Here is a 114,262-nt window from a genome sequence, read left to right as displayed (position 1 = left end):
TTTGGATTCCCAGTTTTCGTACCACTGGCGCTCGATGTTTTCTGGCTGGTAGGTTTTTTCCATGGGGTTCTGCAGTGACCGTTGGTTGATTCACAAGGGAAAATTGAGAGGTCCGATTATACATGGTCGCCCTGTTTGCGGCGAACCTAACGCTTCCTCAGATCGTGCACCCGGGGTTCAATTCCGAGCGCCCGCAACTGTTTGAAATGCGACCGCGCCTGGTTCAGAACCGTCGGATCGTTATGGGCCACCAGAGCAAGCCGTTTAAACCGGTCGGCATCCGCCGGCAGGGTTGCCGAGAGAATGATCACCGTATCCCAGTCCTCGGGCGCGGGAGGGCAGAGCAGAATGCCCACGGGATCGGAGCAGGTAGTCGAGGAATCGGGAACAACGCTGTGGGGGATGAACGCGTCGGGGCTGAAGTTCCATAACAGATCGTCGAGTTCCTCGGCCTGCCGTGGGCTGTCGCAGGCGATGCACACGCGGTCGCCCTGCTGCCGGGCTTTGTCCACGAGTTTGGCGGCGTGGAGGTTGCGGGCGGCCGGGGTATTCTGGGCAAGGATGTGAAACCAGTAGCGTTGGTTCCGGTCGTCCTGTCCGGAAGTCCCGACAGCGGGGCTGCCGGTCTCCGGAGGAGAGTGCGGGTTACTTTCCTGCATGGGACATCAGGTAATCGACCAGCAGAGGCACCGGGCGGCCGGACGAGCCTTTGGCTTTGCCGGAGTGCCAGGCGGTGCCGGCGATGTCCAGGTGGGCCCAGCGGTAGTCCTTGGCAAACCGGGACAGGAAGCAGGCCGCGGTAATGGTGCCGGCCGGGCGGCCACCGATGTTGGCCATGTCGGCGAAGTTGCTGTCGAGCTGGCTCTGGTACTCGTCCCACAGGGGCAGGCGCCAGGCACGGTCACCGGCGCGCTCGCCGGCGGCCAGCAGTTCGTTGGCCAGTTCATCGTTGTTGGCCAGCAGGCCGGTGGCGTGGTTGCCCAGGGCAATGATGCAGGCGCCGGTCAGGGTCGCGAGATCAATGACCGCGGCCGGGTCGAATTTCTTCACGTAGGTGAGGGCGTCACACAGCACCAGTCGGCCTTCGGCGTCGGTGTTGAGGATTTCGACGGTCATGCCGGAGAGGGTGGTCACGATGTCACCGGGGCGGGACGCGCCGCCGTCGGGCATGTTTTCGGCAGCAGCAATCACGGCCACCACGTTAATCTTCGGCCGGGTTTCAGCCAGGACTTTCATGGCACCGAAAACGCTGGCGGAACCGCCCATGTCGTATTTCATCTCATCCATGCCTTCGCCGGGCTTGAGGCTGATGCCGCCGGTGTCGAAGGTGATGCCTTTGCCCACCAATACATGGGGCTTGTCCTTGGCCTTGCCGCCACGGTATTCCATCACGATCAGGCGCGGCGGCTGGGTGCTGCCTTTGCCGACGGCCAGGATGGTGTTCATGCCCATCTTTTCCATCTGCTTTTCATCAAGTACTTCGGTCTTGATGCAGTCATAGTCCTTCGCCAGTTTCTTCGCCTGCTGGGCCAGCCATTCCGGGTGACAGATGTTGGGCGGGGTGTTGCCCAGATCCCGGGTGAGGTTCATGCCGCGGCCGGTGGCCAGGCCGAGATTGAAGGCATCCTTGAGCGCCTTGCCGGCGCTGGAAGCGGCAACCATCACTTTGTTCAGTTTGCGCGCGGCGGGCTTCTCGCTCTTGAAGTCGCTGAAGGTGTAGAGCTGATCTTCCAGCGTGCGCCCGATCAGGCTGAGGCGGGCGCCCTCGGAGCTGACCGCGTCCTCGCCGGTGACCTGGGTGTCAGCCAGTGCGATCAGGACACTCTTCGCGGGGCCATCTTTGAGCTGACTCATCATGGCAACGAGCGCCTTGCGGTAGCTGGCGGGGGTGCGGTCGCTGTCTTTGCCGGTGCCGACCACGATTACACGACCCCAGGGCTGGTCTGCCAGGGGAATAACGTTGGCGGTCGCGTTTTTGCCGGTGAGATCGCCGGCCTTCTGCAGTTTCTTGATCAGACCGCCCAGCGCGTCGTCGGCCTGGGTGGTGGATTCCGGCCAGGTGCCCTGTTCCGGAAGGGCAATGACCAGGCTGTCGGCCCCGGTGCTGGTGATCGGTTTACTGCTCAGGCTGAAGTTCATGGCAACTCCCGTTGTGGATTTCAGGTCAGTGCAAGCGGTGTTGAAAACCTTGCGGACGATCCCTTAAGCATTGGGGTTTCACTGCAATTTATCAAGCGTTGACAGCTCCTTAACCTTCGGTACTGTCATTCAGCGCGCAGGTTACATAGAATACCGACGTTGAAGAGTTGCGTCGTTTTCCAATCGACCCCCAGCGACCCGTTCCGGCCAGAGACAGCGTTTTGACCATCGTTTTCCGATATCTTGCCCGTCAGACCATGATCAGCATGCTTGCCGTTTCCGGCATCCTGTTGCTTGTGTTCATGAGTGGGCGGTTCATTAAATACCTGGCCGAGGCGGCTGCCGGTGAGCTGGCGGCGGATGTTCTGTTCCAGATCATGGCTTACCGCTTCCCCGGCTTCCTCGAACTGATCCTTCCCCTCGGGTTTTTCATCGGCATCTTGTTGGCCTATGGCCGCATGTACCTTGAGAGCGAGATGACCGTGCTGTTCGCCTGCGGAATGAGTGATCGTCAGGTTCTGGGCAAGACCCTGCTGGCCAGCATTCCGGTGATGCTGGTGGTGGGGGCAATGAGCCTGTACGTCTCGCCTTGGGGCATGAAACAGGTGGAGGCGATATTCAACGAGCAGCGCAAGGCCACCGAGTTCGAGATGCTGGCGCCAGGACGTTTCCAGGATCTGGAATCCGGCGGCCGGGTGACCTACACCGAAGGCCTGAGCGACGACAAGCGGGTGCTTGAGGGTGTTTTCATTGCCGAATATGGCGAGGAGGGGCTCACCATCATCACCGCCGAGTATGGCTCGCAACTGATCGATCAGGAAACTGGCAGCCGGTTTCTGATACTGGAGGAGGGTGGCCGTTTCCAGGGGCTGCCCGGACAGTTGGAGTATCAGATCACCGGATTCGACGCCTATGGTCTGAAGATCCAGAGCGGCAGCGGCGGCGACAAAGAGCTGGAAGAGGGCATGAGCACTCTGGCGCTGATGGCATCGGACGATCTGGAAGACCGCGCCCTGCTGCACTGGCGATTTACCTTGCCCTTGATCGTACCGATTGTAACGCTGCTGGCGGTGCGCCTGAGCCGGGTGAACCCGCGTCAGGGCCGCTTTTTCCATCTGTTGCCGGCGATGCTGGTGTACATCACGTATCTTGGGCTGCTGATTGTCGCCAGGGATGCCCTGGCGGACGGCAAGGTGCCGGAGTGGATCGGCATGCTCTGGGTGCATGCTATTTTCCTCGGGCTCGGCCTTTGGCTGCAGTTCGGCCCGGCCTGGCTGTACCGGCGTCGTCTGACCCGGGAGGGGCGTGCCGGTGCGTAAGATCGATCAGTACGTGATGCGGACCGTCGGTGGCGCAATGTTCCTGGTGATGGTGGTGGTGCTGTCACTGGACCTGATTTTTGGCTTCATCGCCGAACTGGAAGACGCCCGCAATGACTATCAGACCATGCAGGCGCTCTGGTACGTGTTCATGACCCTGCCGCGGCGGATCTACGATTATCTGCCCCTCGGCGCCTTTATGGGTTGTCTCGTGGGGTTGGGGGCGATGGCAAGCTCTTCTGAGCTCACGGTGATTCGCGCGGCCGGCGTTTCGCTGAAGCGCATTGTCTGGTCGGCCATGAAGCCGGCGCTGGTGGTGGTGGTGATCGGTCTGGTGATCGGTGAATACGTGGCGCCGCCGGCGGAACGTATGGCGCAGAGCCAGAAAGCCATTGCCCAGGGTGCGGGAGAAAATATCGCCTCGGCATCGGGTATCTGGCACCGGGAAGGCGACGTGTTCATGCACCTGAACGCGGTAAGTCCCAATGGCGATCTCAACGGCGTGTCACTCTTCCGGTTCGATGAAGAACGCTGGATGCTCTCCGCCAGTTTTGCCGAGAAAGCGACCTACCAGGGGGACCACTGGCGCCTGGAGAACGTGGCGACAACGCTGATCGCAGAAGAGCAGTTAACCCGGGAAACTCACGATGTGCTGAAGTGGGAAACCGGGCTGTCGCCAGAGGTACTGAGCGTGCTGATCGTCAAGCCGGAGAACCTGCCGGTGACCGGGCTATACACCTACGCTAGTTATCTGGACGACCAGGGGTTGAGCTCTGCAAATTACTGGCTGGCTTTCTGGAAGAAAGTACTGATGCCCCTGGGGACGGCCGTTATGGTGCTGGTCGCCATATCCTTCATTTTTGGTCCGCTGCGCTCGGTCACCATGGGGTTCCGTGTATTCACCGGTCTGATCGTGGGTCTGTTGTTCAAATACATGCAGGATTTGCTGGGCCCCATGAGCCTGGTGTTCGGTTTTAATCCGATATTGGCGATCCTGGTGCCGATTGCCATCAACGCCGCGGTGGGCGCCATCCTGATGCGGCGTGCCGGGTGATGATCATGGCTTATCCGGTTTCGGAACCTGGACGACCACGCTGTCGGAGAGGCGATCGGTGACCGATAGGCCGTTAATGGGCCAGAACAGAGCCAGCATGGCCGGCAGGGTAATGATCAGGGTGATGGCTCCCAGCCAGTAGGAGGCCAGCAGGGCGAGGAAAAATACCGCGGCGGCGGTCACGTAACGTCTGAGTGCCTGGGACCAGCTCACGGGGCTGCCATCAAGGTTCTCAATGCGAATCCGCCACACCTGCATCGCCAGGGTCTGTCCCGTACGGGTCCAGAAATAGGCAAAGAACAGGTAAAGCACCAGAAACAGTACAAACGTCAGCAGAGGGTCGTTCCCCAGTTGGCCGCTCTCCGCCATCTTTTCATATCGGTCCCAGCCGATGATCCAGCCCGCCACCAGAGTGTACAGCCAGGTCGCCACCAGCAACACCGCAATACAGATCAACCCATCGTAAATGATCGCTAGAAGTCGTTTAATAAAGGTGGCGGGGGGCAGCAGTTCCTCGGCGTCATGGAAGCGTCGGGGCATGGGGTCTCCTGTGATGTTTCACGTTTTTCCTGTTCTCGGCGTGTGCTAGAGTAGCGGATTTGCACACGCATGTAAGTATGTGTTCTCAATCGTGGACCCCGACGGGTTTATAGAAGGGTATCAAAGGGCTATGAAAACCGCAGAGTTGCGACAGGCGTTTCTGGACTATTTCAAGCAGCAGGGCCATACCATTGTGCCGAGCAGTTCGCTGGTGCCGGCGGATGACCCGACCCTGCTGTTCACCAACGCGGGGATGAACCAGTTCAAGGATCTGTTCCTTGGCCGCGAGGAGCGGGACTACACCCGTGCAACCACCTCCCAGAAATGTGTGCGGGCCGGAGGCAAGCACAACGACCTCGAGAACGTCGGTTACACTGCCCGCCATCACACCTTTTTCGAGATGCTTGGCAACTTCAGCTTCGGCGATTACTTCAAGCGCGAAGCCATCAATTATGCCTGGACCTTCCTTACCGGTGATCAGTGGCTCAGGCTGCCGAAAGAAAAACTGTGGGTGACGGTCTACGCGTCGGATGACGAAGCCTACGATATCTGGAACAAGGAAATCGGTGTGCCCGCCGAACGCATCGTGCGAATCGGGGACAACAAGGGTGCTCCTTACGCGTCCGACAACTTCTGGCAGATGGGTGATACCGGCCCGTGCGGCCCGTGCACCGAAATTTTCTTTGATCACGGGCCTGATGTAGCCGGTGGGCCTCCGGGCAGTCCCGAGGAAGACGGTGACCGCTACATCGAGATCTGGAACGTGGTCTTCATGCAGTACAACCGGACAGCCGATGGCGAAATGCTGAACCTGCCGAAACCGTCGGTCGATACCGGTATGGGGCTGGAGCGTATTACCGCAGTGCTGCAGGGCGTGCATAGCAATTACGAAATTGACCTGATGCAGGATCTGTTGAAGGCGGCCTCGGTGATTCTTGGTGGCGTAGCCACCACGGAAGCTTCCCTCCGCGTGGTGGCTGATCACATTCGCTCCTGTGCGTTCCTGATTGCTGATGGCGTCATGCCTTCCAACGAAGGACGAGGCTTTGTGCTGCGGCGCATCATTCGCCGCGCGGCCCGCCACGGCAACAAGCTGGGCGCGACCGAGCCATTTTTCTACAAGCTGACCGGAGCCCTGGTTGAGCTGATGGGCGAGGCCTACCCGCAGCTGGTGAGTAGCCGTAAACAGATCGAGAAAGTGCTGCTTCAGGAAGAGGAACAATTCGCCAAGACCCTGGACAAGGGCTTGCGCCTGCTGGAGCAGGACATCGCGGAGCTCAAGGGTGACGTCATACCGGGCGAGACCATTTTCACCCTTTACGACACCTACGGCTTCCCTGTTGACCTGACCAACGACATCGCCCGCGAGCGTGGCCTGACTCTGGATTATCCGGGCTACGAAGCGGCCATGGAGCGTCAGCGTGAGCGTGCCCGCGCGGCGAGCAAATTCGGTATTGACTACAACGCGGCCGGTCTGACCATCGAGGGCGCCACCGAATTCACCGGCTACGACCAGATTGATGGCCACGAAGCCATACGAACGGTGATCGTGGGCGACCAGGAGAAAACCGCGGAAGCCGGCGATGAAGCCGTCGTGGTTCTGGAGCGCACACCATTTTATGCAGAGTCCGGTGGCCAGGTGGGCGACACCGGCCTGTTGACCTGGAGTGGCGGCCGCTTCCAGGTGACGGATACCCGCAAGGAAGGTGACAACCACCTGCATATTGGTACTGTCCTCGAAGGCGAGCTGTTCCCCGGTCTGGAAGTGGACGCCCGCATTGATCATGCCCGCCGCGAGCGCACCAAGCGCAACCATTCGGCGACGCACCTGCTGCACGCTGCGCTGCGAAAGGTACTGGGCGAGCACGTCAGCCAGAAAGGATCGCTGGTGGATCCGGACAAGCTGCGCTTCGATTTCTCCCATTTTGAGGCGGTAAGCCCGGATCAGCTGAAAGAAATCGAGCGGCAGGTCAACGAGCAGATCCTGGCGAATACGCCGGTGCAGACCGAGATTACCGATATGGAGCAGGCCCAGGCCAAGGGTGCGGTGGCTCTGTTCGGCGAAAAGTACGGTGATACCGTGCGCGTGCTGAGCATGGGGTCGGACAGTTATTCCGTCGAGCTCTGTGGTGGCACCCACGTTGGCCGCACCGGTGATATCGGTCTGTTCCGCATCACCTCGGAAAGCGGTATTTCTGCGGGTGTGCGTCGCATCGAAGCGGTCACCGGGTTCGGTGCCCTGGAGTGGGTTGATGGTACCGAGCAAACACTGCGTGAGGCGGCCCGTCTGGTGAAAGGCACCCGCGACACTGTGCTGGATAAAGTTCAGCAGACAGTAGACCGTAACCGCCAGCTGGAAAAAGAAGTCACCGCGCTGAAGGCCAAGCTGGCCAGCTCCGCAGGCACCGATCTGGCGGGATCCGCCGTTGAGGTGGGCGGTTTGAAGGTGGTGGCCTCGGAGCTGGACGGCGCCGATCGCCAGGCGCTGATGGAAACCGCAGATCAGCTCAAGAACAAACTGGGCGACGGTGTGGTGGTATTGGCCAGTGTTGATGGCGGTAAAGTGACTCTGGTGGCCGGCGTGACCAAATCGGCGACCGGGAAGATCAAGGCCGGGGACCTGATGAAGCACCTTGCCACCCAGGTCGATGGCAAGGGCGGTGGTCGTCCGGACATGGCCCAGGGCGGTGGTAACGATCCCTCGAAGCTGGCGGATGCGCTGGCCGGCGTTCCTGCCTGGATCGAAAAAAATATTGGATAAGCAACTGTTTTGAGGCAGGGCGGGCGTTTATAATCCCGCCCGCTTGATTTTAAACCGGCGGGGCATGGCCCCGCCTTTGTCCTATTGTGGATACCGGGAAGAAAATGGCTCTGTTGGTTCAGAAATTCGGTGGTACTTCGGTAGGGACTACCGAGCGTATCCAGGCGGTCGCTGAAAAAGTGTGTCGCTTTCGCCGCGAAGGGCACGATGTGGTGGTGGTTGTCTCAGCTATGAGTGGCGAGACTAACCGGCTGATCGGGTTGGCGAATGACATTATGGAGGAGCCTACGCCCCGCGAGATGGACGTGCTGGTTTCCACCGGTGAGCAGGTCACCATCGCGCTGTTGTCGATGGCGCTGCAGAAAGTGGGATGCAGCGCCCGATCCTACACCGGCTCCCAGGTCCGGATCGTGACGGACAGCTCGCATACCAAGGCGCGAATCAAGCAGATTGATGAGCAGCGCATGCGGGAAGATCTGGATGCAGGGCGTGTGGTGGTTGTCGCCGGCTTTCAGGGTATCGACGAAAGCGGCAATATCACGACGCTTGGCCGGGGTGGGTCGGACACCACCGCGGTGGCGCTGGCGGCCGCTTTAAAGGCAGATGAATGCCAGATCTATACTGATGTAGATGGCGTTTATACAACCGATCCACGGGTGGTGGATACGGCACGCCGGCTGGAGCGCATTACCTTTGAGGAAATGCTGGAAATGGCCAGCCTTGGTTCGAAGGTTCTGCAGATCCGTTCCGTCGAATTCGCAGGCAAGTACAATGTTCCGTTAAGGGTTCTGTCCAGCTTTCAGGAAGGCGAGGGCACCCTGATTACTCTTGAGGATGATAACGCCATGGAACAACCGGTCGTTTCCGGCATCGCTTTCAACCGTGATGAAGCCAAAGTCACTATTTCCGGGGTTCCCGATACGCCAGGAAGCGCATTGCGTATACTGAAACCGGTCAGCGACGCGAACATCGAAGTCGACATGATCGTGCAGAACGTGGGCGAGGACAATCGCACGTCCTTCACGTTCACGGTTCACCGCAATGATTTCAAACGGGCGAAAGAGGTGCTTCAGGGGGTTGCTGACGAGCTGGGTGCCCGAGAAGTGGGCGGCGACAGCAAGATTGCCAAAGTCAGCATTGTCGGGGTTGGTATGCGCTCCCACGCGGGTGTGGCCACCAAGATGTTTGAAGCCCTGTCGAACGAGGGTATAAATATTCAGATGATCTCCACGTCGGAAATCAAGATTTCCGTGGTGATTGATGAGAAGTATCTCGAGCTGGCGGTTCGTGCACTTCACAGTGCTTTCGAGCTGGACAAGCCTGGGGTGGAAGAAGCCTGATCACGCAAAGCTCAGGTCGGTTTGCGCAGGCTTTTGTGAAAAGGGTGTGCATTTGCTGCGCCTTTGCTGCCGTTTTCCCGTATAAGGGAAGATGCGTGTTTAAAGCGGTAAGTGCCCCCACTATAAAATAAAGAAGTTCACATTTTTCGGAACAGGTAGCTCTGGACAAAGGGAGAACAGGATATGTTGATTTTGACTCGCCGTGTTGGCGAAACTCTGATGGTGGGTGATGACATCACCGTTACCGTTCTCGGGGTGAAAGGGAATCAGGTGCGTATTGGTGTTAATGCGCCAAAAGAGGTGGCCGTGCACCGGGAAGAGATTTATCAGCGAATTCAGAGTGAGAAAGACTCTGAAATGCCAGAGCCTGGCAACAGCTGAGAAGCCTGAAAAAGCCGTTCAAGGAAAGCCTGAACGGCTTTTTTTCTGCCGGTCGAAAATGAGATATAAAAAACGCGTGTCAACCCTATGAAAACAGAAAAATTATGGTAGTATACGCCCCGTTCTCAAGGAGAGGTGGGTGAGTGGCTGAAACCAGTTCCCTGCTAAGGAACCGTACGAGCAATCGTACCGAGGGTTCGAATCCCTCCCTCTCCGCCATTTCCCTTTGAGGGATTAGAGAACGGGTTGGCCGGCAACCAACCAGAGCGAATAGATGCGCGGCTGTAGCTCAGCTGGATAGAGTACCTGGCTACGAACCAGGCGGTCGGAGGTTCGAATCCTCCCAGCCGCGCCATTCTCGCCCAAAAGTTTCAAGCGGCTGTAGCTCAGCTGGATAGAGTACCTGGCTACGAACCAGGCGGTCGGAGGTTCGAATCCTCCCAGCCGCGCCATATCAAATAAAGAACCCCGCCTTGAGCGGGGTTTTTTATTGCTTCGACTACCACATCAAATCGTCCGGAATCTCGTAGCCCGCATAGGGATCGTCCTCGCCCACATCATCCTGCTGCCGATCGTGCAGCACGACCACGGCCTTCTCGTCACGCTCCTGAATCTTGCGCGCCACGGCTTCCGCGACAATCTCGTACTGATCATTCACAGACACGATGGCCAGGCGGCCTCGTGACAGCTGGTCAACCATTTTGTCATCGACAAAGATCTTCTTGATCTTCTTGTCATGGACAAACTGATAGGACGTCTCGCCCCGTGACCGGTCCAGGCGGTTGGTTTCCACTAGCTGGCGGATCTGGGCCTGGATGGCCTTTTTCTGGGCTTCACGCTGGCGCTCAAGGTTCAGTTGCCGGTCCCGCTCCGCTTTCTCTTCGCGGGCCTGGCGGGCGCGGACTTCGGCTTCGCTGACCTGTACCGTTCCTTTCGGCTGCTGTTTGCGTTGCTTCTTCTTTTCACTGCGAATGGCCTTGGCCTTTTTCTCATCGGCCAGGCCGGCTTTCAGTAACTGGTCCTGAAGTGATGCCATCTACGACTCCGTAAAATGTTGCGATCTCTGGTACGCTGATAGGGTAGTATACGCGCACCGCCAACTCCGCCATAACCAGCGTTATTCATTCCGGGATTTTCTGTCTATGTCTTCCTTTAATCAGCTTGGTCTGTCTCAGGCCATGGTCTCTAATCTTGCCCAGTTGGGTTTCAAACAGGCAACACCTGTTCAGGCTCAGGCGCTGCCGCCGGCGCTTGCGGGCAAGGACATTATTGCGATGGCGCAGACCGGCAGCGGCAAGACGGCCGCCTTCGGTATTGGCCTGATCGAAAAGCTCAAGCCCCGGCATTTTGCCGTCCAGGGGCTGGTGCTGTGCCCGACCCGCGAGCTGGCGGATCAGGTCGCCAAGGCCTTGCGGGAGCTCGCGCGCGCCCAGGCCAATGTCAAAGTGCTGAGCCTGTGTGGCGGAGTCGCCATAGGGCCGCAGATCGGCTCGCTGAGCCATGGCGCCCATATTGTTGTCGGCACCCCGGGACGGATTCAGGACCACCTGCGCAAGGGCACTCTGACGCTGGAATCCTTGCGAACGCTGGTGCTGGACGAAGCCGACCGGATGCTCGACATGGGCTTTCAGGATGCGGTGGAAGACATCATCGCCCAGGCGCCTGCCCGACGGCAGACACTGATGTTCTCCGCAACCTGGCCCGCGGCCATTCGCACACTGAGCGAGCGCTATCAGTCTGATCCCGTGGATATCCGGGTAGAAGCGCTGGCGGAAAAGCCGGACATTCGTGAGACCTTCTACGAGATCGAACCGGGGCGGCAGGCGGATGCGCTGGCGGCGGTGTTATCGGATCTGCAGCCGGCCTCCTGCATCGCCTTCTGCACCACCAAGCAGCAGTGCGATGAACTGGCGGCGGATCTGGAGCGCCGTGGCTTTTCTGCGCTGGCGCTCCATGGCGACCTTGAGCAGAAAGATCGCGACAGCGTGCTGGTTCGCTTTGGTAATCAGAGCTGTGCGGTGCTGGTGGCTACCGACGTGGCCGCACGCGGTCTGGACATCAAATCGCTGCCGCTGGTGGTGAATGTGGAGCCGGCACGGGACCCCGAGGTGCACACCCATCGGGTGGGGCGAACCGGGCGCGCTGGCGAAGCGGGTCAGGCGGTGACCTTCTGCACGCCCTCCCAGGGGCACAAGATTTCACGCCTTGAATCCCATCGGGATGAGGAAGCGGCCTGGGGTGACTCCCTGAGGCTTCTGGCTGTCGCGGATAAACCGGTGGAGCCGGCCATGCGAACCCTGTGCATTGCGGCGGGGCGCAAGGAGAAAGTGCGGCCGGGTGATGTCCTCGGCGCTCTCACCGGCGAGGCGGGGCTGCCGGGGAAGCTGGTTGGCAAGATCGATCTGTTTGATTTTCAGTGTTTCGTGGCGGTTGACCGAAGTGTCGCGGCGGAGGCGTTGAAGCGGCTGGAGAACGGTCGGATCAAAGGCCGTAAAATGCGCGTCCGTTTTGCCTGATTTTTGAGGGTAGATAAGGCCGGGGTCAGGTAGCCATAACGGGCTGCAGGCCTCGGAAAGCGCGTATAGTAATTCGCATTCCGGTTGCTCGAGGCGGTCTAAAACGGTAAATTACGCAGGATTTTGCCTCCCGAACCGTGGCCTACGCCCGTAAGACCTTAGTCGTAGCGGGCCCCAGGTGCAAATCGGGGTAAATCAAACAACTCAATACAGGTAGCTGTTCGATATGAATGAGCTGATGTCACAAGCCGTCGAGCTGATGATTGCAGGCATGGGGTTCGTGTTCGTGTTCCTGGTCATTCTGGTTTTCGCAACCGGTGCCATGTCCAAAATCATCGCGCGGTTTGCGCCAGAGCCGGTAACCCCGGCGAAAACGCCACGTGCCAAGCCCAAGGCTCCGGCGTCGGTTGACCCCGACACGGCCGAAGCTATCAAGAAGGCGATTGCACAATTCCGGTCACGCCACAAGAAGTGACCTGGCTGACGTATTAGAACCTTTAAACAGAAGGCTGACACGATGACTGACACAAAGAAACCGCTGGGGATTACGGACGTTATCCTGCGTGACGCCCACCAGTCCCTGCTTGCCACCCGTATGCGGCTTGACGACATGCTGCCCATCGCCGAGAAACTCGACAAAGTCGGTTTCTGGTCTCTGGAATCCTGGGGTGGAGCTACCTTTGACTCCTGTATCCGTTACCTGGGCGAAGACCCCTGGGAGCGTATTCGCGAACTGAAAAAAGCCATGCCCAACACCCAGCAGCAGATGCTTCTGCGTGGCCAGAACCTGTTGGGTTACCGCCATTACGCGGACGACGTGGTAGATCGTTTCTGTGAGCGCGCCGCCGAGAACGGCGTCGACGTGTTCCGTATTTTTGATGCCATGAACGATCCCCGCAACCTGGATCGCGCCATCAAGGCGGTTCGTAAGACCGGCAAGCACGCCCAGGGTACCATTGCCTACACCACCAGCCCGGTGCACACCATCGACATGTGGGTAGAGCTGGCGAAGGAAGTTGCCGACATGGGCGCCGACTCCATCGCGATCAAGGACATGGCGGGTATTCTCAAGCCGTACGTGGCCTTCGATCTGGTCAGCCGTCTCAAGAAAGAGCTGGACATCCCCATTCACATGCAGTGCCACGCCACCACTGGCATGTCTACCGCGACCGCCATCAAGGCTGCGGAAGCCGGTATCGATAACGTGGACACCGCCATCTCCTCCATGAGCATGACCTACGGCCATTCGCCCACCGAAGCCGTGGTTGCCATTCTGGAAGGTACCGACCGTGACACAGGCCTGGACCTGAACCTGCTGGAAGAAATCGCCAGCTACTTCCGCCAGGTACGTAAGAAGTACGCCAAGTTCGAGGGCAGCCTGCGCGGTACCGATTCCCGCATCCTGATTGCTCAGGTGCCGGGCGGTATGCTGACCAACATGGAAAACCAGCTGCGTGAGCAGAACGCCAGCGACAAGTTCGACCAGGTTCTGGACGAGATTCCCAAGGTTCGTGAAGACCTGGGCTTCATTCCGCTGGTTACGCCGACCTCGCAGATTGTCGGTACCCAGGCAGTACTGAACGTGCTGACCGGCGAGCGCTACAAGTCCATCTCCAAGGAGACCTCTGCAATCCTGAAGGGCGAGTACGGTGCTGCACCGGCGCCGATGAACAAGGAATTGCAGGAGCGTGTTCTGGAAGGAAAAGAACCGGTGACCTGTCGTCCGGCGGACCTGCTTGAGCCGGAAATGGACAAGCTGACCGACGAGCTGCAGAAGCTGGCCGACGAGAAGGGCATCAAGCTGGCGGAAAACACCGTAGACGATGTGCTGACCTACGCGTTGTTCCCGCAGATTGGCCTGAAGTTCCTGGAAAACCGCAACAACCCCGACGCCTTCGAACCGGTTCCGACCGCCGAAAGCGCTGCGCCGGCGAAGAAAGCTGAAGGTCCCGAGACCTACACCGTGGATGTCAACGGCAAGAAGTTTGTGGTTGCCGTTTCCGAAGGTGGCGAGATCACCCAGATCCAGGGTGAGGGCGGTGCTGCCTCTGCGCCAGCTGCTCCCTCTGCCCCGGCTCCGGCTGCGGGTGAAGGCGAGCCTGTCGTTGCGCCGCTGGGCGGCAACATCTTCAAGGTTCTGGTTTCACCGGGTGACACCGTGGAGGAGGGCGATGTGATGATTATCCTCGAGGCCATGAAAATGGAAACCGAGGTTCGCGCGCCGAAAGCCGGTACGATCGGCGAAGTCTTCATCAAGGTCGGTGATGCCGTCTCCCCTGATGATGAAATGCTGACAATCGCATAAGGGCCAGCATTCCATGGATAAATTACTGACTCTGTGGACAGGTAGTGGCCTGTTCAACATCGAGATCGGCCAGGTGATCATGATCGCCGTCGGCCTTCTTCTTCTGTTCCTTGCGATTCGCAAGGGTTTTGAGCCTCTGCTGCTGGTACCGATCGGTTTCGGTGGCATTCTGGCGAACATTCCGGAGGCGGGGCTTGCCCTGACTGCGGCGGAAAACGCGATTCACTTCGCATTGAAAGCCGGCAACGCCGAAATCCTCGCAGCGCTGGCAGCGCCGCTGGACGTGGCCTATCAGGCCGGTCAGGCGGTTACGCCTGAGCTGAAAGAAGCCTTCAAGGTAGCGGTGAAAGAGGCCAGCTATTCCGAAATGGCCATGGCCAACACGGTTGCTCAGGATGCCGGTTATGGCAATGGCATGCTGTACAACTTCTACTCGGTTGTTATCGGCAGCACCATTGGCCCGCTGGTGATCTTCATGGGTGTTGGCGCGATGACCGATTTCGGTCCGCTGCTGGCCAACCCCAAGACCATGCTGCTCGGTGCGGCTGCCCAGTTCGGTATCTTCGGTACCGTATTGGGTGCGGCCCTGCTTGATTGGTTGGGTATCCTGGATTTCACCATTCTGGAAGCTGCAGCTATTGGTATCATCGGTGGCGCGGATGGCCCAACCTCCATCTACGTCTCCAGCGTACTTGCCCCGCACCTGCTGGGCGCCATTGCAGTGTCGGCCTACGCCTACATGGCGATGGTTCCGATGATCCAGCCGCCGATCATGAAGGCGCTGACCAGCCAGAAAGAGCGGGCCATCAAGATGTCCCAGCTCCGCCCGGTGAGCAAGAAAGAGAAGATTGTTTTCCCGCTGGTGGTTCTGATTGCGGTGGTTCTGTTCCTGCCGGATGCGGCACCGCTGCTGGGTATGTTCTGCTTCGGTAACCTGATGCGTGAGTGTGGCGTGGTCGAGCGTCTGAGCGATACCGCCCAGAATGCGTTGATCAACATCACCACCATTTTCCTGGGTTTGTCGGTTGGCTCCAAGCTGATGGCGGACAAATTCCTGGACGGCCAGACGCTGGGTATTCTGGGCCTGGGTATCGTGGCCTTCGGTGTGGGTACTGCCTGCGGTGTTCTGATGGCGAAGCTGATGAACCGCTTCACCAAGGAGCCCATCAACCCGCTGATCGGTTCTGCCGGTGTATCCGCGGTACCGATGGCAGCACGGGTATCCAACAAGGTAGGCCTTGAGGCCAACCCGCAGAACTTCCTGCTGATGCATGCCATGGGTCCGAACGTGGCCGGCGTTATCGGCTCTGCGGTCGCGGCTGGTGTGATGATCAAGCTCCTGAGCTGATTATCCTCGGCAGTACCGAAAACCCCGCCTTCGTGCGGGGTTTTCTTTTATCTAATGAAAGTTCCGGGATTCCACCGGCAATGAACGAATCAGATGGCTCAGGTCCGAAAGTTTTCCCGCCATCACATGCACGATCTCACCCTGTCGTTCCAGTACACCTTTCACGTGCAACAACCTCGCCGTTAACAGCGGCTTCCGCTGCCGCCGTGCGGTTTCCAGCCACACCACCACATTCACATTACCGGTTTCATCCTCGAGGGTGACAAAGGTGACGCCGGAGGCGGAGCCCGGGCGCTGGCGACCGGTGACCAGGCCGGCGACCTGAACGGGAATGCCGGCTTTGGTGGTTTTGAGCTGTTCCGCGCTCAAACAGAACTTCAGGTGGCCCTGTTCCCGCAGCAGCGCAAGGGGGTGACGTTGCAGCGTCAGGCCCTGGCTGGCGTAGTCGGCGAGCACGTTCTGGCCTTCGGTAGGTTCCGGCAGCTGGTGGCAGTGCTCTGGCCGGTATTCCAAGACCTCTTCCCCGGCAAACAATTCGCTGGGTTGCTCGTGGTCCAGCAGCTGCCAGTAAGCCTGGTGGCGGTTGCTGGTGAAATCGGGCATGGCGTTGGCACCGGCGAGCAGTTCCATGTCCCGCTGGTTGAGGCTGGCCAGCCGGCGTAGTTCGCTGGTGGCGCGGTAGCCCGCTACCGGCCGGTGTTGGTGTAGTCGTTGTCCGCCGCTTTCCGATAGCCCCTGTATCAGGCGCAGTCCCAACCGCAGGTGGCGGTCAGGACCTTCGAGGGTGTGATCCCAGTGGCTGTGGTTCACATCCGGCGGCAGCACCGTGACGTTATGGCGGCGGGCATCCTGCACCAGTTGCGAAGGGGAGTAGAAGCCCATCGGCTGGCTATTGAGCAGGGCGCAGTAAAACGCCGCGGGGTAGTGGCGCTTGATCCAGGCAGACACATACACCAGCAGGGCAAAGCTGGCGGCGTGGGATTCCGGGAAACCATAACCGCCGAAGCCGCAGATCTGCAGATACAGACGCTCGGCGAAGTCAGCGTCATGACCACGCTCCAGCATGCCGCGGATGAGCTTGTCGCGGAACGGGGTCAGGTCACCGTGAGATTTCCAGGCGGCCATGGCCCGGCGTAGCTGGTCGGCTTCGCCCGCGGAAAAGCCGGCGGCCACCATGGCCAGTTTGATCACCTGTTCCTGGAAGATAGGTACGCCCAAGGTTCGTTCCAGCACTTTGCGTACGGCGTCGTTGGGGTAATCCACCGGTTCCAGGCCGTGCTTGCGACGCAGGTACGGGTGCACCATGTCTCCCTGGATGGGGCCGGGGCGCACAATGGCAACTTCGATCACCAGATCGTAATAGGTCTCGGGCTTGAGACGCGGCAGCATGTTGATCTGGGCCCGGGATTCCACCTGGAACACGCCAATGCTGTCGCCTTTTTGCAGCATGGCGTAGGTGGCGGGGTCTTCGGCGGGAATGTCCTGCATGGCAAAGGGGTGGCCCTTTGCCATGCTGATCAGCTCCAGCGCCTTGCGGATTGCAGACAGCATGCCCAGCGCCAGCACATCCACCTTCATCAACCCCAGGCTTTCCAGGTCGTCCTTGTCCCACTGGATAACGGTGCGCCCTGCCATGGCGGCGTTCTCGACCGGCACCAGTTCTGCCAGTGGTCCGGCACTGATCACGAACCCGCCCACATGCTGTGACAGGTGGCGGGGGAAACCCAGTAAGGTGTTCGCCAGGGTAAAAAACTGGTCGGCTACCCTGGGGTTGCGGGTCAGGCGTTTGTCGAGGATCTGCTGGCGCCAGTCGGTGGCTCTGTCGCGCCAGTCCACGCCGTTGAGCAGTTGCTCCACCAGTGCGGTATCGAACCCCAGCGCCTTGCCCACGTCACGGATGGCGCTGCGCGGACGGTAGCGGATAACGGTAGCGGCCAGCGCTGCCCGTTCGCGGGTGTAGCGACGGTAAATATACTGAATCACCTCTTCGCGGCGTTCGTGTTCAAAGTCCACGTCGATGTCCGGCGGCTCGTTGCGGTCTTTGGAAATGAAGCGCTCGAACAGCAGGTCCACTTTGGTGGGGTTCACCTCGGTGATACCCAGGCAATAGCACACGGCGGAATTGGCCGCGGAGCCACGGCCCTGACACAGAATGCCCTGGCTGCGGGCAAACGCCACAATGTCCTGAATGGTGAGGAAGTAATGCTCGTACCTCATCTCGGAAATCAGCGCCAGCTCCTTGCGGATCAGCGCCTGCACCGTCAGTGGTGTGCCATCGGGAAAACGCCGGCGTTCGCCTTCCCAGGTCAGGCGGTGCAGGTAACTGGCGGGGGATTCGCCTTCAGGGACCAGATCGGGCGGGTACTCATAGCGCAGGCTGCCGGGTTCAAAGACGCACTGTTCGGCGATGACCAGGCTTTCTTTCAGCCAGGCCTCGGGAAACAGCCGTTGCAATACCGACAGGGGACGCAGATAGCGTTCGCCGTTCTGGAACAGATGGTGGCCAGCCTGTTCCAGGGAGGTGTTATGGCGAAGGGCGGTGAGCACATCCTGCAGCGGCTGGCGTTCGCGGTGGTGCATGTGCACCTGCCCGGTCGCGGTGATCGGGCAGCGCAGGTCCGACGACAGCTGGCGTATCCGGCTCAGGTGACGGTCCTCTGCGGATTCCAGGGTACGGCTGGCGCCCAGCCACAGGCGGTCGCCAAACAACCAGTGCAGCCACTCGCCGCTTGCCAGCGCTTCGCTGTAAACGGCGTGGTCGGGCAGGGGCGGCAGCCAAAGGCACAGGCACTCCTCGAGAGGATGAGTTTCCAGGTCCTCACGGAACAACCGGTACTGACCCTTCTCTGCCCGCCGCCGGCCGGTGGTAATCAGTTGGCACAGCTGGCCATAACCGGCGCGGTTGCGGGCCAGCAGGATGAACTGTGGTCGGGTGCCGTTGGCCGGGGCGTCTTCCAGCTCAAACCAGCTGCCGGTGATCAGCTTTACCGGGCTGTCTTTCAGCGCCGCCCAGGCCCTGGGAATGCCGGCCACGGAGCAGGCATCGGTGATGGCGAGGGCCCGGTAGCCCAACTCCGCCGCTCGTTCGGCCAGTTCGTGAGGGTGTGAGGCGCCGGTCAGAAAGGTGAAGTTGCTGAAGCAGTAAAGCTCGGCGTAAGGCATTGCTTCAGCCGAACCAGCCATGAACAAACCAGCCTCCCCGCACATCCCGGAACACCCACGCCAGCTGACCGCCGGCCAGCCCGGCGATGTAGTAATCCCGGTGCACCCGTTGGCCATCCCACCAGCCGCCGCTGATCCGTTCGGGGCCGGAATACCAGGCCACCGGTGCCTCAGGCAGGGATTGGGGGCCGTTCAGCAACCATAATGGCCGGCGCGGCAGGCTCGACAGATCCTGTATGGCAGGCCGGGCTTTGCGCTGAACCTCCGACGCGGACCAGGCCCGTTCAGGGCGGTGGTCCGGTTGGGGTGACAGCTGTTGCAAGGCGTCGCTGCCCAGCCGTGCCTGCAGGCGACTGATCAGTGTGTGCCAGGCTTCGTTCAGGTCCGGGATTTCACCCAGCAGATCATTGCCTGCGACGGCTTCCCGGCCCAGGAAGCGACGCACGGACAGCACCAGTGAGATCACGGGAGCCGGCAGCGGGTGTTGCTCGAAGCGCAGGCGGATCAGGTTCAGAAATGCCTCGGCCCGGTGTTCCGGCCCCGACGTGCGAATGCGCAAGCGGGTAGGCTCGTGATGTCGGTGGGTCAGTATCAGCAGCAGGCTGTCGGTGTCCTGTTGGCGCCAGCACAGGTCTTCTTCCAGCTCGGTCAGTATGCGCTGCAAGGGGAATAGCAGGCCTTCCGCGCGCTCGATGTCCTGCACAAAATCCGCCTGCTGGCGAAAATGGTGTGGTGGCTGCCAGGGTTGTTGCGGATCTGGCCGGCTGCCCTGGATTTTCTGTACCCGGGCGAGTGTTTCCGGTGTCAGCCGTCTGGCCAGCTCGGCAGGCGGCAAGTTCATGACCTCCCCCAGGCGGGTCAGCCCCAGACGCTGAAGCCGGGTCAGGGTGCGGTCGTCAAAGCCGGCGGCAGCCAGGGGCAGATTGTGGAGGTGCCGTTCCATATGGCCCTTGTCTGCGGTGCACTGGCCCTGGCCGGCCCGGGCGCAAAGACGGGCCGCCAGCGGCGTTGTCCCGGTAGCCATCCAGGCGTTCAGGTGTCGTTCCGAGAGTGCCTGCTCCAGGGTTTGCCAGAGCGCCGCCAGGCCACCATAGAGTTTTTCCAGGCTGCCCACTTCCACCAGCAGTCCATCGGGCGGGTAGGGCACAATGCTGGCGACATGGCGGTACAGCCAGCGCGCCTGTTCGGCCAGAATCTGTTGTTCGCGCCCGGGGTCCGCGTGGGCGATGGCCAGCTCCGGCACCAGATTGATGGCGGTTTTCAGGCGTGTGCCCGCTTGCACACCCTGGGCCTGGGCTAGTGGGCAGGCTTGCAGCACTCGCTGGGCGGAGTGATCCACAACCACCAGTGCCGGTTCGCTGTTTTCTTCATGCTGTTCATCACCCCCGCTGCGGGAGCAACGAATATGATCCAGCAGCAGGTGCGGGAAATGCAGGTAAGCCCAGAGCATGATGCGGTGCCTTTATGCCGGTCAGGGAGCGGATGCGGACCAGGGGCCCTGAACCACCCGGCCTGATTCGTTTGCAGACAAACCGGCACGATGCCCCAGGGCCAGAGTGCAACGCTGGCCGGGCCAGCTGCCCCGGCGTTTCAGTACGTTGATGCGCAGATCCTGCTGTTCGCCAGCGTCCAGTTCCAGGCGCAGGGCTGCGGGAGAGCTCTGCTCGGCCAGTTTGCAGCTGCGAAACAGCACGCAGACGTTGCTGCCGGCTTCCGCTGCCAGTTGCAGACGGCGGATATCCCGGGCGGCCAGTTTGCCCGGCCAGGCCAGCACCAGTCCGGTGACGGGAGAACGCAGGCAGTTTTCCAGAGTCCAGAGCAGGTCGCCGCTGTCTTCGGTGTGGATCATTACAACCTGATCCAGATCCACCCCTTCCCGAGCCAGGGCAGGGGCGTAAGGGGTGTGCGGCGGGTTCAGCCAGAACACGGTTTTGCCGGCACGGGATAACCGCTGCATCAGCGGCAACACCAGTTGCAATTCGCCAATGCCCGGCGCCTCCAGCAGGCACTCGCTCAGTGCGCCCCGGGGCCAGCCGAGGCCGCCGAGCTGATTGTCCAGTACCTGATAGCCGGTCGGTTCGGCGGGCTGGGTGGTCAGGGTCTGGCGATGCCCCTGCCAGATGCGGGCATCCTGCATCAGCGTGTTCAGAAGATTGCTCATGGGTCTGTCTCTGCCTGTTCAGAATACTGTTTAAATATACAGTATTCTGAACAGGGGCAGAATTCAAGAGCGGGCTTGATAATGTGGGTGACGGCAGCCACGCTTGTACTACGGTTAACCATCAGGGAGGTTGCACCATGAGTTCACTCACCGAGCAGTCCTGCGAAGCGTGCCGGGCGGATGCGCCCAAAATAGCGGACAGCGAGAAGCACGACCTGCTGGATGAAGTTCCTGACTGGCAGCTTATTGAGCTGGAAGGCGAGGAGCAGTTACAGCGGGTCTTCCGATTTAGGAATTTTGCCGAGGCGCTGGCGTTCACCAATAAAATCGGAGAACTGGCCGAGGCAGAGGGGCATCACCCCGCGATGTTGCTGGAGTGGGGCAAGGTGACCGTGCGCTGGTGGACCCACAAGATCGGTGGTCTGCACCGCAATGATTTTATCATGTCGGCCCGCACCGATGCCGCTTATCAGAACTGAGCGGCTGCGACGTGCTTGCTATGGACTGTTGGGTTCTGCCCAACCATAAGGCCAGTAGCACCCACATGAGCGCCAGCGGAACCGCCACGCTGGCAACCGCCGCCAGCCCGGTGCCGAAGCGCCCGAGCAGGCCTTCAACCTGCGCGCCCACCACGTCACCGCCACGGTAGACGAAGGTGTCGATAAAGGCCTTGGCTTTGTACTTTTCTTCCCGGCTTGCCACCGTATACAGGGTTTCCCGGGCAGGGCGCATGATGGCCCTTTGTACCGCACGGAAGGAGGCTTCCAGTGTGATCAGTGCAGCGAGGGAGCCAACCATGGCAAGGCCGATAAAGCCGAAGGCTGCTGTTAGCGGTAGCAGCGCCAGTGTGATATGCACGCCCACACGTTTCATCAGGTGACCGGCGACCAGTGCCTGCGTGACCAGCGTGGCAACCTGGGTGATCAGGTCGATTCTGGCGAACAGGGTGGTTCTCTGGTCGGTGCTTTCGCCCAGTTCGGCCACCATCTGCAGTCGCGTGAAATAGATGAACGTCGCCATAATGGCCAGAATGATGACGTAGGTGGCAATGCCCAGCAGGTAGCGGGAGCGGAACACCGCCCCGAAACCTTCCCAGGCACTGCCACCAATCAGCTCCCGGTCCTCAATGGCGGGGCGGATATCGTACCTCTGCTCGGCCGAGTCAGGACGGATGTGGGTGACCGCCCAGCACGACAGCAACGCCAGCGCCAGGAATGCGGTGCTGACAAGCAACAGGGCGGGCGTGCCCAGCGGTTCGGCCAGTACGGAGGTCAACCAGGGGCCGAAAATCGCGCCACAGGTACCACCCACGGCAATCACGCCGAAAAACCGTTTGCCCTGATCGAGGCTGAAGCGATCCGCCATCACGGCCCAGAACACCATGGTAATGAACAGGTTGAAGACACTGAACCAGACATAGAAGATCTGTCCGGTGGTAATGCCGATGACATTTGGCGTGAGCGTCATGGCCAGATAGAACATCACCAGGCTGAAGCCGGAAAAGCCGTAGGTGGCGGTGATGAAGGTCAGGCGGCGCAGGCGACTGACCAGCAGGCCAAACACCGGGTTGACCAGCAGAGTGATGACCGCCGTCCCGACAAACAGCCAGCGTACGGTGTCGATGCCACCCTGCAGTCCGAGCGCTTCGCGGGCGGGGCGTAGCACCATCAGGGCGGTCAGCACGCAGAAAAAGAAGAAGGCGGCGAGCAGAACTGGAATCCATTCGTTGCGGTTGATGTTGAACAGCTTGGCAAGCGGGTGATTCATAGTGGGAGGCCGGGCCGGTTTCCGGTGAAGCGTGGCTTTCAATTTAGACCATTGCCCGCGTTTGGGTTAGCCTTGCGCTCTTGTGGTTGCTGTTGCCTTTACAGTCTTCAAACGCATTCGGGCGGAACGCGCATGTCCATCGAACCCTTTCTGGCTCTCGCCTGTCCGCTGGACGGAGAACCTCTGATTCAAACCGGTACGGCCTGGTGTTGTCCGGCAGGCCATAACTTCGATGTTGCCCGTCAGGGGTATACGCACCTGTTACCGGTACAGAACAAACGCTCCCGCCATCCGGGTGACAGCAAGGAAATGGTGGCCGCCCGCCGGCGCTTCCTGAACAGCGGGTGCTATCAGCCCATCGCCGATGCCGTGAACCGGGCGGTGTTGGGGGAGGGCGCCGATGAGCCGCCGCTACGTTGCCTTGATGCAGGGTGTGGTGAGGGGTATTACCTGCGCGAGCTGGGGGAAGCCTGCCCGGAAGGCAAGACCCTGGAGGCTTTGGGGGTGGATATTTCCAAGTGGGCGGTGCTGGCGGCTGCAAAGCAGGACAAGCGCCCGGCTTGGGTGGTGGCCACCAACGCCCGGTTGCCGGTATTGTCCGCGTCCGTGGACCGGGTGCTATGCTTGTTCGGATTTCCTGTGTATGCGGAATTTGCCAGAGTACTGAAACCCGGTGGCCTGCTGATACAGGTGGATGCGGGGCCCGAGCATTTGCGGGAGTTGCGCGAGATCATTTACCCCACACTGAAGCCGGAGAAGACGGCGGTTCCTGAGGATCCCGAGGGCTTCATCACCCTGAGCACCGCAACGGAACGCTTTCCCCTGGCACTGGACAGTCAGGAGCGGATTGCGGATCTGCTGGCGATGACGCCACACTTGTATCGTGCCCCCGTTGAGGGTCTTGAGCGCGCCGCGGCATTGACATCGCTGGCCGTTACCGTGGATGTTCGCCTGACCTGCTATCAGTGCGTGCCTGGCAACCCTCCACTGGATGAGAAGGAAAACGCCTGATGTCCGATCTGAAGGATCCACGGGTTCTGTTTGCGGCAGAACGTACACTGCTGGCGTGGAATCGCACCAGCCTGTCCTTCATTGCCTTCGGGTTCCTGATTGAGCGGGCCGGGCTGTTGCTGCACGCCCTGGCTCCCCAGGCGGTGGGTGCGATCAACGCGGTGCTGGCGTTCTGGATCGGTATCCTGTTCATCCTGCTGGGTGCGTTTGCCGCGATCTGGTCTTCCCGTCAGTTCCGTGCGTTATTGCGCACCCTGACCCCGGCGGAGTTTCCCGAAGGGTACGGCTTCCGCTGGGGGCTGGTAGTCAATATGATCGTGGCGTTTCTCGGCACGGTGCTTGTTGTCGCCCTGTTCGTCGGGCGGGTATAGGGGTTATCCCTTCGGCCGCCGGTCACCCTCCATAATCTTCGCAACAAACACCGACTTGCCGTAAGTCTCGAAGGACCATTTCAGGGTGTCCGACAGCACCTTCATCACCTCGTCATACTCGCCGAACATCTCGGTGCTCATGCGCCCCGGGTACACTTCCAGGCCGGTCTGTTTGAGCCGCTCAATCAGATCCCATATCGGTTGTTTGTAGTCGTCCTTCAGTGGATAACAGCTCAGTTGTACGGATAGATACATGATGTCTCCCCGGGGTTCAGTAACCCCTTGCTGATGATGTACTGCGTCTTGGATCGGCGCCGCCGGAAAGCGTTCCGTCCTCACCAATCAGAATGCTCTGGATGGCGCCCATGGCATTGGTGGTTCTGACCGAATGGCCGCGGTCTTCCAGCAGGCGGATGGTGTCCGGGCTGAAGCCCTGTTCAATGAATATGGCATCCGGCAGCCACTGATGATGCATTCGCGGCGCAGACACCGCGCTCTGGATGTTCATGTTGTGGTCAATCACATTCAGGATCACCTGCAGGGTGGTGGTGATGATCCGCGAGCCGCCGGGGCTGCCGGTGACCAGAAAGTTGCGGTCGCCCTTGCGAACAATGGTGGGCGACATCGAGCTGAGCATGCGCTTGCCCGGTTCCACCTTGTTGGCCTCACCACCGATCAGCCCAAAGGCGTTGGGTTCGCCCGGCTTGGCGCTGAAATCATCCATTTCATTATTCAGCAGAAATCCGGCGCCGGCGACGGTGATGCCTGAGCCGTAACTGAAGTTGATGGTGTAGGTGTTCGAGACCGCGTTGCCCCAGCGGTCGACAATGGAGTAATGGGTGGTTTCCGGGCTTTCATAGCCGCCGGGTGCGCCGGGCTGAATCTCGCTGGCCGGTCGTGCCCTGTCGGCGTCAATGCCCTTGCGCAGTTCGCCGGCGTAGGACTTGGACAGCAGGCCATCCAGCGGGACCTCGACAAAATCCGTATCGCCCAGGAACTTCGAGCGGTCGGCGTAGGCCAGTTTCATGGCTTCGGCCATGTAATGCACCGTGGCGGCCGAATTGTGGCCGAGTTCGGCCAGCGGGTAATCCTCCAGAATGTTGAGAATCTGGATGATGTGGGTGCCGCCGGAAGAGGGGGGTGACATGGAGAGCACCTCGTAGCCCCGGTAGCTTCCGCGCACCGGTTTGCGCACGGCAGGCTGGTAGTTTGCCAGGTCAGCGGCGGTGATCAGGCCGCCGTGGCGCTGCATTTCCTCGACAATCAGGCGTGCGGTCTCGCCCTGATAGAACCCTGCGGTGCCGTGATTGGCAATGCGCTGCAGGGTAGCGGCCAGGTCCGGCTGTCGGAAGCGCTCTCCCGGCTGCCAGGCCGAGCCATCGGCACGATAGAACGTAGCGAGGCTGGCGGGCCAGCGGTGCAGCCGCTCCTGCGCCTGTTCCAGGCCTTCGGTGAAGCGGGGCGGTACGACAAATCCCTCACGCGCCAGTTCAATGGCCGGTGCCAGTGCGTCGCTCAGGGAGAGAGTGCCGAAACGTTCCAGCGCCAGCGCCAGGCCCGCCACGGTCCCCGGCACACCCGAGGCAAGGTGGGTGAAGCGGCTGCGGTTGGTCACCACGTTGCCGTTCTCATCCTGGAACATGGTGGCGGTGGCTGCGGCCGGGGCTTTTTCCCGGTAGTCGATGGCTTCCACCGGGCCGCCATCTCCCGGGGCCACCAGCATAAAGCCGCCGCCGCCGATGTTGCCGGAGCGCGGCTGCACCACCGCCAGTACGAAACCGGCGGTGACGGCGGCATCCACCGCATTGCCACCGCTCTTCAGCACCGTCAGCGCTGCATCCGTGGCCAGGTCATGGCTGGTGACCACCATGCCATTGCGACCGGTTACCGGGTGGTGTCGTTCACCTTCCAGAATGGCCTGGGCATTCAGTGCCGTGGCCACTGCCAGCAGGACAAAGGCGAGGGCAACGCGGGTGGCGAGTGAGCGGCCTCTGGAGGCGGTTTCAGGAGGTACCCGGGGGAGGTGTCTGTCCATGTGCTTGTTCCTCGTTTCTGGCATTCAGATAGGCTATGATAGCCGGTCATTTTTACGGGTGTGAAACCTTCGCCCCCGCTTTCCCGGATCAGAACTAAGGAAAGGCTTCCATGGAGCATACCTATCGTCTTGTGATTTCCTGCCCGGACCGGGTGGGAATTGTCGCCAAGGTGAGTAATTTCCTGTCCACCTATAACGGCTGGATTACCGAGGCGAGCCACCATTCAGACACCCACACAGGGCGTTTTTTCATGCGTCACGAAATCAAGGCCAGTTCGATTCCGTTCGGTCTTGATCAGTTTCGTGCGGCCTTCGACCCGATTGCCCGTGAGTTTGACATGGACTGGCACGTGGCGGATTCGGCGCAGCCCAAGAAAGTGATCCTGATGTGCAGCAAAGAGTCCCACTGCGTGGCGGATCTTCTGCATCGCTGGCACAGCCGCGAAATCAACGCCGAGATTGTGGCGGTTATCTCCAACCATGACGATCTGCGCCGAATGGTGGAATGGCACGAGATACCCTATCACTGCATTCCGGTATCCCGCGACAACCGGGACGAAGCCTTTGGGGAAATCGATGGCCTGATCGAAGGCTACAACGCCGATGTGGTGGTGCTCGCCCGTTATATGCAGATCCTGCCAGCGACTCTGTGTGAAAAGTACTCCGGCAAGGTGATTAACATCCATCATAGCTTCCTGCCATCTTTCGCCGGTGCGCGGCCCTATCATCAGGCTTACAGCCGGGGCGTGAAACTGATTGGCGCCACCTGTCATTACGTCACCCAGGACCTGGACGAAGGCCCGATTATTGAGCAGGACGTGATCCGCATCAGTCACAGCGATTCCATTGAAGACATGGTCCGCCTCGGCAAGGACGTGGAGAAAAACGTGCTGGCCCGCGGCCTGCGGTCCCACATTGAGGACCGGGTGATTACCTACCAGAACAAGACGGTGGTTTTTGATTAAGAGCGGTTCGCAGTTGCCCCGGTAAGGGGCTGACTGTGTTAGTATTGGCCGCTTGTTAAAGAATAACTACGGGGCGCGTATAAAGCCCTGAAACGACTTCCAGCAAACGCAAAGGAACCTTTCTCGATGGGTGAGTTAGCCAAAGAGATCCTGCCGGTTAATATTGAAGATGAGTTGAAGCAGTCCTACCTCGATTACGCCATGAGCGTAATCGTTGGCCGGGCGCTCCCGGATGTTCGTGACGGCCTCAAGCCGGTTCACCGTCGTGTTCTGTTCGCCATGTCCGAGCTTGGCAACGACTGGAATAAGGCGTACAAGAAGTCCGCCCGTGTGGTCGGTGACGTTATCGGTAAATACCACCCCCACGGTGACTCTGCGGTTTACGACACCATTGTTCGTATGGCCCAGCCATTTTCCCTGCGTTATCCGCTGGTAGACGGTCAGGGCAACTTCGGTTCCATTGACGGCGACAACGCCGCTGCCATGCGTTACACCGAAATTCGCATGGAAAAGGTCGCGCATTCGCTGCTGGCGGATCTCGACAAGGAAACCGTGGATTTCGTCGACAACTACGACGGCACCGAGCGCATTCCCGAAGTGCTGCCGACCCGGGTTCCGAACCTGCTGGTCAACGGTTCCTCCGGTATCGCGGTGGGCATGGCCACCAACATCCCGCCCCACAACCTGACCGAAGTGGTCAATGGCTGTCTGGCGCTGATCGATAACCCGGATCTGACCATCGACGAGCTGATGGAATTCATTCCCGGTCCCGATTTCCCCACCCAGGGCATTATCAACGGCCGGGCCGGCATTGTTGAGGCTTACCGTACCGGGCGTGGTCGCATTTATATCCGCGCCCGTCATGAGATCGAGCACGACAAGAAAACCAACCGCGATGCCATCATCATCACCGAGCTGCCCTACCAGTTGAACAAGGCCCGTCTGATCGAGAAGATCGCCGAGCTGGTCAAGGAAAAGCGACTCGAAGGCATCACCGAGCTGCGGGATGAGTCCAACAAGGAAGGCATCCGCGTGGTGATTGAACTGCGTCGTGGTGAGAACCCTGAGGTCATCGTCAACAACCTGTTCGCCCATACCCAGCTGCAGACCGTGTTTGGCATTAACATGGTGGCACTGATCAACGGCGAGCCGAAGATCCTGAACCTGAAGGAAATGCTCGACGCGTTCGTGCGCCACCGCCGTGAAGTGGTGACCCGACGGACCATCTACGAGCTGCGTAAGGCCCGTGAGCGCGGCCACATCCTGGAAGGCCTCACCGTTGCCCTGGCCAACATCGACGAGATGATCGAGCTGATCAAGGCCTCGCCGACGTCGGTTGAAGCGAAAGAAAAGCTGATGTCCAAGGGCTGGGCGCCGGGCGATGTGCTGGCGATGCTGGAGCGTGCCGGTGAGGATGCCTGCCGCCCCGACGACCTGCCGGAAATCTACGGCCTGCGGGATGGCCTGTACTACATGTCTCCGGAGCAGACCCAGGCCATCCTGGACATGCGCCTGCACCGTCTGACCGGTCTGGAAACCGAGAAGCTCCAGAATGAGTACAAGGAAATCCTCGAGAAGATCGCCGGTCTGCTGGAAATCCTTGCAGACCCGGATCGTCTCATGCAGGTCATTCGCGAAGAACTGGAAGCGGTGGTGTCCGAGTTCGGCGATGAGCGCCGCACCGAAATCACCAGCTCCCAGCGCGACCTGACTATCGCAGACCTGATTGATGAAGAAGACCTGGTGGTGACCATTTCCCACGGTGGTTACGCCAAGACTCAGGCCGTTGAAGACTATCAGGCCCAGCGCCGTGGTGGCCGCGGCAAGGCCGCCACCTCCATGAAAGACGAGGATTTCGTCGAGAAGCTGCTGGTGGCCAATTCCCACGACACCATTCTGTGCTTCTCCAACCGAGGCAAGGTGTACTGGCTGCGTGTGTTCGAGATTCCCCGCGCCAGCCGCGCGTCCCGTGGCCGTCCGATGATCAACATCCTGCCGCTGGACGAAGGTGAGCGCATCACCACCTTCCTGCCGGTGCGGGATTACCCGGAAGACCAGTTCGTGTTGATGGCCACCTCCGCCGGTGTGGTGAAGAAGACTCCGTTGCCAAACTTCTCCCGTCCGCGCAGCAGTGGCCTGATCGCACTTTCCCTGGATGAGGGCGATACCCTGATCGGCGCCGCCATCACCAAGGGCGATGCCGAAGTCATGCTGTTCTCCACCGCGGGCAAGGCCGTGCGCTTCAACGAAGAAGCGGTGCGCCCGATGAGCCGCACGGCTCGCGGGGTTCGTGGTATCCGTATGCCGGAAGGCCATCACGTGGTATCGCTGATTATTCCGCAGGAAGGTGGCGTGCTGCTCACGGCCAGTGAAAACGGTTATGGCAAGCGTACTGCCATCGAAGAGTTCCCGACCTACAGCCGCGGCAGTCAGGGCGTTATTGCCATGCAGTGCTCGGAACGGAACGGCAATCTGGTCACCGCACTGCAGCTGTTCGACGGCGATGAAATGATGCTGATTTCGGACAAGGGCACCCTGGTGCGTACCCGCACTGACGAAGTATCGGTGCTGAGCCGGAATACCCAGGGCGTGCGCCTGATCAAGCTGAGCCAGGAAGACGAGCGCCTGGTCGGTGTCGAGCGTATTGCCGAAAGTGACGACGCCGACGAGCTTGGTGAGGCCGTTGCGGAGCCTGAAAACGCGGGTGAAGGCAGCGCAGACAACGCGGAAGAGGGTGCTGGCGAAGAATAACGCCAGCCGATTTCGCGGAACGACAGGTAAGACTTGAGAGATCACAGGAACATGAGCAGGGCGTATAACTTTTGTGCAGGCCCGGCAACCTTGCCGGAAAGCGTGCTGCAACAGGCACGGGATGAGATGCTCGACTGGCGCGGCACGGGCATGTCCGTGATGGAAATGAGCCATCGCAGTGATGAGTTCGTCGAGATCGCCGAAACGGCCGAAAAAGACCTGCGTGAATTGGCCGGTATTTCAGATGATTACGCGGTACTCTTCATGCAGGGTGGAGCTTCGAGTCAGTTCTCGACCATCCCGCTGAACCTGCTGGGTGACAAGTCTTCCGCCGATTACATCAACACCGGCATCTGGTCCAAAAAAGCCATTGCCGAGGCCAGCCGTTACGGTGATGTCCACGTGGCAGCCAGCAGCGAAGCGGAGGGTTTCACCACGATTCCGGAGCAGAGTGCATGGGATACCCGTGCCGACGCGGCCTACCTGCACTACACCCCGAATGAGACTATCGGCGGCCTGGAATACGACTTTGTGCCGGACAGCGGCAATGTGCCGCTGGTGGCGGATATGTCCTCCACCATGCTGTCCCGGCCTCTGGATGTTTCCAGATTCGGGCTGATCTATGCCGGCGCACAGAAGAACATCGGGCCGTCCGGTCTGGTGGTGGTGATCGTCCGCAAGGATCTTCTGGGCAAGGCCCGTCGGGAAACCCCGACGATGATGAATTATCAGGTCATCGCCGATAACGAATCGATGTACAACACCCCGGCCACCTATTCCTGGTACCTGGCCGGGCTGGTTTTCAAATGGCTCAAGGCCCAGGGTGGGGTCACGGCGATGGGAGAGATCAATCATCGCAAGGCGCGGAAGCTTTACGATTTCATCGATAACAGCGGCTTTTACGCCAATCCCATTGATCCTCGTTTCCGCTCCTGGATGAATGTGCCGTTCACGCTGGCTGACGATGCACTCAATGGTGCGTTCCTGAAGGGTGCCGATGAGCGCGGGCTGCTGAACCTGAAAGGCCATCGCTCGGTTGGTGGTATGCGTGCCAGCATATACAACGCCATGCCCGAGGCGGGCGTGGATGCGCTGATCGCCTACATGGCGGAATTTGCCAGGGAGCGTGGCTGATCATGACCGATGAGCAAACCCGACTGGGTGAACTGAGGGACGAGATTGATCAGCTCGATCAGCAGATCATGGAACTGATCAGCGCCCGCGCCAAATGTGCCCAGGAAGTGGCCAACGTGAAGATGGCGGCCAACCCCCAGCAGGACGTGTTTTTCTACCGCCCCGAGCGCGAGGCGCAGGTACTGCGTCGTATCAAGGAACAGAATCCGGGGCCGTTGTCCGGCGAAGAGATGGCGCGGTTGTTCCGTGAGATCATGTCCGCCTGCCTGGCGCTGGAAAAGCCCATGCACATAGCCTTCCTCGGGCCCGTGGGCACATTCACCCAGTCTGCGGCGCTCAAGCATTTTGGCCATTCCGTGGTCAGCGTGCCGCTGCCTGCCATTGATGCGGTGTTCCGCGAAGTGGAATCCGGAGCAGCCCACTATGGCGTGGTGCCGGTGGAGAACTCCACCGAGGGCATGATCAATCACACTCTCGACATGTTCATGTCCTCGCCGCTGAAGATCTGCGGTGAGGTGCAGTTGCGCATTCACCATCACCTGCTGGTATCGCCGGCGAACAAGGATCAGGAAATCACCCGGATCTACTCGCACCAGCAATCGTTTGCGCAATGCCGTCAATGGCTGGATACCCACCGCTACGGCATTGAGCGGATCACCGTCAGCAGTAACGCGGAAGCGGCGCGTCGTGCGGCGGAAGAGCCGGGTGCCGCTGCCATCGCCGGCGATATGGCCGCCGAGTTGTACGGTCTGGAAAAAGAAGCCAGTAGCATTGAGGATCGTCCGGACAACACGACGCGCTTTCTTATTATCGGTCGCGAAGAAGTGCCTGCCAGCGGTCATGACAAGTCCTCGATTCTGGTTTCCATGCGTAACAAACCCGGGGCCCTTTACCAGCTGCTGGAGCCCTTCCATCGCCACGGCCTCAGCCTGACCCGGATCGAAACCCGGCCATCCCCCAGCGGTACCTGGGCGTACGTGTTCTACATCGATTTCGAGGGGCATACGGACGATGAACAGGTGCGCAAAGTGCTGGCGGAAATTGATGAAGAGGCCGTAGAACTGAAACGGCTGGGGTCTTATCCGATCGGGGTTCTGTAAGGCGATGATCAGGAAGGTGTGTTGATGGTTGATTATCAGAGTCTTGCGGTCCGGGGCGTTCAGGCGTTGTCGCCGTATCAGCCGGGCAAGCCCATTGCCGAGCTGGCCCGTGAGCTGGGTCTGAATCCGGACGACATCGTCAAGCTGGCCAGCAATGAAAACCCCCTTGGTCCCAGCGAGAAAGCTCTGGAGGCAGCGCGTGACGCCCTGGGCGAGCTTTGTCTCTATCCCGACGGCAATGGTTTTGATCTCAAGCAGGCCCTGGCGGCGCGCTTCGGCGTAGAGACGTCGCAGATTACCCTGGGCAATGGCTCCAATGACCTGCTGGAGGTGATCGCGCGCTGTTTTGCCGATGGGGATTCCGAAGTGGTGTTCTCGCAATACGCCTTTGCGGTGTATCCGCTGGTCGCCCAGGCCATCGGCGCCCGTGGTGTGTCGGTCCCTGCCAGAGACTGGGGGCACGACCTGGATGCCATGGCGTCGGCGATCACGGAGCGCACCAGACTGGTGTTTGTTGCCAATCCCAACAATCCGACCGGCACGGTGCATGGCGCCGAGGCGGTTCTGGCGTTCCTGGAAAAGATTCCTGCCCGGGTGCTGGTGGTGCTGGATGAGGCCTATTGTGAATACCTGCAGGGCGACGGCTACGCTGACGGCGTGACACTGCTGTCCCGCTTCCCGAACCTCATCGTTTGCCGGACCTTTTCCAAGGCCTGGGGGCTGGCGGCACTGCGGGTGGGCTACAGCATCAGTTCACCGGCCATTGCCGACATTCTCAACCGGGTGCGCCAACCCTTCAACGTCGACACCATCGCGCTGGCGGCAGCCACTGCAGTACTTGGTGACGCGGCGTACCTGCAGCGATCCTGCGAGGTAAATGCCGCCGGCATGGCGCAACTGGAGGCCGGCTTCCGGGCACTTGATCTGCCCTTTATTCCATCCGCTGGCAACTTCATCGCGGTTGAGGTGGGCGATAACGCCATGGAGATCTATCAGTCGCTGTTGACGCAAGGCGTGATTGTGCGCCCGGTCGGCGGTTACGGGATGCCCAGGCACCTGCGGGTGTCTATCGGCCTGGAGCACGAAAACGCCAAGCTTTTGCAGGCGCTGGCGAAAGCCCTTGGCCGTGACAGTCAGGGAGCCTAGCCGTGGCGATCGCTGAGCCAGCATTCAAGCGCATGGCCGTTATCGGGCTGGGACTGATTGGCGGGTCGCTGGCGAAAGCGGTGCGTGTTAACCGGCTGGCGGCCACGGTGGTCGGTACCGACACCCGCGAGGAAGAGCTTGCCCTGGGCGTGGAGCTGGGCGTTATTGACGAAGCGGCGGCCTCCATCGCGGACGCAGTGACCGGCAGCGATCTGGTGGTGCTGGCGGTACCGGTTCGTGCCACCCGCGACGTGCTCAACGCTGTGAAACCTTACCTTTCAGCCGGTGCGGTGCTGACCGATGTGGGCAGCACCAAGTCCAGTTTTGTGGAGGATGTGAAGGCGGTGTTTGGCGAGGTGTCGCCAACGGTGATTCCCGGGCATCCCATAGCGGGATCGGAGAAAAGCGGTATCCGTGCGGCCAACCCGGACCTGTTCGCCAATCACAAAGTGATTCTGACGCCGGCAGAAAACGTCGATTCATCCGCGCTTATGCGTTTGCGGGCCTTGTGGGAAGGTTGTGGTGCTACCGTACTGACCATGTCGGTTGCGTATCACGACGAGGTGCTGGCGGCGACCAGCCATTTACCTCATCTCATCGCGTTTTCACTGGTCGATACCCTGGCCGGTGAAGATGAGAATATGGATATTTTCCGTTATGCGGCGGGCGGCTTCCGGGACTTTACCCGCATTGCCGCCAGTGACCCGGTGATGTGGCACGATATATTCCTGTCCAATCGGGATGCGGTCCTGCGTGGCATTGATCACTTTACCCACGATCTGGACCAGCTGCGCACGGCCATTGCGAATCAGGACAGTGCGACCCTGCTCAGAGTTTTCAGTCGCGCCAAGGCGGCGCGGGAACATTTTTCGAGAATGCTTTCAGGACAGGCTTACGTGACAAACAACAGTCAGAAACAGGTAACGTTCCGGCTTCAGCCCGGCGGCAGTGTCACCGGCGATATCCGGGTGCCTGGCGACAAATCCATCTCCCACCGCTCCATCATGCTCGGTGCCCTGGCAGAGGGGATCACCGAGGTGAAAGGCTTCCTTGAGGGCGAGGACAGTCTCGCCACACTGCAGGCCTTTCGCGACATGGGCGTTACCATCGAAGGCCCGGACGACGGCTTCGTGCGCATTCACGGTGTGGGCCTGAATGGGCTCCAGCCGCCCCGTGGTCCGCTTTATCTCGGCAATTCGGGCACCGCGATGCGCCTGTTTTCCGGCCTGCTGGCGGCTCAGACGTTTGACTCCGAGCTGACCGGGGACAGCAGTCTGTCCAAACGTCCGATGGGGCGCGTGGCCGATCCGCTGAGAGCGATGGGAGCGGTCATCGATACCGCTGAAGGCGGACGTCCGCCGCTCAAGATTCGCGGCGGTCAGCACCTTACCGGTATTCATTACGAAATGCCGGTAGCCTCAGCGCAGGTCAAGTCGTGCCTGTTGCTGGCCGGTCTCTATGCCGAGGGCGTGACATCGGTCACCGAGCCCGCGCCTACGCGGGATCACACTGAACGGATGCTGGCGGGTTTCGGTTACCACGTTCACCGGGATAACGGGACGGCGAGCGTATCGGGCGGCGGTACCTTGACCGCCACCGCCATCGATGTGCCCGCGGATATCTCATCAGCCGCCTTCTTCCTGGTCGCGGCCAGCATTGCGCCGAACTCCGAGCTGGTGCTGCGCCACGTGGGGATGAATCCGACCCGGGTCGGCGTCATCAATATCCTCCGCATGATGGGTGCGGACATTGAAGTGCTGGCAGAGCGGGAAATTGGCGGTGAGCCGGTAGCGGACCTGAAGGTTCGCTCGGCACAGCTCAAGGGGATTGATATTCCGGAAGCGGAAGTGCCGCTGGCCATTGACGAGTTTCCGGTGCTGTTCATTGCGGCGGTTTGCGCCCGGGGCAAGACCGTGCTGCGCGGCGCCGAAGAGTTGCGGGTGAAGGAAAGCGACCGTATCCAGGTTATGGCCGACGGGCTCGCGGAACTGGGGGTAGAAACCACGGTCACACCGGATGGTATTGTTATCGAGGGTGGCCAGACCATTGGCGGCGGCAAAGTCGACAGTCACGGCGATCACCGCATTGCCATGTCGTTCGCGGTGGCCTCCCTGTGCGCCGTTGGTGATATTGAGGTGACCGACTGCGCCAATGTGGCGACGTCGTTCCCCGGGTTCGTGGATCTGGCGCTTCAGACCGGGATCCGCATTGCCGCCGAAGGAGGGGAGTGATGTCCTCCGTTATGGCGCCAGTGATCACCGTTGACGGCCCCGGCGGTTCCGGTAAGGGCACGATCACCCAGATGCTGGCCAGACGGCTTGGCTGGCATCTGCTGGACAGCGGTGCGCTCTATCGCCTGACCGCACTCGCCGCAACCCGGCAGGGCGTGTCCCTGGACGATGAAGCCGGCCTGGTCGCGGTGGCTGCCAATCTTGACGTGGCGTTCGAGCCAACCGCGCCCGGTGAGCCGGTGCGGGTTATACTTTCCGGTGAGGATGTCACCGGGGATATCCGCACCGAAGCTACCGGGGACAACGCCTCACGGGTTGCCGTTATGCAGCCGGTCCGCGATGCGCTGCTCCAGCGCCAGCGGGATTTCCGGCAGGCGCCGGGGCTGGTTGCTGATGGCCGGGATATGGGGACCGTTGTGTTCCCGGATGCTCCGGTGAAGATTTTTCTCACCGCCAGTGCCGAAGAGCGGGCCCGCCGACGCTACAGCCAGTTGAAGGACGCCGGGGTCGATGTTAACATTGATGTCCTTTTGGAAGAGATACGGGTTCGCGATGAGCGGGATATGAACCGTTCTGCAGCCCCGCTCAAGCCAGCAGATGATGCGCAAGTCATTGATTCTACGGGTTTGAGCATAGAAGAGGTGTTAGACAGGTGTATGGCCGCAGCAGGTCAGGCCTGACTACACCTTTTTGTCGTTGGAATGCCGGATGCAGCGTTATCTGCCAGCCACAGGCTGCTTCCGGACACTACTAACAGACCGTGTTGCTGGTAACACGGAGCACACTTGCGTTGATCATATAGGACACATAATGAGCGAGAGCTTTGCGGATCTTTTTGAAGAAAGCCTGAAAGAAATTGACATGCAACCGGGTTCCATTGTCCAGGGAACCGTAGTTGACGTCGACAACGACTGGGTCACCGTTAACGCCGGGCTGAAGTCCGAAGGCGTTATCCCCGCCTCCCAGTTCCTGAACGAAAAAGGCGAGTTGGAAGTTGCTATTGGCGACGTTGTCGATGTAGCTCTCGATGCTGTTGAAGACGGTTTCGGCGAAACCCGTCTGTCCCGAGAGAAGGCCAAGCGCGCTGAAGCCTGGAAGGTACTCGAGAAGTCCTTCGAAGCGGAAGAAGTGGTCAAGGGCATTATCAACGGCAAGGTCAAGGGTGGTTTCACCGTCGATCTGGCTGGCATCCGTGCCTTCCTGCCGGGCTCTCTGGTAGACGTTCGTCCGGTTCGCGACACCGCGCACCTGGAGAACAAAGAGCTGGAATTCAAGGTCATCAAGCTCGACCAGAAGCGTAACAACGTGGTTGTTTCCCGCCGCGCCGTTCTGGAAGCTGAAAACAGTGCCGAGCGTGAAGCTCTGCTGGAAACCCTGACCGAAGGTCTGGAAATCAAAGGTATCGTCAAGAACCTGACCGACTACGGCGCGTTCGTAGATCTGGGCGGTGTTGACGGCCTGCTGCACATCACCGACATGGCCTGGAAGCGCATCAAGCATCCGAGCGAAATCGTGAATGTGGGCGACGAAATCAATGTGAAGGTCCTCAAGTTTGACCGCGAGCGTAACCGCGTATCTCTGGGCCTGAAGCAGCTGGGCGAAGATCCCTGGGTCGATATCAAGGGTCGTTATCCGGAAGGCAGCAAGGTTACCGCACGTGTAACCAACCTGACCGACTACGGCTGCTTTGCCGAGCTGGAAGAAGGTGTTGAAGGTCTGGTTCACGTCTCCGAAATGGATTGGACCAACAAGAACATCCATCCGTCCAAGGTTGTCCAGGTAGGCGACGAAGTGGGCGTGATGATTCTGGATATCGACGAAGAGCGTCGTCGGATCTCCCTGGGCATCAAGCAGTGCGTGTCCAACCCGTGGGAAGATTTCTCCAGCAACTTCAACAAGGGTGACCGCATCTCCGGTAAGATCAAGTCAATCACTGACTTTGGTATCTTCATCGGTCTGGATGGCGGCATCGACGGTCTGGTTCACCTGTCTGACATCAGCTGGAACGAGACTGGCGAAGAAGCCGTTCGCGAGTACAAGAAGGGCGACGAAGTTGAAACCGTTATCCTGTCTGTTGATCCGGAGCGTGAGCGTATCTCCCTCGGTATCAAGCAGCTGGAAAGCGATCCCTTCGCCGAGTTTGTACAGCTGAACGACAAGGGCTCCATCGTCAAGGGCACTGTTTCCGCCGTTGACGCCAAGGCCGCCACCATCGCTCTGAACGATGAAGTTGAAGCTGTTCTGAAAGCCTCTGAAATCAGCCGTGACCGTGTTGAAGATGCACGTAACGCGCTTAAGGAAGGCGAAGAAGTTGAAGCCAAGATCATCAGCATCGATCGCAAGAATCGTGTTATCAACCTGTCCGTGAAGTCCAAGGACGTTGAAGACGACAAGCAGGCGATCGAAACTGTTCGTGGCAAGACTGCAGAATCTTCTGGTGCGACCACCATCGGTGATCTCATCAAGGAGCAGATGCAGCAGCAAAACGCCAACAAGGAATAAGTTTTCCGGTTGGTACGAAAAAAACGGGCTCTAAGAGCCCGTTTTTTTTGTGTTTTTTTCTGGTTTGGCTAAACTAGGGTCATGGAGCTGGAAACCGGCTGTCCGATAATAAATAAGAGGGATGAGCCTCATGACGAAGTCTGAACTGGTTGAGCTGATTGCGTCCAAACAGACGCAGCTTTCCGTGAAAGATGTGGAACTGGCTGTAAAAACTATCATTGAGCATATGTCTCAGTCCCTGTCTAATGGACAACGGATCGAGATCCGTGGTTTCGGCAGCTTTTCCCTGCACCATCGTGCGGCAAGAACGGGCCGGAACCCCAAAACCGGCGAGGCGGTTCAGCTGCCAGCCAAGTTCGTACCGCATTTCAAGCCAGGCAAGGAATTGCGCGAACAGGTGAACGACAGCCTGAAAAAAGGCTTCTGACCGCAGTCTATTGGAATGACACTGTTCGGGATCACCGAATCTCTGGAGGAGCACTACGGCAATGGCAGGGTTGCAGAAAATTCTGATTATTCTGTTGGTTTTGTTGCTCGTCCTGGTGGCGCTGGTTTTTTCTCTCAACAACCAGATGGCGGTATCTCTCAACTTCCTGGTGTATGAGACTCAGCCCCATGGTGTGGCTGTCTGGATCATTATGGCTTTTGTACTCGGAGCCCTGGTGGGTGTCGTTATCACCATGCTGGCAACCTTCCGGGCTACCGTCTCACGTCGAAACCTGCAGAAACAACTTGCTCGCACCGAGCAGGCATTGGAGAAATCCAGGGCCGAGAACGACCGGACGCTTTAATGGAAATCGTGTTTCAGTGGCTGCTTCTGACCGTGGCTGTTGCCGCCGGTTGGTTTGCCGGGCGTCTCGGAGGCTCCTCGCGGCGCTCGAAAAAAGTCATTGCCGATGAAGAGTCGGTGAGAGATCGCCTGCAGTTCCTGTTTACCAATTATTCCGACCAGGCCGTGGAGAACTTTGTCCAATCTCTGGCCGTTAATCGTGACACCGTCAGCCTGCACCTTTCCATTGGCGCCCATTTCCGCCTCAAAGGTGAAACCGATCGCGCGATACTGATTCACCAGAACCTGCTGGCACGCCCGGAGCTGCCCCCGCGATTCTCACCCCAGGTTACCTATGAGCTGGCGCTGGACTACCAGAACGCCGGCTTGCTGGATCGGGCGGAAGCACTGTTACATGAGTTGATGGGCGATCGAGACTACGGGCGCAAGTGCGCGTTGCAGTTGATCGAGCTGTATCAACAGGAAAAAGAGTGGGGCAAGGCCGCCCAGGTGGCGCGGACACTGACCAATGGACAGGCCGATCCAGCGGTCCAGAAAATGCTGGCCTACATAACCTGCGAGCTCGCCGACGAAGCCTTCAAGAAGGACGAGCGCTGGGGGGCGCAGAAGCTGGCGAAGGAAGCGTTGGACTACGATCGCTCCTGTGTGCGGGCGACGTTCATCCTGATGAAGTTGCAGATCCGGCATGGCAATTTCAAAGAGGCGGCCAGCCAGAGTCTCAAGGTATTTGACCAGAACCCCGAATTTGGCTCGGAAGCGGTGGACCGGCTGATGAAGCTGGAGCATGAGCACGGAGACATCGGCAGGCTGGTCAAGAAACTCCGCAAACTGTATGAAACCTGGCCGAGCACCAGCTTGCTACTGGCGCTGGTGGAGTCGGTTGAGCGAGCGTCGGGCCGGCCGGCGGCTATTGAATTGCTGCGGCTGGAGCTGGAAGTGCGTCCGAGTGTTCGCGGCCTGCTGCGGTTGGTGGAAATGGCCGGCTACGAAAAAGGCATGAGCACCGACGAGGGCCGACTGGTTAGCCGCATTGGCCACCTGATCCTTGTTAACCGGCCGGTCTATCGCTGTGTCAGCTGCGGCTTTTCCGGCAGGCAGTTACACTGGCTCTGCCCCAGTTGTAAGCAATGGGAAACCGTTCGCCCGATACAGGGTGTGGAAGCTGAATAATCCTTTCGATTCGATTACCTGCAGGACCTGACTGTGCAAACCAACACCGATCCGAAAATCATCGTTGCCCTCGATTTCCCTTCAGAAACCCCGGCGCTGGCGCTGGTCGATCAGCTCGACCCGTCGAAGTGCCGCCTGAAGGTCGGCAAGGAGCTGTTCACCCGTTCCGGTCCGGCGTTGGTGCGTGGTCTTCAGGATCGTGGTTTCGATGTGTTCCTGGATCTGAAGTTCCACGATATCCCGAACACCACATCGGCTGCTGTCGCGGCCGCCGCAGATCTTGGCGTATGGATGGTGAACGTGCACGCCTCAGGCGGCGAGAACATGATGGTTGCCTGTCGTGAACGTCTCGAAGCCTTCGGTGAAGACCGTCCGCTGCTGATTGCCGTGACCGTGCTGACCAGCATGTCGGCGGCTGATCTTGCCGGTATCGGCATTCAGGACAGCCCGGAAGCTCACGTTTCCCGTCTGGCCACCTTGACCAGAAACTGCGGTCTCGACGGCGTCGTCTGCTCCGCACAGGAAGCTCCGAAACTGAAAGCGGAGCAGGGCACCGACTTCAAACTGATCACCCCGGGAATCCGCCCCCTCACTGCCGACAAAGGCGACCAGCAGCGCATCATGACTCCTACGGACGCCCTCAAGGCTGGATCCGACTACCTGGTTATCGGGCGGCCGATTACCCAGGCCTCTGATCCTCTGGCGGCTTTGGAGGCTATTCACTCTGAGATCTTGGCGGCTGACTTTGGTGCCTAGTAATCTAGTTCGACCCTAGCCTTTATGCTTGGCGGGGTGGTGTGGCTGGAACCGCCTCCCAAAAACCGCTACAAGCACGTCCGTGTGCGCTTCTCTCCGGCCATCCATGGCCTCCGAAATTTTTGGGAGGCGGTTCCAGCCACACCATTTTGGCAATGCTGCAATAGTCACCAACGTAGGTCGGATTACGCTTCTCTCACCCAACCTACGACTATCTGGACTATACCTCTGAAGCTTAATGGGGTTGATGGGGCCTTTCTCCCAAAAATTTTGAGGGCCAAGGATGGCCCGAAAGAAGCGCACATGGATGTGCTCGTAGCGGTTTTTGGGAGAAAGGCCCCATCAAACCTTTGCACCAACCCAAGCAGGCTAGGGCAGAGCCAAAACAGCGATCACCAATCCAGGCAGGAATAAAAACCATAAAGGCCAAGAACGAAAAAGCCCGCTAACTCAGAGAATTAGCGGGCTTTCAGAATAGTGGCTCCCCGAGCTGGGCTCGAACCAGCGACAAACGGATTAACAGTCCGTTGCTCTACCAACTGAGCTATCGGGGAACGTCGTCATGTGACGAGGCGCGTATATTAAGGTGGCTATACCGCCCCGTCAACCCCTGGCAAAAACTTTTTAGCCGAGGGCTTTCTGCAACCGCTCAATGGCCTTTTTCAGGTTATCCATGCTGGTTGCAAAGCTCAGGCGCATGTGACCGGGCGAGCCAAACGCAGAGCCCGGAACCAGAGCCACGCCGGCTTCGGTGAGCAGCTTCTCCGCGAACTCCACGTCAGTGCTGACACTGGCATCCGCGTCAATGGCGCCCTGGAAGCTTGGGAACACATAGAAGGTTCCGTCGCCGTTCAGGCACTCCACGCCGGGCAGCTTATTAAGGGCGTCCACCAGCCAGTCGTGGCGTTCCTTGAACGCCTTGACCATTTCACCCACGCACTCCTGTGAGCCATCCAGGGCGGCCTGGGCAGCAGCCTGGGAAATCGAGGCCGGGTTGGAGGTGCTCTGGGACTGAATCTTCTTCATGGCGCCGATAATCTTCGCCGGGCCAGCGGCGTAGCCGATGCGCCAGCCAGTCATGGAATAGGCCTTGGACACACCATTGAGAACAAACGTGCGATCGTACAGCTCCGGCGTCGCATTCAGGATGTTGCAGAACGGCTTGCCGGTCCACAGGATCGGCTCGTACATGTCGTCGGTGGCGATCATGATGTTCGGGTGCTTCTTCAGCACTTCACCAATCGCCTGCAGCTCTTCAAGGGTATAAGCCATGCCGCTGGGATTGGACGGGCTGTTGATGACGAACAGGCGCGTGCGCTCGGTGATGGCGCTTTCCAGCTGCTCCGGGGTAATCTTGAACCGGGTGTCGGCGCTGGTTTCGATAATCACCGGCTTACCCTCGGCCACCAGCACCATGTCCGGGTACGACACCCAGTAGGGTGCTGGAATAATGGCTTCGTCACCCGCGTTCAGAGTGGCAAGTGCGAGGTTGAAAAAGCTCTGTTTGCCACCACTGCTTACCAGAATCTGGTTGGCTTCGTATTCCAGGCCGTTGTCCCGTTTGAACTTCGCAATGGTCGCCTTTTTCAGAGCGGGCGTACCATCCACCGCAGTGTATTTGGTCTGGCCGTTATTGATGGCTTCAATAGCTGCCTTCTTGATGTGCTCTGGGGTATCGAAGTCCGGCTCGCCGGCACCGAGGCCGATAATGTCCTGGCCTGCAGCGCGCAGTTCGGCTGCTTTATTGGTAACAGCGAGGGTGGGAGAGGGCTTGATTGCCTGTACTCGGCTGGAAAGTTGAAGGTCCAAACTTGCGCTCCTTAAAGCTGCGTCTGATAGGGCTCCGACACGCCGGCATCCCGTTGTTCCGGAAGGTCCGCCGGCGGTCGTTGATCGCAGTGATGGTACCATGAAGCCAGCGTAACGATAAATTTCTCTGTAAACTGCAATGATTGAAATTCTGAACCCTTCACCGGAGGTTGTCCGCCGCTTATGGCTACTTCAGAAACCGGCGCGCTGATGAAAGACGGTGCGTTCAAGGTCGATTCCCCATTCCAGCCGGCGGGTGACCAGCCCAAGGCGATTGAGGGCCTGGTGGATGGTATCCAGTCCGGGCTTGCCCATCAGACCCTGCTCGGGGTGACCGGCTCCGGCAAAACGTTCACTGTCGCCAATGTGATCCAGCAGGTGCAGCGTCCCACCATCATCATGGCGCACAACAAGACTCTGGCGGCACAGCTGTACGGCGAGTTCCGGGAGTTCTTCCCGGACAACGCGGTCGAGTACTTCGTTTCCTACTACGACTATTATCAGCCGGAAGCCTATGTGCCGTCGTCGGATACGTTCATTGAAAAAGACGCGTCCATCAACGAGCACATCGAGCAGATGCGGCTTTCCGCCACCAAGGCACTGCTGGAGCGCCCCGACGCCATCATCGTGGCGACGGTGTCGTCCATTTACGGTCTCGGCGATCCGCAGTCCTACCTGAAGATGATGCTGCATCTGGATCGCGGCGATCAGATTGATCAGCGTTATATCCTGCGGCGCCTGGCGGAATTGCAGTACACCCGCAACGACATTGAATTTCATCGGGCCAATTACCGCGTGCGCGGTGATGTGATCGACGTGTTCCCGGCGGAATCCGAAAAAGAAGCGATCCGCATCGAGCTGTTTGACGACGAGGTGGAGAACCTGAGCTATTTTGACCCGCTCACCGGCGAGGTGCTGCGGCGGGTGCCACGGGTGACGATCTATCCCAAGTCTCATTATGTGACACCACGGCAAACGGTGCTGGACGCGGTCGAACACATCAAGGTGGAGCTGGACGGGCGGTTGCAGCAACTGCGGGACAACAACCGCCTGGTGGAAGCGCAACGTCTGGAAGAGCGTACGCGCTATGACATCGAAATGATGCTGGAGCTGGGCTACTGCAACGGTATCGAGAACTACTCCCGTTACCTCTCGGGGCGGCGGCCTGGCGAAGCGCCGCCGACCCTGTTCGACTATCTTCCCCCCAATGCGCTGTTGGTGGTGGACGAATCCCACGTCACCATTCCCCAGATCGGTGCCATGTACAAAGGTGACCGTTCCCGCAAGGAAACCCTGGTGGAGTATGGCTTCCGGCTGCCCTCGGCTCTGGACAACCGGCCCATGCGGTTTGACGAATGGGAGCGCATTGCGCCCCAGATGATTTTTGTTTCTGCCACGCCCGGAAACTACGAGGCCGAGCACGCCGGGCAGGTGGTTGAACAGGTGGTCCGCCCGACGGGGCTGCTGGACCCGGAAATCGAAGTGCGCCCCGCCTCGACCCAGGTGGACGATCTGCTGTCGGAAATCCGCGCGCGCACTGCCGTCAGCGAACGGGTACTGGTCACCACCCTGACCAAGCGCATGGCGGAGGATCTGACCGACTTCCTGATGGAACACGACATTCGCGTCCGCTATCTGCATTCGGACATTGATACGGTGGAGCGGGTGGAGATCATTCGTGATCTGCGTAAGGGTGAGTTTGACGTGCTGGTCGGTATCAACCTGTTGCGGGAAGGGCTGGATATGCCGGAAGTCTCGTTGGTGGCGATACTCGATGCCGACAAGGAAGGCTTCCTGCGGTCCGAACGGTCGCTGATTCAGACCATTGGCCGTGCCGCCCGCAACATCCATGGCAAGGCAATCCTGTATGGCGACCGCATAACCGGGTCGATGCAGAAGGCCATCGACGAAACTGAACGCCGCCGCAGCAAACAGGAAGCCCACAACCTGGAGCAGGGCATCACGCCCCAGGGGCTGAACAAGAAGATTGCCGATATCATGGAAGGCGCCGGTGGTGGCGGTCGGGGCCGACGCAAGGCTGAGCGGCCGGGCCAGAAAGCGGCGGAGGAAGCCGAGCAATACCGTGCACGAACCGGCAACAAGTCACCGCAGGAGGTACTCAAGGAAGTGGCGCGGCTGGAGGATGAGATGTACAAGGCCGCGTCGGAACTGGATTTTGAGACCGCGGCCCGTCTGCGGGATGATATCGCCGAGCTGAAAGAGGCTGCGCTGCGAACCGGCTAAGCGCCTAGCGGGGTGGCCCGACGATCACCGCAGCCTGCAATGGCTGGTTGCTGCCATAGCGGGACATCCGGTCAAACACCCGCCGGTCGATGGGCAGATACTGCTTGTCGGCCACGGTCTCACCGGCGTCCACATCGATTTCCGGGTCGTGCAGGTACACGAACTGATTGTCGATGGCGCACACGGTTACCCAGTGAGGTACACGGCTGCGGTTCAGCTGCCAGGTGCTGATCAGAATGACGGGCACGCGCCCTTCCTCGAGTGCCTCCTCCATTCCGGCCAGAGTCAGCGGGTCGTGGTGCAGCTGGATGCCGGTCTGGCCTATGTCGTGCAGAAAGCCCTCATGCACCAGTTCCAGGACCCGTTTCTTGTCGTCATTCCTCACCGTATCCTTGAACAGCGCTCCTTCCTTGCTGATCCAGGCGCTGGCGTGAAAGCCGCGATTCCAGGCTGCCAGCGCAAGCCCGTGGGGGCCGCAACCGCCATGCCCCGCCAGCATGAAAATTGTGGTGGCTTCGCGCCAGATTCTGAGCTCTTCGAGGGTGGTCACCGGCTGCTGCTCGTCGAGCGTGGCCATGGCCATAATCAGTGCGGCCGGGCCGCAGGAAAATTCCGTGGTCTGAGGGTAATAAGGTACCTTGGGAAACTGCCGCGTCGGTTCATAGAACAGAATTCGCCGCTCGAAGCGAAGGGCATCGCCATGGTCCTCGTAATAATCCCGGTAGGTACCGAACTGGCGATAACCTAGGCGACGGTAAAGCGCAATGGCGGCGCTGTTGTCCTCGCGCACCTCCAGTCGCATCACAATACGGTCGGCGTCAGCGGCTTCTTTTTCTGCGGCCCGTATCAGTTTCTCGCCCACGCCGCGGCCGCGCGCATCCGGACACACCGCAATGGAGTAGATTCTTGCCAATCGTGTTGCGGCGTTCATCAGAACGAGGCAGTAGCCAAGCAGCTGATCATCCAGTTCCGCAACAATGAGGCGGTCCCGTGGCATGTCCAGAAACCGGCGGAAACTCCGGCGCGAAAGCCGGTCTGCACTGAAGCTACGGTTTTCCAGCGCCATGAGGGCGTCCAGGTCATGGTTGCTGGCCAGGCGCAGGGTTACATCGGACATAGAACGGTGCCTTGGGTACGTCGTGGTCGGGCCGGCTCGCAGGCTTCCCGTATCCGGCTATTATGGTAGAGAGTCTTGCAGGCGCAAAGTGCGCCATTATGCGTAAAAGCACGCATCTTCAAGGGATTGTACGGGTGCAGGGCCAAGCGTATTGTTGCCGGCAAATCAAAGGGATTTATCCTCAAGGAGGAACTTCATGTCCCGTTTGCTCATCGTAGTGGACCGCGCCAAAGACTGGGCGCCGTATTACCCCAGTGAAGACGTGTTGAGCTTTGACCAGTACCTTCAGTTTTCTTCGCCGGCGACCAGCCGCGTACGGGTCATCAACCTGTGCCAGAGTGCAAAGTATCTGAGCCGGGGCTACTACTGTTCGCTTCTGGCAGAAGCGCGAGGTCACCACGTGGTGCCGTCGGTGATGACCCTGAACGACCTCAGCCGAAAAGGGTTGTTCTCGTTGCAGCTCGATGAGCTCGATGCCAGCGTCACCAACTGGCTGGACGCCGCCGGCTCCGAGATTGATCCGGCCAGTGACGAGCGCCACGCAACACACGAAGTGCGGATCCGTACCTATTTCGGCCAGGCCGAGCACCCCGACCTGAAGCCGGTGGCCCGTGCGCTGTTCGAGCGGTTTCCCTGTCCGATTCTGGAGGTCGTCTTCAAGCGCCGGAAAAACTGGCAGATTGAGTCCATGAAGCCGGCGGCGCCGGCCGATCTCAGCGAGCAGGAGCAGGACGTTTTCGCCTCGGCGTTTGATCGCTTCAGCAGCATGGTTTGGCGTAAACCCCGCACCCGTCGCCGCTACCGCTTTGATCTGGCGGTGCTGGTTAACCCGGAAGAGGAAATGCCGCCGAGCGACAAGGTGGCCCTCGGCCGGTTCGAGAAGGCCGGGCGTAAGCTGGGGATTAACGTGGAGCAGATCAGTCGCCGGGATTATATGCGCCTGCCGGAATACGACGGGCTGTTTATCCGTGAAACCACCGCCATCGACCACCACACCTACCGGTTTGCCCGCAAGGCCGAGGCCGAGGGCATGGTGGTGATCGACGACCCCGTTTCTATCCTGCGCTGCACCAACAAGGTGTTTCTTGCAGATTTGTTGAAGAACAACAAAGTGCCTACGCCGAAAACCCTGATTCTCTCCAAAGACCAGAAGGATGCGGCTGAGCAGGTGGTTCGCGAGCTTGGGTTTCCGGTGGTGATCAAGATTCCCGATGGCGCATTTTCCCGCGGGGTGACCAAGGCGGAGGATGAAAAAACACTGAAGGCGGGGCTGAAGGAGCTGTTCCGGCAGTCCGCACTGGTGCTCGCGCAGGAATATCTCTATACCGATTACGACTGGCGCATCGGCGTGCTGGGCGGGCGGGCCATATACGCGTGCAAGTATTACATGGTCAAAGGCCACTGGCAGATCTACCAGCACGGCGGGCCGCAAGTGGACAGCGGTGGCTTCGAAACCATGCCCACCTATGAAGTGCCACGCAATGTCATTCAGGCGGCGCTGAATGCCACCCGTCTGATTGGCAATGGACTGTACGGTGTGGACATCAAACAATCCGGCAACCGGGTGGCGGTCATCGAAGTCAACGACAACCCCAGTATCGATGCGGGCGTGGAGGACCGATTCCTCGGTGGCGAGCTCTACACACTGATCATGCAGGAGTTTCTGTCGCGAATGGAAGACAACCGCCGGCGTTAACGGGAGCTGTACCAGATCCGCACACTGCCGAACCAGGGGTAGTCCGCAAGCTGCTGGTTTACCTCAGCGCTCTCCAGCTGCGGTGCATCGCCGGCGTTGTCAACGAACAGCTCCATGTGGACCTTGTTTCGGAGGTAGTGCAGGCGAAGCCGCGTGTGGGGCGGCAATTCCCCCAGGTGTTCGGCAAGCAGGCTGCGAATGGCTTCCCGTGAGGGTAGCCGCTCGGACGTCTGCAGGTGCTCCTGATCATTTTCCGCGTCGATATGGAAGTTGATGTCGCGAATGTTATCCAGGGCGTCCCGCATTCCTGCCACTACCTGCATGCCGATCTGATGACCCTCGGAGACACTGATCTCCGGGGGCACCACCAGATGAATGTCCAGCAGGATGTCATGCCCCATGCGTCGACTGCGTAGCTCATGCACATTCCGCACACCTTCGGTATCGCGGGCAATTCGCTTCAGCATGTCGGTGTCCTCTGGTGACAGGCCGGTATCGACCAACTCCTTCACCGCATCCCAGGTAAACGTCCAGCCAATGTGCATCACGATTCCGGCGATTGCCACGGCTGCCAGGATGTCCAGCCAGACCCAGCCGCTCATTGCACCGACCGTTGAAAACAGCACAATAACGGACGAAAACGCGTCGGTACGGCTGTGCCAGGCATTGGCTATGATCAGGTCGGAGCGGATCGCCTGGCCTACACGACGGGTATAGCGATAGATCCATTCTTTGCCAGCAACCGACGCTGCCGCGGCGACCAGCACCGGCCAGCCGGGGACCTGATCGGCGGCGCCTTCGATCAGTCGCAGAACGTTATCCCACGCCAGCGCTGCCCCGACGGCAATCAGGATACTGCCGAGAACCATGGTGCCCATCGTCTCGATGCGCTGATGGCCATAGGGGTGGTTCTGATCCGGCGCCTGGCGGGAAACCCTCATTACCCCGAGAACAACCAGGTCTGATGCAACATCGCTGAAGGAGTGAATGCCATCGACAATCAGCGCCTGGGAATGAAAAAGTGCACCGGCAATGACTTTGATCACCCCCAGTACCGCATCCAGCACCATGCCGATGATGGTCACCCTTGAGGCGGCGTGTCGCTCAGCCTGTAAGTCCGGCGGGTGAGAAACGGGGGAGGTTGACGGGAGTGTCATCGCATGACTCTTCAGCAGGTTTGTTGGCCATTATAGCGGTAAAATCGGGCTTGATCGGGGTAACAGGAAAAATGGTACATGTGTGTGAATTATGCACACCGTGACAAAACGGTGAATTCGCCACATTGTGTCGGCACAGCCTGGCCTTTTATGCAAATGCTTTGTATCTCATTGAAAATAATATAAAAAATAACTGGTTAAAAAATGATCAATCTGTAGGCTGGCGCAGTTATCAAGGGATGGCAACCGTTGCCCCGCGATTTTGCACAGGTTTATCCACAGATTCCGTGGAAAAGCTTACAGGACGTCCACGTTACGGGCATTTGCGGGGTAAATAAGCAGGTTAGAGGATGCTGTGGACAACTTCCGGTATACTCCGCGACACTCAAAGGCAGGGAGTTTTGTTCGATGTACGGTGTTATCCGCAACCTTTTGTTCCGCTTGCCCCCTGAGCAGGCCCACAACCTGGCACTGTCCGGGCTCGATCTCGCCAACCGGATGGGGTTGCTCAAGGCATGCTCGCCAAAAATAGATGCATGCCCGGTAAATGTTATGGGGCTGGACTTCCCAACCCCAGTTGGGCTGGCGGCAGGCCTTGATAAAAACGCGGACCATCTCGACGCCCTGGGTTCCCTGGGATTCGGTTTTATCGAAGTGGGCACGGTTACCCCGCGGGCACAACCGGGTAACCCCAGACCACGCATGTTCCGCTTGCCCGAGCACCAGGCCATCATAAACCGTATGGGGTTCAACAATGAGGGCCTGGAGCACCTGCTGGCGCAAGTGGACAAGCGCCAGTACCGCGGCATACTCGGGATCAATGTGGGCAAGAACAAGGATACGCCGAACGACGAATCCGAATCGGACTATCGCAAGGGCATCGCCGCGGTCTACTCCCGGGCGGATTACATCACCGTGAACGTGTCGTCGCCGAATACCCCGGGGCTGCGTGATCTGCAATTCGGAGATTCTCTCAAGCGGCTGCTGGATGCCATCAAGGAGGAGCAGGGCAGTTGCGCACAGAACCACGGTCGTTACGTGCCAATTGCCGTCAAGATCGCGCCTGATATGGACGATGACGGCATTCGCTTTGTGGCGGCAGCACTGCGCGCATCGGGGCTGGATGGTGTTATTGCCACCAATACAACGATCAGCCGAGACGCAGTGCAGGGGCATGTCCATGCCGGAGAAGCCGGTGGCCTGAGCGGCGCGCCGGTACGGGAGGCATCGCTGCGGGTTATACGTGCGCTGCACGCGGAGCTGGGCGAGGATCTGCCGATTATTGGCGTGGGCGGCATTGTGGATGGTGTGAGTGCTGCCGAGAAAATTCAGGCGGGTGCCAAACTGGTTCAGCTTTACACCGGCTTTATTTATCGTGGCCCCGGTCTGATCAAAGAGGCGGTTGAGGCCATACGGCAACTGCCGAAATCCTGAACGGTGGCTGGGATGCGTGAGTAAACAGGGGAAATAAGATGGGCCCGCTAAGCGGGCCCGTGCGGGGAATGAACCCCGTGGCGCTTCATCGCATGGTACGGGTCGGGAGAACCCGTTTCGGTTGCTCTGAGTACTGCGTCAAATTGTGTGTTCAAAAGATCAGATTAAAGATCGGGGTTAGCGGACTGTCACGCTGTGACGTTTGCCAGTTTGTGGATGCCGGATACGCCGGTCATGCCCTCCCATTGATCTGTGCGGCCTTCACGCCACCCGTTTAACCATTCCTGGCGGACTTCCGCCTGCTCTAACGGGCAACTGTCTTTGGATTTGCCGGACACGCCGGCCAGGTAACCCCGTTTGAATGCACGAGCGTACATATCTCTTTTCTGTCTTTTCATGCCGTTCCTCACTGATGGATTAACAGAACAAGCGTGTACACATCTACTGTGGCCCAGGCATGTGGCTTCCCTCCGGGATTATCCACTATTGCCAGCTCCGGCCAGAGCAGTCAGGATCCTGTTAACGGAGAAGCTTTCAAGCTCTCCCGAACGACGCGTCTCTTACAAGGTAGTTCGAACCTCGCGCCGATGTACACTAATTATTTCATCTATATGACGTTGCTCTTATAGTTGTGTGACATAACGAACCGGCGTTTTCCGTGAGAAAATGCTCTATTCCATGCAGTTAGCCGAACACCGATATCCTCTGGAGTTGAATTTGTCTCATTCTGTCTTTTTCGTAACCTGTCCGAAGGGCGTTGAATACCTTCTGGCGGATGAACTTCGCTCCTTCGGCATGGAGCCGGTGCGGAATGCGCCCGCGGGCGTGTGGGCAGAAGGGCCGCTGGAAAGCGGTTATCGGGCATGCCTGTGGTCGCGGCTGGCCAACCGGGTGATCCTCCATATCGACGAGGTCAATGCCACCAGCGGTGACGAGCTGTACGACGGCGTGGTGCATCTCGACTGGCAGCAACACATTCCCGCCAGTGGCAGTTTTCGGGTTACGTTCCTGGGGCAGAACGAGGCGATTCGCAACACCCAGTACGGCGCCCAGCGGGTCAAGGATGGCATTGTTGACCGTATGCGTTCGGGCAGCGGGCAGCGCCCGTCCGTGGATGCCAAAAATCCGGATGTCACCATTTCAGCGCGCCTCAATCGGGGCCAGCTATCCCTCGGCCTGGATCTGAGCGGGCACAGCCTGCACATGCGTGGTTATCGCACAGACAAAGGCGTGGCACCGCTGAAGGAGAATCTGGCGGCGGCGCTCCTGCTGAGGGGGGGCTGGCCGGAGATAGCGAAAGCCGGCGGCGATTTCATCGACCCGATGTGTGGCTCCGGAACGCTGGTGATCGAAGCGGCCCTGATGGCGCTGGATATTGCGCCGGGGCGGAATACCGACCGCTTCGGTTTTGAAAGCTGGCCGGGTCATCAGCCGGAGCTGTGGTTGCAGCTGCGCCAGGAAGCAGAGCGCCGCGCCTATGAGGGAAAACAGGGCAAGCTGCCGCGCTTTGCCGGTTACGACCAGGACAGTCGGGTGATTGCCACGGCGTGGAAGAATATCCAGCGAGCTGGGTTGGATGGGCTGGTGCATGTTGAGTGCCGGCCCATTGAAAGCTTCGAACGTGACGGCGAATGGTCGCAGCAGGGGCTGGTGCTGACCAACCCGCCCTACGGTGAGCGGCTGAGTGAGCGAAAGGAGCTGGGGGCGCTATATCAGGCCCTGGGAGAGGCGGTGAAGGCTGCTGTGCCCGGCTGGCGTCTCGGGGTCTTTACCGGTGCTCCGGAGTTTGGCCGTTCCATTGGATTGCGGAGCTACAAACAGTACAACCTGTTTAACGCCAAGCTGCCGGCACAGCTGTTATTGTTCAGCGTGGATCAGGCCAGCGCGATGACGCCTCGGGAGCCGGGAACCCCCGGTGAAATTCAGCCCCGGATTGCCAATGAAGAACGGGCTGCCATGCTGCGGAACCGGCTGAAAAAGAACCTCAAGACGGTAGGTCAGTGGGCCCGCAAGCAGGGCATCGAGTGCTACCGGCTGTACGATGCCGATATGCCCGAATTTGCCCTCGCCATCGACATCTATGACGGCCGGGTACACGTTCAGGAGTATGCGGCACCCAAGTCTGTGGACGAGCGTTCCGCCCGGGAACGATTGGCGGAAGCGCTGGCTGTGATTCCGGAGGCGCTCGGTATCGAGCGCCGTGACATGGTCTGCAAGCAGCGCCAGCGCCAGGCCGGCACCTCCCAGTATGAAAAGCAGGCGGCCAGCGGTGAGTTTTTCAATGTGCACGAGCATGGCTGTGTGCTGAAGGTGAACCTCAAGGATTATCTGGACACCGGGCTGTTCCTGGATCATCGCCCCGTGCGCCACTGGATTCAGCAACACGCCGGCGGCAAACGCTTCCTGAATCTGTTCTGTTACACCGGTGCAGCTACGGTGCATGCGGCCGTGGGCGGTGCCAGCCGGTCACTGAGCCTGGATATGTCCAGAACTTACGTGCAATGGGCGGAAGACAATCTGGCGTTGAATCGCGTGGATGCGCGCCATCATCGGGTGGAGCAGGCCGATTGCCTGGCCTGGCTGGCGGCGAAGCCGTCAGCGGATCAGCGGTTTGACCTGATCTTTATGGATCCGCCGACCTTCTCCAACTCCGCGCGCATGGCGGGCGTGCTGGACATCCAGAAGGACCATGGGCGGTTGATCCGGCAGGCAATGCAGCGGCTTACCTCCGAAGGGTTGCTGATATTCTCCAACAACTTCCGGCGTTTCAAGCTGGACGAGGCGCTGGAGCAAGCGTTCGCCGTGGAGGAGGTGTCTGGGGCCACCATCGACAAGGATTTCCAGCGCAACGCGCGGATTCACCGGTGCTGGCACATCCGCCACCGGATCTAGTTGGCGTGTCGGCTGACGGGGCGCCCGCTAGAATTCGTAGCGGACGCCGCCGGAAAACTGGAAGGTGTTGACGTCGGAGCCGGTGTCTTTGAACAGCCGCCCGCCTTCGAACACCAGAAAGCCATTATCGATCACTTCGAAATCCAGGCCGGCCAGCCAGCTGATGCTGAAGCTGCTGTCGGGAAAATCACCTTCAAGCTCCTGGAACTGCCGGTTGCCATCCGCGTCGCGGTTGGTCAGCTCGGCTTCACCGCTGATGTGCGAGAAACCGCCCTGGGCGTAAACGTTGGCATACTCGGTAATGGGGTAGTGCAGGCCAATGTACCAGCTTGCGAAGTAGTCAATGGAGAGCGTGAGGTCGCCTGTGGTTGCGTCCTTGTAGCCGCCACCGGCGCGCACTTCGGCGTGGAACAGGTCGGTGATATGGCCGCCAACCACCAGCGTTCCAGCCTGGCCCCAGGCCGCCTCATTGGAAATTTCGCCGATGCTGCGGTGATTCAGGGTGGTGGCGTACAGGCCCACGTAATGCATGTCTTCGCGGGCTTTTTCACTGGCCGCGGCGAGGTCGGCGCCGAGCAGGGCGATGGGCAGCACAGCGGCCGGCAGGGAATGTCGCAACATCTTGTTCATTGTTATGGGGTTTCCTGACGATTGCGGGTACGGGCAGATTCTGCCTTCTGTAACGGTGTGTTACGTCGACCCGCGTCACAGTTCCCTCAGCGAACCCCGGTTTGTTGCCTCAGTCCTCCAGCAGCCCTTCTTCGCGGGCCATCAGCAGCATGGAATACACGCCGTTTTCAGCGACGGTGGGTTCCAGCCCTTCATCGAACAGCAGCTGGCGACGGCGATCGTCCAGGCTGTCAGCGTCGAGGTGGGTGATCAGCTCGGTAAGCGGTGCCAGTTCAAACGGCGGCTCCATGGCAACGGCATTAAAGATCAGATCAATCAGAATCTCGTCAGGGTCCATGCCATCGGTGTAAACGGTCTGGTCGGGCAGGTCCTGGTGCAGCTCCCGCGCCAGTTCGATGATCGGTACCCCCTGTTCCTCGAGATAGCGCAGGTCCACGTCGCCCAGATCGCCGTCTTCCGGTATCCAGCTGTCATCTGGCGCAATAACGACGGTTTTCAGGCGACCATCCTCCAGCGACCAGGAGATCGCCGTGGGGAAAACGGTGTCGTCGGTCTGGCAGTACTCGATGTCGAGAAATCGTGGTAGCGGCAAGGTAAACTCCCGGTAGCATTTGGTGTGACGGGTACTGGCTTCATGCCATACTGTCGGCAGCATTATCAGTTAATCAGGAGCATCATGGAACACGCGCAGTTTAATCACGATTTGCTGAACTTTCTCGATTCCTCCCCAACACCCTGGCACGCGGTATCTACCATGCAGGCCCGTCTCGAACAGGCCGGCTTCACCGCGCTCGATGAGAAAGACGAGTGGTCGCTGGAGCCGGGTCAGGGCTACTACGTGATTCGCAACGGGTCATCGATCGTGGCCTTCCGCACGGGGCAGGGCGATGTGGTTGGCAAGGGCATCCGCATGGTGGGCGCGCATACGGACAGCCCCTGCCTGAAGGTAAAGCCGAATCCCGAACTGCGTCGCAAGGGATTCTTCCAGGTCGGCGTTGAGGTGTACGGCGGCGTGCTGCTGAACCCCTGGTTCGACCGCGACCTCTCTCTGGCCGGCCGTGTCACCCTGCTGGACGGAAGCGGCGCAGTGAAGGACACCCTGGTGGACTTCCGCAAGCCGGTGGCCTTTATTCCCAGCCTGGCCATCCACCTGGACCGGGAGGCCAACAGCAACCGCACCGTCAACGCGCAAACGGATCTCCCGCCGGTGCTGATGCAGGTTCCGGACTCCGATACCACCTCGTTTGCGTCGTTGCTGGAGCGGCAAATTGCCAGCGAAACCGGCATCGATGTGCGCAAGGTTCTCGGTTACGAGCTGAGTTTTTACGACGCCCAGGGAGCAGCTTTCGTGGGGTTGCGGGAGGAATTCATTGCCTCGGCGCGGCTGGATAACCTGCTGAGCTGCTACATCGGGTTGCAGGCGTTGCTGGATTCTTCCGGCGAAGAGCCGGCGCTGCTGGTGTGCAACGACCATGAGGAGGTGGGCAGCATGTCGGCCGAGGGCGCTCAGGGCCCATTTCTCTCAACGGTGCTGGATCGCTGGTGTGGTGTGGGCAGATCCCGCGCGATTGCCCGTTCGATGATGATCTCGGCGGATAACGCCCATGGCATTCATCCCAATTTCGCCGATCGGCATGATGAGAATCATGGGCCGCTGATCAACCAGGGGCCGGTAATCAAGGTCAACCATAACCAGCGCTACGCCAGTAACAGCCGTTCGGCCGGGGTGTATCGCCACATCAGCGACGAGCTCGGGCTGCCGTACCAGACCTTTGTGGTGCGCAGCGATATGGGGTGTGGCAGCACCATCGGGCCGTTGACCGCCGGTAATCTGGGGGTGACCACGCTGGACATCGGTGTGCCGCAACTGGGGATGCATTCGATTCGTGAGATGACCGGTGCCGAGGACGGCTATACTCTCTATCGTGTGTTGCAGGAATTCATGCAGCGGCCCCAGGTGTTCTGAGGCCCACAACGAAAAATGCCGCTGCTTTGGGTAAAGCGGCGGCATTTCGGAATAAGTGGCTCCCCGAGCTGGGCTCGAACCAGCGACAAACGGATTAACAGTCCGTTGCTCTACCAACTGAGCTATCGGGGAACAGTCGAGAGGCGCGAATATTAAGGGCTTTATGCGTCGGGGTCAACCCTCTGAATTAGAAGGTTAAATTTTGTACTATCAGTCAGCTCCCCACCCCATTCCGCCGGACATTGGCAAGCGGGTACTGCGTTACCGGCCGCCACCCTGGTTGCGCAACGGCCACGTGCAGTCCGTATGGCCGACATTATTCCGAAAGGTCAGCATGACCGAACCGCAAACAGAGGTTTTGCCGACCAGCGATGGCGACCAGCTGCATCTGGACTGGTACCGTCAGGGCAGCGATCGGCTGGCGGTGCTGTCCCATGGTCTGGAGGGGCACAGCCGCAGGCCGTACATCCTGGGCCTTGCCCGGGCGCTGCTCACCGCTGGCTGGGATGTGCTGGCGTGGAATTTCCGCTCCTGCGGCGGCGTGATGAACCTGCAGCCACGGTTTTACCACAGTGGTGCAACCGAGGATCTGGAGCGGGTGGTGAACCACGGCCTGGCGCAGAAATACAACGCGCTGTTTCTGTCAGGATTCAGCATGGGAGGCAATCTGACGCTGTTGTACCTTGGCCAGCAATCGGAACAGGTCGACAGCCGTATCTGTGGCGCTGTGGCGTATTCCGTACCTTGTGATCTGGCCGGCAGTGCCGACGAACTGGCCAAGCCGAGCCGGAAGATCTACATGCAGCGTTTTCTGCGGGACCTGAACGTCAAGATGCAGGAGAAAGCCTCGCGCTTTCCGGATCTGATCGACGTCAGCGGCTTCGAGGACATCCGCACCTTTCGCCAGTTCGACAACCGCTACACTGCGCCATTACACGGCTTCCGTGATGCCGAGGACTACTGGGCGAGCTGTTCCGCGCTGGGAAAATTGCGTGATATCCGTGTTCCCTCGCTGATGGTGAACGCGGCAGACGATCCGTTTCTCTCGCCTCGCTGTTATCCGGAATCGCGGGCGCTGCTGGGGCAGCACGTTCGTCTGGACGCGCCGCGCTGGGGCGGTCACGTCGGTTTCGTGGAGCATTCGAGAGACGGTTACTACTGGTCCGAACGGCGCGCGATTGCACACATTCAGTCGGTGGTCTGAGCCGTTGCGTCCGGTGCGCGTCTCCGCGCACCGTGATCATTTCAGCAGAGACTCCAGTTGCGGCCAGATGTTGGCCAAAAGCTGGCTCTGTGCCTCTGCAGTGGGGTGGATGCCGTCGTCCTGCATCATACCGTCCTGATCGTAGATGCCGGCAAGAAAGAACTCCACCAGCGCCGTATCGTACTGGCGGGCCAGTTTCGGGAAGATGCCGGCGAACGCCTGAGTGTAACGCTCGCCGTAATTGGGCGGGATCTGCATGCCGACCAGCAGGGGTTGCGCACCTGCTTCTCGAACCTGCTCGATCATCCTGGCCAGATTGTTTTCTATGACCTGCGGGGGAAAGCCTCGCAGGCCGTCATTACCACCCAGCTCAATAACGACCACGTCGGGGTTGTTTTGTTTCAGCAGGCGAGGTAAACGCCGCAGCCCACCGTCGGTGGTTTCTCCGCTGATGCTGGCATTGACCACCTCCCATTGCTCCAGGCCCTCGGAATCGAGGCGGGCGCGCAACAGGGCTACCCAGGCCTCGTCGGTCTGCACGCCATAGGCGGCGCTCAGGCTGTCGCCAACGATCAGTAACGTACTCTGTGCGCTGCTCTGATTTGCCTGCACCTGAGAGAAGGCAAACAGAAAAGCGAGGAAAATTATTGATCTCAGACGCAAAGATACCGTATCCATAGACAACCTGTTGAAAGACGCAAAACCAATGGAGACCCCGTGAGCAACCAGACCGACGTTCCTAGCGAAAGGCCACAGCGACCCATGCTGAAAGTCAGTAACCTGACCCATCAGGTCAGCCTGGAGACTGATACGCTCACGATCTTGCAGGGGGTCAGTCTGGAAATCAATCGTGGAGAGTCCGTAGCGATCGTAGGCCGGTCGGGGTCCGGTAAAACCACGTTACTCGGTCTGTTGGCCGGGCTCGATACGCCGACCGAAGGCACCGTTGAGCTTGATGGCGCAGTAATCAGCAAGCTGTCTGAGGACGAGCGCGCCAAGCTGCGGGCGCAGCGGGTCGGCTTTGTATTTCAGTCGTTCCAGTTGCTGCCGGCGCTGACGGCACTGGAAAACGTGATGCTGCCGCTGGAACTGGGGGGCGTGGAATCGCCCGGTAAAAAAGCCCGGGAGCTACTGGAGCGTGTTGGCCTGGGAGAGCGTCTGAACCACACGCCTCGTCAGCTCTCCGGCGGGGAGCAGCAGCGGGTGGCCATCGCCCGTGCCTTCGCTTCCGACCCGGTCGTACTGTTCGCCGATGAACCCACCGGTAACCTCGATAACCGCACGGGGCAAGCGGTGTCGGATCTGTTGATGGCGCTGAACCGGGAGCAGGGCACCACGCTGGTCATGGTGACTCACGACGAGCGCCTGGCGCGGCGGTGCGCACGGCAGTTCAACATTGAAGCGGGCGTTCTGAGCGAGCCGAACGTGCAGCGTGTTGCGGAGCCTGTGTCCTGATGGCGGCTTCCAGAAAGCTCATGTCAATTCGCCGTGACTGGCGGGAGCGAGACGTTCGGGTGGTGCTGGCGGCGTTGATGATAGCCGTCGCCACAGTAGCCACCATTGCCCTGTTTGCCAGTCAGTTGCAACGCACTCTGGTCACGTCGGCCAGCTCATTCCTCGCGGCAGACCGGCAACTGGAAGCCGAAAATGGCCGGCCAATACCGGAACGCTGGCTGGATGAAGCCCGTAACCGGCAGCTGGAGACTGGGGAGATGGTGGAGTTTTCCACCATGGTCTTTGGCGCGGACAACTTCCAGCTGGTGGCGATCAAGGCGGTCAGCAACGAATATCCTTTACGCGGGCAGATCGAGTACCAGCGTGAACCCGGCCAGCCAAGGGAACTGGTGTCCCAGGGCCCGGCACCCGGTGAAGTCTGGATCAACCCGCGTCTGCTCCGGTTACTGGATATCGAGGTAGGGGACAGCCTGGAGGTGGGTAATCTCCAACTCACTGTGTCGGGTCTGCTGGTGCGGGAACCGGACGGCGGCTTCCGCCTGTCCGCGCTGGCGCCGAGAGTGATGATGCATGTGGATGACGTGCAGGCGACCGAGGTGATTCAGGAAGGCAGTCGGGTTGAATTCGTCTATCTGTTTGCCGGTGAGGAAGCGTCGCTGGAATCCTATTACCAGTGGCTTGAGCCGCAGCTTGAGCCCAGCCACGAGTGGGAAGGGGTGAGAGACGGTGAGACGTTTTCCCGTTCCCTGCAGCGAGCTGAAAGCTTTCTGCTGCTTGGCGGCAGTCTGGCTGTGATGCTGGCGGCGGTGGCCGTTGCCGTTGCCAGTCGCCAGTACGCGCTGTCGCAGCGGGATACCGTGGCGTTGCTGAAGACCCTGGGTGTGCGCAGTCGCGGCATTGGCAACCTGTACCTCAAGCGGCTGGGGCTCTGGGGGCTGGCCGGCGCGGCGGGTGGTCTGGCCATCGCCTTGCCGCTTTACTGGCTAATGTCGCGCATACTCAGTGATGTGCTGGAGCGGGAAGTGGATTATCAGTTGGACCCGGCCGCGCTCGCACCCGCACTGCTGACAGCACTGGTGGCGCTTTTTGCGTTTGCCTATCCGCCCATCCGCCGCTTGCGGAACGTGCCGGCGATGCGGGTGTTGCGATCCCAGCCTGGCGAGTCCGGGCGGGAAGCACTCCCGGATATGGTGATTGCGGTGCTGGCGGTGTTCGGGCTGGTGTGGATGTACGCCGGCGACGTTTCTCTGGTATTGGCGCTGCTTGGTGGGCTGGCGCTGCTGCTCGGTACCCTGGCACTGCTGGGCTGGCTGATGGTGCTGAGCCTGCGCAAAATCAGCGGTGGCGGCAATGCCTGGAGGCTGGCGCTGGTCGGCTTGTATCGCCATCGTCGTGCCAGTCTGTCGCAGATGGCCGTGTTCGCCATGACACTGATGCTGGCGGCCACCCTGATTCTGGTTCGCACCTCATTGCTGGCGGATTGGCAGGCGCAATTGCCAGAGGACACGCCCAATCATTTCCTGATCAACATCGCGCCGGATATGGTCGATGACATTGACGACTTCTGGCAGGAGAGAGGGCAGCCTCTCGATACGCTCTATCCAATGGTGCGGGGACGGTTGACGGGCCTGAACGGTGATCCGGTCAGGGAAGCGGTCACCAAGGATGAAGGGGTGGGCGCGCTGAACCGGGAGCTGAACCTGACCTGGATGGATTCCCTGCCCGCTGACAACGAAATTGTCGAAGGTGAGTGGTTTGCCCCGGATCAAACCACCGGGGTATCGGTGGAAGCCGAGCTGGCGGGCCGGCTTGGACTGCAAGTCGGTGACCGGCTGACCTTCACCATCGGGTCGGAAAAGGTCACTGAACCCATCACCAGCATTCGCACTGTGCAGTGGGACAGCATGAAGCCCAACTTCTACATGGCGTTTCCGCCTGGCGGTGGGCTGGAAGCCATGCCGGCTACCTGGATCACCAGTTTCTACCTGCCCGGTGCGAACAAGTCGGCACTGAACGAGTTCTCCCGTCAGTACCCCACCGTCTCGGTGCTGGAGATTGACCACATTATCCAGCGTATCCAGGACATTGTGCAGCAGGTCACCCAGGCCATCGAGGCGATCCTGGCGTTGATTCTGGCGGCCGCGCTGGTGGTCATGGCGGCTGTGGTCAGCGCCACGCTGCGGGATCGTCAGCGGGAGGGTGCGTTGCTCCGAACCCTCGGCGGCCGACAGTCGCTGTTGGTGCGCAGCACCATGCTGGAGTTTGCGTTGCTGGGGCTGTTCGCGGGCATTCTCGGTGTGGTGGCCGCGGAGGCGGCCGTGTGGGCGCTGCAGTTCCGCATGTTCGAGGGGCAATTCCAGTGGCATTGGGCCGTGGTGCTGCCGATTCCGGTATTCAGTGCCATCGTGCTGGCACTGTTCGGGCGCTGGCAGTTGCGCCCGGTACTGAGTGTGTCGCCGATGTTGCTGTTGCGGCGGCTGGAATGATCCGGTCGCTCAGCGATAGCGGGAAAGAATGGCGTCGAGCTCGCCGCTTTCACGAATCGTTGCAAGTTCGGTGTTGAATTGCTCCGCAAAGTCGCCCCAGTCTTTGCGGAGCATGAGGCGGAACGGGAAGTTACTGATACTTTCCTCGGAGATGCGGAACTCATTCTGCCAGCCCTCGTTCAGCAGGATCCACTGACCGACCAGCCGATCTGCCACCGCCGCATCAAAGCGCTGACCGTGAAGAACAAAGGTGAACATGTCCCGGTCCCGGGAGACGTCAAAGCGTTTGATCTTTTCCGACTCGAAGTACGGTTCCAGCAGCGGGTAGGAGTAACCCAGATGAGTGACCAGCGTGCGGGAAAACAGGTCCTCGGGTTTCTGGTAGACCAGCTTTGAGGTGCTTGGAATGAACAGAACCTCCTCAATCGCCACAATGGGGTCGGTGAACAGGAACTGATCCGGGTTGGAGGTCCATTCAATGGCCCGTGGCGTGCCGTCGATGAAACCTTCAAGCAGCATCGAATCCACCCGTTTGCGGGGAACCTTCTTTGGCACCACCTGGTAGCCGATGCGCTCGGCAATCAGACTGACCACATCCCACACGATACCCGCGGGCTGCTGGTCCTTGACGATCAGGTACGGCGGGTAGCCATTGGGTGACACGTTGAAATGGAGGATTTTGCCGCTTTGCTCATTCGCGCTGACCCGCTGGGCTGGCGCCATCAGCGACAATGCCAGAAAGATCAGGAGCAGAACAGGAATCACATTGGGGCGAACGAATACACGGTTTGGCATATTGGGGGAAGGCCTCGATCTCGGAAAATGGTGCTAACCCGGCTACATCCCTGCCAGTACTCCGGTGATTGTTACTTTTTCGTAAGCCCTTTTCAATGATTTCATTGGCATGTTAAAAAAGCTGACACTGTCTGCGTCTGCTACGCCTGCTGCTACGATAATCAGTAACAGCAGGCGTACGCACAGACCTGATCTCGGCGGTTACGCCCAGGCCCGACGCAGAACTGCCCTGGCGTCTTCCAGTGTCACTTCTTTCGGGTTGAACATGATGGCGCCATCGTCCAGGGCAACGTCGGCGATACGCTCGAGCTGCTCTTCCACCACTTTTCCGGTTTCCTTCAGTGTTCGCGGCAACTTGCAGTGCTTGTACAGGGCGTCCCGTAGGCGGCGGATGGCGGAAATGCTGGCTTCTGCCCGCCGCGACGCAGGCGTGGCGGCGTACACTTCCGGGCCGTCGAGGTACAGCAACAGTTCGCCCAGCGGCCCGCGAATGGACTCCAGATTATACTCAAGCACGTAGGGCAGGTAGAGGCTCATGCACAAGCCGTGCGGCAGCTGGCAGATGGCCCCGGTCGCGTGCCCCAGGGCGTGCACCAGGCCGACCATCGAGTTGGAAAACGCAATGCCGGCCATGGTCGAGGCCTCGGCGAGTTCCAAACGGTTGTCGGCGTCCTTCGGGTTGTCCATCACCGCCAGCAGTGACGTGCTGATTTTCTTGATGGCCGCCGTGGCGTAGGCATCGCTCAGCGGGTTCTTGGCCATGCAGGTAAACGCTTCAGTGGCATGGGTGAGGGCGTCCATGGCGGTGGCTGCCGTAATGTGAGGGGGCAGCGTCAGGGTCATACGCGGATCAATGATCGCGGCGTTGGGTAGCAGGAAAGACGAGGTAAAGGGCAGCTTTACGTGCTTTTCGGTGTCGGCGATGACAGCGACGGACGTTACCTCGGAGCCGGTACCTGCGGTGGTTGGCACCACAAAGAAGGGCTTGAGCGGGTGCTTGAGAACGCCGGCACCGGCATAAGCCGCTATGTCATCGCCGCCTTCGGAAACCAGAATGTTGACGGCTTTGGCGGTATCAATGGCGGAACCGCCACCGACGGCAATGATCGAATCGCATTTCTCACTGCGGTAAATGCCGGCAATGTCCCGTACCACCGAGGTGGAGGAATCCGGAGGCACATCGTCGTAAATGCTGACGATTTCCAGGCCGCTCTCTTCACAGGCTGCAATAACCGGATCCAGCAGCCCGGCCGCACGCACCCCCTTGTCAGTCACGATCATGGGTCGTTTCGCCGCCATCCCGGTCAGCTCGTACGGAATATGCTCGAGGGCAGCCTTCCCGGCGATGACTTTCACCGGGCAAAAGAACTCGTAGTATTTGTTCGACATTATGCTCTCACCGTTTCGACAAAATTGGATGCAACCTTGAGGTAAATGCGGGCCGCACTCACCAGCTTCTCCGGCAGATGCAGGTTGGCCGGGTATTCCTTGACGGCCCGCTGGGCGACCAGCTTGGGCAGAATGAAGGCCTCAAGCCGGTTCAGTACCCGGGTCATGCGAATGGCGTAACTGATGTCGCCATCCACCAGCATGCGATCGTTGGCGAAGGCCACCGAGGTTTTCTCCTGGAAAGACAGCACCAGGAATGCATGGGCAATGTGTTTGAACTGGATGGAAAGATCCACCGGGCGGGGCGCCGAGGTTCCGTGGTAATGAAAGCGACCGTTACCCACGTGTTCAACAATGAGGCGGGAGCCGTAGGGCATCACCATCATCTCGAAGAGAAATCCCACCGGCAGTGCCCGCGCGTCGTTCTGAACGCTGGCATCCACTTCGCTGACCGCCTGCAGCGCACGCCCCATTACCTGGAACATGAGCTCCACGTAGAGTCGTCGTGCCTGAAAGACCATCGGCTGGATACGTTTTGCAATCATGGCAATCGTCCGATTGTTGTTGATGTCATCTGATTTTTAGAGTTATTGCTCTAAAAGTCAATGCGGGCGATGACGGAGATATGGTGTCACCACGGCAAAAACAAAAAAGGCCCGGTGGAAACCGGGCCTTTGCATACCATCAGCAGGGCGTTACTGGGTGAGTTGGGCGAGCTTGCGGCGGGCCTCCTCGGCCACCTCGCCACCCGCTTCCGCCGCCGTGCTGTAATAGCGAACGGCATCTTCGCGGCGGTTCTGTTTTACGGCCACGTCGCCCAGGCGAAGAAAGGCAATGGAGGTGGGCACCACTTCATTGGCCCTGGTCAGGTTGGTCCTGGCCTTATCGAGTTTTTCCTGTTGCAGCGCGTTGAGGCCGTTATGGAGGCGGTAACTGAACATTTCCGGGTAAAGCGCCACGGCCTTGTCGAAATCCTGTTCGGCCTTGGCCACATTGTCCTGCGCCTGGTAGATGCGGCCACGGAGGGCGTAGAACATGGCTTCGTCGGGTTCAATCCGGATGGCTTCGTTAATTTTCGCCAGCGCTCCGCTCAAGTCATCCTCACTGGCCAGTTTGAGGGCCGCGTCGTGGGCGTCATAGGCTGGCTGGAGTTTGCGGGCGGTCGCCAGTTTCTTATCGTAAACGTCCTTGCCGCGGTAGCCGCCGGTGCCGAGTTTCTGGGCCAGCTCCCGGTTTCTGTCGACCCGCTTCTGGGACGGCGGGTGGGTGGCGAACAGACCATCAATGAAGCCGGATTCGCGCCCTTCCGAAAGCTTCACAAACAGCTCCTGAAGTTCCACTGCCGCCTGGGGATCGTAACCGGCCTCCACCATGTACTCGATACCATAGCGGTCGGATTCCAGCTCATCTCCCTGGCTGTATTGGGCCAGCGCAATCTGCGCACCGACCGCTGCGCCACCCATCAACAGGCCGGCCCATTCGTTATCCGACAGCGCGAACCCGAGGCCTGCCACCCCGGCACTTATCAGCATGCCCTGCTGCATGCGCTGAACGCTGTGACGTGCGGCCGCGTGAACAATCTCGTGGCCCAGCACCGAAGCCAACTGGGCTTCGTCTTCCAGTTTGGTCAACAGGCCCCGGTTGATGGCAATCTTGCCGCCGGGCAACGCCCAGGCATTCGGCACACTGCTGTTGAGCACCACAAACTCGTAGGGCAGGTCAGGGCGGTCGCTGACGGCCGCCAGTTTCTGGCCGACCTCCTGCACGTAAATGGTCAGTTCCGGATCAAGGTAAAACTGCCCCCCCTGGGTCTGCTGGGTGGGGGTATATTGTTCCGCCCCAATAGACAGCTCCTGGCTTTCTGAAATCAGTGAAAGCTGGCTTTCCCCGGTGACCGGGTTTGTCGAACACCCCGCCAGTGCCACTATCAGGGATAAAACAGTCAGGCAGCGAAAGAACAGCCGGTTGATCACAGCAAACTCCTGTCATTCGTTCTTGGGCCGGGGCTTCGAAACTATCCCGGATTGAATAGAGCCAGTTTATATCACATCCGCCAGGTCGGCGTGACCGGTTATCCGACACCGGCCTATGGAGCAACTTTATAGCAAAGTGTATGATAAGCCATTCGCAGACCTGCCTTTTTCTGAATCCGCACGTTGGATCCTTCATGGGTGAATTTCTGGAACTGATTGCGCTGGCCTGGTTCGTGCTCTGCTGGGTAGGGTATACCGAGTATTCCCGCCGCAAAGCCAATGACCGGCCCTGCCTGTCCAACACGCTCGACCTGTACCGGGAAGACTGGATGCGGGTCATGCTGCGCAGAGACAACCGTATTTCCGATGCCTCGGTGGTTGGCAATCTGGAGCGCAACGGCGCCTTCTTTGCGTCCAGCTGCCTGCTGATTTTGGCCGGTATCATCACCGCCCTGGGTTACACCCAGGAAGTCATGGAGGTGTTCAGCACCCTGCCGTTTGGTAACCTGCCGAGCCGGGCTGTATGGGAGCTGCGTATGATCACGCTGCTGGTGGTGTTCATCTACGCCTTTTTCAAGTTCACCTGGTCCATGCGCATGTACAACTTTGTCGCGGTGCTGATCGGCGGTGCGCCGCCACCCGACGACACCAAGATCAGCCCGGCCGGTCGCGAGGCATTTGCCCAGAGCGCTGCGCGCGTCTGCAACCTGGCGGGGGATGCCTTCAACCTTGGCCTTCGCTCCTACTACTACGCCCTGGCGGTGGTCGCGTGGTTCGTCCACCCGGTGGCGTTCATTGCGGCTTCCACCCTGGTGGTGGCGATTCTCTACCGTCGGGAATTCTGCTCTGATGCGCTGCACGCCCTGCGCGTCGGCAAAGTATTCGAAGAGCCCGCCGCCCGGGCGGAAGCCTCGCAAAAAACCAACAGTTAACCGAACTGGCAAACTGCATGACTGATGACATCCGAATGAACCGGGTCCGCCGGTTTATTGATACATTGAATCAGGCCCGCGAGCTGGGCCTCACCGTGGAAGAAGCGGGGGATGGCACCCTCACGATGTGCCTGCCCTACAGCGATCGCATTATCGGCAACCCGGATACCGGCGTGATCCACGGAGGCGCCATTACCACACTGATGGATACCGCTTCCGGTTCGGTGATCATTTGTGCGCTGACGGATTTCGAGCTTTGCCCGACCCTGGATCTGCGTGTGGATTACATGCGCCCGGCAGAACCCCACATGCCAGTGTTCGCCCGTGCAGAAACCTACAAGATTACCCGCAACATTATCTTTACCCGTTGCGAGGCCTACCAGGAAGGTGGCGAGACCATCGCCAACTGCGTCGGTACCTTTATGCGCATCGGCAAGGAAGCAACGCCCAAGGGCTATCGGGAACTGATCACCGGAGGTGAACAATGACCGACCCGGAAATTCTTCGCTACACCCGCGAGAGCGGCGATTTTTCCCGACTGCTGGAAAGCGTTCCCTACGCCCGCTTTATCGGTCTGGAATGCGAGCGCTTCGGCGATGATCTGATCTTCCGCCTGCCAAAAAAAGAAGAGAACCTGGGTAACCCGATACTGCCGGCTATCCATGGTGGTGTGATCGGCGGCTTCATGGAAATGTCCGCCGCCATCTACCTGATGATGTCCCAGGACAGCCTGCGCATGCCGCGCATCGTGGATTTCTCTCTGGATTACCTGCGCGCCGGTCTCAACCGCGAAACCTACGCCGAATGCCGGCTGACCCGTCAAGGCAACCGGGTAGCCAACGTGATGATCAGCGCCTGGCAGAAATCCCGTTCACAGCCGATCGCCACGGCTCGCGCCCACTTCCTCCTCGAAGACTGATTTCCGCCTCACCCGGGGCTTGAAATGCCCCGGCGTGCCCCCATTTCCCTGTTCAACGCGAACTCTCAAGTCGGGTGGTGCGGGCCGAAGGGGCTTTCCAAAACCGTGCGGAGCCATGGATGGCGGAGCCGAGCGTACACGGACGTATTCACAGCGTGTTTTGGAAAGCCCCTTCGGCCCGCGCCGCTCCACCGAACCTAACAGAGCAGGAGAAACAAACGCCATGACGGTTGAAGCCAATAAAGAAACCCTTGGATTCCAGACCGAAGTGAAGCAACTGCTTCATCTGATGATTCACTCTTTGTATTCGAACAAAGAGATCTTTCTTCGCGAACTGATTTCCAACGCCTCGGATGCCGAAGACAAGCTGCGTTTTGCCGCACTGAAAGACGACAGTCTTTATGAAGGGGAATCCGAGCTGAGAATCCGCCTGGATTTCGACGCGGAAAAGAACACCATCACGCTGGCGGATAACGGCATCGGCATGACCCGCGAAGACGTGGTCCAGAACCTGGGCACCATCGCCCGTTCCGGCACGGCGGAGTTTCTGCAGCAGCTCTCCGGTGACGAGAAGAAAGACAGCAAGCTGATTGGTCAGTTCGGTGTTGGTTTCTACTCCGCTTTCATCGTGGCCGACAAGGTGGAAGTGTTTACCCGCCGTGCCGGTGCGCCGAAAGAAGAGGGTGTGCACTGGGAGTCGAACGGTGATGGTGAGTTCACCATCGAACCGGTCAACCGCGACAACCGGGGCACCGAGATCGTTCTGCATCTGAAATCCGACGCGAAGGAATTCGCCGATGGCTTCCGACTGCGCGGCCTGGTCAAGAAATACTCCGATCACATCTCGTTCCCGGTGGTGATGAAGGCCGAGTCGGAAGAAGAGGGCAAGGAAGGTGAGTACGAGACCGTCAACGATGCCACCGCACTGTGGACCCTGCCGCGTACCGAGATCAAGGACGAAGAGTACAAGGAATTCTACAAGCACATCGCCCACGATTTCGAAGACCCGCTGACCTGGTCCCACAACAAGGTGGAAGGCAAGCTGGACTACACCAGCCTGCTGTACATCCCGGCCCGCGCGCCTTTTGATATGTACAACCGTGAAGCACCGCGCGGCCTCAAGCTGTATGTGCAGCGGGTGTTCATCATGGACGACGCCGAGCAGTTCCTGCCGCTGTACCTGCGTTTCGCCAAGGGCGTGATCGATTCCAACGACCTGTCCCTGAACGTGTCCCGGGAGATCCTGCAGAACGACAGTACGGTTGAAAGCATCCGCACCGCGCTGACCAAGCGAGTGCTGGACATGCTGTCGAAGCTGGCGAAGAAAGATCCCGTGCAGTACCAGAAATTCTGGGGTGAGTTCGGCACCGTCATCAAGGAAGGCCCGGCGGAAGACTTCAGCAACCGCGAGAAAATCGGCGGCCTGCTGCGTTTCGCATCGACCCACACCGGCGAGAGCACCCAGAACGTCGCGCTGGATGACTACATTGGCCGCATGAAAGAAGGCCAGAAAAAGATCTACTACATCACCGCAGACAGCTTCACCGCCGCCAAGAGCAGCCCGCATCTCGAGGTGTTCCGCAAGAAAGGCATTGAGGTGCTGATTCTGTCCGACCGTATCGATGAGTGGATGATGGGCTACCTCAACGAGTACGACGGCAAACAGTTCCAGGACGTCGCCCGCGGTGATCTGGATCTCGGCGAGGTGGAAACCGAGGAGGACAAGAAGCACAAGGAAGAGGCCGCCGAAGAGCACAAGGACCTGCTGGAGCGCATCAAGACGGCGCTGGACGACCGGGTTCAGGAAGTGCGCGTGACCAATCGCCTGACCGATTCACCGGCCTGTCTGGTGGTAGGCGACTTCGACATGGGCGCCCAGATGAAGAAGATCATGGAAGCGGCGGGCCAGAAGGTGCCCGACAGCAAGCCGATCTTCGAGATCAACGTGGACCATCCGCTGGTACAGCGGCTCGAAGCCGAGAAAGGCGAGGAGCGCTTCAGCGAGCTGTCCGCGGTATTGCTGGATCAGGCCACGCTCGCCAGTGGCGAGCAACTGGACGATCCCGGCGCCTATGTGAGCCGCCTGAACCGTCTGCTGCTGGAACTGGCCAACTAAGCGCCCATGCAGCAGATCGTAGTGGACCTCAGCATCAGCCCTGATGAATGGATTAAACTTTATCAGGGCGTTGCGACCGACGTTCACACCACCGCCCGGGACGGACGCTCTGTCCGCTTCCCGGCGCGGATTCTTTCCCGCTTTTACCTCCGCGACGGCGTGCGCGGCAGTTTCCGCATTGTTTTCAACGATCACGGCAAGTTCGAAACCATCGAACGGCTCTGAGATTATCCTTTACCTCATTACCAAACAGTCACCGTGCGGTGTCTCGTTTTGGGCTACAGTTTCAGAGTTCCAAACGCGTCAACCCAACGACAAGGAGATCAGAATGAACGTTTTCGAAGCGCTCAGACAGGATCACGAAGTTCAACGGGATTTACTGGATCGTCTTGAAGACACCCAGGGAGCAGAAGAACTTCGCAAGCAGAATTACGCGATGCTCAAAGACGAACTCTCCCAGCATGCCGCCGCCGAAGAAAAGTGTTTCTACGCCCAGCTGATGAGCGTCGATCTCACCCAGGAAAAGGCCCGCCACAGTGTGGCCGAGCACAAGGACATGGACGATCTGGTGGAAGAGCTCTCGGACATTGAATACAGCAGCCCGCAATGGCTGCAGAAGTTCAAAGAGCTGAAGCACATGGTGACACACCATCTGGATGAGGAAGAACAGGAAGTGTTCCAGATGGCCGGCAAGGCCCTGACGGACAAACAGAAAGAAGACCTTGGTAAGCAATACCGCAATGAAATGGAGCGCCATCGCAAGGCGTCCTGACGTTTTCGGGGACTGGGCAGCGGGTGCGGAACCCACTACAATTTCGCCCCGCTCATTTCCTGAACACCCCCGGAGTTTTCATGCGAATAATCCTTGCCCCGATGGAAGGGCTGGTGGATGCACCGATCCGCGAAACGCTGACCAAAGTCGGCGGTATTGACCGGTGCGTCACCGAGTTTATTCGTGTGACCCACGGCATGCTGCCCCCCCGGATTTTTTACAAGTACGCTCCGGAGTTGCATAACAACTCCCTGACTGAGGCCGGCATTCCGGTGGCAGTTCAGCTTCTCGGATCGGACCCCGTACAAATGGCCCGCCACGGCACCAAAGCCGCAGAGCTTGGGGCGACACAGGTTGACATCAATTTCGGCTGCCCGGCCAAAACCGTTAATAAGCACAAAGGTGGGTGTGTGCTGATGCGGGAGCCGGAGTTGATGCATGAGATCGTCGCGCAGGTGCGTCAGGCGGTGCCGGCGTCTGTTCCGGTCACGGCGAAGATGCGTCTGGGTTACGACGATCGTTCCATGGGCGTGGCCTGTGCCCAGGCACTGGAAGCGGCCGGCGCCGAAGAGATTGTGATTCACGCCCGCAGCAAGGTCGATGGTTACAAGCCACCCGCCTACTGGGAGGAAATCGCCAGGGCCAGGGAAGCGGTTCGCGTGCGAGTTATCGCCAATGGCGAGATCTGGACGGTGGACGACTACTGGCGCTGTCGGGAGGTGTCCGGGTGTGACGACGTGATGATTGGCCGGGGTCTGATTGCCCGGCCGGACCTGGCCCGTAAGATCCGCGCCAGCCAGCGCGGTGAATCGGTGCCCGACATGACCTGGCCGGAGGCTGTGGCGCTGGTCCGGGAATACGCTATGGCATTGCAGACCCGTCTGGAAGACCGCTTTGTCACCGGCCGCATCAAACAATGGCTCAATTACCTTCGCCAGGGTTTCGTTGAAGCCGAAGTGCTCTGGCCCGAAGCCCGTAAGATACGCCAGGTTGCGCCAATGCTGGCGTGCCTGCAGCAACCGGTGACGGAGCCCCGCGCCGCCTGAATCCGCCGAGCTGGCTTCGGCCCCGATGGACATTCTCCTTAGTGGACGGACCATGTCGTTTGACGGAGACGGCAGCTGCGTTTCAGGCTGTTGGAGGTAAATGGCTGGAGGGCGCTCAGCCCTCCATGTCCGGTGAATAGTGGCCCTCCCGTGCCGCACCGTTCAGTTTTGCGCGCCTGTGCATGGCACTCTGGGCCGCAGGTCCATTGTCGAGTTCCCCCGCCCAGGCTTTCTGGGCAGGCTCCTGCAACGCCCGTCCGTAAGAAAAACTCAGTTCCCAGGGTTGCGGGCCGTGCTGGTTGATGGCATTCAGGTTGGCGGTCGCCTGTTCCGGTGTCTGCCCGCCTGAGAGAAACACGATGCCCGGCACGGCCGCGGGAACCGCCCGGCGGAACACGTTCAGAGTGGCTTCCGCCACCCGTTCGGGGCCAGCCTGGCTGGTGTGGGATTTGCCCGGGGTTACCATGCTGGGCTTGAGCAGCATGCCTTCCAGCAAAACACCGTGGCGATGCAACGCCGCGAAAACCGCCCGCAACACGGCTTCGCTGACCAGTGCGCAGTGTTCAATCGTGTGGTACCCGTCTATCAGCACCTCCGGCTCCACAATCGGCACTATGCCCAGGGACTGACAGACAGCGGCGTAGCGAGCCAGCACTTCGGCGTTCGCCTCGATGGCCAGCGCGCCGGGGTTGGTGTCGGTGATGTGATAGACGTTCCGCCATTTCGCGAAGCGGGCGCCCTGATCACGATACCCCGAGAGCCGCTCCTCAAGCCCGTCCAACCCGAAGGTGATCTCATCCCCCGGGGCATTGGCAAGCGGCCCTTTTCCCTTATCCACCTTGATGCCGGGCACAATGCCCTGACGCAGAAGCAGTTCTGCCATCGGCGCATTGTCGAGACTCTTCTGGTTCAGGGTTTCCTCATAAAGAATCACCCCACTGATGTAATCACCCAGCTCCGGTGTAGAAAAAATCAGGCTGCGGTACTCACGGCGTTTCTGCTCCGTGGACTCGACACCAATGGCTGCAAACCGTTTGGCGATGGTCGGCGCGCTCTCATCGGCGGCGAGAATGCCCTTGCCCTTCTGGACCAGTTTCTCGACCGTGTCTGCCAGTTCCTGATGATGGCCCATATGATCTCTCCTTGTACGGTGGATGGCGTGTTATCCAGTGTAGACCGTCCTGGCAGATTAAATTTTGATCTGTGCAAAGGCAGGCGGGGGAAATCAGACTTAAGCTTGTTTCAGGGAACAGAAAAGTAAGGACGCCGGTCATGAAAACCGTTGTCAGTGTCAGCCAGGGCTCATCAGACTATGACTATCAGCTGGAAACCGCCTTCTTGGGGCAGGATTTCCGGGTAATCCGTATCGGAACCGACGGCGACCTGGAGCGGGCGGAAGCAGTTCTCGACAGCGTGCGGGAGCAGGCCGATGCCATCGGCCTGAGCATGGTACACGACCATTACCAGGTCGGCCGGGAGCAGATTGAACATCCGGACACCGCGCGTCTGGAAGCCTGTGTTCCTGACAAGTCCGTGACCACTGGCGCGGGGCTGCGGCGGATTCTTCAGGAGTGGGCGGTACGGCATACCCAAAGCCAGCTCGGGCATTTTTTCGACAACGCCCGGGTGCTGTGTTTCAACGGCCAGGCCAGTTATCGCATTGCTCTGGCGCTGTCGGAACACACGGAGAATCTGCAGTTCGCAGATCCGTACACGGATTTCGGTGTGCCACGGATGCTGACCTCGTTGCAGCAACTGGAGCGCTATACCGCCATTACCGCCCCTTTGCTATACAGGCCGACGGCCGTGCGGGCACTTGAGAGTTTCATCCACAATCCACTGTATCGGCTCGGGGAAGGGCTGGTGCGGGGCTCCCTTCATCATGCGGTCAAACAGGCCCATGTGCTGGTGGCGACAATTGGCGAGCTGGCGGATTTCACCCAGACCGAGCTGGATGGAAAAACCGTGATTACCTCGCGGATCACCGAACAGTCACTGGACTGGATGCGTTCCCGCAAAGTGGCGATGGTGGTGGATTACAGCCCCTGGCTCAACGACCGTCCGGTGGGAGCCAACGTCATGGAGGCGATGATCAGTGCCGCGCTTGAACGGGCGCCAGCGCAATTGGCGGCCAACGATTTTCTGGACGTAATCGATCAACTGGGCATCGAGCCGCGGATTCTTTACCCCAATGGCTATCGCCGGGTGAACCGGTTCGCCTTTGTCATCCACCCGCTGTCGCAGCAGTATCTCACCAAAACCCCGCCGTTGGATTGGATCGCCAGTGTGTCGCCAGCCGGCGTTATGAATCTTGTGGAAAAAGCGGTGGCCTACACGCCGCCATTTGTGTACTCCAGAGTGCAGGGGGTGACCTCACCCACGGGTGATGAGGCCGAGGGTTGGCTGATCACGGTTGGCGGTACTCCCAAGGAAATCATGTCTCACGGGCCGGAATTCACCTACAGCCGATTACTGGCGGCGGCCAGGTTGGCGAAAAAACTGGGCGCGCAGATCATGGGCCTGGGGGCTTTCACCAAAGTGGTGGGAGACGCCGGCATCACCGTCGCCAAACGGGCGCCGCTGCCGATCACCACGGGCAACAGCTACAGCGCGTCAGGCGCCCTGTGGGCGGCCCACGAAGCGGTGAAGAAAATTGGCCTGGTGGCCATCGGTCCGAGCGGGAAAATGGCGGGCAAGGCGATGGTGGTGGGGGCAACCGGGGCCATTGGATCGGTCTGTGCCAGGTTGCTGGTCAAGGCCGTGGACGAGGTGGTGCTGGTATCGCCCGAAGCCGCCAAGCTGCTTGCCCTTCGCGACAGTATTCTGCAGGAGACACCGGGCGCCACTATCCATGTGTCGGCCTCGACGGATCGCGAGCTGGCGGACATGGATATGGTGGTCACCGCCACGTCCGGTGCCGGCAAACGGGTGCTCGATATCATGCAGGTAAAGCCCGGGTGTGTGATCACCGATGTGGCCCGCCCCCTGGATATCCCCGCCGAGGATGTCGCCAAACGCCCGGATGTGCTGGTGATTGAGTCCGGCGAGATCCGCCTGCCAGGTGATGTGCACATGAAAGACATCGGGTTGCCCCGGGGGGTTGCTTACGCCTGCCTGGCGGAAACGATCGTGCTGGCCCTTGAGAGCCGGTTCGAGAATTTCACCCTGGGACGCCACATTGAGTGGGAAAAGGTGCGCGAGATCTACCGGCTCGGCCTCAGGCACGGCATGGAACTGGCCGCGATTTCCGGGGTGAACGGGGTGTTCAGCGAAGAAGACTACGCCCGGGTACGCACCCTGGCGAGGGCGGGTGATCCGTCAACGGAAGAGCCGAGACGTTCCGTGCCCGGCGGGTAATCCGTGAATTTCCGATTATGCTTGGGAAGGCACGAATCGTAGACCGATTCAGGCTGTGTTTCGGCGTCTGCTTTTGTAATAAATGCAGGCTATCGTTCTGGTTAGAAAATGCAACTTAATCCAATGCAGGGGTATTGGAGTACATTGATTGGTGTCGAATAACGAAACCAAATCACCACGCGTGTGGCGAGAAACGGAGAGAGTAATGGACGCTTACGATGTGAACAATGAAGGCAAATGCCCGGTTATGCATGGTTCCCGCACGAGCATGGGTAACAAGGGCAGGGCGAACCACGACTGGTGGCCCAATCAGCTTAACCTTGGCATTCTGCACCAGCACACTCCGAAATCGAATCCGCTGGGCGACTTTAACTACGCGGAAGAATTCAAAAAACTGGATCTGGCGGCGGTCAAGAAAGACCTGGCCGCATTGATGACAGATTCCCAGGACTGGTGGCCGGCGGATTACGGCCACTACGGCCCGTTCTTCATTCGCATGGCCTGGCACAGCGCAGGTACCTATCGGGTGGGCGATGGCCGCGGTGGCGCCGGCTCCGGTTCGCAACGGTTCGCGCCGCTCAACAGCTGGCCTGATAACGGCAACCTCGACAAGGCCCGCCGTCTGTTGTGGCCGATCAAGAAAAAGTACGGCAACAAACTGTCGTGGTCCGATCTGTTCATCCTGACCGGCAACGTGGCACTGGAGACCATGGGCTTCAAGACCTTTGGTTTCGCAGGCGGCCGCGAAGACATCTACGAGCCTGAAGAAGACATCTACTGGGGCGCCGAAGACGAATGGCTGGCCACCAGTGACAAGGAAAACAGCCGCTATTCCGGTGACCGTGAGCTGGAAAACCCACTGGCTGCCGTGCAGATGGGTCTGATCTACGTGAACCCGGAAGGGCCCGACGGCAATCCGGACCCGCTGGCGTCCGCGAAGGATATCCGCGAGACCTTCGCCCGCATGGCCATGGACGATTACGAGACCGTGGCGCTGACCGCCGGCGGTCACACCTTCGGCAAGGCCCACGGTGCCGGTGATCCGTCCAATGTCGGCGCCGAGCCGGAAGGCGGTGGCATCGAGGACATGGGCTTCGGCTGGAAGAGCAAGCACGGCAGCGGTCATGGTCGCGATACCATCACCAGTGGTCTGGAAGGTGCCTGGACGCCGACCCCGACCAAGTGGGACATGAGCTACTTTGATGTGTTGTTCGGTTACGAATGGGAACTGACCAAGAGCCCCGCCGGCGCCAATCAGTGGGCGCCCAAAGGTCTGACCGAGAAGGACATGGCACCGGACGCGGAAGACTCGTCTCAGCGTGTCGGCATCATGATGTCTACCGCCGATATGGCCATGCGTGAAGACCCGGAATACCGCAAGATTTCCGAGCACTTCCACAAGAACCCCGAGGAGTTCGCCGACGCCTTTGCCCGCGCCTGGTTCAAGCTGACGCACCGGGATATGGGCCCGAAAGACCGTTACCTTGGTCCGGAAGTGCCGGCGGAAGACCTGATCTGGCAGGACCCGGTTCCGCCGGTGGACCATGAGCTGGTCAATGCCCAGGATGTTGCGGAGCTGAAGAGCAAGATCCTTGCTTCCGGACTCAGTGTGTCCGAGCTGGTGTACACCGCCTGGTCCTCTGCGTCTACGTTCCGCGGTTCCGACATGCGCGGTGGCGCCAACGGTGCGCGCATTCGCCTGGCGCCCCAGAAGGACTGGGAGGTAAATAACCCGGCCCAGCTGAGCAAGGTGCTGAACACCCTGGAAGGCATTCAGAGTGATTTCAACAACGCCCAATCCGACACCAAGAAAGTGTCCCTGGCGGACCTGATTGTGCTGGGCGGTGCCGCGGCCGTTGAGAAAGCGGCGAAAGATGCGGGCCACGACATCGAAGTGCCGTTCAACCCCGGCCGCACCGATGCGACCGACGAGCAGACCGACGCAGAATCCTTCGAATGGCTGAAACCTGAAGCTGACGGTTTCCGCAATTACCGTCGCACGGCGTTTGCGGTGCCGGACGAAGAGATGCTGATGGACCGGGCGCAGCTGCTGGGCCTGAGCGCACCCGAGATGACCGTGCTGATTGGCGGTCTGAGGGTACTGGGTGCCAACTACAAGCAATCGAAGCACGGCGTGCTGACCCACACACCGGGCAAGCTCACTAACGATTTCTTCGTGAATCTGGTGGATATGGGCATCGAGTGGAAGCCGCTGTCGGACGAGCGTTACGAGTTCGAAGGCCGCGACCGCAAGACCGGTGAAGTGAAGTGGACCGGCACGCGGGTGGATCTGGTGTTTGGTTCCAACTCGCAGCTGCGGGCGCTGACCGAAGTGTATGCCCAGGATGACGCCAAGGAGCAGTTCGCGAAAGATTTCGTGAAGGCCTGGAGCAAGGTGATGGATGCGGATCGGTTCGATCTGAAGAAGTAAATCACCAGTAAGTAAAAAGGGCGTTGCCGTCATCGGCAGCGCCCTTTTTTTGTGCTCCGTAGTGCGGCCGGTGCTATTTGACGCCGTAGGCCATCATCGCCTCGGCCAGTTTTTTGAACGCGTAAAGATTCGCGCCCTTGCTGTAGGGGTAGATGCCGTCTTTTCGCTTCACGTGCTCAATACAACGGTTATGAATATCCTCCATAATGCCACTGAGCATGGTGTCGACTTTGTCCATGCTCCAACTCTGCAGTGAGGCATTCTGCGAGCGCTCCAGTCCGGATACCGCCACACCACCGGCGTTGGCGGCCTTGCCCGGGCCGTACAGCAGGTTGGCGTCGATCAGCTTATCGTGTGCTTCCTGGGTCAGGGGCATATTGGCACCTTCGCACAGGGCGAGCAGATCGTTCCCGATCAGTCGTTTCATCGCCTTGCCGTCCACTTCATTCTGCGTGGCGCAGGGCAGTGCGATTGCGCCTTTGGCTGCGAACCAGGGGGTTTTGTTGCTGTGCCAGGTACCGCAGTCGGCATCTTCCAGTGAGCCGTGCTGCTCCAGTTTCAGGGTACGGAGGCTGACCAGCTCCTTTTCACTCATGCCGTTGCGGAACACCCGGGTGCCTCTGGAATCCGACACGGTGATGACTTTAGCGCCCTCCCGGATGCATTTCTCCGCGGCATAGAGGGCAACCGTGCCAGCGCCGGAAATCAGTACCCGCTGGCTTTCCAGGCTTTGATCGTGGGCCTGCAGCATGTTCTTGAGGAAATACACCACACCGTAGCCGGTGGCTTCGGTGCGGCCGCAACTGCCCCCGAACCCCGGAGACTTGCCCGTCAGCACACCCTCCCAGCGATTGGTGAGCTTGACGTAATGCCCGTACAGAAACCCGATCTCCCGCGGGCCCACGTTGATGTCGCCGGCCGGTACGTCGACGTTGGGCCCGATATGGCGATGCAGCTCCTGCATGTAGGCCTGGCAGAACCGCATGATCTCCCGCTCACTGCGCCCCTTGGGGTCGAAATCTGCGCCGCCTTTACCGCCGCCCATGGGTAGCCCCGTCAGCGCGTTCTTGAAGCACTGCTCGAACCCCAGAAACTTGAGAACGCTCTCGTTCACCGAGGGATCGAATCGGATGCCACCCTTGTACGCACCCAGCACATTATTGAACTGAACCCGCCAGCCGCGGTTGACCTGTACCTGGCCATTGTCGTCTTCCCAGCACACCCGGAAACGGACAATACGGTCCGGCTCAAGCATGCGCTCCGCAATATTCCACCGGCGGTAGGCCGGCTCCTTGCGATAGACCTCGGCGATGTCGTCAAACACTTCCCTGACGGCCTGGTGATATTCGTCGGAATGGGGGTGGCTGTGACTCAGATAGTTCTCGATGTCGTCCTGTAACTTTGTCATTACGTGTCCTTTTGTTCTGGGTGCACAACAGATACGAGGTCAGGGGGCTTAACGGATTGTCAGCGGCACAAACGAGCCAAATGGTTTATGTTTTAAAAGGTAAAGGATAGCCAATGCCGCGGAGGCGTGTTTGATCACTTACATTTTGCTGTTGCTCGCTGCGGGCCTGCTGATCGTGAGCGTGCTCGGGAAGGTGCGACTTCACGACTGGTGGATTCGGGCCTGCGAATTTCCCCGTGTGCAGATTGCCAGTGTCACGGTTTTGGTGGCCATGGCGGCGCTGTGGCTGGCCGGGGAAGGGCTGCGCCTGTGGATTCTGGCGTTGTGCGGAACGGTGCTGGTGCTGCAGCTGTACAGGATTCTGCCGTGGACCCGACTCTGGCCAATGCAGGTGCAGCCGGCGGAACCGGGCAACGAGGACCGCTGTGTCACCCTGATGGTGGCCAACGTGCTGACCCCCAACCGCAACAGTGAAGGGCTCATCCGTCAGGTCCGTGAGCGCCGGCCGGATGTGCTGCTGACCCTGGAGTCCGATCAATGGTGGGGCGACCAGCTGGATGCCGCCCTGGGCGACTGGCCCACCATCATCCGGGTGCCGCTGGATAACCTTTATGGCATGCACCTGTATTCAAGGTTGCCGCTGGAAGAGGCGGAGGTGGACTACCTGATTCAGGACGATATCCCCTCTATCCATGGCTGGCTGAGGCTGCCCTGTGGCGACCGGGTGAAACTGCACGCCCTGCACCCCAGACCCCCGGCGCCAAGCGAGAGCGAGGAGTCGCTCTGGCGCGATGCAGAGCTGCTGCTGGTTGGCGAGCAGATTCGCAAAGGAGGGTATCCGGCGATTGTCGCCGGTGACCTGAACGACGTGGCCTGGTCCCGCACCACGCGCCTGTTCTGCCGGATCAGTGGCATGCTGGATCCACGTCGCGGCCGCGGGATGTTTAACACCTTTCATGCCGAACGCTGGTATCTGCGCTGGCCCCTGGACCACGTATTCACCACCGAGCATTTCACGCTGGGGCGGATTGAACGGCTGGCGCCGTTCGGTTCGGACCACTTTCCGATTCTCACGACCCTGTGTTTCCGCCCGTCCCGCGCGGATGAGCACGAGGTGCCAGAGGCAGATCGGGAAGAACGCGAAGAAGCGCGCGAGAACATCCGCGAGGGCAAGACGCGGGAGCAGGAGGTCTGAGTGCCGTTTACTGCACCCGCTCTTGCGCTTCTGCCCCCTCGGTCGGTACCAGTGCCCGTACCAGATCTTTCATCTCCAGCACACCGACCTGCTTGTCACGGCGCATAACCCGATAGGTTCGCTCGGTGTCGCCCTCTGACATGGCAATGACCGATTCCAGGTTGTCGCGCTCGGAAATATCGCCGGCGCTGTCAGCTGGCGCTTCAGTGGTTTTCTTCATAATCGAGCGTACGCGCAGCACCCGCGCCCGGTTGATATCGCTGATGAAGTCGATGATGTAGGGATCGTTGGCATTCATCAGGATTTCCTGCGGTTCCCCCTGCTGAACGATGTAGCCATCCTTGAGGATGACCAGGTGGTCCGCGAGCTTCAGCGCTTCATCGAGGTCGTGCGTGATGAACACGATGGTCTTGTGGAGTTCGTCCTGCAGTTCCAGCAGCAGGTCCTGCATGTCGGAGCGGATCAGAGGGTCGAGAGCCGAGAAGGCTTCGTCCATCAGCATCACCGGCGAGTTCGACGCCAGCGCGCGGGCAATCCCGACCCGTTGCTGCATACCGCCGGAAAGCTGGTGAGGGTACTGGTTCTCGTTGCCCTCCAGGCCCACTCGCGCCAGCCATTTTCTCGCTTCCGATTCAAATTCTTCCACCGAGAAACCGCGTACCAGTAGCGCCATACCGGCGTTTTCCAGCACCGTCTTATGGGGCAGCAGGGCGAATTTCTGGAACACCATCGACATTCGCTCACGCCGCAAGGTGCGCAGTTGCTCCTCATTGAACTGCAGCACGTCCTGACCGTCGACGCGGATTTCCCCGGCGGTCGGTTCGATCAGCCGGTTCAGGTGGCGGATGAGGGTAGATTTGCCCGAGCCGGACAGACCCATGATGACGGTGATCTCGCCTTCGCGGATATCCACGTTAATGTCCTGCAGACCCAGCACGTGGTTGTGTTTTTCCAGCAGTTCGGCCTTGCCCATACCACGGCGGACATAGGCCAGGGCAACATCCGGGATGGGGCCGAAAATCTTGTACAGGTTCCGGATGGAAATCTTGATATCCCGATCCACAATTCGCTCCCTTACTGTTTCTGTGAGGCGTTAATGCGCGCCAGGGACGCTTTGGTAACGCGGTCGAGGATGACGGCGAGAATCACGATGCCAAGGCCCGCCACCAGGCCCACGCCCAGCTCGAGATTGCGGATGCCCTGGAGCACCAGCACGCCCAGCCCCGGTGCCGACACCAGTGACGCGATAACCACCATCGCGAGGCTCATCATAATGGTCTGGTTCACCCCGGCCATGATGTTCGGCAGCGCCAGCGGAATCTGCACCTTGTACAGCTTCTGTCGGCTGGTCATGCCGAAGGCATCGGCGGCCTCGATCACGTCTTTGTCCACCAGGCGGATGCCGAGATTGGTCAGGCGGATCACCGGCACGATGGCGTAGAGGATAATGGCAATGCCATACAGCTTGGATTCGGTCACGCTGAACAGGAAAATCAGCGGAATCAGGTACACAAACGGCGGCAGCGTCTGCAGCATGTCCAGAACCGGAATGGTCAGCCGTTGCATCATGTCGCTTCGGGACATGGCTATGCCGATGGGCACGCCCAGTATCACGCACAGGAACGCACACACGAAGATGATGGCGAGGGTCTGCATGGCGTAGTCGTAGTAATCAATGAACGCCAGCAGGGCCAGGCTCACGCCCACGAACGCCACCAGCTTCCAGGATTTGGACACCACGAACACCACGGCCAGTAGCAGCGGAATGACAATCCACCAGGGGGTGTTGAGCATGCCGTAGAGCGCCCCGTCGAGGAACCAGCTGAGCGGTTGGGTCAGCGGGTCCAAGACGATGCTCAGGCTGTCTTTGATGGCCAGAAAGCCCTCTTCCAGGCCCTTGGTCAGCTCCCGTGATTTGGGAAAGGAGGCGCAGGATTCATTCAGCGCGTCCATGGAAGGGAAGGGCAGATCCCATAGGGAATCCGGTGTAGACTCGGTGCCCTGGGTTTTTTTCAGCAGCGCCGCCATGGTCATGGGCGCATCGCTTGTACCCTCGTTACACCACTCCTCCAGGCCGAGTGATGAAAACACGAAATCATAGGTAGCCATTTGCGTTCAGTGTCCCCTGCGCATTCCGGATGGTGGGTTGTGGTTCGTTACTCCGTCAGCCGGAGCGGGCAGAGCCGGGGGCCGGCTCTGCCGCGGTGGGATTACTATCAGTTCAATACAGCCGCGAGCCGCTCGCGGGCCGCGTCGTTCAGCCAGGTAGACCACTCATCGCTGTTGTTGCTCAGGAAATAGACGGCGGCTTCTTCGGCCGACGCGTTGTTCTGATCCATCCACGCCAACAGTCCACTCATGGTCTCGGTCTTGAAGGTGAGCTTGCTGAGCATTTCGGCCACTTCCGGCTCACGCTCTTTGAAGTCGGTGGTCACCGAGGTCAGGATGGTGGCGGCCGGGAATTCCGATACGCCGGGATTATCGACGTCCTGAGTCTGGTTGCGGGTGTGCACTTCCGGCTTGTACTCACCAAGTTTCACGCGTGTCATGTCGAACTTGCCGAGGGGAACCGTCGGGCCCCAGTAGTAGCCGAACCAAGGTTCCTCGTCCTGTACGGCAGAGGCCATGGACGACGCCAGGGTCTCACCGGAGCCATGATTGAACACTTCAATGCCGGACGATTCCAGATCCAGCGCACGGACCAGGTTGTCGCTCACCACACGGCAGCCCCAGCCGCTCGGGCAGTTATTGAAGCGGTTGTCCACCAGCTCCGGATTCGCCATCACCCCTTCGATGGTGGTCAGTTCAGGGTGCTTTTCCGCCAGATAGGTCGGAATCCACCAGCCCTCGACACCGCCGGGATCAAGCACTTTGGCCAGCCGCTCGATCTTGCCTTCCTCTTCAAGACGCAGGTAAGCCTCACCGGCGGAATTGAGCCACAGCTCGGTCACAATATCCGGCTCCCCGTTTTCGGCCACCGAGGTGACTGCCGGTACGGTATCGGAAGGCACGATGGTCACGTCACAACCGTAGCCCTGTTCCATGATGAATTTGGCGACGTTGGTCACCACCGTGTTGGAGGCCCAGTTCATCTCGGTGATGGACACCTCACCGCAATCCGCCTGGGCAAGTGCAGGGACGGACAGGGCGCAAAGCATGGCGACAGGCATTAGCTTTCGCATGGTTGGTTCTCCTTTTCGGGTTTTGAAGGGTGCAGCAAAGTTGCGGGCGGGATCGAACCGACCTCGCCGGAAGAGAGGGGTGCATCAATACAGACTGCTGATGGGGTATAGAGAATGTCTTGTACCTCGGTTAATACCTATCCTTAAGAATACTGGTACATGAGCGAGTTACAAGTCGGTAATGGAAAATGATGTGAAACCGCCGGGCCCGTGAATGGGCCCGGCGGTTGCGTGAGCGGGCGTCAGGCGGCGCTGGCTGCCCGGGCGGCGTGCAGTTTCTTGTAGCTTTCAATCAGTCGCAGGTGCTTGTCCAGCCCCTCCAGCTGCATATTGGTCGGGGTCAGCCCGTGGAAACGTACGCGCCCTTCAACCGAGCCCACAACGGCCGCCATGGTTTCCTCGCCGTACATGCGCTGCAGGTTGACCAGGAAATCATCCAGTTCCAGTTCATCGTCGAGGGTAATCTCCAGCACCGCGTTCACAGCGCGGTAAAACAGGTTGCGTTCCACCGTGTTGTCGTTGAACTGAAGGAAGGCTTCCACCCGTTCCAGCGCTTCTTCATGCTGTTGCAGGGCGAGATTGATCAGCAGTTTCAGTTCCAGTACGGTGAGCTGTCCCCACACGGTGTTCTCGTCGAACTCGATGCCGATCAGGGTGATGATGTCGGTGTAATCGTCAATCTGGCTTTCTTCCAGATGCTCGACCAGCCCCGCCAGTTCGTCTTCGTCCAGGGTGTGAAGGTTGAGGATGGCTTCCCGGTAGTCCAGTGCCTTGTTGGTATTGTCCCAGATCAGATCTTCCACCGGGTACACCTCGGAATAGCCGGGCACCAGAATGCGACATACGGGCGCGCCCAGATCCTCATAGGTGGCAACGTAAACTTCCTTGCCCATGTCCCTGAGAATGCCAAACAGGCAGGCGGCCTCTTCGGTGTTGGTGCCGGAGAAATCCCATTCACAGAAATCGTAATCGGAGCGGGCGCTGAAGAAGCGCCACGAAACCACACCGGTGGAATCGATAAAGTGTTCCACGAAGTTGTTGGGTTCGGTCACCGCCAGACTGTTGAACGTTGGCGGCGGCACGTCGTTCAGGCCTTCAAAGCTGCGGCCCTGCAGCAGTTCGGTCAGGCTCCGTTCGAGGGCCACTTCGAAACTCGGATGGGCGCCGAACGAGGCGAACACACCGCCGGTGCGAGGGTTCATCAGGGTGACGCACATCACCGGGAACTGGCCGCCGAGAGACGCATCCTTGACCAGTGTCGGGAAGCCCTGCGCTTCCAGGGCACGAATGCCCTCGAGAATGTGCGGGTAATTTTCCAGCACTGCCATGGGCACGTCCGGCAGCGCCAGCTCTTCCTCAAGGATCTGCTTCTTCACCGCCCGTTCGAAAATCTCCGACAGACACTGAACCTCCGCTTCCTGCAGGGTATTGCCGGCACTCATGCCATTGCTCAGGTACAGGTTTTCGATGAGGTTTGAGGGGAAGTAGACCACCTCGCCATCGGACTGGCGCACGAAAGGTAGAGAGACAATGCCCCGCTCGGTCTTGCCGGAGTTGGTGTCGATCAGATTCGACCCCTGCAGTTCCCCCTCCGGGTTGTAGATGGCCAGGCAATGGTCATCCAGAATGCCGGCCGGCAATTCGTCATCCGGCCCCGGCTTGAACCATTTCTCGTTCGGGTAATGAACAAATTCGCTGTTGGCGATGTCCTCGCCGAAAAACTGGTCGTTGTAGAAGAAATTGCAGTTCAGCCGTTCGATGAACTCGCCCAGGGCTGAACACAGCGCGCTTTCCTTGGTGGCGCCCTTGCCGTTGGTGAAGCACATGGGGGAGGCGGCATCGCGGATGTGCAGCGACCACACGTGGGGCACGATGTTGCGCCAAGAGGCGATTTCGATCTTCATGCCCAGATCCTGAAGGATGCCGGTCATGTTGGCGATGGTCTGCTCCAGGGGCAGATCCTTGCCTTCAATGAAAGTCTGGGTGCCGCCCTCTGGCTGGGTCATCAGCAGGGCCTGGGCGTCTGCTCCCAGATTATCGACGGTCTCAATCTCGAAGGTGGGCCCGGTCTGCACCACTTTCTTCACCGTACAGCGATCGATGGAGCGCAGAATGCCTTGGCGGTCCTTGTCCGAGATGTCTTCCGGCAGCTCTACCTGAATCTTGAAGATCTGGTTGTAGCGGTTCTCCGGGTCCACGATGTTGTTCTGGGACAGGCGGATGTTCTCGGTGGGGATGTCCCGGGCCTTGCAGTAAACCCTTACGAAATAGGCAGCACACAGGGCGGACGACGCCAGAAAGTAATCAAAGGGACTGGGGGCAGAGCCGTCGCCCTTGTAGCGGATGGGCTGGTCGGTCACCACAGTGAAATCATCAAACTTGGCTTCAAGCCTGAGGTTGTCGAGGAAGTTGACGTTGATTTCCATTGCAAAGGTACCCGGATCGGAGAATTTGGCGCGCCATTGAATTCGATGGCGGCCATTATCCAGTTTTTGCAGGCGTTCGTCTTGGTCAGATGGCGGTTTTACGCGTGGATTCTGGTGCGGTCTCCTTCAATTGGTTCTTCCACTGCTGTGCTGCTTCGGCATTGCCGGCGTCACTGGCCGCAAGCGGCACACTGAGTGAAACGGCAAGGATGGCGTAGCGTAGGTATGAATTCATGACGGAACTCCCCTGAACCGTGGTGAATGGGGCCGGCATGTCATAAATCGGGTCAAGGACTGAGTATCATACTGCCAGTGGTGGCCAAGCCTGCGCGGCCTACCATTTGACGTTACGCCTCATTTGTCGGCATGCCAACCCTTGAAAACACGGGGCGATCCGCCATTGTCAGCCGGTCCTAATCGCTCTGGATCAGGCCCATCTCCCAGAAATCGATTTCGAGCCGTGTCGCGTCGCTGAAGATGCGGGTTAGCTGTTCGAACCGCGCCGGCGAAACGTCGGCCAGGCGCTCGTCCAGCCAGCGTATTTCGGCTTTCATGGCCTGCTGAAACTCGTCACTTTCGTACATGGCAATCCATGCGTTGTAGGGATTACGCTCGCCGCGGAGGGTGTCCGCGCGGCTGTTCAGCCAGTTGGCAATCTCACCGTAGCCCACCATGCAGGGCGACAACGCCACGTGCAGGTCCAGAAGATCGCCGCGGTTGCCGGTGTCGAGTACATAACGCGTGTAGGCGAGCGTGGCCCGCGCTTCCGGAAGCCGTGCCAGTTCTTCTTCCGAAATCCCCCATTCCTTGCAGTAGCTGATGTGCAGATCCAGCTCTACATCCACGATGGCCTGTAACCCCTCCTTGGCCTGCCGGAGATCGGTCAGGGTAGGGCTCTTGTAGGCAGCGAGAGCAAACGCCCGGGCGAACTGGATCAGGAACAGGTAATCCTGCTTCAGATAATGCCGGAACGCTTCCGGGGCCAGTGAGCCGTCTCCGAGCTGGCGGACAAAACTGTGCTCGATGTAGGCCTGCCATTCGCCAGCGCAGGCTTTTTTCAGATCTTCAAATTGGTAAGGCATCGGGGTTCCGGGCTCCATCAACGGTATAAATGAACAGGTGATATCGTACTCGGGCGCGGCTACGCATCACACCACGCCGGGCTTGCAACGCCTGTGAGTTCAAACGCTCCAGATTCCCAACATAGCACCAAGACCCAACACCAGCGAACCGCCTACTTCGCCAACGATCAGCAGCAACATGAACAGTCCCGTCACCCAGGGTGGCAGCAGTCGCTTACCCAGTCGATGGGGGCGCTGCAACTGGTTGTCCGTATCTTGCAGCAGGCCGTGGATCACGTAGGTTGTGATGGCGAACGCGAAGAAGGCAAGAGCGGAGACCGCAGCGAGGGTGTTGACCAGATCAGAGAACACACTGTGGGCGCTGAACACCGCAAGCAACAGCGCAGCGAAGCTGTACATCAGCGAACTGCGGTGCGCTATATTCACATAGGTCGGGGAGCTGGCATCGGCGCTGCGCGCCATGTGCCGGTACTTCCAGATACCCGTCAGCAGGCCGGTCATGAAAAAGATCAGGGCGGCGGTCAGGGAGATTTTTTCAGCCAGAGACATGGATTTTCCTTGGTTTGATCGGCAAGGCTGCAGTATACCGGCGGCTCAAGGCATTAACCGGTACAGGCAGGCCGTTTTGATTAACTTATTTCGGCCAGCCCCCCATTTTGGTGTTTTCTGTTGCAGACCAGCGGCTAAACTGACAGCAACCTTCCGAGAATCAAGGACCGAACCCATGACGTTAAAACTTCAAATCATCATCTGCAGCACCCGCCCCGGTCGCATCGGGCCGTCGGTGGCGAAATGGTTCCACGAATTCGCCAAAGAGCAGGGCCGTTTCGACTGCGAGCTGATGGATCTGGCCGACTTCAACCTGCCGGTGTACGACGAACCCAATCACCCAAGGCTGCAGAAGTACGAGCACGAACACACCAAAGCCTGGTCCGCGAGCGTGGCCCGGGCGGACGCCTACGTGTTTGTCATCCCGGAATACAATTACTGCCCGCCACCGTCGTTCATGAACGCGGTGAACTACGTCTACAACGAATGGAACTACAAACCCTGTGGCTTCGTGAGCTACGGCGGGGTGTCCGGCGGTCTGCGCTCGGCCCAGCTTGCCAAACAGCTGGTGAATACGGTGAAGATGATGCCCATGGTGGAGGGCGTCATGGTGCAGATGCCCTGGGAACTGCTGGACGAAAACCGGGCGTTCAGGGCGGGCGACCACCACACCGGGTCCGCGGGTACGATGCTGGAAGAACTGGCCAAGTGGGCTCAGGCGCTGAAAACCCTGCGCTGAGTCACTCAGTCACGAGTGAGCGTTGCGAGGAGTAATGCCATGAGTAATGTACTGGAATCGGCGGAGCAGAGCTGCGACGCCACCGAGGCGCCCTGCAGCGCCATTGAAACCATACTGAGCCCGCGGGTGGCTGACCTGGGCGGCTTTTCCGTGCGCCGCCTGCTGCCTACGGCCAAACGAAAAATGGTGGGCCCCTGGATCTTTTTTGACGAAATGGGACCGGCGGATTTTCCGGCGGGAGAGGGCATCAATGTGCGCCCGCACCCCCATATCGGCATTGCCACCGTCACCTATCTGTTTGAAGGAGAGATACTGCACCGGGACTCCCTGGGCAGCCTGCAGCCTATCCGTCCCGGGGATATCAACCTGATGGTCGCAGGCAGCGGTATCACCCATTCCGAACGGGAGCGCCGGGAGATCACCGAATCCGATCACCGCTTGCACGGTTTGCAGCTGTGGCTGGCGCTGCCGGAAGCGCACGAAGAGACCGACCCCGGGTTCCACCATTACCCGGGCAATGACATCCCGGCCATCGAGGTGAACGGCGTTCCGGTGCGGGTCATGATGGGCAGCGCTTACGGCGTGACCTCTCCGGTACGTCAGTTCAGTGAAACCCTGTATCTTGAGGCCACGCTCGAAGCCGGCCAGACACTGGAGCTGCCCCAGGCAGCCGAACGGGCTGTGTACGTGGCCCGCGGGGCGCTGACCGCTCACGGCTCTGAATTGCCTGCCCACAGCATGACGGTGTTCGCGCCGGAGGCGGGAGTATCGGTAACTGCGACCGAGGACACACGTATTGCCCTGATTGGCGGCGAGCCCGTGGGCCGGCGCTTTATCGAATGGAACTTCGTGTCTTCACGGCAAGACCGCATTGATCAGGCCAGAGATGACTGGCGCGCCGGGCGCTTTGCCAGGGTGGTCGGAGACGAGGTGGAATTCATTCCTTACTAGACAGCCCAAGTGTAAGCGCTTTCAGGTTCCGGTTGTGGTTGAATGGAGTGTGATCCGATGGACAGGTGTTTGTCTCGGTAACACTTAACGACCGGAACAACCGCCATGAGTGAGGATGTGCTGTCCGGACTGCTGCGCCGCATCCGGCTGCGTGGGGCCCTGTTTTTCAATGTTGAATGTGTCGGTGCCTGGGTGACAGAGGCACCGCCGGCGGCGTTGATTGCCAGCGCGGTCATGCCGGGGTCCGAGCACCTCATGGAATACCACGTTGTTCTGGGCGGTACCTGTTGGGCCGGCATCACCGGCGAACCCCCGTTCCAGATGAATGCGGGAGACGTCGTTCTGTTCCCTCACGGCGATCCCCACGTCATGTCCAGTGCCCCCGGGTTGAGGGCGGCACCGGATCTTCCATTCCTGATAGCAAACCTGAAACGCCATGTCGGCTTGCCGTTTATGGTGCGCCAGCAGGACGATCAACTCGTTCAGCCTGTGACCGCCCGGGGTGAAACCAGCCCCGATCTGCGCAGCGCTACCCTGCTGTGTGGGTTTCTGGGTTGTGATCGCGGCCCCTTTAACCCCCTGCTGGCCTCTCTGCCACGGGTCATTCACGCCAGCGCCGGCCAGTTGTCGGTAGACAGTTGGGCCGGTCAGCTCGCGCGGCTTGCAGAGGCCGAATCCCGCGCCAGCCAGCCGGGTGGGGAGGCCGTCCTCGAACGGATGAGTGAAATGATGTTTGTGGATCTGGTGCGGCTGTATCTCTGCTCCATGCCGAAAAGCCAGACAGGATGGCTTGCCGCACTGCGGGACAGGCATATCGCCCGGGTTCTCAGCTTGATGCACAGCCGTCCGGCAGAAGCCTGGACGCTGGAAAAGCTGTCCGGCGCCGCGGGTCTGTCGCGCTCAGCGCTGCAGGAGCGGTTTGTCGAACTGATCGGCCAGCCCCCGATGCAGTATCTGAGATGCTGGCGCATGCAACTTGCCTCCAACCTGTTGGTGGACAGCAATGCGAAGATGGCGACCATCGCCCATGAAGTCGGTTATGAGTCGGAGGAAGCCTTCAGCCGCTCCTTCAAGCGCACCGTTGGCCAGCCCCCTGCGATGTGGCGCCGTGAGCGCGCGGTGCGGCAGGTCCGGTAGTTCAGTCATTATCCGCGGACGAATGATCATTCAGCCCCGCAAGCGATCCGCCCATGATAGAGGTGTCCGCTGTGGCGGACACACACGTCTACCGGTACGGGGAGAACGATCATGGAAGCGATTCAAATGTTTGACGAAAACAAGCTCAATGCCTTTGTCGGGCAGGTGCTTGGTGATCTGGGAGGCGCCTACAGCGCGGCCCTGGTAAAGATCGGTGACCGGCTCGGCCTGTATCGGGAGCTACAGAGCGGAGGCCCTGCCACCTCCGAGGAGCTGGCGGAGCGAACGGGTTATTCGGAGCGCTACCTGAGAGAATGGCTGGCCCACCATGCCGCCTCCAATTACCTGGACTATGACCCGACAACCGGGCGTTTCCGGTTACCACCGGAACAAGCCATGGTGTTCGCGGACGAAGACAGCCCGGTGTATATGATCGGCGGTTTCGAGAATGCCTTCACCACCTTCGAGAACGAACCCAAGGTGAGATCAGCCTTCCGGACGGGGGATGGGGTAGCGTGGGGAGATCAGGCCCATTGCATGTTCTGCGCGGTGGCCAAGTTCTTCCGCCCGGGTTACACCCATAACCTGGTGCAAAGCTGGCTTCCGGCGCTGGATGGAGTGGTCGACAAACTGGAGCGCGGGGCAAAGGTCGCTGACGTTGGCTGCGGCCACGGCTTCTCAACTCTGCTGATGGCCGAAGCCTTCCCCAACTCCACGTTCATCGGCTACGACTTCCACGAAGCGTCGATTGATGCCGCCAATGAACATCGCGAGGAGCAAGGACTGGATGCCAGCCGGGTGCGCTTTCAACAAGCCACAGCGGCCGATTTCGGGGACGGGGACTTTGACCTGGTAACCTGTTTCGACGCTCTGCACGACATGGGAGACCCGGTGGGTACGGCTGCGCATGTGCGCCAACAGCTCAAGCCGGATGGCACCTGGATGGTGGTTGAGCCGATGGCAGCCGATGACTTGAGTGGTAACATGAACCCCGTCGGGCGCCTGTTCTACGCCGCTTCAACCAGCATCTGCGTGCCGACGGCTCTGGCACAGCAGACCGGGTTGGCGCTCGGTGCCCAGGCTGGGGAACGCAGGTTGACGGAAATCATCAAAGAAGGTGGATTCCGAACCGTGCGCCGGGCCGCCGAAACGCCGTTCAACATCGTGCTGGAAGCGCGCCCGTAAGCGCTGCCGTCACATCCCCGGAAGCATCTGCTGCCGGGGGTGTTTCCATGAATACCTACTTTGAGCCGAGATCAAGGAACTTCAAACCGATGACCACCCGCATTACCCTCCATTACTGCACAGGCTGCAATTGGATGCTGCGCTCCGCCTGGATGGCGCAGGAACTGCTGAGCACTTTTGACGGCATGATCGACGAACTGACCCTGAAGCCAGGCACGGGCGGCATCTTCGAAGTTCATGTGAACGACACCCGTATCTGGTCCCGCAAAGAGCAGGGTGGTTTCCCGGACATCAAACAGCTCAAGCAACTGGTGCGGGATCAGATAGCTCCGGAACATTCTCTGGGCCACTCGGATCGGGTGAACCACGGCTAAGTGGTGCCGATCAGCGTTACCCGGTTGCGCCCTTCCTTCTTGGATTGGTAGAGCGCCCTATCTGCCTGCTCCAGAAAGCTGTCCGCCGAATCGTTTTCTGTCGGCACGGCGGCGTAAACGCCCAGGCTGACCGTCAGCTTCAGGAGTCCGATCCGTGTGGTGATGGGTTCAGAAGCCACGCTCTCCCGCATGCGCTGGGCAACAGCCATTGCTGATTCACGGTCGGTGTTGGGCAGCACCACACAGAACTCCTCGCCGCCATAACGGGCGACCATATCGGCAGGCCAGCGTGAGCTGTTCTGGATGCGCCCGGCGATTTCCCGCAAGCTGTCATCGCCCACCTGGTGGCCATGGGTATCGTTGACCGGCTTGAAGTGGTCCACGTCAATCATCAGAACGGCAACCGGCTTCCGGTCAATCCGGGCACGGGCGATCGTGTGGTTCAGGAACCGGTCCAGTGAGCGGCGGTTACTGAGGCTGGTAAGCTGGTCGGTGTCGCTCAGTTGCTGCAGCTTGCGGTTCGCTTCCCGCAATTCCTCGGTGCGCTCTTTCACACGCTGCTCAAGCATGTCGTTGGCCTTGCGCTGGATCTCCAGTGCTCTGGCCTGTGCCAGCTGAGCTTCCTGTTGATGGCGAATGCGTTGCCGGCTCTCGGTGTTGATGCGATCCGCAATGGCCAGAGACAGGAAGATGGCCTCAATGGCCGCGCCGATCTGCCAGCTGTGTTCCGTGAACAGGTTGCTGGGCACCAACCCCCAGGCTTTCAGGCTGTAGGCCAGCCCGCCCACAATCAGCGTGGACCAGGCGATGAGGAAGTACCTGGCGGCGGGGTTGCCTTTGCGCAAGCTGTTCCAGCCAACGACCCACATAACCGTCGCCGTCATCGCGCCATGGGGGTTGGCCAGGCGGATGGACAAGGAGTAGTCGACAAACAGGCTAAGCACCGCAATGGCCAGCGCCGCATACTGGGTAAGCACAATCACCCGGTCAAGGCGGGGCTGCTCCTGCCGGGTGGCTAACAGCACGCGGCCGAACTGCATGATCATCCACATGGAAAGGCTGACAAATACCGACATTGCCTCTCGGGTCCACCACGGATCCTCGAGTCCGAAGTACTGGTAGCCCAGGCCGTTAAACAGGGTAAAAAACAAGCCCTGATGAAGCACGATGACGCCGATGTAGTAACCGTAAAGGCGATCCCGCAGGGTCACCAGGAGGAACAGGCTGAACAACGTCATGGTGGCGATCAGGCCCTGATAGAACGCCAGCCATGATCGGCTGGCCAATTCGGTCCGTTGCAGCCCTTTGTCGGTATGAAGGTAAAGTGGAATAGTGAGCGTATCGGCACTTTCCACGTACAGGTAGTAAAAATCGTTGGTACCCGGCGGCACGGTCAGCGGGAAGACGAAGTTCCGTGAAAGGTGGGGGCGTTGAGGTGGCGGCACCATGCGGCCAGATCTGATGTTCTGGTATTGGTTCGGCTGGCTCGGGTGATACAGGATCAGCTGATCGGCAAAAAGGGAACGGAACTCCAGATAGCGGCTCAACGTTGCCGTGCCCGAATTTTTTAGCCGGAAACGAACCCAGTGACCTGCGTGGTTGTAACCGATGTTGATCACTTTACTGTCGTTGGGACTGAACTCCTCACCTCGCAAGCGGACGTCGTCCAGCGTCATTCTGCGTTCAGGGTCTTTCAGGTATTCGAGGTGTGGGCCCAGCGGCACAGTGCTGTCTGTTTCGGGAACAGCGACAGGCTCCGTCGCTGCCGCTCCTGCAGTCGCCATGAGCAGCAAAACCGCAAGGGCCAGGAACCAACATGGCCGGGTGAGCTGTCTCCCGGCAAGGGATGGAGAATTGACGAAAAGGTGCAAGGTTAGTCCGTGTGTTTTTGGTTATTCCTTTCCGTCATGGTACCGGACTGACGAAGATTTTTGGATGCAAACCGTATCCCAAATGTTGGTTTTGTGTAGTTTTCAGGTACATGGCCGCCGCGGTAGAGGTGCGGCGGCCATGCCGGTTCAGTGCAACGGTCTCAGGTGCACTTTAGAAGGTGGTATCCAGCACCGTCCCCATTCTGGTGTTCCCAAGTGAGGTGTCGAATTCGTCCCGCTGCCAGGCAGGATGACCGGCGATCATCACCAGCGGCACCACACCGTCGGTGCGATTGACCAGTTGTTCGTGGCGGAATTCCTCGCGGTACTGGCGTTTTACCGTATTGTTGTGGTCCATACGCCGCAGGGCAGAGGGATTCACCAGAATCAGGTCCGCCTGGTCACCCACGTCAATACTGCCGCCCTTGACGCCGAACACCCGGGCCGGGTCCCGGGTCAGCCGGCGCACGATGTAGGCCACATCGATATCCCCACCGTCGGACGCCAGTTTCAGCGCCCGCAGGTTGCCATCGTAGAACGCCATGTTGGTCAGGTGGGCGCCGCTGTCGTTGAAGCCGGGCAGTAGCTGGCGGTCCATCAGCAGGTTGCGCACCATGCGCTCGTCGCGGTTGGCGGAGACCGTGTACCAGCTCAGGTCACGGTCGAACGCCCGTAACATGGCCAGCACGAAGTCCCCTTCGTCTTTCACGCCGTTAAAGTGCTCGTTGAGTAGCGTGGTTTCCGCTTCGGTGCCGTGGAACTCCTCACCGGCATTGGCCGCTTTTACGAGGGCAAAAACCTCCGCAAAGGTTTTGCCTTCCCACTCTTTGAGAGGGCACACATCAATGGTCATGTCGGCCAGGGTGCGGTTGAAAGCGTAGTCTTCCAGCCGCAGCCAGCGTTTGAGCCGGCCCAGGCCAAAGCCGGTCTTGCCGCTCATCCACATGGCCTTGAAACGCTTGATGTAGTCGGGATCGTTGAGGATTCTGATCCGGCCTTCACGATCTTCAAGCTCGGTCTCGTTAAGAATCCTCAGCTCTTCGATTTCTTCGGATAGCGGTGTCACCGCGCCGTCCGACCACACCTTGAAGGGCGCTGCCAGCGCCTGCAGGTGGAAGTCGCCTTTCAGCAGCCGTGAATTGAGCACCCGCGCCAGCAGTCGCGCCAGCCGCACGATCTTGCGGTTGCTCTGCACATCCAGTGCCGCGACCACCGTGGTCTTCAGGGGCTTGCCGTGTAGGCGACCGCAACTGAGCAGAAAGGTCTTGATGGTGCCGATGGTACTGTCCTTCGGCGGCGTGGCCTGCCATACACCGCCTTTGCGCCGCACCACATCCGTCAGCCGCTTGATCTCTGGGTATTTGGCAAACTGGGTGGGAATGGTTTTGCGGGTATTGGGCTGGTTGGCCAGATAGTGGAATGGCAGGGCGTCGGTGGAGAACCCGGCATAGCCATCGTCCAGTGCCTGTTCCAGCAGGGATTCCATGGCCTGCAACTCGTCTTCGGTCGGGTCGCGGGAAATGCTGGCCTCAAATCCCATCACCTCGATGCGGAGCATCGAATGGGGCAGCAGGGTCACCAGATTGGGGCCCAGGCTGAGTTTATTGAGGTGCTGCATGTATTCCTTCGGATTGTGCCAGTCCACCTTGTCGGCGGTGGCCCGCAGCACATCTTTGGGAATGTTCTCCACCCGGGCGTAGCAGTCCACAATCGGGTCGGCGCCGTCTTTGCGCTGGGCACCGAACGCCAGCCCGAGACTGCAGTTGGCAATCACCACGGTGGTGGTGCCATGGCGGACAGATTCCGGCAGACCGGGCGCTACTTCGAGCTCCAGGTCGTAATGGGTGTGGATGTCGAACAGTCCCGGCATGGCCCAGCATTCGCTACCGTCGATGACTGTGCGTGCGTTGTCATGGTCCAGATCCTGGCCGCGGGCTGCAATCTTGCCGTCGGCAATCGCGATATCTTCCCGGCGGGGCAGGGCGCCGCTACCGTCAAAAACCTTGGCGCCGTGAATCAGATAATCCCAGTTAGCGGAATCAGCGGTTGCGTCGTTCATGATTGCCTCACGTTTTGTTGTTCGGGGTTGTTGTTCTGGGCTTCAAAGTAGGCCGCCAGTAACTGCGTGCCCGTTTCAATCAATTCGTCCCGCGTTACATCCTGGTGCCCCTGGAAAACATGCCGGTGCACGATTCCCTCTGCCATGGAAAACAGGCAGAAGGCTGTCGTCTCCACATTCTCACGCACATACCGGGCGACAAACGCCCGCACGCGTTCCATGAGCACGGCTTCGCCTTCGTCCATCAGTGCCGCCAGGGCAGGGTCCACCCGCCGGCGGTATTCCAGCACATCGTGAAGCCCCGCTTCCTGCTGGTGGAAGTCGTACAGAAACCCCAGCGCTTCCCGGAACAGCTCACGGATGTTGGCGGTGCCATCGTCTGCCAGGCCAGCCGGGGTGATCTCAAGCCGGGCCTGCGGCACCTGCAGGTGGTCCTGAAGTTCCTCAAATCGCTGCCGCGTAATCTCCAGCAGCACATCCTGTTTGTTGTCGAAATACTGGTAGAAGGTCCCGGTGGCAACACCGGCCCTGTCGGCAATGGATTTTGCGGTGGTGGGCTCAAATCCGTGCGCGGAGAATTCCTCAAACGCGGCGGCCAACACTGCGTTGCGCTTGCGTATGGCCCGTTGCTGTTTTGGTGCTGGTTTCATAGTTGTGTCCGTCATGTTTGCTGAAGATTTAACAAAGAATAAACTTGACGTCAAGTTCATGTTTTTGCATGCTCCGAACCAAACAAAACTAATTCACCGCCGCCGGGCGGAACGGGGACAAAAGCATGCGACCAGAAGAGTGGCAGTCCAATGGTAAGACCCTGACCATCAATGGCTTTCGGATATTTGTCCGGGACGACGGCGAGCCCCACCAGGAAACCATCCTGCTCATCCATGGCTTTCCAACCGCTAGCTGGGACTGGCACAAAATCTGGCCGGCGCTGCGGCAATCCCACCGGGTTATCGCCATGGACATGCTGGGGTTCGGTTTTTCAGACAAGCCCAGTAAGCATCGCTATTCCATACATGAGCAGGCCGATGTGGTGGAGGGTGTGGTTCAGCAGCTTGGCCTCAATCGCTTTCATGTGCTTGCCCACGATTACGGTGATACCGTCGCCCAGGAGCTGCTGGCACGGCAAAATGCCGGAGACGGGGCGGGCCAGTGGCTTTCGGTCTGCTTCCTGAACGGCGGCCTGTTTCCGGAAACCCACCGTGCGTTGCTTACCCAGAAGCTCTTGCTGAGCCCGCTGGGCCCTCTGTTCAACCGGCTGTCGAACAGGCGTCGCTTTGACAGTGCCATGTCCCGCGTGTTCGGTCCGGACACCAAGCCCGATGGCCGCGAACTGGATGACTTCTGGGCCCTCGTTACCCACAACAATGGCCGGCACATCTTCCATAACCTGATTACTTACATGAACGATCGCAAGAAGCACCGGGAGCGCTGGGTGAATGCGTTGCGAGAGGCAAAAGTACCCGTGGCACTTATTAACGGTTCCGCGGACCCGGTGTCTGGTGCACATATGGTGGCCCGCTTCCGGGAGCTCGAGTTGCCCCTGGCCTGGCTGGGTGAGCTTGCAGGCATTGGCCATTACCCACAAATGGAAGCACCCGAGGCGGTGTCCCGTTCCTACCTTGCTTACCTGAAGGACATAGCGCAACTATGACTATAACAAGCATCCCAATCGAGGGAGTGAGTGCATGAATATTCATTTTCTAGTTTAGTATCTGTACTAAACATAAATACTAAAACTCTCGTTGTGACTACCTGCGAATATTGAGGATGATGCCCGCTTGCCGCAAGCGGCGATGAGAAAAGATCTTTTGCTGGCACTGGTCGCAAAGCGGACATTTAAAATTGGCTTGAACGCTGAAGTCACCGGGGCCGAAGCGCTATCGGAGAGAGCAGAAGTGCCTCGCAGACCTGGCTTTTATTTTTCGCACTTTCAAGGGGGATCATTTTCCTATCGATTACCGCAGACTCTTCATTTGGCTACGAAACGAGAGCAGGGATTGAAACACTACTCCCCCCAAGGGGCAGTGGGCATTTCAGGATTCCCTATGCAGATGCAAGGTTTGTAGGACAGATGGAACTATGTGTGGTCGTCGTGGCACTATCGTCTGCCCTAGGACTCAGTTTCGTCAGTGTTTGTTGGAGCGACGAAAAATCGAAAACAACTAAAGGGAGGTGTGCCCATGGGTAGTGATGGGAGTCTGAGGCTCGACAGACTCAAAGACCTGGTTGATCAATGCGAGAAATTGGCTAACCAACATGGCGAACGCTTCAACATATTCTCACTCTTGGGTGTTGATCGGGACGAAACTTCAACCCATTCCAATTTTCTCGCCGAGCTCCTGAAGCCTTCCGGGCGGCATGGAGAGGAAAACCGATTCCTCCGGATTTTTCTTGAGCAAATACTGAATCTCCCGGCCGCCCTCACCGGTAAAGTTCGCGTTACCAGGGAGTTATCGACCGAGGATAAGCGGCGAATCGATATTGTTGTCGAGACACCGGAATTGCTCTTGGGGATCGAAGTTAAGATTGATGCCAAAGATCAAGAAAACCAGCTCCGCGACTACCACCGGGAACTGACAAGCCGAGCAAATGGCCGCAAAGAGGTGGCTCTGGTTTACCTGACTTTGCACGGGAAAGAGGCTTCGAATTACACGCTTGGCGATGGCGATTTAGCGTCCGAGTCGGTTCATTGCCTCTCTTTTTCCAGAGACATTCCTCGCTGGCTCGCAATCTGTGGCGAGCAGACTCAGCACAAGCCCGAACTTTCTTACGCGCTCAAGCAATATCAGCGCCTGCTTGCCAATCTGACCGGAACAGGAGCCTCTATGGAGTCCTTACTCGCCAATGAATTGTTATCTAACCCGGACGAGCTCATTACCGCTTTGAAGGCTGAGAAAGCACTGCCGCTGGCCAAAAGTAAAATTATGCTCCTGTTTTGGGAAGATCTGGCGAAAGGTTTAGACAAAGCTTTTGGTAAAGCGCCGGTCGTTTATGATCATAAGAGTCTAAAAGCACTCACAAATAAGTATTTCTCGGACCGCACGAGAGGCCGTACAGGCGGCATTAGACTTCCACTTTGTTGGCTCGGTAATTGTACCGTCAGCTTGTACGTGCATATCAACAAAGTCATCCATTATGGTCTGCGCGTTGAAACGGGGGGCGGAAAAGTGGTTGTAAGGCCAGACCTGCGTGACCGACTTCGAGACATCTTGGGACAAGGGAATGCGAAGGCAGATAAATCGCCTTCTTGGCTAGTGTGCTACTACCACGATCCGGAATCCAAGCTGCCAGCTCCCTCCCTCAATTTCGCAGCCTTTGATGAGTCTGTTCAGACCCTCACAGACGGTGCTGCCCGGAAAGACGTTGTCGATGACATGATCAAGCACGCACTCAAGCTGGAAAAAGCAGTAATGGGTACCTTCGAAGGCTCTGTTTCACCGGTACCAATGAAGCCTGAATAAAGCTACCTACCTGAAGATGAGGGATTTATGGACGATTTAGAGTTACCTGAACAAATGTTACTGACTCTGAAGGACGGAGAAGGCGAAATTATTTTCATTTGCCATGAGCCAGATTTTCCGGACCTTATGACGTGGACAGTGGATGAGGAAACTAAGAAACAACTGAAAGAATCGGGTGCCAGAGACCAGTTGTGCGTGGCGGTCGGCAGGGCGAATCTCTGGCGACACGAAAATAACGTAACGCCTAATTGCGGACTTCTTATGACCCTCGGGAAAGGGGCGCCGAAGGTTAAGTGGCTTTCACTGTCGGAAGCTCTTGATCGGCGCGAGAAGGTACACGCTGAGGCGGGTCAAGAGTAGTCGCCGCCCGGGGGGATAATTGCATATTTCCAGGCTCTGGATGAAAGGAAAAACAGGGTCAAAATTGGACTGAAAAGTGCGGGGTTCGAAAGTCCGCTTTTGTTTAAACTTGGAGATGACCAGATCGAACCGCCTGAACATGTCCAATAACATGGGTACGTCAGGCATCAAGCAAAAGGCGACCATCGACCGGAAGACGCGGCCGGCAATACCGGATCTGGAAAAAGTCTTCTGGACCGTTTACAGCCGCGTTCACGTGCCACAATAGATGACCCTCTGCACAATGTTCTACCAGCACAGAGACGGGCACCTCTTAAAACTCGGCAAACCCCTGACCGCTATCGGAGATGGCACACACGGTCTCGAACTATCCTTGGAGTCCGACGACCGTTGTCTGCGTGTTCACCTGGATGACGCGGAGGTTCGCCAGCTTCAAGCCTATCTTGATAACCAAGCTAAAAACCGCGAGAGGCCTCTCTGCTCCTTGGTGAGGCACCCGGTCCGGGTTTGCTGTTCCAGTATGACAACATGAGGGAACCCTTCCGGGAAGGTATCTTCATCTCCGTAGAGGGGATTGAGGACTGTGAGGACATGGGGCATGTTTCTGGAAGGCTCCGAGCTGAAGGACATTCAGCGATTCCTCGCCGGGTAACCCTTCCCGGTCAGAGCACTCTCGGCACGGTGCTGACACCCTGAATTACAGGGTGTCAAACCTCAGGAACGTCTGGCTTCAATAGATATCTTCTCACGACCAGCACAGCGCCACCCAAGAACCCGAACACCACGAGAACAGTCACACCTGCCCAAAACAGGTACACCTTGTGTTTTTGATCGTAGCTGTGAGCTCGGGTCTCCCCTAACAGACGTTGAAACCCTTGCAACCGAAACCCACCCGTGGCCATGGTTGGATTAGCGTCGTCAGGAACACGCCCTTTGGGACCGGCAACGACCGGTTGATCCGGGTAGGCCAGAAAAATGACCGGATCAGGACCTCCCTTGGAGGAGATGAGATCCAGCACTTGATCATCTCTGGGGCTCATGGCTTTGTGTCCCGCGGCATCCGGGATGACCACCGTCACATAACTTCCCCAGTTCACTTTCTGTAGCGCCCGTTCTCTGCGTTTCAAAGGCGTCTGGTCGGGGTGCTCGTCCCTGCCATTCCTCACTGGAAACACGCTCAGAGATTCGTTGCAACGCATCTGTGGCCACGGCACATATTCGGGCCACTCAAGGTATGTGACCACGCAATACGACAACAGCCCGATCTCAACTTCATTCGCAGTCCATTTAACCGTACTTGCCAGGTAGCCTTGGTTAACTTCCGGCCGCAGGTCAGTAACCTTAATGTCAGCGTCACTATAGGTCGGGAACAGCACCAAAACCATCAGGGCGGCCAAAAACAGTAATGCTTTCATAATCTCCATCCTCTGGACCATGTGATCTCGCTCTCTGCCGGGTGTCTTGCACGGTCAGATAAAGTCTTTTTAACGTCCATAGGGGGACTCGTCACTTTGTAAACTCGTAAACTGAGCAGCCCATCACGACTGGATTCAACCGGTCCCCGGGCCACTCAATGCGACAGAAGCAAGCCCCTTTATGTCCTTTGAAGACAGAGAGCCTGTGCGCAGGTGGTCGCAAAGCGAACATTCAGGTTTGGGGATAACGCCTTGGATAAGCCGCCGGGGACGGAGCGCCGCAGTAGTCCAGAACGAACGGGTTCTACCCCGTTACTGCGGACATTCCTAAAAAGAGGCACACTGTGCCAAAGGAGTGTTCATGTCCAGACGCAGAAAATATAGCCCAGAGTTCAAACGCGAAGCGATCGCTTTAACCCGGCAACCTGGTGTGAGTTGTCGCCAGGTAGCATTAGAGATCGGCATCAATCCCAATCTGTTGTCGCGTTGGCGCAGAGAAGCGGACGAGGAAACAGACAAGGCCTTCAAGGGCTCTGGCTCTCCCAGAGACGAGGAGGTTGCCCGCCTCAAGCGAGAATTGGCCCGCGTGAAGAAGGAGCGTGATTTTTTGCGCGAAGCGGCAGTGTTCTTCGCAAAGGAGTCGTCCTGAGGTATCAGGCGATTCAACGTTGTCGCAATACTTTCCCAATACGTCTTATGTGCCGATGCCTGAAGGTGTCGGCCAGCGGTTATTACGCTTGGGTCTCTCGCCCTGAGTCCGCCAGGTCAAAGGCTAATCAGCACTTGCTGTCACGCATCAGAGAGATTCATGACGATAGCGGGGGCATGATTGGCTCACCCCGTATGCATGAGGATCTGGTTGCTGAGGGAGCCTCAACCAGCCTGAACCGCGTCGCGCGATTGATGGCCAAACACGGCATTCAGGGGTGGCCACGCAAGAAGCGCGGACGCTTGGGACGTCAATCTTATCGACCACCGGGAATCCGGAATCATCTGGAACGGGATTTCTCCGCTCTGGAGCCAGACACCAAATGGGTGACGGATATAACAGAGATCCCGACGCAGGAAGGAAAGCTCTTTCTCTGCGTGGTTCTCGACCTGTTCAGCAAGCTGATCGTTGGCTGGTCGATGCATCACCGACAGGATCGGCATATGGTAATCAGAGCGGTTGAGATGGCCGTTTGGCAGCGCCAGGGGAAAGTTCCGGTGATATTGCATTCAGATCGAGGCAGTCAATTCACCAGCGGTGATTACCAGCGCTATCTCGGCAGCAACCGACTGGTGAGCAGCATGAGCGCGGTCGGTCATTGTGGTGATAATGCGGCCTGCGAGGGGTTCTTCGGCATGCTCAAGCGTGAGCGAATTCACCACCGGCGCTACCGAACCCAAAATGAAGCACGAGCTGATGTCTTCGATTACATTGAGCGGTTCCATAATCCTAGGATGCGACGTAGAGTTGCTGCTCAGGACAGAAAACTGTTCGCCGTTTTAAAACCGTCCGTGGAAACGGGGTAGAACCCAACGAGGCACAGGTTGCAAAGCGGACACTCAATTCCAATAACGGCGAACTGCGCAAACGCTGGCTGCTTTTGAAGACTAACCCTATGCTCTAATTTCAGGCGAAGCGCGTCGACTCAATCGGAATGAAAACATGTCCTACAAAAAGGTGATCTTGAGCGAGTTCGGTGGGCCAGATGTCCTGGTCGTTGAAAAAGTTACGGAGGTCCCAGAGCCCGGACCAGGTGAAGTCCGCGTAAAAGTTCTGGCATGCAGCGCCGCTTATACCGACACATTGATACGTCGCGGCATCTATCCTGATGTTAAACAAAAGCCCCCCATTACCCTCGGCTATGACATGATCGGCGTTGTCGATAAAGTGGGTGACCAGGTAGGCCATCTCGCTAAAGGCGATAAGGTCGCCGAACTCACTATCCTCGGCTCCTATTCGGAGTACATGGTTCTCGCAGCCGAACAACTCGTTCAGGTTCCAGGGAACCTCGACGACCTTGAAGCCCTGTCTCTTATTCTCAGCTACGTAACGGCCTTTCAAATGCTGACTCGGCTGGCCGAAGTTCAGGCCGGCGACACTGTCCTGATACATGGTGCAGGAGGTGCTGTCGGAAACGCACTGGTACAACTTGGGGCGGCAATGAATCTGAAGATGTATGGAACGGCCTCAATCTCCCAACACGATGACTTACGGAATCTGGGTTGCGAACCAATCGACTATAAAACAGATGACTTTGTTCTTCGGATGAAGTCTTACGAGCCAAAGGGAGTCAACGCAGTATTTGATGCCATGGGTGGAGGCCATTTCAAACGCTCCCTAAAAGTAATCTCAAACCATGGGACGCTTGTTGCCTATGGCTCTTACAATGCAGCGTCATCGTCAGGTTTAATTAAAGACTTCTTACTCGTTAGTTTGTGGGGCTTGTTGCCGTGGCTACCGTCCACAGCTTTCTATTCCATAGGGGCTTGGCATAACAAACATCACGACTGGTTCAAAGAAGATCTGTTGACGCTTTTCATGTGGCTATCTGAGAGAAAGATCAGCCCCGTTGTCAGTCAAAGAATGAAGCTGGAAGAGGCTTCGCGGGCGCATGGTCTTTTAGACAGCGGCCAGGCTAAAGGCAAAATTGTGTTGATGGTTGGGCTATAGCTCGCCAATTGGGACTCGATCGTCAGAGCAGACCTATTGGCCCGGCTCCTTCGGTATGCTTTTCTCATTCCACTACGCGTAACCACGCGGCTGAACAACAACATGACCATCAACACAGCTTATTAGCACCCATAAGAACTACCGATTTCCCGAGGGCAGCAGAACCCTCTAACCTGTCTGCACACGTTTAGCCAGGACAGGAACAATGACGAACAACGGATACGAGCAACGGGTAGCAGTGATTACGGGGGCAGCGGCCGGAATTGGCCGGGCGACGGCGCTGGCGTTTGCCGCCAGAGGCGCGCGGGTTGTGGTGGCAGACATTGACGAGCAGGGCGGCCAGCAGGTTGTCGGGGCCGCCAGAGAAAGTGGCGGTGAGGCCATGTTCGTGCGTTGCGATGTGACCCGCGATGACGATGTTCAGGCACTGGTAGCGACCACGCTTGAGCATTACGGTCGGCTGGACTTCGCCTTTAACAACGCCGGGATCGAAGTGGAACAGAGTAAGCTGGCGGACGGCGATGAGGCGGAGTTCGACCGCATTATGGACGTCAACGTGAAGGGGGTCTGGCGCTGCATGAAACATCAGATTCCCGCCATGCTGGCCCAGGGCGGCGGCGCCATTGTGAACACGGCCTCGGTTGCCGGGCTGGGGGCGGCGCCAAAAATGAGCGTATACAGTGCCAGCAAGCATGCAGTCATCGGCCTGACCAAATCCGCGGCAGTGGAGTATGCGAAAAAAGGCATCCGCGTGAACGCTATCTGCCCGGCGGTGATCGATACCGACATGTTCCGCCGCGCCGCCGAAAGTGACCCGCGCAAGGCGGAGTTCGCTGCTGCCATGCACCCGGTTGGGCGGCTGGGTACAGCCGATGAAATTGCGGCAGCCGTGCTTTACCTCTGTTCCCCGGATGCCGGCTTTACCACCGGCGTTGCTTTGCCAGTAGACGGTGGTGCCACCGCGATCTGACGGGTAAAGCGCGCCCCGGCCTTTTGGGCAACCGGGGCGTCAACTGCAGCGCGGCCGCCCGCAATGGTCCGCGCCACTAGCCGAAGAGGTCGTCGAGAAAGCCTCCGTCGTCATCGTCGTCATCATCATCGTCATCGCCGCCTCCCGGGGGATCAGGTTCTGGCTCAGGTTCTGGTTCCGGTTCCGGTTCTGGTTCGGGTTCAGGCTCTGGCTCTGGCTCAGGTTCGGGCTCTGGTTCGGGCTCAGGTTCGGGCTCGGGCTCAGGCTCGGGCTCAGGCTCGGGTTCTGGTTCTGGCTCAGGTTCTGGCTCAGGTTCTGGCTCGGGCTCGGGCTCGGGCTCAGGTTCGGGCTCGGGCTCAGGCTCGGGTTCTGGCTCGGGTTCTGGTTCTGGCTCAGGTTCTGGCTCAGGTTCTGGCTCAGGTTCTGGCTCGGGCTCGGGCTCGGGCTCGGGCTCAGGTTCTGGTTCTGGTTCCGGATCGGGCCCGGGGCCCGGATCAGATGGAGATGGCGGTGGAATGAGAGTCAGGTTGCCCGACGCGATCAGATCGACGAAATCCGGGTAGCTCTGAACATTGTCGAGGTCTCTGACCGCCGCCGAAAAGGTTTCAAGCAGCTGGTCAATGCTGTCGCCTATTTCAAAATTTGTTGTGAAAGGGTCAAATTCGTCACTGGGAAGGGTGTAATTGTTCTCAGTTAGCGCGGCCAGAAACTCCTGTTTCGCCTGACCCAGGTCGCTTATGGCGGCGGTGCGTTCATCCCGGTTAAACCAGACCACGGGCCGCTCCGATACGGACAGGGCAATGATCAAATCAGTGAACGGAGTAATGTTGACCGTCCCAGCCGCGTCGGTATAACTGTGCAGAAGCTGCGCCTCATTTTCACCTTCAACCCTGAGGGCACAGGGTAGGGCAGAGGCTTGCACCTGGCCCTCGAAACCACCGTCATCATCGGTGGTGACAGGTTCAATAAAGGTTTCTCCGCCCTCGCATCGCGCCTCCACCGGAGCGTTTTCGATTGCCGCACCAACGGCCGCTCGCCCGGTCAACGCCACCAACTGATCGCCGCCGACGTCCCCGTCATCGTCCGAGGAAGGCCCCGATGGACTACAACCCTTGAAGGCGACTGCCAGAGCCAGGACGGCTGCACTCCTTGCTATCCATGTCATGGTCAAACCCTCTGTAAGAAGATTGGCTTGCCGATTAGGAGTGCTAAGCAAAATGAGCGCCACGGGGTAAGAAGGTGCCTTAAAACAGAGCAGGGGAAAGCGTGGTAAATGATTATGTGTTGGGGTGTGTTAAATATGTCGACATATTTCACCAACCAGGGCCCCAGCAATTGCCCGGTAGCCTTGGTCGCTGGGGTGGTAGCCATCACTGGCCAGAAGCGACGGGTCGGTCAGCGCAGGGTAACACCAGTAGCGGAAATGGGTCGGCTGTTGGAGGGCGAGCTGTTCGTAAACCCCGTTCAGCTGGCGCGCCCGCCAACCCATGATGTATCGCAGCGGTGCGGGTAACGCGGTGAACCGGTGCATGGGCGGTACGCTGAGCAGGTAAAGTGGCCCTGTGTAACGCGCAGAGACTGTCTGGCGCAGCGTTAGCAGTTCTCTCCGGAAACGGTACCTGGGCGTGAGGCCGGTGGTGTCGTTCACCCCCATGCTCAGCAGTACCACATCGCATTCGGGCAGATCTGTAGCGGCCAGTTTCTGATTAAGCTGGCCGAGGCGAATGCCATTCACACCCAGCGTATGCCAGGCAATGGTCTGCCCGGAACGCTCGTGCAACTGAAGCGCCAGTTGGCTGGCAAGGCCCTGCTCATGGCTGGACACGCCCACGCCGGCGGCGGTGGATTCGCCCAATACAAGAAGCCTCAAATACGGCTCGCTGTCGCCGTACTGACCGGAAGATGCGCCCTGCGCTTCCGGCAACCGGGGTGTGATCTTTCGGGTGCGTTTGCCCTGATACAAAAGTACCGGTAGCAGTAGCGCAGTGGTAAGCCAGAAAGGTAGGTGCATGATATTCCCCGCTCCATTAATGAACTTGAGTCTGGCAAATCCTTACCAGCTGCCGTTTCGATCCGTCTGTAATGGCAGCGTTACCGCGCCTTCGACAAATGCTTTGTCGCCCCAGCCCTTGCCACGGTTGTAATAGGCCCCGGTAAATCCCTGCAGCACCAGTCCCACGGTATCGTCTGCAGCCAGGGGGTAAACAACACCCGCCATGTCAGTGTGCTGTTCGGCCGGAACGCGCAGGGGGGTGAACTGCTCGTGAATGACCTCAATGGCTGGCGAGCCGGGGCGACGTACGCCCAGGCCCGCGAATACCACGCTCTCTTCCTCTTCGTTCTCTATGGAGGTGGCCAGCTGCAGGTGAGGCACGCCCGCCAGAAAATCCCCTTGTTGAGCTCGGTAAAGGGGTACGAAGGCCGGTCGCAGACTGCCACCGGTCACTGGCTGATTGATGGCTGGCGGCACCTCCCGGGCCGGAACAAACCACCCGGAAAGCCAGTCCCAGGGTTGTAGCAACAGCTCCAGTCGGCCGCTCATTGCCAGCGCCACGGGCGTTTCCTGAACATGGAACACCTCGCCACCGGGTTCCAGTAACACACCGGCCGTCGCCATCGGTTCGCCAAAATCGAACGTCAGGCAGTGGCGAGGCCGCGATTCCGGCTGGCCTTTAAGCTTTTCGTCCCAGAACGCCAGTACCATCGCGATGGCCGTGCTCTCGTAGGAGCCGCAGCGAATGTCCGCCTGGGTATTGAACAGCGGCGTGCCGGACCAGGCCTGCATGGGCCAGGGCATGATGTGACCATCCTCGATGGCCACCAGATACGCGTCCTGCCCGGCATCGCGGGCGCAGGCCCAGTTGGCCAACCCGTGATTGAGCGGAAACAGTACATCTCGCAGCCCCTGGATAAACAACGCATCGGCCTGGATGCCGCGGCCATTGCGGCAGTATTCCGAAGGACTTCGCCTCGACAGGTCCAGCGTGGTGGCGCTGTCGATCTCACCGGAGAGGGCCGCCTGATAACTGGCCTCGTTGATCAGGTCAAAATCAAAGCCGCTACCAAGCGTTCCCAGCCAGTCCAGCGCGAAGGGCCAGAAACCCTGAACCACGTCATTGGGCGCCAGCGCCTGTTGCAGATCGTACCAGGTGGCGATCGGCACAATGGCGTCCAGCCGGGGGTCTTCCATGCTGGCGAGAATCTGCACCGCGCCGCCGTAACTTTCCCCACTGGCCCCCACATAGGGATCGCCATCGGGCGCACGGCGCAGCCTTGGCAACGTCTCATCGGCCCAGTCCAGCACGCTGATAAAATCCTGAACCTCGTAGTCTGGGTCCATCAGCTGTACCTGGCCTTCACTGTCGCCGAAGCCCCGCTGGTCGTAGGAAATCACCCAGTAACCGGCGTCCCAGGCGGCAATTGCCGCCTGCCCGGAGAGCACCAGCTGGCCGTAGATGGAGAAGCGACGGGGCGCGCGAAACGCTCCGAAACCGTGAGTGTGAATAATCAGCGGTGCCGCAACGCCCGGCTTCAGCGCCGGCTGGAACACCGTGGCCCGGAGCAGTGTGCCATCGTGAGCTTCGACATCCACATGGTAAGACGTCTGGGGCAGGGTGGTCGCCGGGCCAGTGTCCTGATAGCGCTCCTGGGGCTCCAGGCTCGCGCAGCCGGATGCGAGCGCGACACCCAGCAGTAACCAGATTGTCAAAGCTCTCATAACATCACGCGGTTTGTGCGATAGCGAGTTGGCTTCTGGCCACTCACATCGCCCGGGCAAACAACCCGAACGGCATCGCCTTCAGTACATAACTGAGCGGTGTCCATGGCCACCAGGGCACGTAGGCGCGGCGCTTTTCGGAGTCGATGGCTTTCACCAGGGCTTTGACGCCGGTATCCAGATCCACCCGAAAGGGGGCGTTTTTGGTGTCCCGGTTGATGTCGGTGAGGATGTAGCCGGGCAGGATGTTGCTTACGTTAATGGGTTTACCCTTGGTATCCAGCTGCAGACCCTCGGCCAGGGAGGCCACAGCGGCTTTGGTGGCGGCGTATACATTGAGGGGGCCGCGGAACCCGCGCACGCCGCTCATGGATGACATCAGCACCAGATGGCCGCTGTTCTGTTCCCGGAAAATCTCCATGGCCGCCTCGCTCTGGGCAATGGCGGCGATGAAGTTGGTTTCCGCGGTGTGGCGGTTGGCGGCAAAGTGCCCGCGCCCAATCGGTTGGGAACTGCCGATACCCGCGTTCACCACCACGCGGTCCAGACTGCCCAGCTCATCCCGGAAGCCCCGGAACACCTCGAACACCTGATCGTAGTCGCACACGTCCAGCCCGCGCACCAGCACCCGGATATCCGGGTGCGCCTGTTGCAGTTCCCGCTGCAGGGCTTCCAGCTTATCCGCCCGCCGCGCGCACAGCGCCAGGTTGCAGCCTTTTGCGGCCCATTCGCGGGCCATGCCTTCACCAAGACCGGTGCTGGCACCGGTGATCAGGATGTTCTTTCGCATGATTATTCCTTTTGTTGGTCTGCATCTGCGGCAATGGCACGCCACGCCGCCCCGGCGAATACATCAATATGCTCCGTGGGTGGCGTCGGCACACGGCCAGACAGCCATGCCCGGCAATAATTCTCGGCCTGGCCGATCAGCAGGGAGGCGTAGGTCTCACGGGGCAACGATCGCACTTTTCCCGACGCCAGGCCAGTTTCCAGGAACTGCAGCAAGGCGCCGTAGCGTTTGTCGTTACGCCCTTTAAGCTGATCTTTCGATGTGCCGGCGGCGACCACCCGGCGCGAGTGATACATGAACCGCGCCAGCTGCGGATTGGCCACCACCCATTCAAGGTAGGCCCGCACCCACGCCGTCACGGCCTCCTGAATGCTCTTTGCATCTCCAAGGGCGGTCTCGAACCACGCCTGCTGATCGTCCAGCCCCGCCAGATAGATCGCCGCTGCCAGGCCTTCCTTGTTGCCAAAATGATGATAGATGGTCCCGATGCTGCTGCCGGAACGCTCCCGAATGGTGTCGATGGTCACCGCATCCACACCCATTTCATCGAAGCAGGCTAGGGCACAGCTCAGCACCTGGCGTTTTCTGGCCTTGCGTGTTCCCGGGTAGGCGCGCTCAAAAGCAGGTTCCACGTTGTTGACCCCTCCACCAATAACAGAATATTATTCTAGAACAAGATTCTACACAGAATATCAACGAGAGCCCAGTTTGCCATGAGCGGAAAAATCCAACCCAATCTTGCCCTGTTTCAGAAAATGAGCGCGCTCCCCATGGGGCGACAACTGTTCACCCGGGCGCTGTGCTTCAAGGCGCCGTATTTCAGATCCATCAAGCCGCTGATGACCGAGCTGCGCCCCGGTAAAGCCGAGGTGCAGATCCGAAAGCACCGGGCGGTGCTGAATCACCTCGGAACGGTACACGCCATCGCCATGTGCAACATGGCGGAGCTGGCCGGCGGTATGATGACGGACGTGAGCATTCCCACCAGCCACCGCTGGATACCGAAGGGGATGACCGTGGAATACCTGAAGAAGGCCAATACAGACCTGACCGCCACCGCCACCTGCGATCTGCCGGAGACCTGGCCAGATGCGAGTGAACTGATCGCGAAAGTGGACGTGAAAGACACTGACGGGAACACCGTCTCGCGGATGGCGATCACCATGTGGGTGTCCGCGAAACAGTGATGGCACCGCAGGTTACCGCAACTGGCTGTCCTTGCTGCCGCGGCGATTGATGCCGCCTGCATTGGTCTCCTGCTTTTCAAGCGCTGACTGGCACGCAATGCACAACCGCACGCCGGGAATCGCTTTGCGGCGGGCTTCCGGGATGTCACAGCCACACTCATCGCAATGCAACGCGCTCTCGCCGGAGCCCAACTGGCTGCGCGCGCGTTTCACCTCATCTTCCACACTGGCGTCGATCTGGTCCTGAACGGCGCCATCCTTTGACCATCCACCTGCCATAGCGCTCTCCGCTCGTTCGTTGATCCCCGGTTACAGATTAATTCTGTACAAAATTTGTGCGCTCGTCGAAATATCAGTTTACATTACAGGTAGAGCCGCCGGCGATCCGTTGGTTATTTCCGGCCTGGTGAACCGGGCCTACGCCGGTTTGAATGCGCAAAGAACGAAGCACGGACTCTGTAAAACCAGGGAAGGAGAGGCGGCATGGATATGCCCACGTTCGACGAGCTCAGGGATCTGCTGCAGCGTGACCCGGAAGGCTTCGAGGCGCTGCGCGCGCAACTGATTGAAGACTGCATCCGCCGCAGCTCCAGCTGTAATCAACGCCGGCTGCGGGGCCTTCAGTTTGTGATTGACGCCCGTCGAAGAGTGGCCGGCAGCCCCATGAAGGCGTTGATGGACATTCAGGCGATGATGTACGACTCGCTGTTTGCGCTGCAGCAGGCGCTGCTTGCCCAGCAATACGGCACGGAACCCGCTGCGATGAGCGCAGGGCAGGTGCTGGATTTCCGGCGGCCGATGTCTCCGGAGAGTTGAGAGCGAGCATTCGCCCGCGTTACTGCACCGCCGATACACCGACCTCGGTGAGCCGTCACTGACCGGCGCAGCCCCTTTTCTGCTCTAAAGCCCTGTATAGGGCATTCAAACTTTCAGGACCAGCGCCCAACCGGAGGCAGTGAACAGAATCTCGCGCCCAGGGGGCGGCCGAATCGAGATGAAGGTGGACATTCACCGCCGCATCGAAATCTTCGTCCAGCAAGCCGACAGGAACCCAGACCAGCTCGGTGCCTCTTAGCGGGTTGGGAACCGGGCTGCCGCACACCGCGCAGAAATCACTGCGAAAGCCGGTTGGCTTCTGGAACGAGGTGATGCTGTCCTGGCCCGAGAGCCAGCGGAAATTCTGTTGCTGAACAAAGGTGGCTGCGTTGGCCGCAGACCCGGTGGCCTTGCGGCAGAGGGAGCAGTGGCACTGGTAGAGGTTGGGGAGATCGCCTTCGATCTCGAATTGGACTGCAGTGCAGAGGCATTGGCCTTTCATTCGTTATTCCTGATCAAAGTAGAGTTCCTGATTAACCTGCTACGACCAATAAAACTCGATGCTCGGCGTAAATGGACGGTGGGCCGAAAACGCAGAGAGAGTTTTAGTACATATTCTTAATATGTGAATAAGTCATACATGTCGATTTAAGGCGACAGTCTTGTTGCATGTCGAATGCATATTAAGGTAAATATGCATAGCTACGTAACGATTTGAGCGAGGATTGTATAATGACAAAAGAAACATCCGCGTTGAAGCAGTCCGATGAATTCGAGCCCGATGAAAGCTGCCCGGAAATTACCATGCGTCGCAAGCTTATAGCAGCACGCCAACAAGAAAAGTCCCTGGCGACGAAAGCTTTTTCTTTGGTCGACGCTCTTGCTAGAGACTTTAACGCCGAGCTCCCTAATCGGTCTTCCCGCGCCATGAGTCAACTCATCGATGTGCTGGAGGAATACGAACACTTGGAAAGTGAAATTCTTCCCGGAGTATCCAAGCGGAAGTTCCTTGTGCCAATGATTGCATCTTTTATTGCAGGTGCAGTAACCGTGGCGGGCATCGTAGCGTGGGTTTGGTGAGCGCGGTTTTTTTAAACATCCCTGTTTCCCTACGCCCTAAGCCAACATGTTCCGAGCTAGGCCTTGCGCCTTATCTTCGCTGCGATGAACGGCGCACAAGCGGTTACCGCAAGCACCACTGGCCAGAGGTTGCCATCCTTGAACGTGTAGGCCTCAAGCATCACTGGCCAGGACTTGCCTTGTGCAAGCCCAAAGGAAAACTCGAACGCAAGGGAGAGAGCGAGCCAACTGAATCCTACTAACCAGACTTGTTCGGGGCGGCGCAGGTGCAGCCAGGGAAGCGACAGCCACGCTAAGGTAATGATCAGGGCTGAAAGGAGGAGGCCGCTCACGATAAAAGCAGATGGAATCCCGAACGCTGGCAGAAGTACGGCCTCGCGGAGCAGGCCGTTGGCGATGGCAAGGGCAAGGATGCAGAGCCAGATTGTCAGTGCTTTAAGAGCCTTGCGCATGGGTACTCGCAACCTGATGCGTGCCTCATGAGTGGGTAAGTGCAGAACAGACCTAATGGCTGTGTTAGCTGTGCCGCTTGCGCCATCTATTATAAGGAATCCTGCCTTATCAGCCTTTTCTATAAACTCTCTATCCATGGTTTCCTGCTTTTATCGCGGGGCTAAGCGGCAGGATGGCCGAGGGAAGGACTCTCTCCTTAAGCGCGTTGTTGGGCACCAGACCGTTTGAGCCCGCTAATCTCTGCCATGATCCTTTCAATCACATGTGTTCGCACAGCGGGTTTGATCCCTTCTTCTGGATAGCACTTCACCAGATCAATATGACTTACGCCCTCGTGCGCATGGAACATGTGGTTTTCGACCCGTTGCGAGGCTGTGCTCCCAACAGCCTCGTTCATTTGGTGGCTGCGGTCGTACCCGAGCAAATCTCCCTGAGAGAAGAAATTAAGGCACACATCAACGTTTGTCGGTACGCTGCGAGGATCGAAACCCCACCGTCCTGGGAACACCCGTCCCAGCCCTCCTGCGGCGATGCTCACGAGCAGAGAAACATCCACACCTCGTCGCTCAAGCTCGCGTGCAATCTTGACTGCCTGGAACCCGCCCTGACTAAACCCGAGAATTACCAGGTTCCGTCCCTCGCTGCGTGATGCTTGTAAGTCATCTGATATCGAATCAACCGAATGCAGGTGTCCGTACATTGTCACGTCTGGCAGGCCCTTGCTTCTAAGGTAATGCAGCAAGTGGCGTTGCATCAGTCGTCGGGCCATGAAGCCGTAAATCACCGCAACTCGTGGACCAGAATAGCCGCTGTTTTTTTGGGTCGGTCAGGAACCTGCAACCGTTGGACTAAGCTCATTATTTTACTATCCAAGATGGATCCCTTTGCAGTGACCAACATCCGCAGCACCGGCAAAGTTGGAGCGCTGGCGGAAACTTTGCCTGAGTGACTGCGTTTGTTAAGTGGCTGGACATTCACCACTCCAAGTATCAGTTGGCACACTGGCTAGTTCGCTGGGAGCAGGGAATGCTTTCTTGAACGTGAAAGCCTTCGCGGTTGGGCCATGCTCTCGAAGAGTGTTCAGCTTTTGCGCCGCCTCTTCGATTGAGGGAATGTGACCGGCAGGCACCCACCAAAGCACCATATATGCCTGTCCCATTTTCTGAAACCACTCCTTCTTGCGGCGCATGATCTCCACGTGGGCAGACCGATAAACGTAATTATGTAAAGCCTCGACCGAATCCCAGAGGGAAAGATTCACGATTTTATCAGAGCCGAAATAATCAATGCCGGTAGCATCACCGTCTTCGGTTTGTAGCCGCCAGACGAAACCAGGGGAGTCGTCTGCCAACGCATTGATCCGGTCTAGATTCGCGACAAAATCCGAAAGCTGCGGCGAATCGATTGTTGCCAACAGTGTGGCAATGTTGAGTTGCGCAATATGATACTTATTCACAGTTTCCTCCCTGAAAACACTTAGCGCCTCGGCTTTTTATCGATAAGAACATCTTGCTGCCATTTGCCGGGCTTTTTGTCAGTACGATGAATGCAGCCAGGCCAGCAGCACGGGCGTCTCTTACCATCCGCAAGCTCCTCAACAGTACGATTGATCCGTTTCAGTCTGGTCTTTTCTTGCTTCGCATCTTCAATCCAGCAAATGAACTCATTACGTGCGACAGGCGTCAGGCTTTCCCAGAGATCAACCGTTTTCTTGTTCTGGACTAAAACACCAGCCAGATCAGCTGGCATTTCGTGTACAAGACCGCCTGAAATACTAGACATACCTTCTAGACCTTAAAATTGAATTCGCATGCTAATGTGCATCGATACACATGACGCCGCCGTGACTGGCCAGGTTATACATAAGTTTCCTCCGGAATCTGAGCCAATAGGTCAGTAACCCCAAGATCCACACATGCCTGCGTTAACAAAGTAGAAACTTGCCCTCGATGGTGAGTTTGATGGTTAAAGAAATGAAGAACCAGGCTCGAGTATCGTTTGTTGGCAGGAATTCCTTTGGTGTTGTGGTAGCTGAGCACGAAATTTAGATCACTTTCGGATAACCCGGCTATCCAGTCGATAATCTGAAGATCCAACCACATCCGGCGCTCAGTTAGGCTACGCAGATCGTCAAAAATGATCTGATCCAGGCTCGTCGGACTTTGAAGATCAGCGACCGCCCGCAACGAGTTAAAGCAGGACGGATGGGTAGCAAACCGTTTGAGCCAGATGGTGTCCCCAACGAGGATGTGATTCAAAGTTCCGAGAATGGAACCAAAAAACGCCCCACGGTCTTTCGCCAAATCTGTTGCAGAGAGATTTCCTGCCGCCTCATAGATCTTCGAGTTCATCCACTGATTGTAGGCGGCTAGCAGTTCGAACTGACTTTTCAGGCTCATCAGAGTTCCCTCTCATGTATAACGCCGCCAGCACGCGCGCCTTTGTTGTGGAGGCGAAGCCGCAACGAAAAAGGCGTCGCCGTGCCTGGCATTGTATGGATAATTCCTGCCGTGTTTGGGTAAATTGAGGCCCACCCCCAGTGGCCGCTGGGGGCCTTCATGCAGCAGCTCGATGATGGCAGGCTCCTCATTCGAGAGACCGGTAACCAGTGCGTAGC

At 59.0% G+C, this 114,262-nt stretch carries 104 protein-coding genes and 5 tRNA genes (1 of these 109 cut by a window edge); 59 read left to right on the top strand and 50 right to left on the bottom strand.

The window, feature by feature from the left end:
- The 3 genes from DYI22_RS13140 to DYI22_RS13130 all read right to left on the bottom strand — a co-directional run.
- Positions 1 to 63 carry the 5' end (the start) of a valine--tRNA ligase gene (locus tag DYI22_RS13140; protein WP_213478548.1) on the bottom strand. It extends 2,790 nt beyond the left edge of the window, so the window shows 63 of its 2,853 coding nt (coding positions 1-63); its start codon is at positions 61 to 63; its stop codon lies beyond the left edge, outside the window.
- An 83-nt stretch (positions 64 to 146) separates the two neighbouring features.
- Positions 147 to 659 (bottom strand): DNA polymerase III subunit chi, encoded by a 513-nt coding sequence (locus tag DYI22_RS13135; RefSeq protein WP_213478547.1) that lies wholly within the window; start codon positions 657 to 659, stop codon positions 147 to 149.
- Positions 646 to 2,139 (bottom strand): leucyl aminopeptidase, encoded by a 1,494-nt coding sequence (locus DYI22_RS13130; protein ID WP_213478546.1) that lies wholly within the window; start codon positions 2,137 to 2,139, stop codon positions 646 to 648. Before DYI22_RS13130 ends, DYI22_RS13135 begins: the two co-directional genes overlap by 14 nt.
- A 221-nt stretch (positions 2,140 to 2,360) precedes the next feature.
- Here DYI22_RS13130 and lptF point away from each other — a divergent pair, with 221 nt between their 5' ends.
- Together lptF and lptG are read left to right on the top strand one after the other, a co-directional pair.
- Entirely contained in the window at positions 2,361 to 3,458 is a 1,098-nt protein-coding gene (gene lptF / locus DYI22_RS13125) for an LPS export ABC transporter permease LptF (RefSeq protein ID WP_213478545.1), read from the top strand.
- Positions 3,451 to 4,512 carry an LPS export ABC transporter permease LptG gene (gene lptG, locus DYI22_RS13120; RefSeq protein WP_213478544.1) on the top strand — a complete coding sequence of 354 codons (1,062 nt, stop codon included), beginning with the start codon at positions 3,451 to 3,453 and terminating at the stop codon, positions 4,510 to 4,512. The genes lptF and lptG overlap by 8 nt, the downstream gene beginning before the upstream one ends.
- Positions 4,513 to 4,515: 3 nt before the next feature.
- On the opposite strand, the gene DYI22_RS13115 is transcribed toward lptG, so the two are convergent.
- Positions 4,516 to 5,052 (bottom strand): RDD family protein, encoded by a 537-nt coding sequence (locus DYI22_RS13115; RefSeq protein WP_213478543.1) that lies wholly within the window; start codon positions 5,050 to 5,052, stop codon positions 4,516 to 4,518.
- Between the two features lie 130 nt (positions 5,053 to 5,182).
- On the opposite strand from DYI22_RS13115, the gene alaS reads away from it, so the two are divergent.
- The 6 genes from alaS (at position 5,183) to DYI22_RS13085 (ending at position 9,986) form a co-directional block, all read left to right on the top strand.
- A complete protein-coding gene (gene alaS / locus DYI22_RS13110) occupies positions 5,183 to 7,813 on the top strand; it encodes an alanine--tRNA ligase (RefSeq protein WP_213478542.1) in 2,631 nt (876 codons plus the stop codon).
- A 104-nt stretch (positions 7,814 to 7,917) separates the two neighbouring features.
- Positions 7,918 to 9,153 (top strand): aspartate kinase, encoded by a 1,236-nt coding sequence (locus DYI22_RS13105; protein WP_213478541.1) that lies wholly within the window; start codon positions 7,918 to 7,920, stop codon positions 9,151 to 9,153.
- A gap of 183 nt (positions 9,154 to 9,336) precedes the next feature.
- Positions 9,337 to 9,534 carry a carbon storage regulator CsrA gene (gene csrA, locus DYI22_RS13100; protein WP_213478540.1) on the top strand — a complete coding sequence of 66 codons (198 nt, stop codon included), beginning with the start codon at positions 9,337 to 9,339 and terminating at the stop codon, positions 9,532 to 9,534.
- Positions 9,535 to 9,663: 129 nt separating this feature from the next.
- Positions 9,664 to 9,753 (top strand) — tRNA-Ser (locus tag DYI22_RS13095).
- A gap of 59 nt (positions 9,754 to 9,812) precedes the next feature.
- Positions 9,813 to 9,889, top strand: a tRNA-Arg gene (locus tag DYI22_RS13090).
- A gap of 20 nt (positions 9,890 to 9,909) precedes the next feature.
- A tRNA-Arg gene (locus DYI22_RS13085) sits at positions 9,910 to 9,986 on the top strand.
- Between the two features lie 47 nt (positions 9,987 to 10,033).
- Here DYI22_RS13085 and DYI22_RS13080 read toward each other — a convergent pair.
- The gene (locus tag DYI22_RS13080) at positions 10,034 to 10,570 is read right to left on the bottom strand and encodes a DUF2058 domain-containing protein (RefSeq protein ID WP_213478539.1); all 537 of its coding nucleotides are present in this window, start codon (positions 10,568 to 10,570) and stop codon (positions 10,034 to 10,036) included.
- Positions 10,571 to 10,676: 106 nt separating this feature from the next.
- On the opposite strand from DYI22_RS13080, the gene dbpA reads away from it, so the two are divergent.
- The 4 genes from dbpA to DYI22_RS13060 all read left to right on the top strand — a co-directional run bounded on the left by dbpA (position 10,677) and on the right by DYI22_RS13060 (position 15,703).
- Positions 10,677 to 12,050 carry an ATP-dependent RNA helicase DbpA gene (gene dbpA / locus DYI22_RS13075; RefSeq protein WP_213478538.1) on the top strand — a complete coding sequence of 458 codons (1,374 nt, stop codon included), beginning with the start codon at positions 10,677 to 10,679 and terminating at the stop codon, positions 12,048 to 12,050.
- A gap of 226 nt (positions 12,051 to 12,276) precedes the next feature.
- The gene (locus DYI22_RS13070) at positions 12,277 to 12,525 is read left to right on the top strand and encodes an OadG family protein (protein ID WP_213478537.1); all 249 of its coding nucleotides are present in this window, start codon (positions 12,277 to 12,279) and stop codon (positions 12,523 to 12,525) included.
- Positions 12,526 to 12,567: 42 nt separating this feature from the next.
- Positions 12,568 to 14,355 (top strand): sodium-extruding oxaloacetate decarboxylase subunit alpha, encoded by a 1,788-nt coding sequence (oadA, locus tag DYI22_RS13065; protein ID WP_213478536.1) that lies wholly within the window; start codon positions 12,568 to 12,570, stop codon positions 14,353 to 14,355.
- A 13-nt stretch (positions 14,356 to 14,368) separates the two neighbouring features.
- Positions 14,369 to 15,703, top strand: coding sequence for a sodium ion-translocating decarboxylase subunit beta (locus tag DYI22_RS13060; protein WP_213478535.1), 1,335 nt, complete (start codon positions 14,369 to 14,371; stop codon positions 15,701 to 15,703).
- A 51-nt stretch (positions 15,704 to 15,754) separates the two neighbouring features.
- Here the strand turns inward: DYI22_RS13060 and DYI22_RS13055 are convergent, their stop codons facing one another.
- From DYI22_RS13055 to imuA, 3 genes are read right to left on the bottom strand one after another with little or no spacing between them, the layout of a single operon-like run.
- Entirely contained in the window at positions 15,755 to 18,886 is a 3,132-nt protein-coding gene (locus DYI22_RS13055; protein ID WP_213478534.1) for an error-prone DNA polymerase, read from the bottom strand.
- A complete protein-coding gene (locus DYI22_RS13050; protein ID WP_213478533.1) occupies positions 18,870 to 20,315 on the bottom strand; it encodes a Y-family DNA polymerase in 1,446 nt (481 codons plus the stop codon). Before DYI22_RS13050 ends, DYI22_RS13055 begins: the two co-directional genes overlap by 17 nt.
- Positions 20,316 to 20,336: 21 nt before the next feature.
- Entirely contained in the window at positions 20,337 to 21,026 is a 690-nt protein-coding gene (imuA, locus tag DYI22_RS13045) for a translesion DNA synthesis-associated protein ImuA (RefSeq protein WP_213478532.1), read from the bottom strand.
- A gap of 137 nt (positions 21,027 to 21,163) precedes the next feature.
- Between imuA and DYI22_RS13040 the strand changes: the two genes are divergently transcribed.
- The gene (locus DYI22_RS13040; RefSeq protein ID WP_213478531.1) at positions 21,164 to 21,505 is read left to right on the top strand and encodes a 4a-hydroxytetrahydrobiopterin dehydratase; all 342 of its coding nucleotides are present in this window, start codon (positions 21,164 to 21,166) and stop codon (positions 21,503 to 21,505) included.
- Here the strand turns inward: DYI22_RS13040 and DYI22_RS13035 are convergent.
- Positions 21,468 to 22,793: an NTP/NDP exchange transporter gene (locus DYI22_RS13035; protein ID WP_213478530.1), complete on the bottom strand. Its 1,326-nt coding sequence runs from the start codon at positions 22,791 to 22,793 to the stop codon at positions 21,468 to 21,470. The genes DYI22_RS13040 and DYI22_RS13035 overlap by 38 nt on opposite strands.
- Before the next feature lie 132 nt (positions 22,794 to 22,925).
- Here DYI22_RS13035 and DYI22_RS13030 point away from each other — a divergent pair, with 132 nt between their 5' ends.
- On the top strand, positions 22,926 to 23,804 hold the full coding sequence (locus DYI22_RS13030) for a putative RNA methyltransferase (protein WP_213478529.1): 879 nt from the start codon (positions 22,926 to 22,928) through the stop codon (positions 23,802 to 23,804).
- A complete protein-coding gene (locus tag DYI22_RS13025) occupies positions 23,804 to 24,175 on the top strand; it encodes a YidH family protein (RefSeq protein WP_213478528.1) in 372 nt (123 codons plus the stop codon). The genes DYI22_RS13030 and DYI22_RS13025 overlap by 1 nt, the downstream gene beginning before the upstream one ends.
- Before the next feature lie 3 nt (positions 24,176 to 24,178).
- Here DYI22_RS13025 and DYI22_RS13020 read toward each other — a convergent pair whose 3' ends face one another.
- Positions 24,179 to 24,430: a YkoF family thiamine/hydroxymethylpyrimidine-binding protein gene (locus DYI22_RS13020; RefSeq protein ID WP_213478527.1), complete on the bottom strand. Its 252-nt coding sequence runs from the start codon at positions 24,428 to 24,430 to the stop codon at positions 24,179 to 24,181.
- Between the two features lie 16 nt (positions 24,431 to 24,446).
- Entirely contained in the window at positions 24,447 to 26,210 is a 1,764-nt protein-coding gene (ggt, locus tag DYI22_RS13015; protein ID WP_213478526.1) for a gamma-glutamyltransferase, read from the bottom strand.
- Positions 26,211 to 26,320: 110 nt separating this feature from the next.
- Here ggt and purU point away from each other — a divergent pair, with 110 nt between their 5' ends.
- From purU to pyrF, 12 genes are all read left to right on the top strand, one after another.
- Positions 26,321 to 27,175 (top strand): formyltetrahydrofolate deformylase, encoded by an 855-nt coding sequence (gene purU, locus DYI22_RS13010; RefSeq protein ID WP_213478525.1) that lies wholly within the window; start codon positions 26,321 to 26,323, stop codon positions 27,173 to 27,175.
- A gap of 126 nt (positions 27,176 to 27,301) precedes the next feature.
- Entirely contained in the window at positions 27,302 to 29,926 is a 2,625-nt protein-coding gene (gene gyrA, locus DYI22_RS13005) for a DNA gyrase subunit A (protein WP_213478524.1), read from the top strand.
- A gap of 51 nt (positions 29,927 to 29,977) precedes the next feature.
- Positions 29,978 to 31,060 carry a 3-phosphoserine/phosphohydroxythreonine transaminase gene (serC, locus tag DYI22_RS13000; protein ID WP_213478523.1) on the top strand — a complete coding sequence of 361 codons (1,083 nt, stop codon included), beginning with the start codon at positions 29,978 to 29,980 and terminating at the stop codon, positions 31,058 to 31,060.
- 2 nt (positions 31,061 to 31,062) lie between these two features.
- Positions 31,063 to 32,160 (top strand): prephenate dehydratase, encoded by a 1,098-nt coding sequence (gene pheA, locus DYI22_RS12995; RefSeq protein ID WP_213478522.1) that lies wholly within the window; start codon positions 31,063 to 31,065, stop codon positions 32,158 to 32,160.
- Positions 32,161 to 32,181: 21 nt separating this feature from the next.
- Positions 32,182 to 33,306 (top strand): histidinol-phosphate transaminase, encoded by a 1,125-nt coding sequence (hisC, locus tag DYI22_RS12990; RefSeq protein WP_213478521.1) that lies wholly within the window; start codon positions 32,182 to 32,184, stop codon positions 33,304 to 33,306.
- Positions 33,307 to 33,338: 32 nt separating this feature from the next.
- Positions 33,339 to 35,537 (top strand): bifunctional prephenate dehydrogenase/3-phosphoshikimate 1-carboxyvinyltransferase, encoded by a 2,199-nt coding sequence (locus DYI22_RS12985; RefSeq protein WP_228301023.1) that lies wholly within the window; start codon positions 33,339 to 33,341, stop codon positions 35,535 to 35,537.
- Positions 35,537 to 36,217, top strand: coding sequence for a (d)CMP kinase (gene cmk / locus DYI22_RS12980; RefSeq protein ID WP_213478519.1), 681 nt, complete (start codon positions 35,537 to 35,539; stop codon positions 36,215 to 36,217). Before DYI22_RS12985 ends, cmk begins: the two co-directional genes overlap by 1 nt.
- A 130-nt stretch (positions 36,218 to 36,347) precedes the next feature.
- Positions 36,348 to 38,039 (top strand): 30S ribosomal protein S1, encoded by a 1,692-nt coding sequence (gene rpsA / locus DYI22_RS12975; protein ID WP_213478518.1) that lies wholly within the window; start codon positions 36,348 to 36,350, stop codon positions 38,037 to 38,039.
- 130 nt (positions 38,040 to 38,169) lie between these two features.
- Positions 38,170 to 38,466 (top strand): integration host factor subunit beta, encoded by a 297-nt coding sequence (locus DYI22_RS12970; protein WP_012139425.1) that lies wholly within the window; start codon positions 38,170 to 38,172, stop codon positions 38,464 to 38,466.
- 61 nt (positions 38,467 to 38,527) lie between these two features.
- Entirely contained in the window at positions 38,528 to 38,830 is a 303-nt protein-coding gene (locus DYI22_RS12965) for a LapA family protein (RefSeq protein WP_213478517.1), read from the top strand.
- A complete protein-coding gene (gene lapB, locus DYI22_RS12960; RefSeq protein WP_213478516.1) occupies positions 38,830 to 39,999 on the top strand; it encodes a lipopolysaccharide assembly protein LapB in 1,170 nt (389 codons plus the stop codon). The genes DYI22_RS12965 and lapB overlap by 1 nt, the downstream gene beginning before the upstream one ends.
- A 33-nt stretch (positions 40,000 to 40,032) precedes the next feature.
- Entirely contained in the window at positions 40,033 to 40,755 is a 723-nt protein-coding gene (gene pyrF, locus DYI22_RS12955; protein WP_213478515.1) for an orotidine-5'-phosphate decarboxylase, read from the top strand.
- Between the two features lie 478 nt (positions 40,756 to 41,233).
- Here pyrF and DYI22_RS12950 read toward each other — a convergent pair.
- Both DYI22_RS12950 and DYI22_RS12945 read right to left on the bottom strand, forming a co-directional pair.
- A tRNA-Asn gene (locus DYI22_RS12950) sits at positions 41,234 to 41,309 on the bottom strand.
- Positions 41,310 to 41,379: 70 nt separating this feature from the next.
- The gene (locus DYI22_RS12945; protein ID WP_213478514.1) at positions 41,380 to 42,564 is read right to left on the bottom strand and encodes a pyridoxal phosphate-dependent aminotransferase; all 1,185 of its coding nucleotides are present in this window, start codon (positions 42,562 to 42,564) and stop codon (positions 41,380 to 41,382) included.
- 210 nt (positions 42,565 to 42,774) lie between these two features.
- Here DYI22_RS12945 and uvrB point away from each other — a divergent pair, with 210 nt between their 5' ends.
- Complete coding sequence (gene uvrB, locus DYI22_RS12940) at positions 42,775 to 44,808, top strand: excinuclease ABC subunit UvrB (protein WP_228301021.1); 2,034 nt, start codon at positions 42,775 to 42,777, stop codon at positions 44,806 to 44,808.
- Between the two features lie 4 nt (positions 44,809 to 44,812).
- On the opposite strand, the gene rimI is transcribed toward uvrB, so the two are convergent.
- A complete protein-coding gene (gene rimI, locus DYI22_RS12935; RefSeq protein ID WP_213478512.1) occupies positions 44,813 to 45,925 on the bottom strand; it encodes a ribosomal protein S18-alanine N-acetyltransferase in 1,113 nt (370 codons plus the stop codon).
- Positions 45,926 to 46,121: 196 nt separating this feature from the next.
- Here rimI and DYI22_RS12930 point away from each other — a divergent pair, with 196 nt between their 5' ends.
- Positions 46,122 to 47,621, top strand: coding sequence for a RimK family protein (locus DYI22_RS12930; RefSeq protein ID WP_213478511.1), 1,500 nt, complete (start codon positions 46,122 to 46,124; stop codon positions 47,619 to 47,621).
- Here DYI22_RS12930 and DYI22_RS12925 read toward each other — a convergent pair.
- Positions 47,618 to 48,778: a cation diffusion facilitator family transporter gene (locus tag DYI22_RS12925; protein ID WP_213478510.1), complete on the bottom strand. Its 1,161-nt coding sequence runs from the start codon at positions 48,776 to 48,778 to the stop codon at positions 47,618 to 47,620. The genes DYI22_RS12930 and DYI22_RS12925 overlap by 4 nt on opposite strands.
- Before the next feature lie 408 nt (positions 48,779 to 49,186).
- On the opposite strand from DYI22_RS12925, the gene DYI22_RS12920 reads away from it, so the two are divergent.
- Positions 49,187 to 50,212 (top strand): quinone-dependent dihydroorotate dehydrogenase, encoded by a 1,026-nt coding sequence (locus DYI22_RS12920; RefSeq protein ID WP_213478509.1) that lies wholly within the window; start codon positions 49,187 to 49,189, stop codon positions 50,210 to 50,212.
- 188 nt (positions 50,213 to 50,400) lie between these two features.
- On the opposite strand, the gene rmf is transcribed toward DYI22_RS12920, so the two are convergent.
- Positions 50,401 to 50,610 carry a ribosome modulation factor gene (gene rmf, locus DYI22_RS12915; RefSeq protein ID WP_213478508.1) on the bottom strand — a complete coding sequence of 70 codons (210 nt, stop codon included), beginning with the start codon at positions 50,608 to 50,610 and terminating at the stop codon, positions 50,401 to 50,403.
- 319 nt (positions 50,611 to 50,929) lie between these two features.
- Here rmf and rlmKL point away from each other — a divergent pair, with 319 nt between their 5' ends.
- On the top strand, positions 50,930 to 53,104 hold the full coding sequence (gene rlmKL / locus DYI22_RS12910) for a bifunctional 23S rRNA (guanine(2069)-N(7))-methyltransferase RlmK/23S rRNA (guanine(2445)-N(2))-methyltransferase RlmL (RefSeq protein ID WP_213478507.1): 2,175 nt from the start codon (positions 50,930 to 50,932) through the stop codon (positions 53,102 to 53,104).
- Between the two features lie 27 nt (positions 53,105 to 53,131).
- Here the strand turns inward: rlmKL and DYI22_RS12905 are convergent, their stop codons facing one another.
- Both DYI22_RS12905 and DYI22_RS12900 read right to left on the bottom strand, forming a co-directional pair.
- A complete protein-coding gene (locus DYI22_RS12905; RefSeq protein WP_213478506.1) occupies positions 53,132 to 53,734 on the bottom strand; it encodes an outer membrane beta-barrel protein in 603 nt (200 codons plus the stop codon).
- Positions 53,735 to 53,843: 109 nt separating this feature from the next.
- Entirely contained in the window at positions 53,844 to 54,326 is a 483-nt protein-coding gene (locus tag DYI22_RS12900) for a hypothetical protein (RefSeq protein ID WP_213478505.1), read from the bottom strand.
- Positions 54,327 to 54,410: 84 nt separating this feature from the next.
- Here DYI22_RS12900 and DYI22_RS12895 point away from each other — a divergent pair, with 84 nt between their 5' ends.
- Positions 54,411 to 55,700, top strand: coding sequence for a M18 family aminopeptidase (locus DYI22_RS12895; RefSeq protein ID WP_213478504.1), 1,290 nt, complete (start codon positions 54,411 to 54,413; stop codon positions 55,698 to 55,700).
- Between the two features lie 56 nt (positions 55,701 to 55,756).
- Here the strand turns inward: DYI22_RS12895 and DYI22_RS12890 are convergent.
- Positions 55,757 to 55,832: transfer RNA gene (locus DYI22_RS12890), tRNA-Asn, on the bottom strand.
- A 70-nt stretch (positions 55,833 to 55,902) separates the two neighbouring features.
- On the opposite strand from DYI22_RS12890, the gene DYI22_RS12885 reads away from it, so the two are divergent.
- Entirely contained in the window at positions 55,903 to 56,904 is a 1,002-nt protein-coding gene (locus tag DYI22_RS12885) for a YheT family hydrolase (RefSeq protein ID WP_323132913.1), read from the top strand.
- 36 nt (positions 56,905 to 56,940) lie between these two features.
- Here DYI22_RS12885 and DYI22_RS12880 read toward each other — a convergent pair whose 3' ends face one another.
- Entirely contained in the window at positions 56,941 to 57,582 is a 642-nt protein-coding gene (locus tag DYI22_RS12880; protein WP_213478503.1) for an arylesterase, read from the bottom strand.
- An 84-nt stretch (positions 57,583 to 57,666) separates the two neighbouring features.
- Between DYI22_RS12880 and DYI22_RS12875 the strand changes: the two genes are divergently transcribed.
- The gene (locus DYI22_RS12875; RefSeq protein WP_213478612.1) at positions 57,667 to 58,359 is read left to right on the top strand and encodes an ABC transporter ATP-binding protein; all 693 of its coding nucleotides are present in this window, start codon (positions 57,667 to 57,669) and stop codon (positions 58,357 to 58,359) included.
- Positions 58,359 to 60,845, top strand: coding sequence for an ABC transporter permease (locus DYI22_RS12870; RefSeq protein WP_213478502.1), 2,487 nt, complete (start codon positions 58,359 to 58,361; stop codon positions 60,843 to 60,845). Before DYI22_RS12875 ends, DYI22_RS12870 begins: the two co-directional genes overlap by 1 nt.
- A gap of 9 nt (positions 60,846 to 60,854) precedes the next feature.
- Here DYI22_RS12870 and DYI22_RS12865 read toward each other — a convergent pair whose 3' ends face one another.
- The 4 genes from DYI22_RS12865 to DYI22_RS12850 form a co-directional block, all read right to left on the bottom strand.
- Entirely contained in the window at positions 60,855 to 61,640 is a 786-nt protein-coding gene (locus DYI22_RS12865) for a substrate-binding periplasmic protein (RefSeq protein ID WP_213478501.1), read from the bottom strand.
- 201 nt (positions 61,641 to 61,841) lie between these two features.
- Positions 61,842 to 63,029, bottom strand: coding sequence for an iron-containing alcohol dehydrogenase (locus DYI22_RS12860; protein WP_213478500.1), 1,188 nt, complete (start codon positions 63,027 to 63,029; stop codon positions 61,842 to 61,844).
- Positions 63,029 to 63,574, bottom strand: coding sequence for a hypothetical protein (locus tag DYI22_RS12855; protein WP_213478499.1), 546 nt, complete (start codon positions 63,572 to 63,574; stop codon positions 63,029 to 63,031). The genes DYI22_RS12860 and DYI22_RS12855 overlap by 1 nt, the downstream gene beginning before the upstream one ends.
- Before the next feature lie 150 nt (positions 63,575 to 63,724).
- Complete coding sequence (locus tag DYI22_RS12850) at positions 63,725 to 65,002, bottom strand: M48 family metalloprotease (RefSeq protein ID WP_323132912.1); 1,278 nt, start codon at positions 65,000 to 65,002, stop codon at positions 63,725 to 63,727.
- 194 nt (positions 65,003 to 65,196) lie between these two features.
- Between DYI22_RS12850 and DYI22_RS12845 the strand changes: the two genes are divergently transcribed.
- From DYI22_RS12845 to DYI22_RS12815, 7 genes are all read left to right on the top strand, one after another.
- Positions 65,197 to 65,934, top strand: a complete 738-nt coding sequence (locus tag DYI22_RS12845) for a DUF599 domain-containing protein (RefSeq protein ID WP_213478498.1) — start codon at positions 65,197 to 65,199, stop codon at positions 65,932 to 65,934.
- 17 nt (positions 65,935 to 65,951) lie between these two features.
- Positions 65,952 to 66,422 carry a PaaI family thioesterase gene (locus tag DYI22_RS12840; RefSeq protein ID WP_213478497.1) on the top strand — a complete coding sequence of 157 codons (471 nt, stop codon included), beginning with the start codon at positions 65,952 to 65,954 and terminating at the stop codon, positions 66,420 to 66,422.
- A complete protein-coding gene (locus tag DYI22_RS12835; protein WP_213478496.1) occupies positions 66,419 to 66,853 on the top strand; it encodes a PaaI family thioesterase in 435 nt (144 codons plus the stop codon). Before DYI22_RS12840 ends, DYI22_RS12835 begins: the two co-directional genes overlap by 4 nt.
- Positions 66,854 to 67,076: 223 nt before the next feature.
- Complete coding sequence (htpG, locus tag DYI22_RS12830) at positions 67,077 to 68,969, top strand: molecular chaperone HtpG (RefSeq protein WP_213478495.1); 1,893 nt, start codon at positions 67,077 to 67,079, stop codon at positions 68,967 to 68,969.
- A 6-nt stretch (positions 68,970 to 68,975) separates the two neighbouring features.
- Positions 68,976 to 69,194 carry a DUF2835 domain-containing protein gene (locus tag DYI22_RS12825; RefSeq protein ID WP_213478494.1) on the top strand — a complete coding sequence of 73 codons (219 nt, stop codon included), beginning with the start codon at positions 68,976 to 68,978 and terminating at the stop codon, positions 69,192 to 69,194.
- 103 nt (positions 69,195 to 69,297) lie between these two features.
- Positions 69,298 to 69,741 (top strand): hemerythrin domain-containing protein, encoded by a 444-nt coding sequence (locus DYI22_RS12820; protein ID WP_213478493.1) that lies wholly within the window; start codon positions 69,298 to 69,300, stop codon positions 69,739 to 69,741.
- Between the two features lie 80 nt (positions 69,742 to 69,821).
- A complete protein-coding gene (locus DYI22_RS12815; protein WP_213478492.1) occupies positions 69,822 to 70,787 on the top strand; it encodes a tRNA dihydrouridine synthase in 966 nt (321 codons plus the stop codon).
- Positions 70,788 to 70,902: 115 nt separating this feature from the next.
- Here DYI22_RS12815 and DYI22_RS12810 read toward each other — a convergent pair whose 3' ends face one another.
- Positions 70,903 to 71,919 carry a class I fructose-bisphosphate aldolase gene (locus DYI22_RS12810; RefSeq protein WP_213478491.1) on the bottom strand — a complete coding sequence of 339 codons (1,017 nt, stop codon included), beginning with the start codon at positions 71,917 to 71,919 and terminating at the stop codon, positions 70,903 to 70,905.
- Positions 71,920 to 72,059: 140 nt separating this feature from the next.
- Between DYI22_RS12810 and DYI22_RS12805 the strand changes: the two genes are divergently transcribed.
- Both DYI22_RS12805 and katG read left to right on the top strand, forming a co-directional pair.
- Positions 72,060 to 74,144, top strand: a complete 2,085-nt coding sequence (locus DYI22_RS12805; protein ID WP_213478490.1) for a dehydrogenase — start codon at positions 72,060 to 72,062, stop codon at positions 74,142 to 74,144.
- Positions 74,145 to 74,364: 220 nt separating this feature from the next.
- Positions 74,365 to 76,575, top strand: coding sequence for a catalase/peroxidase HPI (gene katG, locus DYI22_RS12800; RefSeq protein ID WP_416234602.1), 2,211 nt, complete (start codon positions 74,365 to 74,367; stop codon positions 76,573 to 76,575).
- Positions 76,576 to 76,648: 73 nt separating this feature from the next.
- Here katG and gdhA read toward each other — a convergent pair whose 3' ends face one another.
- Positions 76,649 to 77,983: an NADP-specific glutamate dehydrogenase gene (gene gdhA, locus DYI22_RS12795; protein WP_213478488.1), complete on the bottom strand. Its 1,335-nt coding sequence runs from the start codon at positions 77,981 to 77,983 to the stop codon at positions 76,649 to 76,651.
- A gap of 130 nt (positions 77,984 to 78,113) precedes the next feature.
- On the opposite strand from gdhA, the gene DYI22_RS12790 reads away from it, so the two are divergent.
- Positions 78,114 to 79,178 carry an endonuclease/exonuclease/phosphatase family protein gene (locus DYI22_RS12790; RefSeq protein ID WP_213478487.1) on the top strand — a complete coding sequence of 355 codons (1,065 nt, stop codon included), beginning with the start codon at positions 78,114 to 78,116 and terminating at the stop codon, positions 79,176 to 79,178.
- Positions 79,179 to 79,185: 7 nt separating this feature from the next.
- Here DYI22_RS12790 and DYI22_RS12785 read toward each other — a convergent pair whose 3' ends face one another.
- From DYI22_RS12785 to DYI22_RS12755, 7 genes are all read right to left on the bottom strand, one after another.
- Positions 79,186 to 80,241, bottom strand: a complete 1,056-nt coding sequence (locus DYI22_RS12785; RefSeq protein ID WP_213478486.1) for a quaternary amine ABC transporter ATP-binding protein — start codon at positions 80,239 to 80,241, stop codon at positions 79,186 to 79,188.
- Between the two features lie 11 nt (positions 80,242 to 80,252).
- Entirely contained in the window at positions 80,253 to 81,287 is a 1,035-nt protein-coding gene (locus DYI22_RS12780; RefSeq protein WP_213478485.1) for an ABC transporter permease, read from the bottom strand.
- Positions 81,288 to 81,394: 107 nt separating this feature from the next.
- Positions 81,395 to 82,360 carry an ABC transporter substrate-binding protein gene (locus tag DYI22_RS12775; protein WP_213478484.1) on the bottom strand — a complete coding sequence of 322 codons (966 nt, stop codon included), beginning with the start codon at positions 82,358 to 82,360 and terminating at the stop codon, positions 81,395 to 81,397.
- A 242-nt stretch (positions 82,361 to 82,602) separates the two neighbouring features.
- On the bottom strand, positions 82,603 to 84,786 hold the full coding sequence (locus DYI22_RS12770) for an OsmC domain/YcaO domain-containing protein (RefSeq protein ID WP_213478483.1): 2,184 nt from the start codon (positions 84,784 to 84,786) through the stop codon (positions 82,603 to 82,605).
- Positions 84,787 to 84,871: 85 nt separating this feature from the next.
- Complete coding sequence (locus tag DYI22_RS12765) at positions 84,872 to 85,021, bottom strand: hypothetical protein (RefSeq protein ID WP_213478482.1); 150 nt, start codon at positions 85,019 to 85,021, stop codon at positions 84,872 to 84,874.
- A gap of 178 nt (positions 85,022 to 85,199) precedes the next feature.
- Positions 85,200 to 85,868 (bottom strand): thiaminase II, encoded by a 669-nt coding sequence (gene tenA / locus DYI22_RS12760; RefSeq protein ID WP_213478481.1) that lies wholly within the window; start codon positions 85,866 to 85,868, stop codon positions 85,200 to 85,202.
- A gap of 99 nt (positions 85,869 to 85,967) precedes the next feature.
- Entirely contained in the window at positions 85,968 to 86,417 is a 450-nt protein-coding gene (locus DYI22_RS12755; RefSeq protein ID WP_213478480.1) for a hypothetical protein, read from the bottom strand.
- A gap of 175 nt (positions 86,418 to 86,592) precedes the next feature.
- On the opposite strand from DYI22_RS12755, the gene DYI22_RS12750 reads away from it, so the two are divergent.
- From DYI22_RS12750 to DYI22_RS12730, 5 genes are all read left to right on the top strand, one after another.
- Positions 86,593 to 87,156, top strand: a complete 564-nt coding sequence (locus tag DYI22_RS12750; protein WP_213478479.1) for an NADPH-dependent FMN reductase — start codon at positions 86,593 to 86,595, stop codon at positions 87,154 to 87,156.
- Positions 87,157 to 87,195: 39 nt separating this feature from the next.
- A complete protein-coding gene (locus DYI22_RS12745; RefSeq protein ID WP_213478478.1) occupies positions 87,196 to 88,107 on the top strand; it encodes a pirin family protein in 912 nt (303 codons plus the stop codon).
- A gap of 105 nt (positions 88,108 to 88,212) precedes the next feature.
- The gene (locus tag DYI22_RS12740) at positions 88,213 to 89,244 is read left to right on the top strand and encodes an AraC family transcriptional regulator (protein ID WP_213478477.1); all 1,032 of its coding nucleotides are present in this window, start codon (positions 88,213 to 88,215) and stop codon (positions 89,242 to 89,244) included.
- Between the two features lie 126 nt (positions 89,245 to 89,370).
- A complete protein-coding gene (locus DYI22_RS12735) occupies positions 89,371 to 90,429 on the top strand; it encodes a class I SAM-dependent methyltransferase (protein ID WP_228301018.1) in 1,059 nt (352 codons plus the stop codon).
- 89 nt (positions 90,430 to 90,518) lie between these two features.
- Positions 90,519 to 90,803 (top strand): SelT/SelW/SelH family protein, encoded by a 285-nt coding sequence (locus tag DYI22_RS12730; protein ID WP_213478475.1) that lies wholly within the window; start codon positions 90,519 to 90,521, stop codon positions 90,801 to 90,803.
- On the opposite strand, the gene DYI22_RS12725 is transcribed toward DYI22_RS12730, so the two are convergent.
- From DYI22_RS12725 to DYI22_RS12715, 3 genes are all read right to left on the bottom strand, one after another.
- Complete coding sequence (locus tag DYI22_RS12725) at positions 90,800 to 92,587, bottom strand: diguanylate cyclase (RefSeq protein WP_213478474.1); 1,788 nt, start codon at positions 92,585 to 92,587, stop codon at positions 90,800 to 90,802. The genes DYI22_RS12730 and DYI22_RS12725 overlap by 4 nt on opposite strands.
- A gap of 259 nt (positions 92,588 to 92,846) precedes the next feature.
- On the bottom strand, positions 92,847 to 94,733 hold the full coding sequence (locus tag DYI22_RS12720) for an N-acyl-D-amino-acid deacylase family protein (protein WP_213478472.1): 1,887 nt from the start codon (positions 94,731 to 94,733) through the stop codon (positions 92,847 to 92,849).
- Entirely contained in the window at positions 94,730 to 95,383 is a 654-nt protein-coding gene (locus DYI22_RS12715; protein ID WP_213478470.1) for a TetR/AcrR family transcriptional regulator, read from the bottom strand. The genes DYI22_RS12720 and DYI22_RS12715 overlap by 4 nt, the downstream gene beginning before the upstream one ends.
- Before the next feature lie 125 nt (positions 95,384 to 95,508).
- Between DYI22_RS12715 and DYI22_RS12710 the strand changes: the two genes are divergently transcribed.
- The 3 genes from DYI22_RS12710 (at position 95,509) to DYI22_RS12700 (ending at position 98,557) form a co-directional block, all read left to right on the top strand.
- Positions 95,509 to 96,387, top strand: a complete 879-nt coding sequence (locus tag DYI22_RS12710; protein WP_213478468.1) for an alpha/beta fold hydrolase — start codon at positions 95,509 to 95,511, stop codon at positions 96,385 to 96,387.
- Between the two features lie 529 nt (positions 96,388 to 96,916).
- The gene (locus DYI22_RS12705) at positions 96,917 to 98,197 is read left to right on the top strand and encodes a PD-(D/E)XK nuclease family protein (protein WP_213478466.1); all 1,281 of its coding nucleotides are present in this window, start codon (positions 96,917 to 96,919) and stop codon (positions 98,195 to 98,197) included.
- Positions 98,198 to 98,224: 27 nt separating this feature from the next.
- Entirely contained in the window at positions 98,225 to 98,557 is a 333-nt protein-coding gene (locus DYI22_RS12700) for a hypothetical protein (RefSeq protein ID WP_213478464.1), read from the top strand.
- 707 nt (positions 98,558 to 99,264) lie between these two features.
- On the opposite strand, the gene DYI22_RS12695 is transcribed toward DYI22_RS12700, so the two are convergent.
- Positions 99,265 to 99,972, bottom strand: a complete 708-nt coding sequence (locus DYI22_RS12695) for a hypothetical protein (protein ID WP_213478462.1) — start codon at positions 99,970 to 99,972, stop codon at positions 99,265 to 99,267.
- 361 nt (positions 99,973 to 100,333) lie between these two features.
- Between DYI22_RS12695 and DYI22_RS12690 the strand changes: the two genes are divergently transcribed.
- From DYI22_RS12690 to DYI22_RS12680, 3 genes are all read left to right on the top strand, one after another.
- A protein-coding gene (locus tag DYI22_RS12690; protein WP_085986445.1) for an IS3 family transposase occupies positions 100,334 to 101,487 on the top strand; the annotation gives its coding sequence in 2 pieces (ribosomal slippage) (positions 100,334 to 100,574 and positions 100,574 to 101,487; 1,155 coding nt in all).
- 136 nt (positions 101,488 to 101,623) lie between these two features.
- Positions 101,624 to 102,631: a medium chain dehydrogenase/reductase family protein gene (locus DYI22_RS12685; RefSeq protein ID WP_213478460.1), complete on the top strand. Its 1,008-nt coding sequence runs from the start codon at positions 101,624 to 101,626 to the stop codon at positions 102,629 to 102,631.
- A 205-nt stretch (positions 102,632 to 102,836) separates the two neighbouring features.
- Complete coding sequence (locus tag DYI22_RS12680) at positions 102,837 to 103,601, top strand: SDR family oxidoreductase (RefSeq protein ID WP_213478458.1); 765 nt, start codon at positions 102,837 to 102,839, stop codon at positions 103,599 to 103,601.
- A gap of 76 nt (positions 103,602 to 103,677) precedes the next feature.
- Here the strand turns inward: DYI22_RS12680 and DYI22_RS12675 are convergent, their stop codons facing one another.
- From DYI22_RS12675 to DYI22_RS12655, 5 genes are all read right to left on the bottom strand, one after another.
- Entirely contained in the window at positions 103,678 to 104,766 is a 1,089-nt protein-coding gene (locus DYI22_RS12675) for a hypothetical protein (protein ID WP_213478456.1), read from the bottom strand.
- A gap of 129 nt (positions 104,767 to 104,895) precedes the next feature.
- Entirely contained in the window at positions 104,896 to 105,612 is a 717-nt protein-coding gene (locus DYI22_RS12670; protein WP_213478455.1) for an SGNH/GDSL hydrolase family protein, read from the bottom strand.
- A 42-nt stretch (positions 105,613 to 105,654) separates the two neighbouring features.
- On the bottom strand, positions 105,655 to 107,319 hold the full coding sequence (locus tag DYI22_RS12665) for an alpha/beta hydrolase (protein WP_213478454.1): 1,665 nt from the start codon (positions 107,317 to 107,319) through the stop codon (positions 105,655 to 105,657).
- Positions 107,320 to 107,362: 43 nt separating this feature from the next.
- The gene (locus DYI22_RS12660) at positions 107,363 to 108,109 is read right to left on the bottom strand and encodes an SDR family oxidoreductase (protein WP_213478452.1); all 747 of its coding nucleotides are present in this window, start codon (positions 108,107 to 108,109) and stop codon (positions 107,363 to 107,365) included.
- Between the two features lie 2 nt (positions 108,110 to 108,111).
- Positions 108,112 to 108,741, bottom strand: a complete 630-nt coding sequence (locus DYI22_RS12655; protein WP_213478451.1) for a TetR/AcrR family transcriptional regulator — start codon at positions 108,739 to 108,741, stop codon at positions 108,112 to 108,114.
- Positions 108,742 to 108,864: 123 nt separating this feature from the next.
- Between DYI22_RS12655 and DYI22_RS12650 the strand changes: the two genes are divergently transcribed.
- Positions 108,865 to 109,296 carry a hotdog fold domain-containing protein gene (locus tag DYI22_RS12650; RefSeq protein ID WP_228301016.1) on the top strand — a complete coding sequence of 144 codons (432 nt, stop codon included), beginning with the start codon at positions 108,865 to 108,867 and terminating at the stop codon, positions 109,294 to 109,296.
- A 12-nt stretch (positions 109,297 to 109,308) separates the two neighbouring features.
- Here the strand turns inward: DYI22_RS12650 and DYI22_RS12645 are convergent, their stop codons facing one another.
- Positions 109,309 to 109,575, bottom strand: coding sequence for a DksA/TraR family C4-type zinc finger protein (locus tag DYI22_RS12645; RefSeq protein WP_213478447.1), 267 nt, complete (start codon positions 109,573 to 109,575; stop codon positions 109,309 to 109,311).
- A 204-nt stretch (positions 109,576 to 109,779) separates the two neighbouring features.
- On the opposite strand from DYI22_RS12645, the gene DYI22_RS12640 reads away from it, so the two are divergent.
- On the top strand, positions 109,780 to 110,112 hold the full coding sequence (locus tag DYI22_RS12640; protein ID WP_213478446.1) for a DUF3135 domain-containing protein: 333 nt from the start codon (positions 109,780 to 109,782) through the stop codon (positions 110,110 to 110,112).
- A 55-nt stretch (positions 110,113 to 110,167) separates the two neighbouring features.
- On the opposite strand, the gene DYI22_RS12635 is transcribed toward DYI22_RS12640, so the two are convergent.
- Positions 110,168 to 110,614 carry a GFA family protein gene (locus DYI22_RS12635; protein WP_213478445.1) on the bottom strand — a complete coding sequence of 149 codons (447 nt, stop codon included), beginning with the start codon at positions 110,612 to 110,614 and terminating at the stop codon, positions 110,168 to 110,170.
- 230 nt (positions 110,615 to 110,844) lie between these two features.
- On the opposite strand from DYI22_RS12635, the gene DYI22_RS12630 reads away from it, so the two are divergent.
- On the top strand, positions 110,845 to 111,192 hold the full coding sequence (locus tag DYI22_RS12630) for a hypothetical protein (RefSeq protein ID WP_213478443.1): 348 nt from the start codon (positions 110,845 to 110,847) through the stop codon (positions 111,190 to 111,192).
- A gap of 56 nt (positions 111,193 to 111,248) precedes the next feature.
- Here DYI22_RS12630 and DYI22_RS12625 read toward each other — a convergent pair whose 3' ends face one another.
- From DYI22_RS12625 to DYI22_RS12600, 6 genes are all read right to left on the bottom strand, one after another.
- Positions 111,249 to 111,644 (bottom strand): hypothetical protein, encoded by a 396-nt coding sequence (locus tag DYI22_RS12625; RefSeq protein WP_213478442.1) that lies wholly within the window; start codon positions 111,642 to 111,644, stop codon positions 111,249 to 111,251.
- A gap of 197 nt (positions 111,645 to 111,841) precedes the next feature.
- Complete coding sequence (locus DYI22_RS12620; protein WP_213478441.1) at positions 111,842 to 112,414, bottom strand: hypothetical protein; 573 nt, start codon at positions 112,412 to 112,414, stop codon at positions 111,842 to 111,844.
- Positions 112,415 to 112,603: 189 nt separating this feature from the next.
- Positions 112,604 to 113,101, bottom strand: a complete 498-nt coding sequence (locus tag DYI22_RS12615; protein ID WP_213478439.1) for a DUF3291 domain-containing protein — start codon at positions 113,099 to 113,101, stop codon at positions 112,604 to 112,606.
- Positions 113,102 to 113,121: 20 nt separating this feature from the next.
- Complete coding sequence (locus tag DYI22_RS12610) at positions 113,122 to 113,427, bottom strand: YdeI/OmpD-associated family protein (protein WP_213478438.1); 306 nt, start codon at positions 113,425 to 113,427, stop codon at positions 113,122 to 113,124.
- Positions 113,428 to 113,501: 74 nt separating this feature from the next.
- A complete protein-coding gene (locus DYI22_RS12605; protein ID WP_213478437.1) occupies positions 113,502 to 114,044 on the bottom strand; it encodes a DinB family protein in 543 nt (180 codons plus the stop codon).
- Positions 114,045 to 114,056: 12 nt separating this feature from the next.
- The coding region (locus DYI22_RS12600; RefSeq protein WP_213478435.1) for a hypothetical protein at positions 114,057 to 114,262 on the bottom strand (206 nt) is incomplete at its 5' end.

The sequence above is a fragment of the Marinobacter lipolyticus genome, from assembly GCF_018424605.1.
GTDB classification, from domain to species: Bacteria; Pseudomonadota; Gammaproteobacteria; order Pseudomonadales; family Oleiphilaceae; genus Marinobacter; species Marinobacter lipolyticus_B.
This window is presented reverse-complemented; position numbering and strand designations above follow the sequence as displayed.

Excerpts from the sequence above, each read along its gene's own strand:
- gdhA (WP_213478488.1), bottom strand. The coding sequence starts at position 77,983 with ATGACAAAGTTACAGGACGACATCGAGAACTATCTGAGTCACAGCCAC.
- DYI22_RS13080 (WP_213478539.1), bottom strand. The coding sequence starts at position 10,570 with ATGGCATCACTTCAGGACCAGTTACTGAAAGCCGGCCTGGCCGATGAG.
- DYI22_RS12675 (WP_213478456.1), bottom strand. The coding sequence starts at position 104,766 with ATGACATGGATAGCAAGGAGTGCAGCCGTCCTGGCTCTGGCAGTCGCC.
- tenA (WP_213478481.1), bottom strand. The coding sequence starts at position 85,868 with ATGCCTTACCAATTTGAAGATCTGAAAAAAGCCTGCGCTGGCGAATGG.
- DYI22_RS12810 (WP_213478491.1), bottom strand. The coding sequence starts at position 71,919 with ATGGGCCATCATCAGGAACTGGCAGACACGGTCGAGAAACTGGTCCAG.
- DYI22_RS12685 (WP_213478460.1), top strand. The coding sequence starts at position 101,624 with ATGTCCTACAAAAAGGTGATCTTGAGCGAGTTCGGTGGGCCAGATGTC.
- rpsA (WP_213478518.1), top strand. The coding sequence starts at position 36,348 with ATGAGCGAGAGCTTTGCGGATCTTTTTGAAGAAAGCCTGAAAGAAATT.
- DYI22_RS12730 (WP_213478475.1), top strand. The coding sequence starts at position 90,519 with ATGACCACCCGCATTACCCTCCATTACTGCACAGGCTGCAATTGGATG.
- DYI22_RS12985 (WP_228301023.1), top strand. The coding sequence starts at position 33,339 with ATGGCCGTTATCGGGCTGGGACTGATTGGCGGGTCGCTGGCGAAAGCG.
- DYI22_RS12815 (WP_213478492.1), top strand. The coding sequence starts at position 69,822 with ATGCGAATAATCCTTGCCCCGATGGAAGGGCTGGTGGATGCACCGATC.
- DYI22_RS12780 (WP_213478485.1), bottom strand. The coding sequence starts at position 81,287 with ATGGCTACCTATGATTTCGTGTTTTCATCACTCGGCCTGGAGGAGTGG.
- DYI22_RS12875 (WP_213478612.1), top strand. The coding sequence starts at position 57,667 with ATGCTGAAAGTCAGTAACCTGACCCATCAGGTCAGCCTGGAGACTGAT.
- DYI22_RS12610 (WP_213478438.1), bottom strand. The coding sequence starts at position 113,427 with ATGTCTAGTATTTCAGGCGGTCTTGTACACGAAATGCCAGCTGATCTG.
- DYI22_RS13050 (WP_213478533.1), bottom strand. The coding sequence starts at position 20,315 with ATGCTCTGGGCTTACCTGCATTTCCCGCACCTGCTGCTGGATCATATT.
- DYI22_RS12895 (WP_213478504.1), top strand. The coding sequence starts at position 54,411 with ATGGAACACGCGCAGTTTAATCACGATTTGCTGAACTTTCTCGATTCC.
- DYI22_RS12680 (WP_213478458.1), top strand. The coding sequence starts at position 102,837 with ATGACGAACAACGGATACGAGCAACGGGTAGCAGTGATTACGGGGGCA.
- DYI22_RS12775 (WP_213478484.1), bottom strand. The coding sequence starts at position 82,360 with ATGCGAAAGCTAATGCCTGTCGCCATGCTTTGCGCCCTGTCCGTCCCT.
- ggt (WP_213478526.1), bottom strand. The coding sequence starts at position 26,210 with ATGGACAGACACCTCCCCCGGGTACCTCCTGAAACCGCCTCCAGAGGC.
- DYI22_RS12740 (WP_213478477.1), top strand. The coding sequence starts at position 88,213 with ATGAGTGAGGATGTGCTGTCCGGACTGCTGCGCCGCATCCGGCTGCGT.
- csrA (WP_213478540.1), top strand. The coding sequence starts at position 9,337 with ATGTTGATTTTGACTCGCCGTGTTGGCGAAACTCTGATGGTGGGTGAT.
- DYI22_RS12755 (WP_213478480.1), bottom strand. The coding sequence starts at position 86,417 with ATGTCTCTGGCTGAAAAAATCTCCCTGACCGCCGCCCTGATCTTTTTC.
- DYI22_RS12640 (WP_213478446.1), top strand. The coding sequence starts at position 109,780 with ATGGATATGCCCACGTTCGACGAGCTCAGGGATCTGCTGCAGCGTGAC.
- rmf (WP_213478508.1), bottom strand. The coding sequence starts at position 50,610 with ATGAAAAGACAGAAAAGAGATATGTACGCTCGTGCATTCAAACGGGGT.
- DYI22_RS12705 (WP_213478466.1), top strand. The coding sequence starts at position 96,917 with ATGGGTAGTGATGGGAGTCTGAGGCTCGACAGACTCAAAGACCTGGTT.
- DYI22_RS13130 (WP_213478546.1), bottom strand. The coding sequence starts at position 2,139 with ATGAACTTCAGCCTGAGCAGTAAACCGATCACCAGCACCGGGGCCGAC.
- DYI22_RS12735 (WP_228301018.1), top strand. The coding sequence starts at position 89,371 with ATGTTTGACGAAAACAAGCTCAATGCCTTTGTCGGGCAGGTGCTTGGT.
- uvrB (WP_228301021.1), top strand. The coding sequence starts at position 42,775 with ATGAAAGACGGTGCGTTCAAGGTCGATTCCCCATTCCAGCCGGCGGGT.
- DYI22_RS13030 (WP_213478529.1), top strand. The coding sequence starts at position 22,926 with ATGTCCATCGAACCCTTTCTGGCTCTCGCCTGTCCGCTGGACGGAGAA.
- DYI22_RS13035 (WP_213478530.1), bottom strand. The coding sequence starts at position 22,793 with ATGAATCACCCGCTTGCCAAGCTGTTCAACATCAACCGCAACGAATGG.
- DYI22_RS13105 (WP_213478541.1), top strand. The coding sequence starts at position 7,918 with ATGGCTCTGTTGGTTCAGAAATTCGGTGGTACTTCGGTAGGGACTACC.
- DYI22_RS12710 (WP_213478468.1), top strand. The coding sequence starts at position 95,509 with ATGCGACCAGAAGAGTGGCAGTCCAATGGTAAGACCCTGACCATCAAT.
- DYI22_RS12860 (WP_213478500.1), bottom strand. The coding sequence starts at position 63,029 with ATGTCGAACAAATACTACGAGTTCTTTTGCCCGGTGAAAGTCATCGCC.
- DYI22_RS12645 (WP_213478447.1), bottom strand. The coding sequence starts at position 109,575 with ATGGCAGGTGGATGGTCAAAGGATGGCGCCGTTCAGGACCAGATCGAC.
- DYI22_RS12930 (WP_213478511.1), top strand. The coding sequence starts at position 46,122 with ATGTCCCGTTTGCTCATCGTAGTGGACCGCGCCAAAGACTGGGCGCCG.
- DYI22_RS12620 (WP_213478441.1), bottom strand. The coding sequence starts at position 112,414 with ATGGCCCGACGACTGATGCAACGCCACTTGCTGCATTACCTTAGAAGC.
- DYI22_RS12715 (WP_213478470.1), bottom strand. The coding sequence starts at position 95,383 with ATGAAACCAGCACCAAAACAGCAACGGGCCATACGCAAGCGCAACGCA.
- DYI22_RS12765 (WP_213478482.1), bottom strand. The coding sequence starts at position 85,021 with ATGAATTCATACCTACGCTACGCCATCCTTGCCGTTTCACTCAGTGTG.
- cmk (WP_213478519.1), top strand. The coding sequence starts at position 35,537 with ATGTCCTCCGTTATGGCGCCAGTGATCACCGTTGACGGCCCCGGCGGT.
- lapB (WP_213478516.1), top strand. The coding sequence starts at position 38,830 with ATGGAAATCGTGTTTCAGTGGCTGCTTCTGACCGTGGCTGTTGCCGCC.
- DYI22_RS12880 (WP_213478503.1), bottom strand. The coding sequence starts at position 57,582 with ATGGATACGGTATCTTTGCGTCTGAGATCAATAATTTTCCTCGCTTTT.
- DYI22_RS13025 (WP_213478528.1), top strand. The coding sequence starts at position 23,804 with ATGTCCGATCTGAAGGATCCACGGGTTCTGTTTGCGGCAGAACGTACA.
- DYI22_RS12720 (WP_213478472.1), bottom strand. The coding sequence starts at position 94,733 with ATGAACGACGCAACCGCTGATTCCGCTAACTGGGATTATCTGATTCAC.
- DYI22_RS12825 (WP_213478494.1), top strand. The coding sequence starts at position 68,976 with ATGCAGCAGATCGTAGTGGACCTCAGCATCAGCCCTGATGAATGGATT.
- pheA (WP_213478522.1), top strand. The coding sequence starts at position 31,063 with ATGACCGATGAGCAAACCCGACTGGGTGAACTGAGGGACGAGATTGAT.
- DYI22_RS13115 (WP_213478543.1), bottom strand. The coding sequence starts at position 5,052 with ATGCCCCGACGCTTCCATGACGCCGAGGAACTGCTGCCCCCCGCCACC.
- DYI22_RS12920 (WP_213478509.1), top strand. The coding sequence starts at position 49,187 with ATGTACGGTGTTATCCGCAACCTTTTGTTCCGCTTGCCCCCTGAGCAG.
- DYI22_RS13135 (WP_213478547.1), bottom strand. The coding sequence starts at position 659 with ATGCAGGAAAGTAACCCGCACTCTCCTCCGGAGACCGGCAGCCCCGCT.
- DYI22_RS12605 (WP_213478437.1), bottom strand. The coding sequence starts at position 114,044 with ATGAGCCTGAAAAGTCAGTTCGAACTGCTAGCCGCCTACAATCAGTGG.
- imuA (WP_213478532.1), bottom strand. The coding sequence starts at position 21,026 with ATGAGCAATCTTCTGAACACGCTGATGCAGGATGCCCGCATCTGGCAG.
- DYI22_RS12965 (WP_213478517.1), top strand. The coding sequence starts at position 38,528 with ATGGCAGGGTTGCAGAAAATTCTGATTATTCTGTTGGTTTTGTTGCTC.
- DYI22_RS12650 (WP_228301016.1), top strand. The coding sequence starts at position 108,865 with ATGAGCGCGCTCCCCATGGGGCGACAACTGTTCACCCGGGCGCTGTGC.
- DYI22_RS13055 (WP_213478534.1), bottom strand. The coding sequence starts at position 18,886 with ATGGCTGGTTCGGCTGAAGCAATGCCTTACGCCGAGCTTTACTGCTTC.
- dbpA (WP_213478538.1), top strand. The coding sequence starts at position 10,677 with ATGTCTTCCTTTAATCAGCTTGGTCTGTCTCAGGCCATGGTCTCTAAT.
- DYI22_RS12925 (WP_213478510.1), bottom strand. The coding sequence starts at position 48,778 with ATGACACTCCCGTCAACCTCCCCCGTTTCTCACCCGCCGGACTTACAG.
- DYI22_RS12665 (WP_213478454.1), bottom strand. The coding sequence starts at position 107,319 with ATGAGAGCTTTGACAATCTGGTTACTGCTGGGTGTCGCGCTCGCATCC.
- DYI22_RS13060 (WP_213478535.1), top strand. The coding sequence starts at position 14,369 with ATGGATAAATTACTGACTCTGTGGACAGGTAGTGGCCTGTTCAACATC.
- DYI22_RS12835 (WP_213478496.1), top strand. The coding sequence starts at position 66,419 with ATGACCGACCCGGAAATTCTTCGCTACACCCGCGAGAGCGGCGATTTT.
- DYI22_RS12700 (WP_213478464.1), top strand. The coding sequence starts at position 98,225 with ATGGACGATTTAGAGTTACCTGAACAAATGTTACTGACTCTGAAGGAC.
- DYI22_RS12660 (WP_213478452.1), bottom strand. The coding sequence starts at position 108,109 with ATGCGAAAGAACATCCTGATCACCGGTGCCAGCACCGGTCTTGGTGAA.
- oadA (WP_213478536.1), top strand. The coding sequence starts at position 12,568 with ATGACTGACACAAAGAAACCGCTGGGGATTACGGACGTTATCCTGCGT.
- DYI22_RS12625 (WP_213478442.1), bottom strand. The coding sequence starts at position 111,644 with ATGCGCAAGGCTCTTAAAGCACTGACAATCTGGCTCTGCATCCTTGCC.
- DYI22_RS12635 (WP_213478445.1), bottom strand. The coding sequence starts at position 110,614 with ATGAAAGGCCAATGCCTCTGCACTGCAGTCCAATTCGAGATCGAAGGC.
- DYI22_RS12805 (WP_213478490.1), top strand. The coding sequence starts at position 72,060 with ATGAAAACCGTTGTCAGTGTCAGCCAGGGCTCATCAGACTATGACTAT.
- DYI22_RS13020 (WP_213478527.1), bottom strand. The coding sequence starts at position 24,430 with ATGTATCTATCCGTACAACTGAGCTGTTATCCACTGAAGGACGACTAC.
- DYI22_RS12630 (WP_213478443.1), top strand. The coding sequence starts at position 110,845 with ATGACAAAAGAAACATCCGCGTTGAAGCAGTCCGATGAATTCGAGCCC.
- DYI22_RS12840 (WP_213478497.1), top strand. The coding sequence starts at position 65,952 with ATGACTGATGACATCCGAATGAACCGGGTCCGCCGGTTTATTGATACA.
- rimI (WP_213478512.1), bottom strand. The coding sequence starts at position 45,925 with ATGTCCGATGTAACCCTGCGCCTGGCCAGCAACCATGACCTGGACGCC.
- DYI22_RS12855 (WP_213478499.1), bottom strand. The coding sequence starts at position 63,574 with ATGATTGCAAAACGTATCCAGCCGATGGTCTTTCAGGCACGACGACTC.
- DYI22_RS12770 (WP_213478483.1), bottom strand. The coding sequence starts at position 84,786 with ATGGAAATCAACGTCAACTTCCTCGACAACCTCAGGCTTGAAGCCAAG.
- DYI22_RS12750 (WP_213478479.1), top strand. The coding sequence starts at position 86,593 with ATGACGTTAAAACTTCAAATCATCATCTGCAGCACCCGCCCCGGTCGC.
- DYI22_RS13070 (WP_213478537.1), top strand. The coding sequence starts at position 12,277 with ATGAATGAGCTGATGTCACAAGCCGTCGAGCTGATGATTGCAGGCATG.
- DYI22_RS12845 (WP_213478498.1), top strand. The coding sequence starts at position 65,197 with ATGGGTGAATTTCTGGAACTGATTGCGCTGGCCTGGTTCGTGCTCTGC.
- alaS (WP_213478542.1), top strand. The coding sequence starts at position 5,183 with ATGAAAACCGCAGAGTTGCGACAGGCGTTTCTGGACTATTTCAAGCAG.
- serC (WP_213478523.1), top strand. The coding sequence starts at position 29,978 with ATGAGCAGGGCGTATAACTTTTGTGCAGGCCCGGCAACCTTGCCGGAA.
- DYI22_RS12745 (WP_213478478.1), top strand. The coding sequence starts at position 87,196 with ATGAGTAATGTACTGGAATCGGCGGAGCAGAGCTGCGACGCCACCGAG.
- DYI22_RS12820 (WP_213478493.1), top strand. The coding sequence starts at position 69,298 with ATGAACGTTTTCGAAGCGCTCAGACAGGATCACGAAGTTCAACGGGAT.
- purU (WP_213478525.1), top strand. The coding sequence starts at position 26,321 with ATGGAGCATACCTATCGTCTTGTGATTTCCTGCCCGGACCGGGTGGGA.
- DYI22_RS12905 (WP_213478506.1), bottom strand. The coding sequence starts at position 53,734 with ATGAACAAGATGTTGCGACATTCCCTGCCGGCCGCTGTGCTGCCCATC.
- DYI22_RS12670 (WP_213478455.1), bottom strand. The coding sequence starts at position 105,612 with ATGCACCTACCTTTCTGGCTTACCACTGCGCTACTGCTACCGGTACTT.
- DYI22_RS12865 (WP_213478501.1), bottom strand. The coding sequence starts at position 61,640 with ATGCCAAACCGTGTATTCGTTCGCCCCAATGTGATTCCTGTTCTGCTC.
- DYI22_RS12695 (WP_213478462.1), bottom strand. The coding sequence starts at position 99,972 with ATGAAAGCATTACTGTTTTTGGCCGCCCTGATGGTTTTGGTGCTGTTC.
- htpG (WP_213478495.1), top strand. The coding sequence starts at position 67,077 with ATGACGGTTGAAGCCAATAAAGAAACCCTTGGATTCCAGACCGAAGTG.
- DYI22_RS12870 (WP_213478502.1), top strand. The coding sequence starts at position 58,359 with ATGGCGGCTTCCAGAAAGCTCATGTCAATTCGCCGTGACTGGCGGGAG.
- gyrA (WP_213478524.1), top strand. The coding sequence starts at position 27,302 with ATGGGTGAGTTAGCCAAAGAGATCCTGCCGGTTAATATTGAAGATGAG.
- DYI22_RS13040 (WP_213478531.1), top strand. The coding sequence starts at position 21,164 with ATGAGTTCACTCACCGAGCAGTCCTGCGAAGCGTGCCGGGCGGATGCG.
- DYI22_RS12970 (WP_012139425.1), top strand. The coding sequence starts at position 38,170 with ATGACGAAGTCTGAACTGGTTGAGCTGATTGCGTCCAAACAGACGCAG.
- DYI22_RS12725 (WP_213478474.1), bottom strand. The coding sequence starts at position 92,587 with ATGGCGACTGCAGGAGCGGCAGCGACGGAGCCTGTCGCTGTTCCCGAA.